This window comes from Pandoraea sputorum (assembly GCF_000814845.2).
Lineage (GTDB): Bacteria > Pseudomonadota > Gammaproteobacteria > Burkholderiales > Burkholderiaceae > Pandoraea > Pandoraea sputorum.
Window position 1 is genome coordinate 3857420 of sequence record NZ_CP010431.2, and the last position, 114665, is coordinate 3972084.

The 114665-nt window shown below is 63.2% G+C and carries 100 protein-coding genes, 1 tRNA gene and 2 pseudogenes (2 of these 103 running past the window's edge); 35 read left to right on the plus strand and 68 right to left on the minus strand.

Annotated features, from left to right (window positions below; translation table 11 throughout):
• From NA29_RS16955 to NA29_RS25540, 8 genes are all read right to left on the minus strand, one after another.
• Positions 1 to 609, minus strand: partial view of a hypothetical protein gene (locus NA29_RS16955; RefSeq protein ID WP_039399764.1) — the 5' portion only. The gene continues 117 nt to the left of window position 1, outside the view; only the first 609 of its 726 coding nucleotides appear in the window; its start codon is at positions 607 to 609; the stop codon falls past the left edge of the window.
• Positions 610 to 770: 161 nt separating this feature from the next.
• Entirely contained in the window at positions 771 to 1688 is a 918-nt protein-coding gene (locus NA29_RS16960; RefSeq protein ID WP_072633314.1) for a LysR family transcriptional regulator, read from the minus strand.
• Positions 1689 to 1690: 2 nt separating this feature from the next.
• Positions 1691 to 2062, minus strand: coding sequence for a cytochrome o ubiquinol oxidase subunit IV (gene cyoD / locus NA29_RS16965; RefSeq protein WP_039399766.1), 372 nt, complete (start codon positions 2060 to 2062; stop codon positions 1691 to 1693).
• Complete coding sequence (gene cyoC, locus NA29_RS16970) at positions 2059 to 2694, minus strand: cytochrome o ubiquinol oxidase subunit III (protein ID WP_039399768.1); 636 nt, start codon at positions 2692 to 2694, stop codon at positions 2059 to 2061. The genes cyoD and cyoC overlap by 4 nt, the downstream gene beginning before the upstream one ends.
• Positions 2694 to 4700, minus strand: coding sequence for a cytochrome o ubiquinol oxidase subunit I (gene cyoB / locus NA29_RS16975; protein ID WP_039399770.1), 2007 nt, complete (start codon positions 4698 to 4700; stop codon positions 2694 to 2696). Before cyoB ends, cyoC begins: the two co-directional genes overlap by 1 nt.
• Before the next feature lie 3 nt (positions 4701 to 4703).
• Positions 4704 to 5663: a ubiquinol oxidase subunit II gene (gene cyoA, locus NA29_RS16980; RefSeq protein ID WP_371328977.1), complete on the minus strand. Its 960-nt coding sequence runs from the start codon at positions 5661 to 5663 to the stop codon at positions 4704 to 4706.
• Between the two features lie 350 nt (positions 5664 to 6013).
• Complete coding sequence (locus tag NA29_RS25535; protein WP_052253013.1) at positions 6014 to 7846, minus strand: autotransporter family protein; 1833 nt, start codon at positions 7844 to 7846, stop codon at positions 6014 to 6016.
• On the minus strand, positions 7847 to 9358 hold the full coding sequence (locus NA29_RS25540; RefSeq protein WP_052253014.1) for a hypothetical protein: 1512 nt from the start codon (positions 9356 to 9358) through the stop codon (positions 7847 to 7849). It lies immediately after the preceding gene.
• Positions 9359 to 10209: 851 nt separating this feature from the next.
• On the opposite strand from NA29_RS25540, the gene NA29_RS16990 reads away from it, so the two are divergent.
• From NA29_RS16990 to NA29_RS17000, 3 genes and pseudogenes are all read left to right on the plus strand, one after another.
• The gene (locus NA29_RS16990; RefSeq protein ID WP_039399772.1) at positions 10210 to 10812 is read left to right on the plus strand and encodes a response regulator transcription factor; all 603 of its coding nucleotides are present in this window, start codon (positions 10210 to 10212) and stop codon (positions 10810 to 10812) included.
• A gap of 47 nt (positions 10813 to 10859) precedes the next feature.
• Entirely contained in the window at positions 10860 to 12443 is a 1584-nt protein-coding gene (locus NA29_RS16995) for a sensor histidine kinase (RefSeq protein ID WP_084103855.1), read from the plus strand.
• Between the two features lie 214 nt (positions 12444 to 12657).
• Positions 12658 to 14318: pseudogene (locus tag NA29_RS17000) on the plus strand (ABC-F family ATP-binding cassette domain-containing protein).
• A gap of 78 nt (positions 14319 to 14396) precedes the next feature.
• Here NA29_RS17000 and NA29_RS17005 read toward each other — a convergent pair.
• Positions 14397 to 14834, minus strand: coding sequence for a GNAT family N-acetyltransferase (locus NA29_RS17005; RefSeq protein WP_039399778.1), 438 nt, complete (start codon positions 14832 to 14834; stop codon positions 14397 to 14399).
• Between the two features lie 333 nt (positions 14835 to 15167).
• On the opposite strand from NA29_RS17005, the gene NA29_RS17010 reads away from it, so the two are divergent.
• On the plus strand, positions 15168 to 16091 hold the full coding sequence (locus tag NA29_RS17010) for a LysR family transcriptional regulator (RefSeq protein WP_039399781.1): 924 nt from the start codon (positions 15168 to 15170) through the stop codon (positions 16089 to 16091).
• Positions 16092 to 16274: 183 nt separating this feature from the next.
• Positions 16275 to 16688 (plus strand): VOC family protein, encoded by a 414-nt coding sequence (locus NA29_RS17015; RefSeq protein WP_039399785.1) that lies wholly within the window; start codon positions 16275 to 16277, stop codon positions 16686 to 16688.
• Between the two features lie 155 nt (positions 16689 to 16843).
• On the opposite strand, the gene NA29_RS17020 is transcribed toward NA29_RS17015, so the two are convergent.
• The 6 genes from NA29_RS17020 to macA form a co-directional block, all read right to left on the minus strand.
• Entirely contained in the window at positions 16844 to 17413 is a 570-nt protein-coding gene (locus NA29_RS17020) for a YdeI/OmpD-associated family protein (RefSeq protein ID WP_039403857.1), read from the minus strand.
• A gap of 98 nt (positions 17414 to 17511) precedes the next feature.
• Positions 17512 to 17937, minus strand: coding sequence for a cupin domain-containing protein (locus NA29_RS17025; RefSeq protein ID WP_039399788.1), 426 nt, complete (start codon positions 17935 to 17937; stop codon positions 17512 to 17514).
• Between the two features lie 83 nt (positions 17938 to 18020).
• Positions 18021 to 18848: an AraC family transcriptional regulator gene (locus NA29_RS17030; RefSeq protein WP_039399791.1), complete on the minus strand. Its 828-nt coding sequence runs from the start codon at positions 18846 to 18848 to the stop codon at positions 18021 to 18023.
• Between the two features lie 73 nt (positions 18849 to 18921).
• The gene (locus tag NA29_RS17035; protein WP_084103857.1) at positions 18922 to 20427 is read right to left on the minus strand and encodes an efflux transporter outer membrane subunit; all 1506 of its coding nucleotides are present in this window, start codon (positions 20425 to 20427) and stop codon (positions 18922 to 18924) included.
• A gap of 20 nt (positions 20428 to 20447) precedes the next feature.
• A complete protein-coding gene (locus tag NA29_RS17040) occupies positions 20448 to 22463 on the minus strand; it encodes a MacB family efflux pump subunit (protein WP_039399795.1) in 2016 nt (671 codons plus the stop codon).
• A 96-nt stretch (positions 22464 to 22559) separates the two neighbouring features.
• On the minus strand, positions 22560 to 23765 hold the full coding sequence (gene macA / locus NA29_RS17045) for a macrolide transporter subunit MacA (RefSeq protein ID WP_039399798.1): 1206 nt from the start codon (positions 23763 to 23765) through the stop codon (positions 22560 to 22562).
• A gap of 357 nt (positions 23766 to 24122) precedes the next feature.
• Between macA and NA29_RS17050 the strand changes: the two genes are divergently transcribed.
• On the plus strand, positions 24123 to 24758 hold the full coding sequence (locus NA29_RS17050; RefSeq protein WP_039399799.1) for a trimeric intracellular cation channel family protein: 636 nt from the start codon (positions 24123 to 24125) through the stop codon (positions 24756 to 24758).
• Positions 24759 to 24806: 48 nt separating this feature from the next.
• On the opposite strand, the gene NA29_RS17055 is transcribed toward NA29_RS17050, so the two are convergent.
• Positions 24807 to 25472, minus strand: coding sequence for an RNA polymerase sigma factor (locus tag NA29_RS17055; RefSeq protein WP_052253016.1), 666 nt, complete (start codon positions 25470 to 25472; stop codon positions 24807 to 24809).
• Between the two features lie 376 nt (positions 25473 to 25848).
• A complete protein-coding gene (locus tag NA29_RS17060; protein ID WP_072633317.1) occupies positions 25849 to 27183 on the minus strand; it encodes a citrate synthase in 1335 nt (444 codons plus the stop codon).
• A 202-nt stretch (positions 27184 to 27385) separates the two neighbouring features.
• Between NA29_RS17060 and NA29_RS17065 the strand changes: the two genes are divergently transcribed.
• The 3 genes from NA29_RS17065 to NA29_RS17075 all read left to right on the plus strand — a co-directional run bounded on the left by NA29_RS17065 (position 27386) and on the right by NA29_RS17075 (position 30580).
• The gene (locus NA29_RS17065; RefSeq protein ID WP_039399801.1) at positions 27386 to 28750 is read left to right on the plus strand and encodes an MFS transporter; all 1365 of its coding nucleotides are present in this window, start codon (positions 27386 to 27388) and stop codon (positions 28748 to 28750) included.
• 20 nt (positions 28751 to 28770) lie between these two features.
• The gene (locus tag NA29_RS17070) at positions 28771 to 29760 is read left to right on the plus strand and encodes a substrate-binding domain-containing protein (RefSeq protein ID WP_039399804.1); all 990 of its coding nucleotides are present in this window, start codon (positions 28771 to 28773) and stop codon (positions 29758 to 29760) included.
• A 169-nt stretch (positions 29761 to 29929) separates the two neighbouring features.
• On the plus strand, positions 29930 to 30580 hold the full coding sequence (locus tag NA29_RS17075; RefSeq protein WP_306592129.1) for a class II aldolase/adducin family protein: 651 nt from the start codon (positions 29930 to 29932) through the stop codon (positions 30578 to 30580).
• Here NA29_RS17075 and NA29_RS17080 read toward each other — a convergent pair.
• Positions 30553 to 31554, minus strand: a complete 1002-nt coding sequence (locus NA29_RS17080) for a cupin domain-containing protein (RefSeq protein WP_039399807.1) — start codon at positions 31552 to 31554, stop codon at positions 30553 to 30555. The genes NA29_RS17075 and NA29_RS17080 overlap by 28 nt on opposite strands.
• A gap of 145 nt (positions 31555 to 31699) precedes the next feature.
• Here NA29_RS17080 and NA29_RS17085 point away from each other — a divergent pair, with 145 nt between their 5' ends.
• A complete protein-coding gene (locus NA29_RS17085) occupies positions 31700 to 32236 on the plus strand; it encodes a carboxymuconolactone decarboxylase family protein (RefSeq protein WP_039399808.1) in 537 nt (178 codons plus the stop codon).
• A 93-nt stretch (positions 32237 to 32329) separates the two neighbouring features.
• Here the strand turns inward: NA29_RS17085 and NA29_RS17090 are convergent, their stop codons facing one another.
• From NA29_RS17090 to NA29_RS17100, 3 genes are all read right to left on the minus strand, one after another.
• Complete coding sequence (locus NA29_RS17090; protein ID WP_039399812.1) at positions 32330 to 33778, minus strand: short-chain fatty acid transporter; 1449 nt, start codon at positions 33776 to 33778, stop codon at positions 32330 to 32332.
• A gap of 42 nt (positions 33779 to 33820) precedes the next feature.
• Positions 33821 to 34765, minus strand: coding sequence for a bifunctional Delta(1)-pyrroline-2-carboxylate/Delta(1)-piperideine-2-carboxylate reductase (gene lhpI / locus NA29_RS17095; protein ID WP_039399815.1), 945 nt, complete (start codon positions 34763 to 34765; stop codon positions 33821 to 33823).
• Positions 34766 to 34837: 72 nt separating this feature from the next.
• Positions 34838 to 38299 (minus strand): molybdopterin-dependent oxidoreductase, encoded by a 3462-nt coding sequence (locus NA29_RS17100; RefSeq protein ID WP_039399817.1) that lies wholly within the window; start codon positions 38297 to 38299, stop codon positions 34838 to 34840.
• A 99-nt stretch (positions 38300 to 38398) separates the two neighbouring features.
• Between NA29_RS17100 and NA29_RS17105 the strand changes: the two genes are divergently transcribed.
• Positions 38399 to 39325 (plus strand): LysR family transcriptional regulator, encoded by a 927-nt coding sequence (locus NA29_RS17105; protein ID WP_039399821.1) that lies wholly within the window; start codon positions 38399 to 38401, stop codon positions 39323 to 39325.
• A gap of 52 nt (positions 39326 to 39377) precedes the next feature.
• Here NA29_RS17105 and pdxA read toward each other — a convergent pair whose 3' ends face one another.
• The 3 genes from pdxA to NA29_RS17120 form a co-directional block, all read right to left on the minus strand.
• Positions 39378 to 40379, minus strand: a complete 1002-nt coding sequence (gene pdxA / locus NA29_RS17110; protein WP_039403864.1) for a 4-hydroxythreonine-4-phosphate dehydrogenase PdxA — start codon at positions 40377 to 40379, stop codon at positions 39378 to 39380.
• A gap of 95 nt (positions 40380 to 40474) precedes the next feature.
• Positions 40475 to 41755 (minus strand): four-carbon acid sugar kinase family protein, encoded by a 1281-nt coding sequence (locus NA29_RS17115; protein WP_039399823.1) that lies wholly within the window; start codon positions 41753 to 41755, stop codon positions 40475 to 40477.
• The gene (locus NA29_RS17120; RefSeq protein ID WP_039399826.1) at positions 41752 to 42750 is read right to left on the minus strand and encodes a 2-keto-3-deoxygluconate permease; all 999 of its coding nucleotides are present in this window, start codon (positions 42748 to 42750) and stop codon (positions 41752 to 41754) included. The genes NA29_RS17115 and NA29_RS17120 overlap by 4 nt, the downstream gene beginning before the upstream one ends.
• Positions 42751 to 43103: 353 nt before the next feature.
• On the opposite strand from NA29_RS17120, the gene NA29_RS17125 reads away from it, so the two are divergent.
• Entirely contained in the window at positions 43104 to 43871 is a 768-nt protein-coding gene (locus tag NA29_RS17125) for a DeoR/GlpR family DNA-binding transcription regulator (protein ID WP_039399828.1), read from the plus strand.
• A 53-nt stretch (positions 43872 to 43924) separates the two neighbouring features.
• On the opposite strand, the gene NA29_RS17130 is transcribed toward NA29_RS17125, so the two are convergent.
• Together NA29_RS17130 and argC are read right to left on the minus strand one after the other, a co-directional pair.
• A complete protein-coding gene (locus NA29_RS17130; protein WP_084103861.1) occupies positions 43925 to 44383 on the minus strand; it encodes an MEKHLA domain-containing protein in 459 nt (152 codons plus the stop codon).
• 126 nt (positions 44384 to 44509) lie between these two features.
• Positions 44510 to 45436 carry an N-acetyl-gamma-glutamyl-phosphate reductase gene (gene argC, locus NA29_RS17135; RefSeq protein ID WP_039399831.1) on the minus strand — a complete coding sequence of 309 codons (927 nt, stop codon included), beginning with the start codon at positions 45434 to 45436 and terminating at the stop codon, positions 44510 to 44512.
• A 137-nt stretch (positions 45437 to 45573) separates the two neighbouring features.
• Between argC and NA29_RS17140 the strand changes: the two genes are divergently transcribed.
• A complete protein-coding gene (locus tag NA29_RS17140; protein WP_039399832.1) occupies positions 45574 to 46458 on the plus strand; it encodes a LysR family transcriptional regulator in 885 nt (294 codons plus the stop codon).
• A gap of 3 nt (positions 46459 to 46461) precedes the next feature.
• Here the strand turns inward: NA29_RS17140 and NA29_RS17145 are convergent, their stop codons facing one another.
• Both NA29_RS17145 and NA29_RS17150 read right to left on the minus strand, forming a co-directional pair.
• Entirely contained in the window at positions 46462 to 47298 is an 837-nt protein-coding gene (locus NA29_RS17145) for an intradiol ring-cleavage dioxygenase (protein WP_039399834.1), read from the minus strand.
• Between the two features lie 125 nt (positions 47299 to 47423).
• On the minus strand, positions 47424 to 47846 hold the full coding sequence (locus NA29_RS17150; RefSeq protein WP_224786906.1) for a winged helix-turn-helix transcriptional regulator: 423 nt from the start codon (positions 47844 to 47846) through the stop codon (positions 47424 to 47426).
• Between the two features lie 64 nt (positions 47847 to 47910).
• Here NA29_RS17150 and NA29_RS17155 point away from each other — a divergent pair, with 64 nt between their 5' ends.
• The gene (locus NA29_RS17155; protein WP_039399836.1) at positions 47911 to 48858 is read left to right on the plus strand and encodes an aromatic alcohol reductase; all 948 of its coding nucleotides are present in this window, start codon (positions 47911 to 47913) and stop codon (positions 48856 to 48858) included.
• Between the two features lie 112 nt (positions 48859 to 48970).
• Here NA29_RS17155 and mctP read toward each other — a convergent pair whose 3' ends face one another.
• Both mctP and NA29_RS17165 read right to left on the minus strand, forming a co-directional pair.
• On the minus strand, positions 48971 to 50467 hold the full coding sequence (gene mctP / locus NA29_RS17160) for a monocarboxylate uptake permease MctP (protein ID WP_039399838.1): 1497 nt from the start codon (positions 50465 to 50467) through the stop codon (positions 48971 to 48973).
• Complete coding sequence (locus tag NA29_RS17165; protein ID WP_039399840.1) at positions 50468 to 50647, minus strand: DUF3311 domain-containing protein; 180 nt, start codon at positions 50645 to 50647, stop codon at positions 50468 to 50470.
• Between the two features lie 590 nt (positions 50648 to 51237).
• On the opposite strand from NA29_RS17165, the gene NA29_RS17170 reads away from it, so the two are divergent.
• Positions 51238 to 51939: an aspartate/glutamate racemase family protein gene (locus tag NA29_RS17170; protein WP_039403870.1), complete on the plus strand. Its 702-nt coding sequence runs from the start codon at positions 51238 to 51240 to the stop codon at positions 51937 to 51939.
• Between the two features lie 63 nt (positions 51940 to 52002).
• Here NA29_RS17170 and NA29_RS17175 read toward each other — a convergent pair whose 3' ends face one another.
• From NA29_RS17175 to NA29_RS17185, 3 genes are all read right to left on the minus strand, one after another.
• Positions 52003 to 52509, minus strand: a complete 507-nt coding sequence (locus NA29_RS17175) for a hypothetical protein (protein ID WP_039399842.1) — start codon at positions 52507 to 52509, stop codon at positions 52003 to 52005.
• Positions 52510 to 52639: 130 nt separating this feature from the next.
• Complete coding sequence (locus tag NA29_RS17180; protein WP_039399843.1) at positions 52640 to 53233, minus strand: TetR/AcrR family transcriptional regulator; 594 nt, start codon at positions 53231 to 53233, stop codon at positions 52640 to 52642.
• 143 nt (positions 53234 to 53376) lie between these two features.
• Complete coding sequence (locus NA29_RS17185; RefSeq protein ID WP_039403872.1) at positions 53377 to 54189, minus strand: LysR family transcriptional regulator; 813 nt, start codon at positions 54187 to 54189, stop codon at positions 53377 to 53379.
• 112 nt (positions 54190 to 54301) lie between these two features.
• Here NA29_RS17185 and NA29_RS17190 point away from each other — a divergent pair, with 112 nt between their 5' ends.
• Positions 54302 to 55036, plus strand: a complete 735-nt coding sequence (locus NA29_RS17190) for an SDR family oxidoreductase (protein WP_039399845.1) — start codon at positions 54302 to 54304, stop codon at positions 55034 to 55036.
• A 132-nt stretch (positions 55037 to 55168) separates the two neighbouring features.
• Here the strand turns inward: NA29_RS17190 and NA29_RS17195 are convergent, their stop codons facing one another.
• Complete coding sequence (locus NA29_RS17195; RefSeq protein ID WP_039399846.1) at positions 55169 to 55882, minus strand: response regulator; 714 nt, start codon at positions 55880 to 55882, stop codon at positions 55169 to 55171.
• Positions 55883 to 56191: 309 nt separating this feature from the next.
• On the opposite strand from NA29_RS17195, the gene NA29_RS17200 reads away from it, so the two are divergent.
• From NA29_RS17200 to NA29_RS17230, 7 genes are all read left to right on the plus strand, one after another.
• Positions 56192 to 56830 carry an energy transducer TonB gene (locus tag NA29_RS17200; RefSeq protein ID WP_039399848.1) on the plus strand — a complete coding sequence of 213 codons (639 nt, stop codon included), beginning with the start codon at positions 56192 to 56194 and terminating at the stop codon, positions 56828 to 56830.
• Positions 56831 to 56882: 52 nt separating this feature from the next.
• Positions 56883 to 57704 (plus strand): MotA/TolQ/ExbB proton channel family protein, encoded by an 822-nt coding sequence (locus NA29_RS17205; RefSeq protein ID WP_084103863.1) that lies wholly within the window; start codon positions 56883 to 56885, stop codon positions 57702 to 57704.
• A 4-nt stretch (positions 57705 to 57708) separates the two neighbouring features.
• Positions 57709 to 58143 (plus strand): ExbD/TolR family protein, encoded by a 435-nt coding sequence (locus NA29_RS17210; protein ID WP_039399851.1) that lies wholly within the window; start codon positions 57709 to 57711, stop codon positions 58141 to 58143.
• 31 nt (positions 58144 to 58174) lie between these two features.
• The gene (locus NA29_RS17215) at positions 58175 to 58603 is read left to right on the plus strand and encodes an ExbD/TolR family protein (protein WP_039399854.1); all 429 of its coding nucleotides are present in this window, start codon (positions 58175 to 58177) and stop codon (positions 58601 to 58603) included.
• Between the two features lie 86 nt (positions 58604 to 58689).
• Complete coding sequence (locus NA29_RS17220) at positions 58690 to 60069, plus strand: MFS transporter (protein ID WP_039399857.1); 1380 nt, start codon at positions 58690 to 58692, stop codon at positions 60067 to 60069.
• Between the two features lie 28 nt (positions 60070 to 60097).
• The gene (locus NA29_RS17225; RefSeq protein ID WP_039399860.1) at positions 60098 to 61114 is read left to right on the plus strand and encodes a dipeptide epimerase; all 1017 of its coding nucleotides are present in this window, start codon (positions 60098 to 60100) and stop codon (positions 61112 to 61114) included.
• A gap of 15 nt (positions 61115 to 61129) precedes the next feature.
• Positions 61130 to 62809 carry a serine hydrolase domain-containing protein gene (locus NA29_RS17230; RefSeq protein WP_052253018.1) on the plus strand — a complete coding sequence of 560 codons (1680 nt, stop codon included), beginning with the start codon at positions 61130 to 61132 and terminating at the stop codon, positions 62807 to 62809.
• Positions 62810 to 62849: 40 nt separating this feature from the next.
• Here the strand turns inward: NA29_RS17230 and NA29_RS17235 are convergent, their stop codons facing one another.
• Positions 62850 to 64484, minus strand: coding sequence for a serine hydrolase domain-containing protein (locus NA29_RS17235; protein ID WP_039399862.1), 1635 nt, complete (start codon positions 64482 to 64484; stop codon positions 62850 to 62852).
• Positions 64485 to 64501: 17 nt separating this feature from the next.
• Complete coding sequence (locus tag NA29_RS17240) at positions 64502 to 66820, minus strand: TonB-dependent receptor (RefSeq protein ID WP_224786905.1); 2319 nt, start codon at positions 66818 to 66820, stop codon at positions 64502 to 64504.
• 366 nt (positions 66821 to 67186) lie between these two features.
• On the opposite strand from NA29_RS17240, the gene NA29_RS17245 reads away from it, so the two are divergent.
• Together NA29_RS17245 and NA29_RS17250 are read left to right on the plus strand one after the other, a co-directional pair.
• The gene (locus tag NA29_RS17245) at positions 67187 to 68179 is read left to right on the plus strand and encodes an ATP-binding protein (RefSeq protein ID WP_224786904.1); all 993 of its coding nucleotides are present in this window, start codon (positions 67187 to 67189) and stop codon (positions 68177 to 68179) included.
• A 125-nt stretch (positions 68180 to 68304) separates the two neighbouring features.
• On the plus strand, positions 68305 to 69762 hold the full coding sequence (locus NA29_RS17250; protein WP_039399865.1) for a M81 family metallopeptidase: 1458 nt from the start codon (positions 68305 to 68307) through the stop codon (positions 69760 to 69762).
• Positions 69763 to 69893: 131 nt separating this feature from the next.
• On the opposite strand, the gene NA29_RS17255 is transcribed toward NA29_RS17250, so the two are convergent.
• Positions 69894 to 71126: an NAD(P)/FAD-dependent oxidoreductase gene (locus tag NA29_RS17255; RefSeq protein WP_039399867.1), complete on the minus strand. Its 1233-nt coding sequence runs from the start codon at positions 71124 to 71126 to the stop codon at positions 69894 to 69896.
• Entirely contained in the window at positions 71123 to 71476 is a 354-nt protein-coding gene (locus tag NA29_RS17260; protein WP_039399870.1) for a RidA family protein, read from the minus strand. The genes NA29_RS17255 and NA29_RS17260 overlap by 4 nt, the downstream gene beginning before the upstream one ends.
• A gap of 188 nt (positions 71477 to 71664) precedes the next feature.
• On the opposite strand from NA29_RS17260, the gene NA29_RS17265 reads away from it, so the two are divergent.
• A complete protein-coding gene (locus tag NA29_RS17265) occupies positions 71665 to 72339 on the plus strand; it encodes a helix-turn-helix domain-containing protein (RefSeq protein WP_039399872.1) in 675 nt (224 codons plus the stop codon).
• A 10-nt stretch (positions 72340 to 72349) separates the two neighbouring features.
• Here NA29_RS17265 and NA29_RS17270 read toward each other — a convergent pair whose 3' ends face one another.
• The 15 genes from NA29_RS17270 to NA29_RS17335 all read right to left on the minus strand — a co-directional run bounded on the left by NA29_RS17270 (position 72350) and on the right by NA29_RS17335 (position 87390).
• Positions 72350 to 73141, minus strand: coding sequence for an HAD family hydrolase (locus NA29_RS17270; RefSeq protein ID WP_039399875.1), 792 nt, complete (start codon positions 73139 to 73141; stop codon positions 72350 to 72352).
• Between the two features lie 125 nt (positions 73142 to 73266).
• A complete protein-coding gene (locus tag NA29_RS17275) occupies positions 73267 to 74136 on the minus strand; it encodes an ABC transporter permease subunit (protein WP_039399878.1) in 870 nt (289 codons plus the stop codon).
• Positions 74137 to 74141: 5 nt separating this feature from the next.
• The gene (locus NA29_RS17280) at positions 74142 to 74939 is read right to left on the minus strand and encodes a taurine ABC transporter ATP-binding protein (RefSeq protein ID WP_039399880.1); all 798 of its coding nucleotides are present in this window, start codon (positions 74937 to 74939) and stop codon (positions 74142 to 74144) included.
• Positions 74940 to 74953: 14 nt separating this feature from the next.
• On the minus strand, positions 74954 to 75976 hold the full coding sequence (gene tauA / locus NA29_RS17285; protein WP_084104263.1) for a taurine ABC transporter substrate-binding protein: 1023 nt from the start codon (positions 75974 to 75976) through the stop codon (positions 74954 to 74956).
• 16 nt (positions 75977 to 75992) lie between these two features.
• The gene (locus tag NA29_RS25830; protein WP_157127419.1) at positions 75993 to 76163 is read right to left on the minus strand and encodes a hypothetical protein; all 171 of its coding nucleotides are present in this window, start codon (positions 76161 to 76163) and stop codon (positions 75993 to 75995) included.
• A gap of 37 nt (positions 76164 to 76200) precedes the next feature.
• Positions 76201 to 77139, minus strand: a complete 939-nt coding sequence (locus NA29_RS17290; protein ID WP_371328940.1) for an ABC transporter permease — start codon at positions 77137 to 77139, stop codon at positions 76201 to 76203.
• Positions 77136 to 78005, minus strand: a complete 870-nt coding sequence (locus tag NA29_RS17295) for an ABC transporter ATP-binding protein (RefSeq protein WP_039399895.1) — start codon at positions 78003 to 78005, stop codon at positions 77136 to 77138. The genes NA29_RS17290 and NA29_RS17295 overlap by 4 nt, the downstream gene beginning before the upstream one ends.
• A 1-nt stretch (position 78006) precedes the next feature.
• Complete coding sequence (locus NA29_RS17300; protein ID WP_052253019.1) at positions 78007 to 79041, minus strand: ABC transporter substrate-binding protein; 1035 nt, start codon at positions 79039 to 79041, stop codon at positions 78007 to 78009.
• Between the two features lie 144 nt (positions 79042 to 79185).
• Complete coding sequence (locus NA29_RS17305; protein ID WP_197701860.1) at positions 79186 to 79974, minus strand: HD domain-containing protein; 789 nt, start codon at positions 79972 to 79974, stop codon at positions 79186 to 79188.
• Positions 79975 to 80041: 67 nt separating this feature from the next.
• Positions 80042 to 81502 carry an aldehyde dehydrogenase family protein gene (locus NA29_RS17310; RefSeq protein WP_084103871.1) on the minus strand — a complete coding sequence of 487 codons (1461 nt, stop codon included), beginning with the start codon at positions 81500 to 81502 and terminating at the stop codon, positions 80042 to 80044.
• An 88-nt stretch (positions 81503 to 81590) separates the two neighbouring features.
• Positions 81591 to 82568, minus strand: coding sequence for a PDR/VanB family oxidoreductase (locus tag NA29_RS17315; RefSeq protein WP_039403888.1), 978 nt, complete (start codon positions 82566 to 82568; stop codon positions 81591 to 81593).
• Between the two features lie 45 nt (positions 82569 to 82613).
• Positions 82614 to 83630 carry an amidohydrolase family protein gene (locus tag NA29_RS17320; RefSeq protein WP_039399899.1) on the minus strand — a complete coding sequence of 339 codons (1017 nt, stop codon included), beginning with the start codon at positions 83628 to 83630 and terminating at the stop codon, positions 82614 to 82616.
• A 72-nt stretch (positions 83631 to 83702) separates the two neighbouring features.
• Positions 83703 to 84980, minus strand: a complete 1278-nt coding sequence (locus tag NA29_RS17325; protein WP_039399902.1) for a Rieske 2Fe-2S domain-containing protein — start codon at positions 84978 to 84980, stop codon at positions 83703 to 83705.
• An 84-nt stretch (positions 84981 to 85064) separates the two neighbouring features.
• A complete protein-coding gene (locus NA29_RS17330; RefSeq protein ID WP_039403890.1) occupies positions 85065 to 86087 on the minus strand; it encodes a DODA-type extradiol aromatic ring-opening family dioxygenase in 1023 nt (340 codons plus the stop codon).
• Complete coding sequence (locus NA29_RS17335; protein ID WP_039399903.1) at positions 86080 to 87390, minus strand: aromatic ring-hydroxylating oxygenase subunit alpha; 1311 nt, start codon at positions 87388 to 87390, stop codon at positions 86080 to 86082. Before NA29_RS17335 ends, NA29_RS17330 begins: the two co-directional genes overlap by 8 nt.
• Positions 87391 to 87759: 369 nt before the next feature.
• Here NA29_RS17335 and NA29_RS17340 point away from each other — a divergent pair, with 369 nt between their 5' ends.
• Together NA29_RS17340 and NA29_RS17345 are read left to right on the plus strand one after the other, a co-directional pair.
• Positions 87760 to 88893, plus strand: a complete 1134-nt coding sequence (locus NA29_RS17340) for a CobW family GTP-binding protein (protein WP_039403893.1) — start codon at positions 87760 to 87762, stop codon at positions 88891 to 88893.
• 49 nt (positions 88894 to 88942) lie between these two features.
• Complete coding sequence (locus NA29_RS17345; protein WP_039399906.1) at positions 88943 to 89692, plus strand: FadR/GntR family transcriptional regulator; 750 nt, start codon at positions 88943 to 88945, stop codon at positions 89690 to 89692.
• 152 nt (positions 89693 to 89844) lie between these two features.
• Here the strand turns inward: NA29_RS17345 and NA29_RS17350 are convergent, their stop codons facing one another.
• From NA29_RS17350 to NA29_RS17365, 4 genes are all read right to left on the minus strand, one after another.
• Positions 89845 to 90546: an RraA family protein gene (locus NA29_RS17350; RefSeq protein ID WP_084103877.1), complete on the minus strand. Its 702-nt coding sequence runs from the start codon at positions 90544 to 90546 to the stop codon at positions 89845 to 89847.
• An 11-nt stretch (positions 90547 to 90557) separates the two neighbouring features.
• Positions 90558 to 91217 (minus strand): RraA family protein, encoded by a 660-nt coding sequence (locus NA29_RS17355; protein WP_039399908.1) that lies wholly within the window; start codon positions 91215 to 91217, stop codon positions 90558 to 90560.
• Between the two features lie 75 nt (positions 91218 to 91292).
• On the minus strand, positions 91293 to 91973 hold the full coding sequence (locus NA29_RS17360) for an RraA family protein (protein WP_039399910.1): 681 nt from the start codon (positions 91971 to 91973) through the stop codon (positions 91293 to 91295).
• A 58-nt stretch (positions 91974 to 92031) separates the two neighbouring features.
• Positions 92032 to 93057, minus strand: coding sequence for a DODA-type extradiol aromatic ring-opening family dioxygenase (locus NA29_RS17365; protein WP_039399913.1), 1026 nt, complete (start codon positions 93055 to 93057; stop codon positions 92032 to 92034).
• Positions 93058 to 93285: 228 nt separating this feature from the next.
• Here NA29_RS17365 and NA29_RS17370 point away from each other — a divergent pair, with 228 nt between their 5' ends.
• Positions 93286 to 94695, plus strand: a complete 1410-nt coding sequence (locus NA29_RS17370; protein WP_084103881.1) for an MFS transporter — start codon at positions 93286 to 93288, stop codon at positions 94693 to 94695.
• Positions 94696 to 94893: 198 nt separating this feature from the next.
• On the opposite strand, the gene NA29_RS17375 is transcribed toward NA29_RS17370, so the two are convergent.
• From NA29_RS17375 to NA29_RS17400, 6 genes are all read right to left on the minus strand, one after another.
• Entirely contained in the window at positions 94894 to 95964 is a 1071-nt protein-coding gene (locus tag NA29_RS17375) for a porin (RefSeq protein WP_039399916.1), read from the minus strand.
• A gap of 457 nt (positions 95965 to 96421) precedes the next feature.
• Entirely contained in the window at positions 96422 to 96916 is a 495-nt protein-coding gene (locus NA29_RS17380; protein ID WP_039403899.1) for a RidA family protein, read from the minus strand.
• Between the two features lie 150 nt (positions 96917 to 97066).
• A complete protein-coding gene (locus tag NA29_RS17385) occupies positions 97067 to 97453 on the minus strand; it encodes a c-type cytochrome (RefSeq protein WP_039399918.1) in 387 nt (128 codons plus the stop codon).
• 61 nt (positions 97454 to 97514) lie between these two features.
• Positions 97515 to 99140: a flavin monoamine oxidase family protein gene (locus NA29_RS17390; protein ID WP_084103883.1), complete on the minus strand. Its 1626-nt coding sequence runs from the start codon at positions 99138 to 99140 to the stop codon at positions 97515 to 97517.
• Positions 99141 to 99735: 595 nt separating this feature from the next.
• Positions 99736 to 100569 carry an SDR family NAD(P)-dependent oxidoreductase gene (locus tag NA29_RS17395; RefSeq protein ID WP_052253022.1) on the minus strand — a complete coding sequence of 278 codons (834 nt, stop codon included), beginning with the start codon at positions 100567 to 100569 and terminating at the stop codon, positions 99736 to 99738.
• A gap of 81 nt (positions 100570 to 100650) precedes the next feature.
• Positions 100651 to 101349, minus strand: a complete 699-nt coding sequence (locus NA29_RS17400; protein ID WP_052253023.1) for a TetR/AcrR family transcriptional regulator — start codon at positions 101347 to 101349, stop codon at positions 100651 to 100653.
• A gap of 112 nt (positions 101350 to 101461) precedes the next feature.
• Here NA29_RS17400 and NA29_RS17405 point away from each other — a divergent pair, with 112 nt between their 5' ends.
• The 3 genes from NA29_RS17405 (at position 101462) to NA29_RS17415 (ending at position 105276) form a co-directional block, all read left to right on the plus strand.
• Positions 101462 to 102259 carry a class II aldolase/adducin family protein gene (locus NA29_RS17405; RefSeq protein ID WP_084103885.1) on the plus strand — a complete coding sequence of 266 codons (798 nt, stop codon included), beginning with the start codon at positions 101462 to 101464 and terminating at the stop codon, positions 102257 to 102259.
• 114 nt (positions 102260 to 102373) lie between these two features.
• Complete coding sequence (locus NA29_RS17410; protein WP_095178466.1) at positions 102374 to 103771, plus strand: MFS transporter; 1398 nt, start codon at positions 102374 to 102376, stop codon at positions 103769 to 103771.
• Entirely contained in the window at positions 103768 to 105276 is a 1509-nt protein-coding gene (locus NA29_RS17415) for a class I adenylate-forming enzyme family protein (RefSeq protein ID WP_039399921.1), read from the plus strand. The genes NA29_RS17410 and NA29_RS17415 overlap by 4 nt, the downstream gene beginning before the upstream one ends.
• Positions 105277 to 105358: 82 nt before the next feature.
• Here NA29_RS17415 and NA29_RS17420 read toward each other — a convergent pair.
• From NA29_RS17420 to NA29_RS17440, 5 genes and pseudogenes are all read right to left on the minus strand, one after another.
• Positions 105359 to 105449: transfer RNA gene (locus NA29_RS17420), tRNA-Ser, on the minus strand.
• A gap of 102 nt (positions 105450 to 105551) precedes the next feature.
• Positions 105552 to 106856 carry a serine--tRNA ligase gene (gene serS / locus NA29_RS17425; RefSeq protein ID WP_039399924.1) on the minus strand — a complete coding sequence of 435 codons (1305 nt, stop codon included), beginning with the start codon at positions 106854 to 106856 and terminating at the stop codon, positions 105552 to 105554.
• A 344-nt stretch (positions 106857 to 107200) separates the two neighbouring features.
• Positions 107201 to 108502: pseudogene (locus NA29_RS17430) on the minus strand (replication-associated recombination protein A); the annotation flags it as partial.
• 163 nt (positions 108503 to 108665) lie between these two features.
• A complete protein-coding gene (gene lolA, locus NA29_RS17435; protein WP_072633318.1) occupies positions 108666 to 109316 on the minus strand; it encodes an outer membrane lipoprotein chaperone LolA in 651 nt (216 codons plus the stop codon).
• A 5-nt stretch (positions 109317 to 109321) separates the two neighbouring features.
• A complete protein-coding gene (locus NA29_RS17440) occupies positions 109322 to 111652 on the minus strand; it encodes a DNA translocase FtsK (RefSeq protein WP_039399927.1) in 2331 nt (776 codons plus the stop codon).
• 440 nt (positions 111653 to 112092) lie between these two features.
• Here NA29_RS17440 and trxB point away from each other — a divergent pair, with 440 nt between their 5' ends.
• The 3 genes from trxB to NA29_RS17455 form a co-directional block, all read left to right on the plus strand.
• Entirely contained in the window at positions 112093 to 113049 is a 957-nt protein-coding gene (gene trxB, locus NA29_RS17445) for a thioredoxin-disulfide reductase (RefSeq protein WP_039399930.1), read from the plus strand.
• Positions 113050 to 113265: 216 nt separating this feature from the next.
• Positions 113266 to 113949 carry a Smr/MutS family protein gene (locus NA29_RS17450; protein WP_039399933.1) on the plus strand — a complete coding sequence of 228 codons (684 nt, stop codon included), beginning with the start codon at positions 113266 to 113268 and terminating at the stop codon, positions 113947 to 113949.
• Positions 113950 to 114083: 134 nt separating this feature from the next.
• Positions 114084 to 114665, plus strand: partial view of a trimeric intracellular cation channel family protein gene (locus tag NA29_RS17455; RefSeq protein ID WP_039403915.1) — the 5' portion only. It continues 39 nt past the right edge of the window; 582 of the gene's 621 nt are visible here — the first part of the coding sequence; it begins with the start codon at positions 114084 to 114086; its stop codon lies beyond the right edge, outside the window.

Consider the following 114665-nt stretch of genomic DNA (forward strand, 5'->3'; position numbering starts at 1 on the left):
GGGCACGCCCGCTGCTTCCCGCACGGCACCGATGCGCCCGGTCGGCTCGGCGGGCACCGGAACCCGCTCCGTCGTGCGTTCGGCCATGCGCTTGTCGAAAAACGCCGCGAGTGCCGGGTCGTTCACCTTGAGATCGAACTGACGCTCATCCACCGCATTGAAATAGCCGTCGCATATCTCCGCTTTGGCGGATTGCGTCGGCTGATCGTCGATGGTGTTCGAGTACACGACGAACTGGCGTTCGACGAGCTTCGGAAACTGGTTGGTGAGGAGATCGTCGAAGCGCTGACGTGCTTCGGGGTCGGTGTAGACGGCGCGCAGTTCGTCGCGCACGCGCTGACCTTCGGCGAGATAGTCGCGATGCCGCGCCTGCCATGCACGCAACACCGTATTCCCGTGCGCCTTGGTCGCCTCGCTATACAGCCCGCACTTCTGCACAAGCCGGTCGAGCACCTCACCGACGCCCTCGGGCGACGCAATCGCCGCGCCCATCAACTCTGCGTCGTTCTTGTATCGGGGCGGTTGCGCGAGCGCCGCCGTCGTCCAGACAAGCGCCGTGCCCGCGAAGGTGCAGGCGAACAGGCGTCGCAATGCTTTGCCAGATAGCATGATTGCCGGATCAAAGGGATGGCGGGCTCGGAAGGCCCCGCTCTTGGAGATATCGCATCGGCCACGACGTCGATGGCTGCATCTTAGCCGAAGTTTGTGAGTGCGGGACCAGACCTGCATCTAGCCGCCATCACGTCGCCATCACGCCCCCATCAAGCCGATCAAGCCACCGGACAGGCGTCCGGCCCGAGCTTGGCGACCATGTAGCGCACGAAGTCGTCGAGCTTGGACGACACGTAGCGCCCCGCCAGATGCACGAGATGCATCGGCTCGCTCAATTGCGCCTGCGCTTCGAGCACGCGCACCAGACGCCCCGCCTCCACCTCAGGTGCGAGCAGATACTCAGGCAGCAGCGCGATGCCCATGCCATACACCGCCGCCTGAAGCTGCGCGAGCGGATTGTGCGCGATGAGACGCGCATCGCCCGACGCCCCCGTCGACGCAAACTCCCAGCGCCCGAGCACCTCGTCGTAACGAAAACCAAGGCAATCGTGCCCGGCCAGATCGGCGGGCTGACGGGGCACACCGCGTCGCGCGAGATAGCCGGGCGATGCGCACGCCACGCGCGTCACGCCGCGCAACGTGTGCGCGACCAGTCCCGGTTCGGGATTGCCGCCCGCCTGAAACGCGGCGTGAATGCCCTCTTCCTCCAGATCGACGGCCCGGTCCTTGAGCGCGAGGTCGAGCGCCACGTCCGGATGCGTCTGCAAGTACTCCGCGAAGATCGGCATGAGCAGATGCGAGCCGACCGTAGTGGGTGCGCTCACACGAATCTGGCCGACAGGCCGCGAGATCGCCGACGCGAGCAGCGCCCCCGCAGGACTCCCGTCGCCCAACGCGTCAGCCGTCTCGACCCGCGCGAGCACTTCGGCACACTCGGTGTAGTAGCGCTCGCCGAGTTCGGTGGGCACCTGACGCCGTCCGCTACGGCGCAGCAACGGCTGGCCGAGCCGGGTTTCGAGCGCCTGCACGTGGCGCGTGGCCGTGACGGCCGACATGCCACAAGCGGACGCACCGGCAGACAGACTACCGGCGCGCACCACCTGCACAAACACCTCCATGCATTTGAGGCGGTCCATGGTCAGTCGCGCAGCTTCGCCCGGTCGATCGACATGTGCGTCGGCATCATGTTCTCGTTGGCGTTATGCATCACCCACAACGAACCCGCAACGATGATCGCAATCAGCCCGGCCGTACACAGGAAGATGGCCGAGTTCTGACGCTGGCTGCGCTTCGCACCGATGTGCAGGAAGTACACCAATTGCACCACCAACTGCGCCACACACAGCACGACGATGGTCGCCAACCCCCAGCCGCTCGGCACGAGCTTGAGCATGACGGCGCCGAACGACGCGAACGTCAGCACCAGCGACAGGAAGAACCCGACGATGTAATCGCGCAGATGGCTCTGCGAGGCGTAAGCGCCGTGGTCGTGAACTTGCGCGCGCGTCATACGAACTCCCGCAGATAGACGAAGGTGAAGACACAGATCCAGACGAGATCCAGAAAGTGCCAGAACAGGCTCAGGCATTGCAGACGGCGACGCACGACCGGATCGAAGCCGAAGCGTCCGATCTGATGGATCATCACAACGAGCCACAGCAGGCCGCACGTCACGTGCAGGCCGTGCGTGCCCACCAGCGTGAAGAATGCCGAGAGGAACGCGCTGCGCCCCGGGCCTGCGCCTTCGTGCAGCAACGCCGAGAACTCATAGATCTCCATCGAGACGAACGCCGCACCGAGGGCGAACGTGATCCAGAGCCAGCGCTGGACGACGCCCTCGTTGCCCGGACGCATCGACAGCGATGCCAGCCCGAACGTGAAGCTCGAGAGCAGCAGCAGCATCGTCTCGCCGAGCACGAACGGCAGCTCGAACAGTTCGCGACCGGTCGGCCCACCGGCCGTGTTCGCGGCGAGCACGCCGAACGTCGCGAACAACACGCAGAAGATGAGACAGTCGCTCATCAGGTAGATCCAGAAGCCGAGCGTCGTCGTAGCGCCTGCGTCGTGGTGCCCGTGAGCAAGGGCGTCAGCCCCGGCGGCGGCGCCGTGACCGTGTGAGGTATGAAGGGATGCCGAGGACATCAGGCGGCCTTTTGCAGAGATTGATGCGCGCGATGCGCGGCACGCAGGTCGGCAAAGCGGGCGTTTTCGATACGCTCCACTTCAGCCGCCGGCACGTAGTAATCGACGTCGCGGTCGTAGGTGCGCCACAGGAACGTGGCAATCGTCGCGATCAGGCTCGCACCGGCCAGCCACCAGATGTGCCAGATCAGCGCAAAGCACATCACGAAGCTGAACGCCGAGACGATGAACCCGGTGCCGGTATTACGCGGCATGTGGATCTCTTCGTAGTGCGTGGGTTGCACATAGGCCAGACCACGTTCCTTGTCGTCCCAATGCTGCTCCAGCGAGTCGATGTGCGGCACGTGCGCGAAGTTGTAGAACGGCGCGGGCGAAGACGTCGCCCATTCCAGGCTGCGCGCGTCCCACGGATCGCCCGTCAGATCGCGGTTGGCGTTGCGCTCGCGAATGCTCACGACGAGTTGCACGCCGAAGGACAGAATGCCCAGACCGATCAATGCGGCACCGACCGCCGCCACGATGAGGTACGGCTGCCAGTCCGCCTGCACGTAGTGGTTCATGCGGCGCGTCATGCCCTTGAAACCGAGCACGTACAGCGGCATGAACGCGAGGTAGAAGCCGATCAGCCAGCAGGCGAACGAGAACTTGCCCCAACGTTCGTTGAGCGTGAAGCCGAAGACCTTCGGGAACCAGAACGTAATGCCCGCGAGGCAGCCGAACACCACGCCACCGATGATCACATTGTGGAAGTGCGCCACGAGGAACAACGAGTTGTGCAGCACGAAGTCCGCACCCGGCACGGCCAGGAGCACGCCGGTCATGCCGCCGATGGCGAACGTCACCATGAAGCCGATGGTCCAGAGCGTGGCCGAGTGGTAGCGGATACGACCCTGATACATCGTGAACAGCCAGTTGAACAGCTTCACGCCGGTCGGGATCGAGATGATCGTCGTCATGATGCCGAAGAACGCATTGACGTTCGCGCCCGACCCCATCGTGAAGAAGTGGTGCAGCCAGACGAAGAACGACAGAATGCCGATCGACGACGTGGCGTAGACCATCGACTTGTAGCCGAACAGCGGTTTGCGCGAGAACGTGGCGATGATTTCCGAGAACGCACCGAACGCGGGCAGGATCAGGATGTACACCTCCGGGTGGCCCCAGATCCAGATCAGGTTCACGTACATCATGGCGTTGCCGCCGAGTTCGTTCGTGAAGAAGTGCATGCCGAGGTAACGGTCGGCGGTGAGTAGCGCGAGCGTGGCGGTCAGCACCGGGAACACGGCGACGATCAGGATGTTGGTGATCAGCGCGGTCCACGTGAACACCGGCATCTTCATCAGGTTCATGCCCGGCGCACGCATGCGCAGAATCGTGACGATGAAGTTGATGCCGGTCAGCGTGGTGCCCAGCCCCGATATCTGTAGCGACCAGATGTAGTAATCCACCCCGACCGTCGGGCTATATCCCAGCTCCGAGAGTGGCGGATACGCGACCCAGCCCGTCGCGGCGAAATCGCCGACGAACATCGACATCATGACGAGTACCGCGCCCATGGCCGAGAGCCAGAACGACAGCGAGTTCACGAACGGGAACGCGACGTCGCGTGCACCGATCTGCAACGGCACGATCACGTTCATCAGGCCCAGCACCAGCGGCGTGGCCACGAAGAAGATCATGATGACGCCGTGCGCCGTGAAGATCTGATCGTAGTGATGTGGCGGCAGATAGCCCGCCTCACCACCGGCAGCGATGGCTTGCTGCGCGCGCATCATGATCGCGTCGGCAAAGCCGCGCAGCATCATGACGAGCGCGAGGATGATGTACATCACACCAATGCGCTTGTGGTCGACGGAGGTAATCCACTCCGTCCACAGATAGCCCCACTTCCTGAAGTACGTAATAGCGCCGAGCAGCGCCGCGCCGCCCAGCAGCACGACAACGAGCGTGCCCATGATGATGGGCTCGTGCAGCGGGATGGCGTCGAGATCGAGTTTTCCGAACATGACTTACTCCGTGAGCGCGCGCTGCGATGCGGGTTGTGCACCGGCCTCGCGCTCGGGACGCTGCGCGAGGAGCGCGCGGCTGTCCAGTTGGCCGTCCACGCGGCAATTGGCGGCGGCGATGATGTCGTCGATGGCACTGCTGCCCGAAACACGCATGCCTTGCGTACCTTGTGTGCCACCGTCCATCGGCCCCATGTACTTGCCGACGACCGCGTCGAACAGGCCCGGCATGACATTGGCGTAAATGGCGACCGGCGCAGCAGTGCCCGGCTGTTCGAGCTTCACGTAGGTCGGCGCATCGAGCGTGTCGGGCACGCCCTGCGCTTGCCTGATCCACTTGTCGAAGTCGCCCTGCGACGTGACATGCGCCTTGAAGTGCATGTCCGAGAAGCCCGGGCCGCTATAGGCGGACGACATCCCCGCGTAAGTGCCGGTCTCGTTCGCGATCAGGTGCAGCTTGGTCTGCATGCCCGACATCGCGTAGACCATGCTGCCCAGTTGCGGGATGAAGAACGCATTCATCAGCGACTCGGCCGTGATCTTGAATTCCACGGGCGTGTCGACCGGCAGCACAAGCTTGTTGACGGTCGCAACCTTGTAGTCCGGGTAGATAAACAGCCACTTCCAGTTCAGCGCCACGACCTCCACGCGCACCGGCGGCTTGTCGGCAGCGATGGGTTCGATGGGCTGGTAGGGATCGAGTTTGTGCGTCGTCTCCCAGATCATCACGGCAAGCGCCACGACGATGATCACGGGAATCGTCCACACGACGACTTCGATCTTGGTGGAGTGGGACCACTTCGGCGAGTAGGTCGCCGCGGTGTTGGTCTCGCGGTAGCGCCAGAAGAACACAAGCGTGAGCACGATGACCGGGATCACGACAAGCAGCATGACGCCCAACGCGATCAGGATCAGGTGTTTTTCCTGCTCACCGACACTGCCTTTGGGGTCAAACAGCTCCATCGTGCAGCCGCTCATGGGCACCATCGCCATCGCAGCGGCGACGCGCGCACACCACGTGCGCCAACGCGCGCCGGGTGTCGTGTCTGCCCTTCCTCTGCGGGTGAGCGAGACGTTATGCATGGACATCTTAAGCCTCTATGTATGGATACACTATTTGCTTGACGAATGCTACGCATGCACATATTCCATACATCGCGACATAATGACGCACTCGGGAACTGAAGGTTCGCGCATTGAAACCGAGATTGCGCAATACCACATCAGATGAAAAAACGCCAGGAATTGGCAATTCCTGGCGTTCTTCAGTCTTATCTTTGTTTAGCGCTTTGACGCAATCATATTTACATACATCAGAACCTCCACGTTGCCGACACTGACCCCGCTATGTCGGCATTTCCAGCTTTGTAGACGTTGCTCGACACGGCAGCACCGAGCACGATCTTGCGAGCCATGCGATACGACACACCGGCTTGCAGGCCGAGGCTGTCGCGACCGACGACCTCGCTACGTGTCGTGAACGAAGCTCCCGGATAACCCGCGAAGCTGGCCGTCTGGTTGATCGCGCCACTCGTCAGTTCGTGGTTCCATGTCGCTTGCAGATTGGCGGTCAGCGCGTTGCCCGAGACCATCGGCAGGTCGAAGCGCAACTCACCGCCCACGCGGGTGCGCAGCGAGTTGAACGTCTTGCCGTCGAGATGCAGGCTTGCACCGCCGTCCTCCGTGAGGCTCGGACGATACAGTGCGGTGTAGTCGAGCGCCGCCACCGGACCAGCACTCGTCGTGCTGTTCAACTGCCAGCGCCAGCCGCCGCCGACGCTCGCGGACGCCGTCGCGCCGGTCCATGTGCCGCGCGGCGTGGCCGAGTACCCGTTCACGGCAATGGTCCGGTCGACACGGCCGTCCTCGACACCGAAACGCGCCAGGGCGAACGCGTGCGGACCAGCGCTGACCGACGGGGCGTAGCGCGCATGCACACCAATGTCGAACGCCGTCGTCTTGCCCGAGCCGGGCGTCTGCCCGTCCAGACGCGTCGACTGGCCGCTGACAGCGCCGTGCGCGCCGATCGTCCAGTCGCGCCCCTCTCCCGCCACCTTCTCGACGCCGAACACCACGCCGTACGTATTGCCACTGGCGCCCGCCATGTCGCCGCTGCGCCCACGCCAGTAGCCGCTACCGAACGGCATGGCAAACCCGCGCCAATTGCCCGTGAGCGCACCGTTGCCGGTGTTCTGGCTGCCGTCCGCACCGATGGCGGTGGCCACCATGTCCGTCAACTGACGCTCGCGCAGCAAACCACCGGTGAACATTGCGCCGTAAGCGGCTGGCGTCAGTTGCGGCAATGCGCGGGCGACGTCGCTACCGTCTGCGGCCGAGAAGTCGAGCGCTGTGACGAGCGGTTGCAGGTCCTTGCCTGCGACGCCCGCGATGCGGTCGAGCGCGGCGCCCACACGACGGCTATTACCGTCGATGCCGTATTGCGAATAGGCGTTGCCTGCGCGGGCGATCTGCACCCGGTATGTGTTGTTGCCGAGCGAACTCGCAGTGGCAAGCAATGTCGGTGAGGACAGCAGCGTCGTCACGTTGGCGAACGCCCCGCCAATGCTCGACGCGTTCAGCCATTGGTCCGACGTCACCGTCATACCGCTTGCGTACCAGCCGCGTTGCGGCGCAATGGCGAGCGTGCCGTCGAGCGCCGCGTGGCCGGTCACCATCAACCTGGTGAACGTCCCGTTATCCGACAGTGAGGCAACGAGACGGCCCGTGCTCGTCTGCGAGTAGTCGCCGCCAATGCTGATGAAGCTGCCCGCCACCGATGGCGCGACCGTGCCCGCGTTCACGAAAGCGCCTGCCGGGTCGAGCACGTAGCGGCTGTTGCCGGTGAGCGTCGCGCCGCTGAGCACAGCCACGTCGTGCACCGTGTGGTCGCCGTTAATCTGAGTGGTGCCGCCCGCCATCGTCAGCGCCAGATTGCCGCCAACGATATTGCCGTCGTAGCGCAGATTGAACGTGGGGTCTGCTACGGTCGTCGCCAGGCCGTTGGCGTCCGGCGTCAGACCGAAGTTCAGTTGTGTGAGACGCAGCGCCCCCAGGGCGTCCCGCTCGGCGTACCTGGAAATGATGTCGCCGGACAGCGCCGCCCCGCGCATGATGTTGATCTCGCCGACGTAGCCGTTCTCCGACATTTACAGCGACGCATACGTGCCCGCGAGACGTCCGGTAATGTCGGCGCGGGTCACGAGCGGACCGTCGAGTTCGTCGGGCAGCGGCAAGGTCAGCTTGGTGACGGGGTCGACTTTCGTGGAGATGTAGGACCCACGGTAGTCGCTGGCGTCGCCCAGCGCGTTGTGGCCGAAGTCGAAACTCGCCGCCATGCCATTGGCCCCGAGTGCCTGAACGTCGCCACGCTGCACGAACGAATGATTCTTGCCGTAGGTGAACATCACGCCACGCCCATTGCTGCCGTCCGCATAAATGCGTGTGCCCGGCAGCACGGTCACGTTGTTGCCCACACCGTCCACCCGAATGCCCGCCCCGCCTGCGCCGATAGTCAGGAGGTCGGCGCGCTGCGCGACCGTGTTGCCGCTGCCATAGATGTGCAGGCCAAGCCCGAGCGTCGCCGTGTTGTATGTGTTCGGGACGTAAGCTGTGCCGTCGGCATTGCGGCCGAAGAACGGGTTATCGTTGGTCAGCGTCAGGTTGTCATCGTAGATCGAGCGACCGAAGAAGTTGCGCCGGTCGATGTCGTAGCCGATGTCTTGCAGCGCGGCCAGCTCCGCCTCCATGAACGCCGTGTAGTTGCGGTACGTCTGGTGGCTCATGAGGCTGTTCTTGAGCTCGATGTGCGAGAAGATCGGCGAATCGTACGTATCCGTGTCGAACATCACCTTCACGGGGATGCCCTTCATCGAATTCCCAAGCACTTCCCTGACGTGATCACCGGCGAAATACGCCGTGTCATTGCGGGCATCGAATGCGTTAGGGTCCGCCACCGTGCCTGCGTCTTCCGGCGTGAGAATCATTTGTCCGGCCTTCGCCTGACGACCGTTGTCGTCGTACAGGTGCGCGGACCACGAGTCGAGGATCGTCGCAAACTGGTTCGTGTGTTTGCCCGACGGCAACTCGGTCTCGACGATGTTCGTCCCCACACCCAGCGCGTGCGCTACTTCATGCAGCATGACCGCCGGAAGGTCGGCGTTGCTATTGAGCGGGATTTGCGACGCCGCAGGCGCTGCCGCAGAAAACGCCATCTGGCCCAGCGTGATCTCGCCGTTCGCATTGTGATAGCTATCACGCACAAGCGGGTTGTTCTGCAGCGCGGCCTGTACGAGCGTCGGGTTCTGCCCGCCGGTGGCCGTCGTATCGCTCGCGTCGAACGCGTAAGGGCTGTACGCGTGCGCGCCTTTCTCGGTGCCCATCCCCACGTTGATGATTGCCGGTGAGCGGCCAGGCTTGACCTTAATGACTTCCGCCCAGTAGTTCAGGGCGCTGCGTATCTGATCGGTTTGCAATGGCGAGAGCGTGCCTGTCGAATACTGGTCCTGATTGCTGGTGTCGGTGGCGTAAGGGCCTTCCCCCTGGGAAAACAGCCGCGCCTGTATGAACGGCGTGCCGTAGCGGTCGGCGATGTCGATCGTTGTGTAGGCCTGCGCGGCCGACGTGATTGTGCAAAGCGCCGCGAATGCGACGCAGGTCATCCGAATCGTCCTCATTCAGTACTCCATTGTTCTATTTCGCTTCTGTAAGGCTTTGTAATGCGAAGCGAATGGTACGGAGCACCCTGAACGACGTCACTGCGATTTATACGGGGTTTTGCGGCGAACGCCCGTAACCCCCTATGAAATAAGCACTTTTTCTCTCAGACAATCGCGAATCCCTCCGAAATCGGGCCGACCTGTATTAATCGCAGTTTCGCGGCGCGGGGGCGATGACGATACTTCACTCACCGGCTAACGCAACACCGCAACAGCCGCCAAACCCAACAAACCGACTTAAGGAGAAACACCATGCCCGCACTCGTCACCTACGGCTTCGCCTCGATCCTCGGCCTCATCGGCACCATCGTCTCGGCCTTCGGCTGATCGGCAACGTTGACTTAAATCGCACCCAGCACCGGAGAAATCACCATGAGCCTCATCCTCAACCTCGTCGACAGCCTCTTCTACAACGAAACCTGCATCGAAACCGGCATGCAATGCGCCATCCACGTCGGGCATGTGTTCGGCTACTAAGCCACTTCACCGGCCTCTCAGCCCCCTAACCTCACTCACACCGGAGAGCACGTCATGATCGAAAACCTCCAAAACATGGCATTGATCGGCATGCGAATCGCATTTGAGATCTGCCCGGGCCTCTTCGCCTGATCGGGCACTCATGGAAGATCTCCCGCCCAGGAAGGACCGCCCGTGCGGTCCTTTTCTTATTGTGCGAGAACGAATTAACCGGATTTGGCGAGACGTGTCATATGCGTTTATTTCGGCGAAATTTCGTCGTCCAGTGATTTTTTAGTACGATTTGCCTATTCCATAAAAAAACCGGGGCCAGCGGGATGTCATCTCCCACCAAAGTTTTCTGCATTGAGGACGACGTAGATTCGGCAGATCTGATTCGAGAAGATCTGACGGACCGCGGTTATGTCGTCAAAGTTGCACACGATTTTTCGGCCGCGCTGGCCACGCTTGCCGCGTTCATGCCGGACATCATCGTGTGCGACGTCAACGTGCCGGGCATGACCGGCTTCGAGTTTCTGGAAAGCGCCCGCGGCATCATTCAGGGCGAACGCAAGATTCCGTTCATCTTCCTGACCGGCAACGCCGACAAGGAATCGATCATGCGCGGGCACAGCACCGGTGCGGACGAGTACATGCTTAAACCGGTGGATTTCGACGTGCTCGACACCGTCATTCGCAAGTACACCGAGCATGACGAGCCGGAGGAAGGTACGCCGCTGCCCTTCGGCCTCTCGAAGCGAGAAGTCGAAGTGCTGCAATGGTCGGCGAAGGGCAAGACGTCGGCCGAAATCGCGATCATTCTCGATCTGGGCAAGCGCACGGTCGACTTTCACATCGACAACGCCCGCGAGAAGCTGAACGTCGCCACGCGCACGGAAGCCGTGGTGCGTGCCGCCCTGCTCAATATCATTGCGCTCTGAGCGCGCCACCGCGCCGGGCCACACCTGCTGATTACTGCTGACATCGCATGTCGAAAGCGTCTTCCACACCGTCCAAGTCGCTCCCGATCCGGGGGCGGATGTATCTCCTGCTCGCACTGTGTCTTGTGGCGATGATCGCCGTGGGCGTCGCCGTGCACCACCAGGTCGATTCGTCCCAGCAGCGCGCCATCGCGGCCGAGCGCACGCAGATCGAGAATCTGAGCCTGCTCGAAGAGATCAACGACTACATCTCCGACTTCCGGACGGTGGAGTCCGAAGCCCTCGCACCGATGTCGCCCAAGGCGCTTGCGGACATCCGCACGGCGGCGGGCGAGTTCGACGACAAGATCAAGTCCGCGTCGGAGCGTTATCAGAAGGTGCTGGTCCACGACGAATTCCGTCTCGCATTCTCGAAGTTTCAGTCGCAATGGGCGCAGTACCGTCGTGCGTCGAACCAGGTGTTTCAGCTTGCGCAGACCGGCAAGCTGAGCGATGCCGCCAAGCTCTATCGCGGCGACTCGAACAATAAGTACACGCAGGCGAACAGCACGTTCGGCTCGCTGGTGTTTCGCAGCACCGAGTCGCTGATCAGGGAAGTCGAGGTGAAGAACAGCGCTGCACGCAAGCATCTGCTGCAGATCGATGCGCTGATTGCCGCGATGATCGTCGTCACCCTGTTGTGCCTGATTTACGTGGATACCGTGATTCTCAGCCCGCTGACGCGTCTGATCCGGATGGCGGGCAACACGATGTCGGGCAAGGACAAGCTGCGTCTGCCGTGGCTTTCGCGCGGCGACGAAATCGGCACACTGTCGCGCACGCTGTCGAAGATTCAGGAAAGCACAGCGTCGCTGGTGCGTAACCAGAAACTCGCGACGGCGAAGAACACGATTTTGCAGCGGGCGCTGGCGAATGAGGAGCGGCTCAACAACTTCCAGAAGACGTTCCGCTCGATGGCCACGCACGAGTTCCGTACGTTGCTGAGCGTGATCGATGGACACGCACAACGGCTGTTGAATCCGCGTAACGAAGAAACGGATTCGACGCCGCGCTATACGAAGATTCGCGAAGCGGTGGCAAAGCTGAATAATCTGATTCAGAACTGGCTGGACGCGGCGCAAAGCGCCTCGCTGGACGATCCGAAGTTCGGCAAGCGCGCGGAGTTGTCGCTCGTGGCGCTGCTGGAGGATGTGCGCGGCGTCGGTTCGGACATGTTCCCCAACGCGACGATCACGGTGCAAGCACCGTCGGGCATGGACAGTCGGATGATCGGCGACAGCAACGTGCTGTTCCACGCGTTCATCAACCTCATCAGCAACGCGACGAAGTACACGATGGCGCAGCCTGCCATCGATATGAGCGTGACGGATATGGGGGAAGCGTTCCAGGTCGTGCTGCGCGACAACGGCACCGGTATTCCGGCGGACGAGTTGAAGGAGATCTTCCAGATGTCCTTCCGCTCACGCAGTAATGCGGTGCTAGAAGATGGCTCGGGTGTCGGACTGGCGGTGGTCTACGCCGCCATCGAATTCCATAAAGGGACGATTGACGTCGCAAGTCAGGTGGGCGTTGGGACGACGTTCACGATTACGTTGCCGAAGACGGCAGCCGTGGAAGCTACGCCAGCCTGATCGAGAAGGAAGTCCGGCCCCCAACCGGGGCAGTCGTGACCCAAGACGTCCCGCCGACCTCGCCCTTCGGCGGACATTTTGCGAAGGACATACCTTCGATCTCGGATTGGCAGAACGTCCAACGGACGTCCGCAAGAAAGCTGGCACCAGATGAAAATGACAGCCCCGCGCGCCCGGTCGGCTATCATGCCAGTCTTCTTAGCGGTAGCTCCTTATGATTTCCGTCCGTAATCTCACGCTGCGTCGCGGCGTCAACGTCGTGCTCGACAGCGCGTCCGTCACCTTCACTCCAGGCGAAAAGATTGGCCTTGTCGGGCGCAATGGCGCTGGCAAGTCGTCCTTTTTCGCCCTTCTTAACGGCACGCTGCACGAAGATAGCGGCGAATTCTCGATTCCGGCGGCGTGGAAGATGGGCCAGGTCGCGCAGGACATGCCGGAGACCGAGCAGGGAGCGACCGACTTCGTGGTCGAAGGTGACACCGTACTGATGGCTGCGCATGCGGAAGTCGCTGCGGCCGAAGCCAGCGACGACGGTATGCGCATGGCGCACGCTTACATGAACCTGCACGACGCCGGCGCACACGACGCCCCCGCCCGCGCGCAGGCACTGATTCAGGGTCTCGGCTTCAGTGCCGAGCAACTGAATCAGCCGGTCAACAGTTTCTCGGGTGGCTGGCGCATGCGACTGCAACTGGCGCGCGCGCTCATGTGTCCGTCCGACCTGCTGTTGCTCGACGAACCGACGAACCACCTGGATATCGACGCACTGGTCTGGCTGGAAGCATGGCTCAAGCGCTATCAGGGAACGCTGGTCGTGATCAGCCACGACCGCGAGTTTCTCGACGCGGTGACGCAGGTCACCGTGCACGTCGACAATGCCAAGCTCGTGCGTTACGGCGGTAACTACAGCAAGTTCGAAGACATGCGCGCCGAGCAGCTTGTCCTGCAACAGGCCGCGATGGCCAGGCAAGTGGAGAAGATCGCTCACTTGCAGAAGTTCATCGACCGATTCAAGGCGCAGGCATCGAAGGCGAAGCAGGCGCAGAGCCGGGTCAAGGCGCTCGAACGCATGGAGAAGGTTGCGCCAGTGCTTGCCGAGGCGGAATTCAACTTCGAGTTCAAGGAGCCGCTTAGCGTTCCGAACCCGCTGTTGTCCATGCTGGATGCGAGTTTCGGCTACCCTGCCCCGCTGACGCGCCTGTGGGCACGCCGCCCACCGTCATCGTGCGGGGCATCAGCCGTTCCGTGCTGGCCGGGCAGCGCATCGGCATTCTCGGTGCCAACGGTCAGGGCAAGTCGACGCTGGTGAAGACGGTCGCGCATGCGCTCGCGCCGATTGAAGGTGAAATCAGCGAAGGCAAGGGGCTGAACATCGGCTACTTCGCCCAGCAGGAGCTTGACGTGCTGCGCCCGCTCGACACGCCGATGGAACACATGATCCGCCTCGCCCGGGATACGCCGCCCCAGATGCGCGCGCCCGGCCAGAGTGGCACGGAGCAATCGCTGCGCACGTTCCTCGGGACGTTCAACTTTAGTGGCGACATGGTCCACCAGGCGGTTGGCACAATGAGCGGCGGTGAAAAGGCGCGGCTCGTGTTGTGCATGATCGTGTGGCAGCGCCCTAACCTGCTGTTGCTCGACGAACCGACCAACCACCTCGATTTGGCCACGCGTGAGGCGTTGGCGGTGGCGCTCAACGAGTTTGAGGGCACAGTGATGCTGGTGAGCCACGACCGCGCGCTGCTGCGTGCTGTCTGTGATGAGTTCTGGCTGGTCACCAACGGCGGCGTCGAGCCCTTCGACGGCGATCTGGACGACTATCAGCAGTTCCTGCGCGACGAAGCACGACGGTTGCGCGAGCAGGCGGCGGCCTGAGTGGCATCCTGACGGTCGGCGTCACACGCCGACCGTCGTCGGTCTGCCATGATCGGCCTTGATCGGCCTCGACCGACCTTAGGTCGACAGGACCTTCTTCATGGACGGCGCGGGGTGTAGCACATAGCTCTCCCGCTCGTAGAACGCGATAGCGTCGGGCCGCGCATCAAGAAATATCGCGGTCATGCCGCGAGCACGCGCGTCGGCTTCGGCGTACGCCATCAAGGCTCGGCCAACCCCTGTTCCACGACCTGCCGCATCGACCACAAGATCGTCGATATGAAGGTGTGCCCCGCGCGCCAGGGTATGGACAGGTCTCATCCCCATCACCCCGATGATCGTTCCGCGATCGAAGGCCGCTACGAGTTCATAGCCCGAATGCGATTGTCGGCGGATCCGCTCCAGGAAGACGGGGGCGTCAAGCGACCGGAGTTGCGCGATCACAGGATAGGCCAGCATCCATTCCTGTGGCGACAGTCTTCTAATTTCCAACGTGCTGCTTCGATGTTCGGTCATCTCTCAGGTCGATAGCACTTTAAGAGCTCAGATTGTTGCACGGAGCGACCGACGTTTCAGCACACTCTGAGAACAGCCCGCGACAACGCTTTCGCCCATTCATTTCCGGGGTGGAGAGCGAATGATCGCGCCGGGAGTCCGGAAGGCATTTCGTTGATACCCCTTGGAATGGGTTGAATGGAATGGCGGGGAAATCACGACCTTCACAGCCGCTCGTGAGGGCGGTAGCATCGGCTGTCCCCGCAATCTCGCGGCCCCGTTCCTTCGCCTCATATTCCCCGCTCTATGCCAGGTCCTCAAGCGGCGTCCGCCGTCGATAGAGAATTCGTCCCCATGCTGCAGGGCAGCGGCGCGCATCTCGACGACTTGCTGCTCTTTACCCTCGTGGTAGACGCCGGCGGATTCAGCGCGGCCGAGAGGCAGACCGGCATCGCCAAGTCGCGGCTGTCCCGCCGGGTGGCGGCACTCGAGCGCGCGCTCGGCGTGCGACTGTTGCACCGATCAGGTCAAGTCTTCGGCCTCACGCCCGTTGGCGAAGCCGTGCTCGCGCACGCACGTGAGGCCGCCAGGCACGTTGACAAGATCGGCGCGCTCACGCGCAACGCCGTGGCAGAGCCATCGGGCGTGATCCACCTCCATACCTCTGTGCTGATCGGCGAGACCACGCTCCCGCCAATTCTGGCTGAATTTGCGCGCACGCACCCTCACGTGCAGGTGCAGTTGACGCTATCGAATCGCTTTGTCGACCTGGCCGAGGAACGACTGGACCTGGTCATCCGCGCGGCGGTTGTGCCCCTCGCATCAGAAGACGTGATCGCCATGCCGATCGCTACGTCGGCATCGATCGTCGTGGCCCATCCGTCGTTGCTGAAATCCGACGGTCCGCCCGCGCACCTCGATGAGTTGTCCTGCTATCCCTGTCTCGCGCAGGGCACGTTAGCAAATCCGCGGCCATGGCAGTTCGTCGGTGTGGACGATAAACCGATCGATATCGCTATCACGCCGGGCATTGCCGTGGATAACCTACTGGTCATTCGCGAACTCGCGCTGCGCGGCGCCGGATTAGCTCAGTTGCCGACCTATCTTTGCCAGGACGCTATCGACGACGGCAGACTGGTGCCCGTGCTCCAAACCGTGCGCTCGCGCCCAGCCACGCTTTACGCTATGTACCCGAGCCGGCGCGGCATGACGTCCGCCGTGCGAGTGTTCCTCGAGTTGTTGCGCGCAAGATGGCCGTCCGATCCGGCCACCGGCTGACCCCGTGTTTCCTGCAGGACCGTTCCAATTTCGAAACGCCTCGTTGCAAACCACCGGCTTTCCACCATTGTGGCGAGCCGGTATGGTTCTCTGGATCGACGAATCCGGCAGCTATAGCAATCTCCTGACGGCCCTCGTCGATAGCCAACGTTCGCCTATCGCTCAAGCTTAGGAAGCCAGATCATGAACAAGCAGATTTTCATCAACCTGCCGGTGACAAACCTGCCGCAATCGAAGGCCTTTTATGAGGCCATTGGGGCGGTCAACAACCCCGCGTTTACCGATGCGAGCGCAGCATGCATGGTGATCTCCGATGCGATCTACGTCATGCTGCTTAACCACGATAAATGGCGGCAGTTCACTGGGAAGCGAATCGTCGATGCGCACGCTGAAGCACAGGTATTACTGTGTCTTTCGGCGGGCGGACGGGAAGATGTGTCCGAACTCGTGCAGAAGGCCACCGACGCCGGCGGCAAGGCGGACCCCACACCCGTTCAGGATTTGGGCTTCATGTACGGCCGCAGCTTCGAGGATCCGGACGGCCATATCTGGGAGGTGATGTGGATGGACCCGGAAGCCGTTCCGCCACACGGTTAAAGCGCTCATGATTCGCCCGCATAGGCTTTTCGCGGGCGCATCTTCGATGCGCCACCGGGTGTTGCTCCGGACAAGCTATGCCAGTCGTCAGACACCCAAACCGGACGCGTACGTTCCTGCAACCACAGCATCGATCGTTTCCCAAATTTACCGGTTCAGGCGTGAATCGTTTCCCCACGACTCAACATCCCCACAAACTCTTCAATCTTTCGCGCACGCGTCTCGGCCTTTTTGACGTTTTGAATTCGGAACAAGATGGCGTAGCGATTCCGGCCATTAAGCGTCGCAAAGAATTCGCGGGCTCTGGGGTTCGCGTCTAACGCTGCTTGCAAATCGTCAGGGACGGCTGCGTTGCTCGGGGAGTCGTAAGCGGCTTGCCACCGCCCATCCGCTTTGGCTTTTTCGATCTCTCGCATCCCGGACGGACGCATTCTGCCTGCGGCGATCAGCGCTTCCGCCCGCTCAGTATTCAGCTTGGCCCAGATGCTTTTCGCCGTACGGGGCGTGAAGCGCTGCAACCAGTGTTCATCGCTTTCCTTCTTCTTCTGCCCGTCGATCCAGCCGTGACAAAGCGCGCTTTCCACCGCCTGTGCGTAGCTCAGCGTCGGCTGCGCCGCACCCTTCTTCGCCAGACGCAGCCATACCCCGGCGGATGTGCCACCGTTTTGCGTCAACCAGTTTTCCCATTCACTCTGGTCAGGGAGTGTCAGACAAGGCTCTGTCATAGTGCGATTCAGATCGAAATATCCGGGCGGTGGCGCTTTTGCGCCGCAACGATGCGGCATATCGTAACGCGCTCAAGACGCCCCTGCGAATATCCGGTTCAAATCCACTGATCGTTCGCCACCGTCCGATCCCCGGCCTCACCGTCTCCTGTATTCACCACGCCTCGCGGCTCGATGAGCAGCAGCTTGGCTTCGGACTCGGCAAACGGCTTGTGTTCGATGCCCTTCGGCACCACGGCCATTTCACCAGCGCGCAGCGCAATGGAACCGTCTCCGGTCGTCGCATCACGGAAGTCGATCCGCAACTCGCCTTCCAGGACGATGAACGTTTCGTCGGTATCGGCATGCTGATGCCATTGGAATTCGCCGATGACCTTCACGACCTTGAACTGGTAGTCGTTCATCTCGGCAACCACGCGAGGTTGCCAGTGACCGTCGATCAGCGCGATCTTGCGGACCGGGTCGATGGCCTTGCACTGGCCGCGATCCGTCGGGGCGTTGGGATGCGTGGGGAATTGGGACATCGTTCTCTCCGTTCTTGGGGGGGTGATGCGTCGAGGATACGCACGCCCTTCACGGCCGTATTGAACGATTGTGCGTGGTGGTTCTAGCCCGGCAGAATGCCGCTCGCGACCTGAAGCCAGCGGCCCGGCGTCAGTCCGAAGGTCTTCGAGAAATGGCGCGTCATATGACTCTGATCGGCGAAGCCCGCCGTCGCCGCGGCATCCACGAGAGATGTCCCCGCTAGCAACTGATGACGCACGTCATCCAGACGCCGCATCGTCAGATACCGATACGGACTCGTGCCGTAGAACGTGCGAAAGTCGCGCGACAGACTCCACCGGTCCCGGCCCGTCGCCGCTTCGAGTTCGTCCAGTGTGACGACCCGTGCGCTGTGCGTATGCAGATAATCACGCGCACGTCGCGCCGCCAGATAGTCGCCCTTCGTCTTGCGCGCAGGGGCGCCGGAGACGGCCGCAAGCGCGTGGGCCAGTTCCGTCAGCGCGTCGCTCTGTTCCAGCGGCTCCAGCGTGTGGCTGACGTGTTGCAGCAACGTCTCGGTCGCCGCCGCCAGACGCGGATCCGTCGTCACACCGCCTTCGACGAACGGCAGCGCTTGCCCGCCAAGCACGTCCTGAAACAACGACGGATGCACGTAGATCATGCGATACCGGAAGCCTTCGTCGGTGCCCGCCTGACCGTCGTGCGGTTCGTCGGGATGCAAAACCATGGTGTTGCCGGGCAGACTGTTTCGCTGCCCCCGCCGATAGCTGAAACTCTGAACGCCCGCGAGCGTTCGGCCAATCGCGTAGGTGTCGTGGCGATGCATCGAATAGGCGTTACCGCGAAACCACGCTTCGAAGCGCTCCACGCCCTCGATCGGCTGTGCATGCTTAACCCAGTCGGGTGTCAAAACGGATGTCCGTCGATTCATGATGTACCGCCTCGGATGACCTCACGCGTCAGGATACAGGTCGCAGATTCAAACCACGCCCGATATGGCTCACTCAGGCTGGCGGATTCACATCCGACGCATTCCCTGCTCCGCCCAGTGCCTTGTACAACACCATGCGGTTGTTCAATCGGTTCAACCGGACTTGCGCGTCGGCCGTCTGCGCGTTGCGCAACAACTGCAACTGCTCAAGCCACTGCTGCACCCCGATAGCCCCCGCCTGATAGCGCGAGCGCAGCACGGTCTCGGCACGCTGTGCCTGCACCAGCGACAGCGCGCGTTGCTCGCCCTCGCGCGTCAGTTGCTCGCGGGCCGACAGTGCGTTCTCGACTTCGCTCAGCGCCGTAAAAAGGCTCTTGCGGAAATTCACCACCGCTTCCTCATACTGCGTCTGCGACACCTTGATCTGCAACTGCATCGTATTCCACTGGATGAACGGCAGGGCCAGCCCCGCCCCCAGCGAACCGATCGGGTTCTGCAACACGCGTTCCAGCGAAGCGCTAGTCGTCCCCACCTGCCCCGTCAGCGTGAACGTCGGGTAAAAGCTCGTGCGGGTGATGTCGACGTTAGCGAGCGTCCCACGCAAGCGCAACTCCGCCGCGCGCAGGTCCGGGCGACGACCCAGCAACTCCGCAGGCAATCCCGCCGGTACGACAGGCAACGCCTGCGTCGGCAGCATCGACGGTTCGGCCGCTGCCTGCTCCGGCGGACGGTCGAACAGAATCGCCAGCGCATTGCGGTTCTCCGTGCGCTGCTGCACCAACTGCGTGAGCGCCGCGCGCTGATCGGCCAGATTGCCCTCCGTCTGCGCCACATCCAGCCCCGACACCGCCCCCGCCGCATAGCGCGAGCGCACCAGCGCCAGAATCCGCTCGCTATAAGCGATATTGCCTTCGGTGTTGGCGATCTGCTGATTCAGGAAGCCAATTGTCCAGTACAACTGCGCCGTCGTTCCGATGATCGCCAGACGCGCGGACTCGCGGTCGGCGTCGGTCGCCTCATACTCCCAGCGTGCCGCATCGCGTTGCGCAGCCAGCTTGCCCCACAGGTCCAGTTCATACGATGCCTGCGCCGACAGGGTGCTCTTGCGCCCCATCACATGGGTGTCCAGCGTGCGCTGAACGGTCGCATTGCCGCCAACGGTCACGGACGGCGTGAGGTTCGTATCCGCCAACCCCGCCTGCAATTGCGCGCGATAGACCCGAATCCCTGCCGCCGCCAGATCGTTGTTGACGGCCAGCACATCGGTGATCAGACGGTCCAGCACCGGGTCGCCGAACGCACGCCAGAAGTCGGGGGCAATCGTTGCGGTGTCGCCAGCGACGGCGGGCGATGTCGCGGAAGCCCCCGATGCCCCCGTCAAACCCGCCCACTGCGCGGGCACCGGCACCGCTGGCAGCGGATCGTGACGCACCCCGGCGCAGCCCGTGAGCAGCACCGCAGCGCTCGCCAGCGCGAGGACCGTACGGCGCAGCACCGTCGACGTGCCGCACGGATCGGCCGACGCTGACGAGGCTGAATAGGCTGACGAAGCGAAAGCATGGCAAGTTGTAGATTTCATTCTGGTCATCTGGCAATACCTCAATCGCGTGCAAGCGCTTCGACCGGATCCAGCCTCGCGGCATTGCGCGCTGGCATGAACCCGAACACCACGCCGATGAGCGTCGAACACAGGAATGCCGTGACGACCGAGCCCATCGAGAACACCATCTTCCACTTCTCGACGAACAGAGAGAACAGGAAGCTCGCCCCGAACGAAAGCGCAATCCCGATCGCGCCGCCCATCAGACACACCATGACGGCCTCCACCAGAAACTGCTGCATGATGTCGCTCTGACGCGCCCCGACCGCCATGCGGATACCGATCTCCCGCGTACGCTCCGTCACCGACACGATCATGATGTTCATCACGCCGATACCGCCCACGACCAGCGAAATCACGGCGATCAACGACAGCAACAGCGTGAGCGACTGACTCGTCTTCTCGACCGTCTTCACCACGCTGTCCATGTTGTACGTAAAGAAGTCCTTGCGGCCGTGACGCTGTGTCATGAGCGTCTCCAGACTCTTCTCGGCGGCCTTGCTCGGCTGACCGTCACGCACACGCACCGTAATGCTGTCGACGTTGCGCTGACCGAACAGACGCCCCGCCGCCGTGGTGTACGGCACCCAGATGTTCAGGCTCTTGGTGTCGCCGAACGCACTCTTCTTCTCCACGGTCACGCCGATCACCACGCACGGAAGATTGCCCACGAAGATCACTTCGCCCAGCGGATTGGGGTTCGCACCGAACAGCTTGCGACGCGTGTTCTGGTCGATCACGGCAACCTGCGCCTGCCGCCGCACCTCGTCCGCACCGAACGCAATGCCCTGCCCGATCTTCATGCCGCGCACCTGGAAGAAGTGCTCGCCCACGCCCGTCACCATCGCGCTCGCGTCGACATTGCGGTAGCGCAGCAGCAGACTGCGAGCCGTCTCGGGCGTCGCGCTGTCCACATAAATCTGCTCCGAAAGCGCGTGCACGTCCTCGGGCACGAGCGTCTGAATCGCTGTCGCGCGGTTGTCGCCCCAGTCCTTGCCCGGATAGATGTTGATTGTGTTCGTGCCAATGCTGCCGATCTCGGCCAGCATGTAGCGCTTCGCCCCTTCGCCAATGGCCACGATGGAGACGACCGACGTAATGCCGATGATGATCCCGAGCATCGTCAGGAACGTGCGCAGCCGGTGCGAGATCAGCGCGATCCACGCCATACGAAACGCCTCGGCGAAGCGGTCGATGCCCCCCGTCCAGCGACGCGGGGGAATCGCCCCGCCGTGGCTGGCATTCACCGAAGCGGGATCGGTTGCCGGGGCCGTCGAAGCCACCACGGCTTCCTCGGCGGCCTCCTCCGGCGAAGGAGCATCCGGCTCGATCTCCACCGGCGTGTTCTCACGGTCGGCCACGATCTCGCCGTCGCGAATCTCGATGATGCGGCGCGCATGCGCGGCGACCTTCTCGTCGTGGGTCACGATGATGACCGTGTGCCCCAGCGCGTTGAGTTCCTTCAGAATGCGGATGACTTCGCGACCGCTGCGCGTGTCGAGTGCACCGGTCGGTTCGTCGGCCAGAATCACATCGCCGCCATTCATCAGCGCACGCGCAATACTCACGCGCTGCTGCTGGCCACCCGACAACTGGCTCGGACGATGTTCCGTGCGATCAGCCAGTCCAAGCCGCTCCAGCAGCATCACGGAGCGCGCACGACGCGCCGCATGCGGCGTGCCGGTGTACACCGACGGCATCTCCACGTTCGACGCCGCGTCGAGGTGCGGCAGCAGGTGGTAGCGCTGGAAAATGAAGCCGAAGTGCTCACGACGCAGTTGCGCGAGCGCGTCCGCATCGAGATCGCGCGTCTCGCGCCCGGCAACGCGGTAGCTGCCGTCGCTCGGATGATCGAGACAGCCGAGAATGTTCATCAGCGTCGACTTGCCCGAGCCGGACGCCCCCATGATCGCGACGATCTCGCCTTCTTCGATGGTGAGATTGACGTCGCGCAACACGGTCACGTCACGCTCACCGGCAGGAAACCGCCGGGTGATGCCCGTGAGTTCCAGCATCGGGTGCGGACGGACGTCGGGAGCCTGCGCAGCAGCTTGCGACGCTTGTGACACAGAAGACGTACCGGCGGCTTGAGTCATGGCGCTCGCCTTCCTTTATTGGGACGCACCGGGCGAGGCGTCCGTCGAGACCTGCGTGCTGTCGCCCGCCTCGCCGATCACGACGCGATCGTCAGCCGTGAGACCCTCTTTCACCTCGACTCGCACGTTGTTGTTCAGTCCGGTGACGATCTGACGCGTCACCGCCTTGCCATCGCCCGTGCCCTGCGCGGGCAGAACGCGCACTTCGTAACGGTCCGGGCCGACCTTCTTGCCCAGCGCCGCCACCGGCACGCTCAGCGCCTGCTTGGCCGTACCGAGCAGCACATTGACCTGCGCCGTCATCGAAATACGCAGGCGATGGTCAGGGTTCGGCACTTCGAACAGCGCGTTGTAGAACACCGCCGTGTTGTTGCGCGTCGCGCCCCCGCCGAGCGTGCTTTGTGTATCGAGGAAGTTCTGCGGCGCCGGTTCGATAGCGCGCAACTTGCCGTAGTAACGCTTGTCGGGGTCGCCCAGGATGGTGAAGTAAGCGGTCTGTCCCGGCGAGATACGGATGACGTCGGCTTCCGAGACCTGCGCCTTGACGGTAATGGTGTCCAGATCGGCGAGCTTCAGAATCACCGGCGCTTGCTGCTGCGCGATCACGGTCTGGCCTTCCTGCGTGACGATGGCGACGACCTGACCGTCCATGGGGGCATCGATGCGCGTATAGCCCACGTTCGCCTTCGCCGATTCGATGGCCACGCCCGCCTTGCGAATCTGGGCGTCGAGTCCGTTCAGCGAGGCGCGCTGCACGTCCAGATTGGCTTGCGCCGATTCGAAGTCCTGACGGGACGTTGCGTCGTCCGGCAGCATCTGACGCTGACGGGCAAACGCCAGCTCGGCCTGCTTGAGTTGCGCCGCCGTCGAGCGCTTTTGCGCCTGAAGGTTCTGTTCCTCAGCCTCGGCCTGACGCAGGCTGTTCTGCGCGAGCACCGGATCGATCTGCGCGAGCCACTGCCCCTTCTTCACCTTGTCGCCCAGCTTGACCTTGAGCGACTTCAACTGTCCGCTGACCTGTGCGCCGACGTCCACCTGCTGGAACGCACCCAGCGTACCCGTGGCAAGCACCGTGTTCTCGAGGTCGACACGCTCGACCTTGGCGCTGAGGTACTGCGGCGCCTTTGGGGTCGCGAGACTGCGCAGTCCGAGCGCCACGAGAACGGCAAGTACGACGAGGCTGGTAACCAGATAGGGCCGACGGCGAATGAACTGGATCATGGAACGAAGTTGGCGATCAAAAAGACACGTCCGGGACACGTCAAAAGGGCTTCACTCGTAGCGCATTCGGGCCGGTGGGCCGGTCGGTCCGCCGACCGGAAGATCGGACGATCTACCTGCCAGTTCGCCGCGCCGGGCGCGACGGGCACGCTTCGGAGCACAAAAGGATGAGATTTTAAGGGGTTTGCATGACGGGTGGGGCGGCTTTCCCGCGTCTGTCGTTTCGTTGCAGGCAGTGTCGCACCCGCGACAGACGCTGAAAACTTGTACAAATCACAGTTTCAGGCGTGCCGATGCACCAAAACACGGGAAAAAGCACCTGAAGTGATATATTCGCCCGGCATTGCAAGGGACATCATGAAAACAGAAATCTTCTACGCCCTGTACCTCATCGCCATCGTCACGGAAGCGATGTCGGGGGCCATCATGGGGATGCAGCGCGGCATGGACCGCTTCGGGCTCGCTTTCGTCGGCATGGTGACGGCGCTCGGCGGCGGCACCATTCGCGATGTGCTGTTCGGCCGCCATCCGCTCGTCTGGATCGCGCATCCGGAGTACCTGCTGCTCACCCTCGGCGCCGCGACGCTCGCGTCCATCGTCGCTCGCCACATTCATCGGCTGCGCATGACGTTCATTACGGTCGATGCCATCGGCCTCGCCGCGTTCACGATTCTGGGGTGCGATATTGGCATGACCGTGAGCACAAGCCCGGTCATCGTAGTGCTCGCCGGGGTGCTGACGGGGATTGGCGGGGGCATGCTTCGCGACCTGCTGTGCGGACAGGTGCCGCTGGTGCTGCGCCGCGAGATGTACGCGAGCGTGGCGTGCATCGCAGGTGCGATGTACGTGGCGATGCTGCATTTCGGGGTGCCGAACGGCGTGGCAACAGGCGTAGGCTTCGTCGCGGGTTTCGTCATCCGCATGCTGGCCGTGTGGTTCGGCTGGCGCTTTCGCACGTTCGAGGACGAAGCGCCGTCCGAGCCGTTGCATTGAGGCCTCACCCCGCGCAGCGGCGCGCACCGGACATCCATCGTGGGACGCTCAGGGCTTGATCGCTTCCGATGCGTCGGGTAGCCGCGCCGGACGACGCGACGCCGTAATCCCGCCAGCGGCCTGACGGCCGGTCTGCTCGGCGCAGTAGTCGAGCGTCTGACGCAGTAGCGTGTCCACCTTGCGCAGCGACAGACCATGACGCGCGGCGACTTCCTCACGCGTCAGATCGTCGATGCGCAATTCGACCAGCACGCGGCGATGGTGTCCCGACATCTCGCCCAGGGCACGGGCGAGCGCCGCCAGCTCCGAACGTGCGCCCGCGACCGCTTCGGGGCCGGGGCCGCGGTCGGGCAGCACGTCGAACACCTCGTTCTCGTCCGCCAGCGACGCCCACATCCGTCTTCCTCGCATCTGATCGACGGCGAGGTTGTAAGCCATCCGAAATACATACGTCTCTCCCTTGTGCACGGCCTCGGGCAACGTGGCGCTGCCCAGGCGCACCCACGCTTCGTGCAGGCTGTCGCTGGCCGTGTCCTGACAACCAATGCTGCGCGACAGACGGCGCAGCAACCGGTCGTAGTTCGCCTCCAGACATTCCCTCAACACCTGCGTGGCCGTGCCCACGCTGTTTTCCTGCGCCTGTGCGGCACGCACCGCCGCTTCGACGCTGACATTGGTCAGATCCACGTCGCCGCTCCCGGTGCCTTGCCGCACGCCGCATTCCTGCCTTCCCCGTCATGCCACTGCGCGAACATCGTGTGCCCCCCGATACCCATGAACGCTTGCGTCGGCCGTCGCTGCAATCGCGGGCCTCATTGACATGACGGATGTCGGAGGGCAAATCCGCAGACTATTTTTTTGTAACGGGCAAACGGGTGTCACAGATGTGCCTTTTCCTCCCGCGTGAGCTGCACCTTCTGGGCACAGTGTTGTGATGGCATCGCGTCCGTGCAGATAGCTGGCGTAGCGCGGGCTGCCTGCGTCGTTGTATTCCCTGCCACCGGCGAGTCGCTCCTTGAAGTACACCTGTCGCACGCGTGCGCCTTGCCGTGACGACGGCAGCGCCAGGAAGTCCGACAAGCGGCGTCGATCACCGGGTGACCGGCGGCTCGAACGCCCCGAACGACTCGAAGGTTTCGGCACTCACCGGTCCGCCGAAGCCGTACTTCGCGCGCGGTCGCAGCATGAACGCCTGCGTGCGCTGCTCCATGACGTGCGCCACCCAGCCCGCCGAACGGCCGATGATCCACATCGCCGTCGACGTGCCGTCCGGCAGTCCCAACGCACGCGCGAGTGCGACCAGTCCCGTCGCCAACCCCGCATGCGCGTTCACTTCGGTGCGCATACGTTCGAGAAAGTCGAGCGTCAGACGTGTGTTGGTGCGCAATGTGTCGTCGATGGTGGCGTCGTCCGCCTCACGCATCAACTCGCCCGCCATCTGCATCATCAGATCGGCGCGTGCATCGCCGCCGGGATACAGCGGATGATTGAAGCCGAGCAGGCTCGCGCCGTATTCGCGCACCCGGCCGACGCGCGAGTCGAGTGCATCGAACGGCTCGCACAACAGCATCGTCTCGATCTTTTCGGTGCTGGTGCCAGTGGTGAAGCCGATATGCGAGCCGATGGCCGCCGCGACGCAGCCGAACAGATCCGCATTGGTCGACGCCGCCACGCGCGCCGAAAACGTCGCCGGTGCAAGTTCGTTGTCGGCCACCACGACCAGTGCGGCATTCATCGCCCGCAGTCGCGCCGGTGTCACCGCGCTGCCCGCTGCGCGTAGCACGTGCGACGCGACGCTCTCATCGGTCTCACGTGCGACGAACCGTTGCTTCGGCCCGAGAAACCCCACACATCCGACCATGCAATGCAGCATCGCGCGGGCCGCCTGCACGGCGGTGCCATCGGCCAGCTCGCGTGCGCCGCGTCCGTGCATCGCGAGCGCGAATGGCACCATGCCGAGCAGATTGCCGATGTCGGCGCTCGCCACTTCGCCGTCGTACGTCGACAAAAAGCGCAGCACGTCGGACGGCGTTTCCTGCATCGGCCATTCGGCAATGCCGTCCTGCCAGATCCCCGTCATCAGCAAATGCACGACCGACTCGAACGACGCCCCGCCGCTCGCCAGATCGATCGCGAGACGGTTGCGATAGCGCGGACCGTGCGGCGTGATCTGGGTGATGGCCGAATGCAGCACGGGATCGCCGAAGCGCATCGTAGATTCGGCCACCGCGCCGGTCGGGGCGCGCCCGCGCTTGCGCGTGGCCAGACGCTCGACGTCGCGACGCAGATACAGGCTCTTGCGACCGTCCTCATGCGGACGCGCCCGGATCAATCCCCGGCTCACGTAGGCGTACAAGGTGGCCGGTTTGATATCGAGTAGCGCCAGGACTTCTTCGCGCGTCATCAGGTCGGTTTGCTGCGTCATCGGTGTCTGCGACTCCCTCGGTATCACTGCGTCGCCCCGTGGCAACGCGTTTGCGGCCCATCATGCCACATTCATATTGACTTTAAAAATCAATATTGATAAACAAAAAATCACTCAGTAAAGTCGTCTCCGGAACACAGACAAAGACACTGCGAACCGGCGCTCGCCGGTATTCGACAGGTCGCCCATCCGGAGACAACGCATGGCCCATGACCTTCCGCCGCGACACGCCGGGCGCATCGACGTTCGCGAAGCGCTACAGTCCGCCCCGCTAGGGGCCTTTCACTATCGGCTCGCCACCCTGCTGGCGCTGATCCTGCTGTTCGACGGCTTCGATCTATACAACGCCGCGTACATCGTTCACGACGTCACCAGGCTGTGGCTTCTGTCGCCGAGTCAGATCGGCGTGCTGCTCTCGTGCGGGCTGGCTGGCTTTGCCGCTGGCTCGGCCGTCTCGGGTCCGTTCAGCGATCGCATCGGACGCCGCCGCGTACTGCTCACCGGCATCTGGTTGTCGGGTGTGATGAGTCTCGCCATCGCGCTCTTTGCGCACGACCTGCGCACGTTCATCGCGCTGCGTTTCGTGATGGGCATCTCGCTGGGTTTGCTGATGCCGGTGGCCGTCACGTACATCAACGAAATCGCACCCAAGCGCAGCGCCAACGTCTTCACCATCGTGTTCTTCTCGTGCGGCTGGATCGGAGGCGCGACGGCGTCGGGCTTCATCGCGGCGTGGCTGATTCCGCAATACGGCTGGCAGAGCATGTACTACGTCGGTGCGCTCTCAGTCGTGCTCGCGCTCGCGTTGCAATTCGTGTTGCCCGAATCGGTGTCGTTCCTCGCGAGTCGTGGCCGTCAGGACGAAGTGCGCGCACAACTGACCCGCCTGTGGCCCGCGCGTGCCGCCGAATTCGCGACGGCGACGTTCACGTCTCCCGATGCCGGTGTGAAAGCCGGTTCTGTCGCCGCGCTTTTCTCGCCCGAATTCCGCCGTCAGACGATCTGCCTCTGGTCGATGGGCGCGCTGTCGCTGTTCTCGTCGTACGGTCTGTCGGGCTGGCTGCCAACGATCATGCTCAAGCGCGGCGAGAATCTCTCGACGAGCTTCGCCTACGGGTCACTGCTGGTGTTCGCGTCGGCCTTCGGCAGCCTGCTCACGGGCGTGGTCGCGGACCGCATCGGCAATCGCCGTCTCGCCATGTCGCTCGCGTGGTTGTGCGGTGCTGCGGCCATCGGCGTGCTCGCGACGATCAGCGGCGGCTCGGTGACGTTCGTGGGCATTGTGGTGGCGGGCATGTTCGTCATCGGCACACAGACGGTGCTCAACAACCTCGTCGCCGTGAGCTATCCGACCGAGATTCGCAGCACCGGCGTGGGGCTGTATCTCGGCATCGCCCGCGTGGGTGCCATGTGCGGACCGGCCATCGCCGGTGTGCTGCAACAGGCGACGGGCGGCGCGGGCACGATGTTCTTCGTGCTCGGCGCAGCGCTCGTGACGGCGGCCGCACTCGTGTTCCTCGTCGCACGCCCCGAAAACCTGCCCAAAGCACCGGCCTTCGGTCACTGACAGTCTCTTCCGAACGTTCCATGTCCAGAATCTCGCTGTCCCTCGCCATCAACGACTACGACCACGTGCGCGATCTGCTCGACGCTCGCATCGCTGTCACCGGCATCGATCTCGTGCCGTCGGTCTTGCCGGTTGAAGAGATCTTCTATCGCACCACGCATTTTCAGGAGTGGGACCTCTCGGAGATGTCGCTCGCAAAGTATGCGTCGCTGCGCTCGCAGGGCGACGACCGGTTGATCGGCCTGCCGGTGTTTCCGTCGCGCGTCTTTCGCCTGTCGTCGCTCTATGTGAAGGCAGACGGCGGCGTGGTGTCGCCCGGTGACTTGCGCGGCAAGCGCATCGGTGTGCCCGAGTGGGCGCAGACGGCGTCGGTCTACTCGCGCGGCTGGCTCGCCCACGATCAGGGCGTTGCGCTCACGGAGGTCGAGTGGGTGCAGGGCGGCGTGAATCAGGCGGGACGCCGCGAGAAAGTCGCCGTGCGTGTGCCGGAAGGCGTGCGCTATCGCCCCTCGCCCGACAAATCGCTCACCGCCATGCTGCTCGACGGCGAGGTCGACGCCATTCTCAGCGCACGTCCGCCTTCACCGCCCGCCGGACGCGAGCACGAGATCGTGCGTCTGCTACCTGACTTCGAGACGGCCGAGCGCGCCTATTTCGAGCGCAGCGGCATCTTCCCGATCATGCATCTGATCGTCATGCGACGCGATGTCTTCACGGCGAATCGCTGGATCGCCAACAACCTCGTCAAAGCGTTCACGCAGGCGAAGGACGCCAGCATCGCCCGTCTCGAAGACATCACCTGCTCGCACTTCCCGCTCCCATGGATGAGCCAGCGTGCCGCCGAAGCGCGCGCGATGTTCGGGGGCGATCCGTGGCCTTATGGCGTCGCCCCCAATCGCATCACGCTCGACGCCTTTCTGCGATTCGCCTTCGAACAAGGCGTCTGTCATCGCCCGATGCAGGCCGACGATCTGTTTCCTCCCGAGGTGAGCGCCGCCGTGCGGGTTTGACACCCGCCCGGCACGTCGCGTCACCGTCCGACTATCGACACTCATTGCAAAACACCACTATGCAGGCCACCCCCCCTACACACCGGCGATCACCGAACACGACGCCGCCTCCATTGCGCAGCTGCGCGAAGACCTTGCCGCCGCCAACCACATCCTTGCGCATCACGAAGTGCTCGACGGCTTCGGGCATGTAAGCGTGCGCGACCCGCGCAACGCGGCGCACTTTCTGATCGCGCAATCGATGGCCCCCGAGCTGGTCACGCCGGACGACATTCTTACGCTCGACCTCGATTGCCAGCCGGTCGACGGCGACACGCGCAAGCGCTATCTGGAGACGTGGATTCACAGCGAGATCTATCGTGCGCGTCCGGACGTCAAGGCCATCGTGCACAGTCATTCACCGTCGGTGATTCCGTTTGCAGCGTCGTCGGTGCGACTGCGTCCCGTCTACCACATGGCCGGTTTTCTCGGCAGCGGCGCGCCGGTGTTCGACATCCGTCATTGCTTCGGCTGTACGGACATGCTCGTGCGCAACGGCGAGCAAGGTAAAGCGCTGGCCGACACGCTGGGCGACTCGGACGTCGCGCTCATGCGCGGACATGGCTTCGTGGCGACCGCGCCCACGCTGCCCGCCGCCGTCTATCGCGCGATCTACACCGAACTGAACGCCGGTATGCAATCGACCGCCATCGCGCTCGGCGGCGAGGTGACCTATCTCAGCGAAGAGGAAGGCAAACGCTCCACGGAAACCAACCTCGGCGTAATGGAGCGTCCGTGGACGTTGTGGAAACGTCAGGCGGCGGCCTTGCGCCGCGACTGATCGCCTTCATGGATCTCATGGGTCTGACGCGCCCGCGTGCGCCATTGCGCGGGCGTCACGCCAACGACCTTCTTGAACACGCGCTGAAACGCAGCGTCGGACTGATAGCCGACCGACTCGCCGATGTCCGCCACCGACGCCGTCGTGCTCGCGAGCTTTCGCCCCGCGATGGCCATGCGGATCTCGGCGAGGAAGTCGTGGGCTGAACAGCCTGCGGCCTCGTCGAAGCGTCTGGAAAACGTGGCGCGCGACATATGACACAGCGCCGCCAGATCGGGTAAAGACCATGGCCGTGCCGGGGCATCGAACATCGCCGCGAGCGCCGGTTGCAAGCGCGGCTCGCGAGCGAGCGCCAGCAATCCGCGCGACGAACTCTCCCCCTCACTCGCCGCGCGCAGCGTCATCGCAAACAACGCACCGGAGAGATTCCCGACGAGTGCTTCGCAACCCGGCTCTTGCGCCATCGTCTCGTCCCGCATGAGCGCAATCAGACGCGCCAGCCGATCCCCGATGCTCCCGGGCGCGGGGGCTTCATCCCCGTTCACCCCCTGACGTCCGCCACGCACGACCATGCGTGCAGGCAAATACGTCTGAAGCAGACCGTAAGGCACCGTACCGAAAAAGAAGCGGCCGCAAAGCACATCAGCGGCATCGGCCGCTTCGTCGTCCCCCTGCCGCACGATGGTGAAGCCAGCCCCCGGCTCGAAGCGCGGTGGCTCGGTCGGGCCGCCCTCTCCCTCGCTCAATGAGTGCGCATCCCCCGTCGGAAACATGACGATGTCGCCCGCCGTCATGACGACCGGCGGCCCATCGCCGGACGCAACCGTCGCGGTGCCGCTCAGCAGCAAGTGCCACGCGATCTGACTGTCGGCCGAGCGCCCCTCGTCAATGCGCCACGGCGCGCCGAAGTGACAACGAAAATCAAGCTGCCCAGTCACGGGAATCAGCGTCAGCAGACGATCCAGCAAATTCATATGATCTCGATCACCCAGTCAAATTGAGACGATTGAGCATGATACAGTCAAAATCAGGCATTAAAGATATCACCAATCCTCCCTAAGATGTGATCCATGCCGTCGCCACTGTGACGCGGTATCTCAACCCCTTAAGGAGCAAGCCATGAGCCGTATTTCTGCCATCTCGCCGCAAGACGCCACCGGTCAAACTGCCGAACTGTTCGCCAGGATCGAGGCGGGCGTGGGCAAGGTGCCGAACCTGTACGCCACCATCGGCGCTCACGCGCCGGACGTGCTCGCCAACGTCCTCGCCCTCGACGCCGTCATCGCCAAGACCAGCCTCGCGAAAAAGGACATCGAAACGATCCGTCTCGTCGTGAGCGAAGTCGGCGGTTGCGACTACTGCGTGGCAGCCCACACACTGATCGGCAAGATGTCGGGACTCGCACCGCAAGCCATGCGTGCAGTGCGTGCGGGTGTCGTGTCGGGCGACGACCATCGCGACGCTCTCGCTCACTTCGTGCGCAATCTGGTGACCACGAACGGCACCATCGACAAGAGCGAATATCAGCGCATTCGCGACGCTGGCTTCACGGAGCGTCAGGTCATCGAGATCGCGCTGGTGATGTCGGGCATCACGTTCACGAATCTGGTCAATCGCATCAACGACACGGATCTCGATTTCCCGCGTGCCGACTGATTCTTGACGAACGATCACGGACGATGAAAAAACAAAGCGCCTCCCGATATCGGCGGGAGGCGCTTTGGCGTCTGAACGCGTGTTCGCAGATCGTTAGGGCATGACCGGCGGGTGATACGTCAGCGTCTGCGCCAGCAACCAGAGCATGACGATGACCACCGGGAAGTGCACCAGCAACTGCGTGAACGTGTAGCCCACCACATCGCGGGCACGCAGTCCGAGCACGCCCAGCAGCGGCAACATCCAGAACGGGTTGATCAGATTCGGCAACGCTTCGGCCGCGTTATATACCGTCACGGCCCAGCCGAGGTGCACGTGCAGATCGTTGGCGGCCTGCATGACGTAGGGCGCTTCGATGATCCACTTGCCGCCGCCCGACGGCACGAAGAAGCCCAGCACGGCCGAGTACACCCCCATCACGCCCGGAAACGACTCCTGCGACGAGATTGCCACGAAGAAACTCGACAGATGGTGCGAGAGCGTCTGCCCGTCCAGCCCGGGCGCCTTCGTCAGCAGGTAAGCGATGCCGCCGTACAGCGGGAACTGAATCAGCACGCCCGCCACCGATGGCACCGACTTCGCGATGGCGTCGAGGAACCGGCGCGGACGCCAGTTCAGCAACATCCCCAGCATCAGAAACAGAAAGTTGTACGTGTTCAGGTTCGAGATGGCGAGCAGCGGGTCTTTGGTCGTGAACTCATGTCCGATCCACAGCGCACCGAGCGCCACGATCAGCACCGTCACGAGCGGGCTGTACTCGAGCCAGTCGCCAGGACGCTGCGGGCGCACGTACGGCTTCGACGCATCGTCGAGCGACACGCCGAGATCGGCGGCCACCTTCGCACGCGCATCACGCGGCGCGGAGTAGTAAGCGAGGATCACGGAGACGACCGTCAGCACGGCGGCAATCGCCATCGACTGCGGCAGGAAAATGGTGTCGGAGAACGGGATGACGCCGGTGATCTCGATGAGCGCCTTGGGCAGACTCGCCGGATTCGCCTGCAACTGCGCGGCCGACGAACTCAGGCCTAGCGCCCACGTCGCGCCCATGCCCAGATACGCCGCTGCGCCACCCGCACGGTAATCCATGCGGATATCGTCGCGTCGCGCAATCGCGCGCACCAGCAGGCCGCTGAACACGAGACTGATGGCCCAGTTGAACAGGGAGAGCAAGATACTCACGAACGCCACATACGCGACGGCGCTGCGACCGCTGCGCGGCACGGCGGCCATCTTGCGAATCAGCACGGCCGCCGGGGGCGAGACCGCCACCACATAGCCCGAGATAGCGACGATCGCCATCTGCATCGTGAACGGGATCAGGCTCCAGAAGCCGTCGCCGAACGCGACGCCGACCTTGACCGCAGGCACCCCGATGGCGAGCGCCCCGCCCGCACACACGATGACGGCGAGTGCGGCGAACAGATAGGCGTCAGGAAACCAGCGCTCGGACCAGCGTGTGACCGATGCCGCCAGACGTTCGAGGAGCCCGCCGTCGTGCGGCGCCTCCGTCGTGCTCGATAGTGAAGTTCCCGGTTTCATTTCCTGCGTTCCCCTTGCTTGATGTGGCTTGAATTGGATGGGTCAGGTGCCCTGCGTCGCTCGCCAGACCAGCATGGCGGCAGCAAGGTCTTCTAGTGCGGTGCCCACGGCCTTGAACACCGTGCGCTCGTCCTGTGTGCTGCGGCGAATGCGTCCGTCGCGGCACAGATCGGCCAGCGTGCCGCGCACGTCCTCTTTCGTGAAAACGCCGCGCGACATCGGCCCGAGCAACTCGCCGGACTTCGCCAGCGCTTCCGCCGTGTCGACGAACAGCGTTGCACTCGCAAAGCAAGCGTCGTCGGCTTCGCGCATCTGCGGCGTGAAGCTGCCGATCAGATCCAGATGCACGCCCGGCTTGAGCCATTCGGCCTGCACGACCGGCTCGGTCGCGAGCGTGGCGCACGTCACCACGTCGGCATTCGCCACAGCCTCTTTAGCCGTTGCGCTGACCTGCGCCTCGAAGCCCTGCTCGCGCAGGCCATCGACCACGCGGGCAGCGGCTTGCGCATCGCGGTCCCACACGCTCACGTGTGTAATGGGGCGCACTGCACGATGCGCGGGCGGCACCAGTGAGCCGACGCGTCCGGCGCCCAGCAGCGCGAGATGCGACGCGTCTTCGCGTGCCAGATAGGCCGCCCCCAGCGCCGAAGCAGCCGCCGTGCGGCGCGACGTGATCTCGTTGCCGTCCATCTGCGCGAGCGGCACACCGGTCGCGGCGTCGTACAGCAAATAGGTTGAATGCAGTCCCGGCACGTTCCTCTGGGCGTTCGCCGGCGCGATGTTGACGGTCTTGATGCCAAGGAAACCGCCCGGCTGCCAGGCAGGCATGATCAGCACGGTCACAGACGCGCCCGTCGCCGGATCGGGAATCACGTGCGTATGGCGCAGCGGCACTTCGCATCCTTGCACGAACATGGCGTTCAGCGCGTCGAGCAGCGGGCCAACCGCGAGGGCGTTGCGGGTGGCGGCGGCGTCGATGATTTTCATGGATTGCGTCCTCTTCAGAATTGGGGGATGAAATTCGGATAAATCTGATGTCGATCTCAGGCGTTGCGGGCTTCAGGCGTCGATCACGACCGCTTCGCGCGGAATGGCCTGACACGCCAGACACATGCCCGGCTCGTCGAGCGCAACGTCGCCCATGTGATCGATCTCACCTTCCAGCACACGCACGGCGCAGCTTTCGCACTGCCCGACGCGACACCCGCTCGGCAGCGACAAGCCCAGCGACTCGGCGAACGACAGCAGGCTGCCGTGCGACGGTGTCCACACCGCCTGACGGCCTGAGCGGGCGAACGTGACGGGCCACGCCGCGTCGGCATCGACGCGCGGAGCGGCCGGTGAGCGGAACGCTTCCTTGAACATGTCGAACGCCGGAACGCCACGCGCAGCCAGCCCGCCCATCACCGCCACCATCATCGGCTCAGGACCGCAGAGATAAACGCGGGCGCGGCGGGCGATCAGGTCGTCGGACACCACCGCCGCCGACAATCGTTCGGCCGACGCGTAGTCGCGCCCAAGCACATCGACGTCGCGCGGGGCGTCGTAGTAGTTGACGATGTGCACGTTGGGCAACTGCTGCGCCAGCGCCGCCAGACGATCGCGAAACGCGTGCGTCGCGCCGTTCCGGTTGGCGTAGTGCAGCCAGACTTCCGGCGTCTGCGTCAGGCCGCAACCGACTTGTTCCGCCAGCGACTCCAGATAGCAGAGGAATGGTGTGATGCCGATACCACCAGCGAAGCAGATCACCGGATGACGGCTTTGCAGCGGCATGACGAAGCGTCCCGACGGTGCGCCGAGTTCGATCACGTCGCCCACGCGCGCGCCGGTGTTCAGCCAACCGGAGACAACGCCCGCGAACGGCTCGCCGCTGGCGGTGCGCCCCTGCTGATGTCGCACGGCAATGCGATAGCCGCGTCGCGCGGACTCATTGGCAGGGCCGGTCAGCGAGTAAGCGCGTGTGACCGGTGTCAAGTGACCGGGGATGGGGACGCGCACGGTGACATGCTGTCCGGCGAGATAGTCCGGCAGACCCACGTCGTCCAGCGGTTCGAACGCGATGGCGCGCACGCCGTCGGCAGCCGCATCGAGTTCGCTGACGCGAAAGCGCGCCAGTCCTTCCCACGGACGACGTGCGGGATCGCTCGCGGGATCGCGCGCCACGTCGCAGCGGAACGAGCGCAACGGCGACGAGCCGCTGATCGGGTCGATGTCCTGCGTCGTCACCAGTGCGTTGTAATTGCTCGACTGCTCGCCCGTCATCGTGAAGCCGCGACGTCCGACGCTGTCGCACGCTTGCCACCAACCGTACTCGGCGAGCAGCACGTCTTCTCCGACACCCGCGTCGAATGCCGCACGAAAACGCGCGACACCGGCAGGCGTCGTCACGCGAACCCAGTCGCCTTCGGCGATCTGCTTGCGCTGCGCCAGCGCGGGATGCAGATGCACCACCGGATCCGGCGCGCGCATGCGCAGACTGGCCAGTCCGCGATGCTGGCTATGGCAGTAGTAACCGTTCTTCGTCGAGCCGAGCACCAGCGGGAAACGACACGCTTCGTCATCGGTGAGTGCATGCGAAGCGACGTGCATCGGCACCGGCGCATAGCCGTGGCGCAGCAGAAGCTCGGAATACAGTTCGATACGTCGCGTCTGAGTCGCGAAGCCGCGTACGCCGCCGGATTCGCCGCGCGCGTATTTGCGTTCGTATTGCGGTTGCGGACGCGAGATACCCTCGGGATGCGCGCGCAGCGTCTGCACATCCAGTCCCGTCGGCGCGAGTTGATGATTCCACCCCGCTTCCAGGCTGCCGCCGAAGAATGCGTCGCCCATGCCCAGCCGCACGGCAAGATCGAACACGATGTCGTTGTCGCTGCGCGACTCGCCACGCGGCGACACCATGCGCTGACGCAACTGAATCAGGGCGTCCGCCTGATCGTCGATCTCGAAGCCGGGACGCAGGCCTTCGCGCTCCCACGGCGTATTCACCGGCAGCACGATATCGGCGTAGCGCGACGACGGCGTTTCGAACAAATCGCAATGCACGTGAAATTCGAGCGTTTCGAGCGCAGCACGCGCCATCTCGTAATCGGCCTGCGACGCCAGCACGTTGGTGCCGAAGCAGAACAGCGCGCGCACGCGATACGGGTCGCCTTCGAGGATGGCGCGATAGGTGTCGCGTGCCGTCACCCAGCCGCGTGCGGGCGGCCCCAGCGGACGCTCGTCGATGCCCAGCGCTTTTGCCTGTTGTTCGGGACTCAGAAGTTCGTGCTGCGCGACTGCGTTCACTGGCTGACGCGTCATCACCCGGTTGCCGCCCCGTCGATCGACGCTGCCGGTAAGCGCGTAGAGCACAGCGATGGCGCGCTCGATCTGCGTGGCATTCGCGTGCTGAGCGACGCCCGACCATGCGTGATACGCGACGCGTTGCGTGCCGTCGAAGAGCGCAGCGGCCGCATCGAGTTGTTCGGGCGACACGCCGCACAGTTCGCTGACGGTCGTCGGATCGTACGGGGCAAGGCCTTCGCAAAGCAGATCGAAAGCCGGACGGCAGACGATGCGCGCGCCGTCGCACCCATCGACGGTGAATTCGCCGCGCAGGGCCGCGCGATTGGCGGCGTCGCGCGTCAGTGCATGGGTCGTGTCGTAGATTTGGGCAGCGGAGGCAGCGTCATCCCAGATGACGAAGGCGTCCGGCGCAGCGCCCGAATCGGGCGTCGCCAAATCTTGCGCGCGCAGAAAGTGTCCGTTGTCATTGCGTACGAGCAAGGGTGCGTTGGTCCAGCGACGCACGAAGGTCTCGTCGAAACGGTTGTCGTCGATCAGACGGCGCGCGAGCCCGAGCGCCAGCGCCGCGTCTGTGCCGGGACGCACCGGTAACCAGGCATCGGCCGCAGCGGCCAGCGGCGTCTTGCGCGGATCGACGACGAGCAGACGCGCGCCACGCGTGCGGCCGCGTCCGATCGCGTTCGCTTGGCTCAGCCACGTGCTCGTCGGGTTATGGCCCCAGAGCATGATGACGTCAGCCTGCGAATAGTCCGCCGTCGGCATGCCGCAGCCGAACGTGAACGCGTGCGCGAAGTCCTTGTGCCAGTTGCAGATTTCCGTCGCGTAGACGGTGTTGGGGCTGCCGAAGACCCGGATGAAGCGCTCGATCCAGTCGATGCTGTCCGACAGCGGCGTGCCGCTCGGCGTGGTGACGCCGAACGCCACAGCATGCGCCCCGCTCTCACGACGGATATCGCCCAGACGCGCGGCAATCTCGGTCAGCGCTTCGTCCCACGAAATGCGCTTCCAGCGCGGATCGTCGGCCCCTTTGGGTGCGGTGCGGCGCAACGGCGTGGTCAGGCGATCCGGATGATGCACCAGTTCCGGCGCGGCGCGGCCCTTGCGGCACATGGCTGCGCCGTTCGGGTGCGACGGATCGGCCTCGACCGCGATCAGCGCATCGTTTTCCACGCGATTGAGTGTGCCGCAGCGGGATCTGCAAAGCGTGCAGAACCCGGGCTTGACCTCCTGAACCATATCCCGTGCATCTCATATATGAAGCGATGTTTCGATGCTATACAGGCGACAGTTTTATTACTAATATAAAAAATATAGTTTGCAATATTGATCTTTTAAATGAAGCCTACCCTGCGTCAGATCGAGTATTTCGTGGCCGTGGCCGAGACCGGGCAAGTGATGCGGGCCGCCGAGCGGTGCAGCGCGTCGCAGTCGTCGCTGACGATTGCTTTGCAGAACCTGGAGGTGATTGTCGGCACGCCACTGTTCGTGCGACACGCGAAGGGATTACGTCCCACGGAAGCGGGCGAACGGTTCCTGCGGCACGCCTATCGCATCCTCAACGCGACGGACGACGCCTTGCATGAAGCCCGCACGCTGCCCGACGACGCGGGCGGGCGGCTGCGGCTGGCCGTCACGGAGACGATTTCCGCCTATTTGCTGCCGTCGGTGGCGAGCACCTTGTCCAAGCGCTTTCCCAACGTCGAACTCACGCTGATCGAGGGCGACCGTCGCGAGCTGGAAACGGCCGTGCTTGCGGGCGACGTCGATCTCGCCTTGCTGCTGGTGTCCAACGTCGTCGCCGACGGTCTCGTCTCGCACACGTTGTTGCGCTCCACGCGGCGGCTCTGGACGAACCCGGGGCATCCGCTGCTGGACAAGCCGACGGTCACGCTAGACGACGTGCGTGGGCAGCGCTTTTTGCTGCTAGACATGGACGAGCATGTGCAGACGGTCGAGCGTTACTGGCATGCGGCGCATGTCGAGCCGGTCGTGCATTTCCGCACGCGCTCGATCGAATCGATTCGCAGCCTGGTGGCGCAGGGGTATGGGGTTTCGATTCTGTCGGATCTCGTCTACCGGCCATGGTCGATCGATGGCGGACGCATTCTACGACGGGATCTCGGCACGGGCGTGCCGTCGATGGATGTGGGATTGGTGTGGGCGGAGCGACGTCCGCCGCAGGGGCTGACCGAGCGTATCGTCGGCGCGCTACGCACGCTCATCCGCGAAATCAACGATCGCGGTCATATGGGGGTGGCGTGATCGAAGACGCGGGTCGCTGACAGTCGTCAACGCCCCACGCCGTCCAAATGCATCAGCCGCGACGCGTCGCCAGCTCAGCCCCCTGACGCAGCGCTTCGAGCAGGCTGCCTTCGTCGGCAATGCCCTTGCCTGCGATGTCGAACGCCGTGCCGTGATCGACCGACGTGCGCACGACTTGCAGACCGACGGTCACGTTCACGCCTGCTTCGAGGCCCAGCACCTTGACCGGGCCGTGGCCCTGATCGTGGTACATGGCGACGACCAGATCGAAGTCGCCACGGCCTGCGCGGAAGAACAGCGTGTCGGCCGGAAGCGGGCCTTCGATGTCCCAACCGCGCTCGCGCAGCAGTTGCACGGCGGGTACGATCTTCTCTTCCTCTTCGCCATAACCGAACAGCCCGTTCTCGCCCGCATGCGGGTTGATGCCGCACACGGCAATGCGCGGATTCGCAATGCCCGCCTTCACCAGCGTGGCGTGACCGCGCTCGATCGTGCGCTGCACCAGCCCCGGCTCGATCTTGCGAATCGCGTCGATGATGCCGATGTGCGTCGTCACGTGGATCACGCGCAGTTGCGGCGCGACCAGCATCATCGACACTTCTTCCACGCCCGTCAGATGCGCCAGCATCTCGGTGTGACCCGGGAACTTGTGACCGCCAGCGTGCAGCGCTTCCTTGTTGAGCGGTGCGGTGCAGATCGCGTCGATTTCCCCGGCTTCGGCCAGCTTCGCAGCGTGCGCGATGTACTGATACGCCGCGTCGCCCGCAATCGCCGACAGTTCGCCGAACGGCAGGTCTTCCGGGATCAGACCGAGGTCGATGCATTCGATCACACCGCGCGCGAACGTCGCCTCACTGACCGTCTTGATACGACGTACGGTGAGCGGCTGCTTCACGATGGCGATGGCTTGCTCCAGACGACGTGCGTCGCCGATCACCACCGGACGGCACTGCTGATAAACGCTCTCATGCGCCAGACTCTTGACGATGATTTCGGGGCCAACGCCCGCCGCATCACCCATGGTGATGCCGATAACAGGGAGGTAAGGGTTCATGGCGTTTGCGTTCATATCCGTTTTGTTGGGTTGCCCGGCGCTCAGGCCGGGGCGATTTCCAGGTGTTTCGTTGGCGGTCGGCGTCCGGGACGGCATCAACCGCCCTTCCCGACGCTCGCGTGCGCCGCGGCGCGCAAGTGACGATAGGCGCTGTGCAGCGCCGCTTCGCCACCGAATGCGCCAGCCTTCGTGACAATGCGCATGGGTGCACCGTTGGCGGGACGTCCGACGGCCACGCCCGGCTCCACTTCCGACAGCAGTTCCAGCGCGCCGATGTCCGCCGCGCTCAACATGGCACGGGCCGTTTCACCGCCCGTGACGATCAGTCCCGATAGCTTCGTGAAGTGCGGCGCAATCAATGCCGCCAATGCGGCCGAGAGTTGCGCGCCTTCGGCGGGATCGAACGCATCGTCGCGTCCGATACGCACGAGCAGGTCGGTGCCTTCCCCGATGGCTTCGCCGATGCGTTCGCACCACACAGCGCTCTGCGGATGCGCAGCACCTGCACGCAATACGGCAGGCGGCACGACCCACTCCACGACCGCATTGTCTTCGCACAGTCGCGCACATTGCTGCCGTGAGACGGCCGACAAGCTGCCGACGAGCGTCAACACGCGGCCGTTGCCGTTATCGGTGTCCATGTTGCTCGCCGCTTCTGCCGATTGCGTTGCACCCTCCGGCACCTCGAACAATTCCGGCAATTCGGCCAGTTCACGAGCGAGACCGCCCGATCCGACCCAGAAGATCTCCGTGAGCGATGTGCTGGCGCGCGCAAGCATAGCAAGGTCGTCGTCGGTCTGCGCATCGACGATCAGCGCCGTCACGCCCGCCGCACGCGCCTGCGCGACGATGCTGGCCAACGCCGATGTCACCTGCGCGAGTTCGTCTCGCAGCGTCTCGGCGGACACCGTCTGCGTGACCATCCCGGCCGCGCTCAGCATGGGTGCGAGACGCGCTTCCTGCCCTTCATGCTCCAACTGCCACGTGTCGGTCTCGGCCAGCGGCACACCGCGCACGAAGACTTCGCCGTTGCGCACGGTGCGTCCTGTCGCGGGAAACGCGGGCGCTACGACCGCCAGTCCCGCGAGCGGCTGTAAGGCCGCCACTTCGGCGACCCAGTTACCACGCAACGTCGAGTCGATTTTCTTGTACAGACGACGGCCCGGCGCCGCGAGTCGCTGCCAGGCTGCGACCGCGCGTGCAGCCGCTTCACCCGGTGTGAGACGCCGCGTGTCGGTGTCGATGGCGACGACTTGTGCCGAGGCATTGAAGCCGTCGACGTCCAGCGACACCACACTGCGCCGTCCGGCATTGGTAAAGCCAATGGCACAGTCGGCAGCGCCGGACAAATCGTCGGCGACAATCAGAACACTCACTGCACCGCTCCCTTACCCGAGCCCGCTGCGTTTGCCGTGTTGCGCGCCATCGCACGCTTGGCGACGGCCGCCGTCAGAATCGGCGAGACGATGGCGGTCACCACCACGCATGCTGCCACGAGCAGCGTCGCGCTCTTGGCGGCTTCTTCGTAGACGGGGTTCGCGGCCGCGATCAGCGCAGGCACCGCCGCCGCATTCCCTGCCGTGTTGGCAGCGGCCGTACCGGCCACGCCCGTGCCGCCCGTCAGGCGGTCGACGATATAGAGCGGAATGCCCGTTACGACAACGACGGCGAAACCGAGCAGGATGCCCAGCAGACCCGCTTGCCAGACCTTGTGCAGATCGAGGCCAGCGCCGAGCGCCAGCGCGAAGAACGGAATCATGACGGGGACAGCGCGGCCCAGGAAGTCGCGCATTTCGCGATCGAGGTTACCGAGCAGCATGCCCACGGCCAGCGGCAGAATGCTGCCGACCAGCGTCGGCCACGGGAACGCGGACAAACCGGCGACGCCCAGCGTGACCATCGTCAGGAACGGACCCGATTCGAGCGACATGATCGTGTACGCGCCCACGTCTTCCGAACGGCCGTACTGGCCCATCAGCGCCATGTACAGGCCACCGTTGGTGTCGTTCATCGCAGCGACCACGGCCAGCGTGGAGATGCCCGCGAACATGCCCGACGTCACCGGCGCTTCGCCCAGGAAGTGACCCAGCACGATGCCCACGACAATCGCCGCGCCCACCTTGGCGGCGAACAGCGCGCCCCCCTTCTTGACGAGGTACAGCGTGGCCTTCACGTCGATGCTCGCGCCCATGCAGACGTAGAACACCGCGAGAATCGGCAGCGCGCCCGTGAACAGCGCATTCGTGAACGAGCCGAAGAACTTCGGCATGCCCGGCATGAACGTGGCAATCAACGAGCCGATCAGCAGGGGGACAATCATCATCCCGCCCGGTACGCGTTCGATGCCGCGCTTGATACGAATTTGAGCCATTGTTGTCTCCCGACTGATATCGATATTGATTAATCAATCATTATTTTGATCGATTTGAGCAGACGGAAGTCTAATCGCTGCCAGAAAAATGTGCAAACTTTGTGACTAGGGGTTTATCCTTGGGTGAAATCGGTCAAAACAGAGGCATCCGGATCGTCAAAATGATCGAATCGATCATTTTTGATAAATGACACGCTGGATGTCCCCGCTCCCGCCCGTTTGCCAACGTGCGCGCCGGATTGCGGGCATCGCAAGCTACACTATGCGCGCCGTGCGGCGAACCTGCTGTCAGCCCTGACGGCGTTGCGCTAGCCCGCGAGATTTCGTCATTCGTATCACTGAGCGATCCCTCCATGAAAGTTGCTAACCGCCGCGAGGCGATTTTCAAAGCTGTCCTGTCGGGCATGACCGATGTGGCTGCGCTATGTGCGCACTTCGGCATGTCGGAGGCGACCGTGCGGCGCGACCTGCGCGCGCTGGCCGATGAACGCCGCATCGTGCGCACTTACGGTGGCGCGGCAGCGCCCGTACGCATGCACGAACCGGAGGAATCTCTGGAATTGCGTCGCGAGAGTTTTCGCGAACAGAAGGACGCCATCGCCCGCGCTGCCGTCGCGCACGTCGCCGACGGCGACACGATCTTCCTCGATGGCGGTACGACGACCGAAGCGATGGCGCGTTTCCTCGCGGGACGCGAGAGCGTGCAGGTCGTCACGAACAATTTGCTCGCCGTCGGTGCGCTGGCCGCCAACAAGGTGCCGGTGACGCTTATTGGCGGCGACGTGCGCCCGTCGAGTATGAGTGTGCTCGGGCCGCTGGCACAGCTAGCGCTCTCGCGGGTCTCCGTCGACAAGGCGTTTCTCGGCGCGGATGGTGTCGTCGCCGGACGCGGACTGTGCGAAGCGTCCGCCGAACAGGCGTGGCTCAAGGAATGCATCATCCGCCAGTCCGCCAGCGTCTATGTATTAGTGACGGCGAACAAACTCGATCGCGCGAGTCAGCAGCACTGGACACCGCTTGAGCGCGCATGGACGCTCGTCACCGACGCACGCCCGGACGACGGCGCGCTCGCCAGCTTCCACAAGCATCCGGAAATCGCCGTCGAATCGGTGAATGGCTGAAGGTGTGACGCGAGGCGTCGTTCGCCTCGCGTGCATCGATTTGCACCGACCGATCACATATCGCGAGTGCGCGGAATAACGACGGCCTGCCCATGCAGCTTGCCGTCGTCGTCGATCAATTGCCACAGCGTGGCCTCTTCGATCATGAAGCGCTCACCGGTCTTGGTGATGCGCACTCCTTTGTAGCCAGTCTCGTAGCCCAGACGCTGAACGCGTTCGAGGAACCGCTGACGCTCCTCGCGGTTCGGCGCTTCGGCCGACAGGCGCGACGGCAGACGGGTGATCTCATCCCAGGCGTAACCAAAGCGGCGCTGCGCCGTCTTGTTGCCGTACATGAACACCGGATCGGCGGCCGTGTCGTGCGCGAGCACGGCAAACGGTGCATGCTCGTAAAGCCATTCGGCCGCGTCTTCGGAGGAAATGTCTTGCGGGACGAGCGGGCGGCCAAGCAGTCGTGCGTAGCTATCCGCCAGAAGTTGAAAAAACGCAGGATCAGAGTGAAGCGGCATCATTAGGGAATCGTCGACGACAAAATGCGGGAGCCCTGACCATACAGCACCCGCGCGATGCTCCGAGGGCAGGTCCCCGGCAAAACAACGGCATCCGAGGACGCCGTTTGCTTGCCACGGCCGTCAGTGCTACTGAGTGAGCATCAGGTCCAGATTCTGAATCGCCGCCCCAGACGCGCCCTTGCCGAGGTTGTCGAGTACCGCTGCCAGCAGGATCTGACCGTTTTCCGGGTGCGCGAACACGCTCAGTTGCATGACGTTCGTGCCGTTCATCGCCTCAGGATTGAGATGTTTCACAACGCCGGGCGCGTCCATCGGCATCACTTCGACGAATTTTTCATCGGCGTAATGAGCCGACAAAGCGTTGTGCAACGCGCGGCCGTCGACGCCCGGTGCCAGCAAGCGCGCCTGAAGCGGAATCGTCAGCACGATGCCTTGCCGGTACGCGCCGTACGACGGCAGGAACAGGGGACGAAACGCAAGACCCGAGCGCTGCTCGATCTCCGGCGCGTGCTTGTGCGACAACTCCAGCCCATACACAAGGTACGTCGACCGCGGCGACGCGTTCGGGCCTTCGTGCTCCTCGACCCCGGCACGCCCGCGACCGGAATACCCCGACACGGCATTGATGCTGATCGGGTAGTCGCGCGGGATCAGCCCGGCGTCGACCAACGGCCGCAGCAGACCCACCGCACCAGTCGGATAGCAACCGGGGTTCGACACGCGTTTGGCGCTCGCCACACGCGCCGCGTGCCCTTTCGCCATTTCGGGAAAGCCGTACACCCAGTCGGCGTGCGTGCGATGCGCGGAGCTTGCATCGATCACGCGCACATGCGGATTGACGATGGACGCGGCGGCTTCGCGCGCGGCGGCGTCCGGCAGACAAAGAATGGCGATGTCGCAGCTGTTGATCGCCTCGGCGCGATGCTGCGGATCCTTGCGATGGGCGTCCGGCAACGTGAGCAGTCGAATATCGGTGCGTCCACGCAGTTGTTCGTGGATCTGCAATCCCGTGGTGCCCTGGTCACCATCGATAAAGACAAGCGGAGAAGACATATCGGATACCCCATCAGTGGATCGTGAACCTCATCGAAGTGGTATCTTCTCGCCACGAGCGAAATAAAAAAAGTTGAATTTCGTGAATCTGAAATTCTAATTTTCTGAATTACACCTGACGAGATGACGGTGACGATATGAGAGAGATCAGTCTCGACCGATTGAAGACGCTGGTGGCCGTCGCCGACAGCGGCTCGTTTGCCGACGCGGCGCAGGCGCTGCACCTCTCGCCACCGACCGTCAGCCTGCATATCTCGGATCTGGAAGCACGTGTTGGCGCACAGTTGTTATCGCGCAAGCGCGGACATGTTCGGCCGACGTCGGTCGGCGAAGCACTGGTCGAACGCGCCCGGCGGCTGCTAGCCGATGCGGAGCGCACGCTGGAGGACATCGAGCGGCATGCGCAGGGACTGGCGGGACGGGTGAGGATCGGCGCGTCGACGGGGGCCATCGCGCATTTGCTGCCGCAGGCGCTTGAAACGTTGCGCCTGGATCATCCGGATATCGACGTGCAGGTCGCCATCCTCACGTCGCAGGAGACGCTCAGCCGCCTGCATCGCGGCGCACTCGATCTCGGGCTGGTGGCGTTGCCGCAATCGCAGGTCAAAGGGCTCACGCTACGGCAATGGCGTCGCGATCCGGTGATGGCCTTCCTGCCTGCGCATTGGGAGATGCCCAAACGCGTGACGCCGGACTGGCTCGCCACCCAGCCGCTCATCCTGAACGACAGCACGACACGCTTGTCGCGTCAGACGGCCGAATGGTTCGCCGCCGCCGGGCATCATCCAACGCCACGCATCGAACTCAACTACAACGACGCCATCAAGAGCCTCGTAGCCGCCGGGTACGGCGCAGCGCTTCTGCCGCACGAAGCCACGACACCCCACACGGACGAGCGCATCGCCATGCGTGCGCTGCGTCCTGCGCTGTGGCGCGATCTGGGCATCGCGCATCACACGGGGCCACTGGAGCGCTCAACCCAGCATGTGCTTGACGCACTGTGGGGACTGCGGCTGCGATAGCGCTCAACCCCTGGCGACAGGGTTAAGCACGAAGTCGTAATGCAGTGCGTAGCTGCCATCCTCACGGCGGACCCACGGTGCGATCAGTGACTGACGCACACCGAATACCGCGTCCGAATCGAGCCATTTGTCGTCTTCGCGAAAGACATGCGTGACCAGCGTCTCGTATCCCGGCGCTTCGATACGGAAGTGCAGATGCGCGGGACGCCACGGATGCCGCGCGGTGGCCGTCAGCAACTCGCCGACCGGCCCGTCGGTCGGGATCGGATAGGCTTGCGCCAACACTGTGCGGAACCGGTACATGCCCGCCTCGTCGGCATGGAGCACGCCGCGCCCCTGCGCGGTGTCGAGGTCGTCGCGTTGCACGTCGTACAAGCCCTGCGCGTCGGCCTGCCACACGTCGATCCGTGCGCCTGCAACGGGACGTCCGTCCAGCCCGCGAATGCTGCCGCTGACTTCGCACGGCTCGCCCGATGCACCGTTCGCCACGTCGTCGCCGTTCTCGTAATGCGGTGCACCGTCGACAAAGAACGGCCCGAACACCGTCGCCTCGGTGCATTCCGGCGGCTTCGCATTATTCATCGCGACAGTGAGCATCGACAGGCCCAGCACGTCGCTTAACAGGATGAATTCCTGACGCTTGTCGTTGCACTTCTGGCCTGTCGCCGTCAGAAACGCGATCCCCCGGGCCCACTCGTCTTCCGTCAGATTCACCTCGCGCGCAAAGTCGTGCAGGTGGCGGATGAGGCTCGTGAGCACTTCGCGCACGCGTGGGTCCGGCGTGCCCGCCAGGCGGTCGATCGCTTCCTGCGTGATCGTGTGTTGATCGAGATTGCGCATCGCGTGTCCTTGATGTCTTGGGGCGGCCGGTCGATTCGAAACAGGGGCCCGATGTTTGGGTGCAAGCTCGGGTGCAGGCATTGTTGCGCAAAACGCGGCCGAACGCCTTGCAGACTGGCGACGGCTCAGGGCGTCTTGTCGTCGAATGCCTTGCGCGCCTCGCGAAAATCGTCAGCGTTGTCCATCACCCAGCGCCACAGCGGCACCATGCCGACAAGCAACCCGCGCCCCAGTTCGGTCAGCCGGTAATCGACACGCGGGGGCACTTCGTCGTAGTCGTGGCGCGCAATCAGCCCGTCGCGCTCCAGCTGGCGCAGTGTGCGGGTGAGCATGCGTTGCGTCACGCCATTGAGCCGACGGGAAATCTCGGCATGCCGCAACGTACCGCCCACGCCCAACGCATGCACGACGCCTAGCGACCAGCGGTTACCGGCATGTGCCAGGAGCTCGCGCTTGAGGCCGTCGTCATCTGCGCTGAGCGCGTCGCACGCCGCTTGCGATTCCTGAAGGAGCGCTTCGAATGAGGAGATGCCGGGAGGCAGTATCACGCGTGTACCTTCTTATCAAAGAGCTGGAACGTCCCTATTATTCGCAACTTCACAGGAGTTGCAAATGACCACTCGAAATCCTTCGGAAAGCCGTGTGCTGGTGCTGGGCGCGGGAGAACTCGGCGAATGCGTGCTGCGCGAGATGAGCGCGATGCGTGATGCCGGGCGCGTCGCATCCCTCTGCGTATTGCTGCGACCTGCGGCCGCCGATTCGGCACAGCGCGCGGCACTCGTTACGCGGCTGAGCGACCTCCGGATCGACATCGTCGAAGCCGACCTCGCGAGCGTGTCGGAAGAGGCGCTCGCCACCCTCTTCCAACCGTACGACCAGATCATCTGCTGCACCGGATTCGTCGGTGGTTCCGGCACGCAGCGCAAAATCACGGCGGCCGTGCTCAAGGCCCGCGTCGCGCATTACATTCCGTGGCAGTTCGGTGTCGATTACGACGTCGTCGGCCGGGGCAGCGGTCAGGACGTCTGGGACGAACAGCTCGACGTGCGCGACATGCTGCGCGCACAGAACGACGTGCGCTGGACCATCGTTTCCACCGGTATGTTCATGAGCTTCGTGGTACTGCCCGATTTTGGACTGGTAGACGTTGAGCAAGGCGTTGTGCACGCGTTGGGTGACCCCGACTTCGCGCTTACCGTCACGACACCGGAGGACATCGGCCGTCTCACCGCGCAGATCGCCGTGTCGCGGCCGTCGTTCGACGATCAGGTCGTACACGTCGCGGGCGACACGTTCACCTACCGCGAACTGGCGAGCACGCTGACGACCGAACTCGGACGTCCGTTCTCGGTGGAGTGCTGGGAAGTGCCGCAATTGAAGGCCGACGCCACAGCGCACCCGGAGGACACGATGCGCAAATACCGCCTGTCGTTTGCACGTAAGGACGGCGTGGCGTGGCCGAAAGACGAGACGTTCAACGCGAAGGCAGGAATTCCTGTCACCGGCCTCGCGGCGTGGCTGAGCGAGTGGCACGCACACGGGTTCGATAAAGTCCGATGACACGAAAAAGGCGCCGCATGTCCGGGAATGATCCCGGCAGGCGGCGCCCTTATGCGGCGCACTCATGCGACGCACTATGCCACGCGCACTGCGCGTGGCAACCGCTCAGCGATTACGTCGCACTACGCAGCGCCGGGCGCGACCCCTTGCCCAGCACCAGATTGGCGACCACCGCCACGACGACGTTCAGCGCCAGCGCGATCAGGCCAGTGTACATCGCGTACTGGTCACCGCCCACCGTGAACGAGTGCACCGGTTTGATGCCGTCGGCGAACGCCATCCAGCTTCCACACACGATCCCGACGGCCCAGCCGCACAGCAACGCACGCGCGCCGAACCAGCCTACGAACAGGCCGAACACGAGCGCCGGGAACGTTTGCAGAATCCACACGCCCCCCAGCAATTGCAGGTCGAGTGCGAACTTCGTCGGCAGGAACAGGATGAACACCAGCGCACCCAGCTTCACGACCAGCGACACCACCTTGGCCACCTTCGCTTCACCCTCGTTCGAAATCCCCGGGTTGACGTACGGCTTCCAGAAGTTGCGCGTGAACAGGTTCGATGCGCCAATCGACATCACGGCTGCGGGCACCAATGCACCAATGGCAATCGCGGCGAACGCAAAGCCTGCGAACCAGCTCGGGAACAAACCGTTGAACAACGCCGGTACGACGTCGTTGTTGGTCTGCACCTTCACACCGGCGGCGTAAGCCATGAAGCCAAGCAGCGCGATCAGGCCAAGCAAAACGGTGTAGGCGGGCAGGAAGACAGCGTTCTTGCGAATCGTGTTCGCATCCTTCGCGGCGAAAATGCCCGTGAGGGTATGCGGGTACATGAAAGCAGCCATCGCCGAGCCAAGCGCCAGCGTGGCGAACGGCAGGAACTGCGATGGCTTGAGCGTCAGGCCGGTCGCCCCGCCCTTGTTCGCGAACACCTCGCGCGCCGAGTCGAACACGACACCGTAGCCGCCGAGCTTCGCGGGCACGACGACCACCGCCACCAGCACCACGATGTAGATCATCAGGTCCTTGACGAAGGCGATCAGCGCCGGTGCGCGCAACCCTGCCGAGTATGTGTACAACGCAAGAATCACGAACGCGGCGAGCAGCGGCAGCTCACCCGTCAGTCCCAGCGCCTTGATCACGACTTCCATACCGATCAGTTGCAGCGCGATGTAGGGCATCGTCGCCACCACGCCGGTAAGCGCGATCGCAAACTCCAGCGGACGCGACTGATAGCGACCGTAGACCACGTCGGCCGCCGTCACGTGACCGGCCTTGTGCGCGGCATGCCACAGCTTGGGCATGATCAGGAAAACGATCGGGTAGACGAGAATCGTGTACGGCAGTGCAAAGAAGCCGTACGCGCCGACGGCATAGACCAGCGCCGGGACGGCGATCACGGTATAAGCGGTGTAAAAATCGCCGCCCACGAGGAACCACGTAATCCACGCGCCAAAGTTACGGCCACCGAGGCCCCACTCGTCCAGATGCGCGCCTTTGTTGGACGGTCCCGCCATCCAGCGCGACGCCCAGAACCCCATGACGGTGACGAGGATGAAGAAAAATACGAAGACCGCTAGCGCAGTCCAGTTGATACCGGCATCCATTTATTCTTCCCCTTTCTTCAGACCATCGCGAAACACGATCCAGATCAGCAGCGAGGTCAGCGGCACCCAGGCAAACTGGTACCAGTAAAAGAAAGGGAATCCCCAAAGGGCCGGCAATTCTTTGTTGTAGAAAGGCACCCACAACAAGCCGATAAACGGCAGCAATAGCAATAACCGCATCTCAGCAGTCTCCTCTTGTTCTAGTTCGATCAAAGCGCATGTAAATCACGCTTAAATGCACTCTAGCCGATGGAATGTGCTTTTGCCGATGCGCCGCAAAGCCCCATGAACAGTGGGGTTTCAGGGTAAGCAGAAGACGTTGCGCGTGACGAAACATTTAAGCCCGATGCGCAAGTTCAACGTTCGTTTTGTTCGGTGAAATCGACGTGCTTTAACGTCGATTTCACCGGGACTTACGTTGAAATATCAGGCATGGATAATGCCCGAAACGATAAGTACAACGCCCCTGCATTGTGGATAAAAATACGCAGGCTCGTTGAATTCTCCGCATTAAAAAATCTTGACTTCGGGTGATTATCGTCTACGTGATCCTACGTAGTGGGCCTGCACATGCGTAACCAATACCGCACGTCGCCGCGAATCATGCCGTCGTGTCGCGCATGACTTACTCGCACAGCGTGACCTCGTTCGCTGCATCGACGGTCGCCGGGTAGTATTAGAGGAATTTGGTCGCGATCGCCGCATCACAGGTCACTGCCAGGTCGTCGCCAATGCGGCGGCAAGTCTTCTTCACCGAACAAGGAATATTCATGCGCACTATCGGCCTGATCGGCGGCATGAGCTGGCAATCCAGCGTGGAGTACTACCGCATCGTCAACGAGGCGGTGCAGGCGAAACTCGGCCCGCTGCGCTCAGCGCAGACACTGATGTTCAGCGTGGATTTCGGCCCGATCGAGCGTGCCCAGCATGAAGGACGCTGGGATGACGCCGGTGTGATGTTGCGCGAGGCGGCGAAGCGTCTGGAAGCGGGCGGTGCGGACTGTGTGGTGTTGTGCACGAATACGATGCACAAGCTCGCGAACTACATCGAAGACGCCGTCTCGATCCCGCTCATCCACGTGGCAGATCCGGTCGGACATGCCGCAAAGGCACGCGAGATTACCTGCGTCGGCCTGTTAGGGACGGCGTTCACGATGGAGCAGGATTTCATCAAATCACGACTGCATCAGAAGTTCGGACTCGACGTGCTCGTGCCGGACAGCGACGACCGCGCCGCCGTGCATCGTGTGATTTACGACGAGCTTTGTGTCGGCGTCGTCAGCGACGCGTCGCGCGCCGTCTACCTGGATGTGATGCAACGGCTCGCCGCACGCGGCGCACAAGCCATCGTCCTCGGCTGCACCGAGATTTCGCTTCTGGTGAAGCCGGAACACACCGACCTGCTGCTGTTCGACACCACCGAATTGCACGCGATGGCAGCGGTCGACTTCGCGCTCGACGGCGTCGTCTGATACTGCATCGAAGCGGGAGGGGTAAGAGCGTCGAATCATCTCGACGCCCTCCCGCACATTCGCTCACACCGTCTTTTGCGCGCGGCTACGTTGCGAACGAAGCCACAGGAATTGCACGATCGAGCCGAGTACGAAGATGCCCAACCACGTGCCGAGCGCGCCGCGCACGAGCGGCGACTCCGGACCGCTCGCGAGCGGATGGCTCGCAGGCAAGCGCGTCAGCGTCTCGTTGATCCCCGGTACTAGCAGCAGAAAGAAGCTGAATCCGAAAGCGAACTGGGAGAGGTACGGGCGCACACGTCCCAGAAAATCGATCTTCGGGATCAGCAAGCCACCCAGCGTGGCGAGCAACGCCAGAATGCCAAGCGCATGACCAACGTTGAACCCGCCGGTACTCGACAGCCCGAACGACGTGAGCACCGAAACCAACATTCCGACCAGATAGAGTCGGCCGGAACGACTGCCTGGATCGATCTTTCGATAGCGGACGAAGCTGGCGATACCCGCCGCGAACGTCACAACACTGATGGCGGTATGCACCGCGCCCAAGGTGGAAATAGGATGAGGCATGGAGGGGACTCCTTCGACCGACTAGTTGGTTGGTTTCATACTTCAAAAAGTGGGCGCAATTGCGCCCTTTCGTGCCTGCTCGTCCGAACGACGATCAGTGCGTCGACGTCAGTGCATCGACGTCATTTCCTCAGACGCCTTTCGCGTCATTCAAACGGCTGATCGCCACTTGCGAAATCGCCTGAAACGAATCCGCGTTGCCCAATGCCCGTGCCGTCAGCATGGCGCCGTGCACCGTAGACATGAACGCCTGCGCCTCGACCAGCGCGCTGCCGTTCAACCGGAACTGCCCCTGCGCCACACCGACTTCGAGCACCGATGCGAGCCATGCCGTCAGATCGTCGAAATAGCGACGCACCTCGTCGGCAATTTCCGCCGGGATCATCGGTAATTCAGCCGCCAGCATGGCGCAGATGCACATAGGCATCGAGCCGTCGCGAATGCACTCCGCCCAGTAATTCGTGTAGGCGGTGAGGCGTGCCGTCGGATCGGCCACGTGGCGATCAAGCGCCGCCAGCCCGTCGCGCGCCTGCTCGCGATGCCGCTTGACCACCGTCAGCACCAGATCCGCTTTGCTCGGAAAGTGATGATGAATGCTGGCCTTGCCAATGTTCACCCGCTCGGACAGATCGGCGTAGCTGAACCCGTGATAACCGCCCGCCGCCAGTAGTTGCTTCGTGTGATCTGCGATTTCGGTCGCTCGGGGAGACAGCTCGACGCTCATAGTCCTTAACTCGATTAGACGAAATGGCGCGTGAAGCCCGACCTCACGCGCGGGTTCGACGCCGATGACAGCGTCCAATGTCAGCCAATCTACTAGTTGGTTGGTTGCGCGTCAAGTGCCCTTCGGCGATGAACCTCAATACCTTAGGCCAACGCCGACACCGCCGACGCATTGGCCCGCAATTGCTCGACCAGCATCGCCAGAACGGGTTTGTCCAACGCCTGCACGGCGTAGCAAAGGCCCACGCGGCGCGACATTTCAAATCCGTCGATTGACCGAACGGCAATCCCGGCACCGCCCCGCGCCAACGACTCCGGCGCGACGCAGGCCCCCAACCCGGCCGCCACCAGACTCAGCGCCAGCCCAAGCGTTTCCGCATGCGCGGCCGGTGTGCCCGCCGCCGCGCCGTAGTAGGGCAGCAAGCGCTGGTGTGTCGGATGCGTCGGGCAGACGATCCACTGCAGAGCATCGGCATCGCGCCCCTCGGGAATCGCCAGCACGTAAGGCTCGACGAAGAGCGGCAAGAACAGTTCATCCTCACAGCGCGCGTCCTCGGTGGACAGGCGCGCATCGCCCTTGCAGCCGTCGAGCAGACTTACGAACAGCGCGGGCACCGCTTGCTGCGCCAGACCAAGAAATCGTGCGACATCCTGCGCAGCAATATCAGCCTCAATTCCGATATCGATACCCGAAACATGCCCACTTTGACGGAATTGTCTCGTCATGGATTCGGTCTGAGACAGAATCCGACGCGCTTGCGGATACAGTATGCGAGCGGCTTCGGTCACGGCGACGCCGCGCGCTTCGCGTAGAAAGAGTTGCGTGCCCAGCAAGTCCTCAAGACTCTTGATCGTGCCGGACAACGCGGGCTGACTAAGATGAAGACGGCGCGCGGCCCCCGTGATGTTGCGCTCTTCAAAGACGGCGATAAACGCCTTTAGCTGACGACCATCCATAAGTTTCTCCGATTCCTGCGAAAAGAATAATGCATTTTTCGCCGTCGGCATTTGTGTCTAGACTTTGATTCAACGCTTACACATAAATCGCACCGATACCCGGAGGTCTCTCATGAGTGCATCGCAAAAGCCCCTCGTCGTCATCACCGGTGGTAGTTCCGGCATTGGCGTCGCGACCGCCCGCCTCTTCTCGTCGCACGGCCATGCGCTGCTGTTGCTCGCGCGCCGACTGGACAAAATGCAGTCGCTGGATCTGCCGAACACGCTCGCACGATCGGTCGACGTCACCGACAGAAACGCGCTCGACGCTGCCGTGCGCGAAGCCGAAGAGCGTTTCGGTCCGGCGGACGCCATCGTCAACAACGCCGGTGTGATGCTGCTGGGTGACGTGACGCGTCAGGATCCGCAGGAATGGGACGGCATGATCGACGTGAACGTCAAAGGGGTGCTCAACGGCGTGCATGCCGTCGCTTCGGGCATGGTCGCGCGCAAGCACGGCACTATCATCAACATCAGCTCGGTGGCGGGTCGCAAGACGTTCCCCAATCACGTCGCGTACGTCGGCACGAAGTTCGCCGTGCATGGACTGTCGGAGAACCTGCGCGAGGAGTTGTCGGCACATAACGTGCGTGTCGTGACCATCGCCCCGGGGGCGGTGGACACCGACCTGCTCAGCCACACCACCGACGACGCCATCAAGACAGGCTACGAAGCGTGGAAAGCGGACATGGGCGGTAAGGTGCTGTCGGCGGAAGATGTGGCCAACGCCATCTACTTCGCATACTCGCAGCCGGACGGGGTGTGCATTCGGGAGATCGTGCTGGCAGCGACGCGTCAGCAGGCGTGATGGCACTCAGGCCACGTATCGCGTTGCCAAGCCATGCGATGCGCGGCCGATGTCCGACTCACGTGCCGTGCACCAACCGCTCGAAGATGCTTCCACGGGCGGGTCGGACTAACGCTCCGACTAACGCCCCGACTAACTCTCCGCTTGTGCGCGCACGTCGAGCATGTAGCCTTCGCCGCGAATCGTGCGCAGCAAGCGCGGCTCCTTGATGTCTTCGCGCAGTTTGTGCCGCAGCCTCGATATCTGGACGTCGATGCTGCGGTCGAACGCATCGATGGACTTCCCCCGCGCCGTATCCATCAGGTACTCGCGACTGAGCACGCGCCCCGGTGCGGAAAGAAACGCATTGAGCAGCCGGAACTCCGCATTGGACAGCGGGATGACCGTGTTATCCGGGGCAATGAGATGTCGGCCGATCAGGCTCAGACGCCATCCCGCAAATTTCCGCTCGTCTTTCTGCTCGGTCGCCGATCTCGCCTGCGCTTTCGTGCGACGCAAAATCGTCTGGATTCGCGCCACCAGTTCGCGCGGCTCGAACGGCTTCACGACATAGTCGTCTGCGCCAAGCTCAAGCCCCACGATCCGGTCGGTCATCTCGCCGCGCGCCGTGAGCATGATGATCGGGATGTCCGACGTCGTGCGCAACTCCCGGCAAAGCGTCAGGCCATCGCTGTCCGGCAACATCAGGTCGAGCACGACGATGTCGATGTCGCTGTGCGCCAGCACCCGGTGCATCTCCTCGCCGTTGGCCGCCTGCATGCAGGTCATGCCGAAGTCGGCAAGGCAATCGCAAAGCAGACTGCGGATCTGCGCATCGTCGTCGACGACAAGTACATGCGTTGCCATGATGGTTTTCCTTTTCTAGTCTCCGACACGTCGGGGCGTTCTTCCCCTTCCCTTCCCCACGCCCGGCGTCTCCATGCCCTGATTATCCGCGAGGAACGTGCTGGCATTCTTGCTGCATTGTTGCAGTCCTGAAACATTTGCCGGGTAGGCCCATTGGTCGACTGCATGTCGACTGCATGTCGACTGCGCGTCGTGTTGGCATCGTCTGCGCTATGTATCAAACCCGATACAAAGTCGAGATGAACCAGAAATACCCACACCGTAACGTGGCTCCACACAAGACATAAGCAGGCAGGAGACACGTAGTCCATGAATTACGCCCAACCCAAACCGCCCGCCCGGAGACTGTTCGGTATCGGTGTTGCACTGCTGCTGCACGCCCTGATTCTGTACGCCTTGCTCAGTGGCCTCGCCACCCGGGTCGCGACGATCATTCAGGCGCCCATTGAGACACGAATCATCGAGGAGATCAAACCGCCTCCTCCGCCGCCCCCGCCACCGCCGGTGAAGAAGATCGCACCGGCACCGCGCCCCGTCGTGCAGCCCAAGGCTTACGTACCGCCGCCCGAAGTGCAGGTGCAGAGTGCGCCACAGCCGAACGCCATCGCCGCGCAGGCCGACAAGCCCGTCGAGACGGCCCCGGTCGCGCCGCCCGCACCGCCCGTAAGCAAGCCCGTGCCCGCCAACGTCGGCGTCGTCTGCCCTAACTCAGCACAAGTGCGCGCCGCGATCCGTTATCCGCGAGAAGCCCAGCGCGACAACATCACGGGCAGTGTGCTCGTCGAGTTCGTGGTCGGCACCGACGGACAGATCAAACAGCTTCGCGTCGCCCGTTCTGCCGCGCCGGTGCTGGACCGTGCCGCCGAGAACGCCGTACGCCAGTTCCAGTGCGTCGCACAAGGACAGGAGGTCCGCGTGCAAGTCCCGTTCGATTTCCAACTCAATTGAGGCTGTGCGCAGCAGCCCATTTTCCACCCTGATCTACGTCGAGGAGACAACCATGTTTCAGTTCCAATCTCGCGTCACGCCGCGTGCACGCGGTCTCGCGGCCCCCATGGCCGTGGTATCGATGATGACGGCGTTTGCGTCGCTCAGCGCACATGCCGCCACCACGGTGACGAACCCCTACGGTCTGGAAGCCCTCTGGGAAGGCGGCGACATGATCGCTCGCGGGACCCTGCTAATCCTCGTGATCATGTCGATGGGGAGCTGGTACATCATCGTTGCCAAGCTGCTCGAACAGGCCAAGGTGCTGCGCCGGGCGCGCGCGGCGGAGCAGAAATTCTGGAGTGCGTCGTCGCTCTCCGAAGGCGTGCGCTCGCTCGATGAGGGCAGCCCGTTTCGCTTCATCGCCGAGACCGGCTTGTCGGCACGCGACCATCACCACGGTGCGCTGCTCGAACAGGTCGATCTGAATACCTGGGTCGCCACCGCTATCGAACGCTCGATGACAGGCGTCTCGAATCGCCTCCAGGACGGGCTGTCGTTCCTGGGCACGGTCGGCTCGACCGCACCGTTCGTCGGCCTCTTCGGCACGGTGTGGGGCATCTATCACGCGCTCACCGCCATCGGCATTGCCGGTCAGGCGTCCATCGACAAGGTGGCGGGGCCGGTCGGCGAAGCGCTGATCATGACGGCCATCGGTCTGGCTGTGGCCGTGCCCGCGGTGCTGGGCTACAACTGGCTCGTACGCCGCAACAAGGCCGTCATGGAACGCGTGCGCGAGTTCGGCAGCGAAGTGCACAACGTGTTGCTTACGGGCAAGACGACCGCGTCGGCCATCGTCGCGACGCGCACCTCGCAAGTCGCTCGCGTGGGGTGATGTCATGGCGATGACCGTATCCAGTGGGGAGGGTGGCGCAGAGCACGACGAGGTCATGGCGACGATCAACACGACGCCGCTCGTCGACGTGATGCTGGTGTTGCTCATCATCTTCCTGATCACCATTCCCGTGGTCTCGCACACCGTGCCCGTCACGCTGCCGAAGGAAGCGGTTCAACCGCTGCAGACCACGCCCCAGAACATTGTCCTCGCCGTCACCCACGATGGCGAGGTGTATTGGGACGAGCGACGCATTCCCGACGCCGCGACGCTGCTGGACAAACTCAAGGCGGTCGCCGTGCTGACCCCACAGCCCGAAGTCCATATTCGCGGCGACCTCGATGCGCGTTACGCCGCGATTGGACGCGTTGTCCTGGCGTGCCAGCGTGCGGGCATCGCCAAGGTCGACTTCATCACCGAAGCGCCGCCGCGCCAATAGCGCGGGGCGCGCACCACCCCAGGAGACTGCCATGGCCATGACCATGCCATCGGGCGCTGGCGAGAACAGCGACATCATGGTGGAAATCAACACGACGCCGCTCATCGACGTCATGCTGGTGCTGCTGATCATGCTGATCCTCACCATCCCGATCCAGACGCATGCCGTCAAACTCGACATGCCCACGCCTTCCAATGCCGCACCGCCAGCGCCGCCGCTCGTCGTGCAGGTCGACGTCGACGCAAGCGGTGTCGTGGCGTGGGACGGCTCGCCGCTTGCCGACCGCGCGCAACTGGAAACCCATCTCACCGACGCTGCGACTTCCACGCCGCCCACCGAGCTGCACTTGCGGGCCGATGCACAGGCCCCCTACCGGGCGGTTGCGATGGTTATGGCGTCCGCGCAAAAGCTGGGCGTGACGCGCATCGGCCTGGTCGGCAACGAGCGGTTCGCGCAATGACCGCCCGCCCCTTCGCCACCCACCCCGCCAGCAACCTCGCGCGCTGACGCGTCAGACGCTCCACTCGCCCTACTACTGGACTTCAAATGCTGGAAACGAACACCGATACACCGGACATGCCGGACATGCCGGGCACGCCGGGGTATGCCGCCAGGGCGCACCGCGCGCGATACGCTGGGGTCGGCGCGTGGCTCGGGCTCCTTGCCCTCGTCGTCGTGACCTTCTTTGCCAACGTGGACCGCCAGATGCTGGTACTTCTGGCCGAACTCATCCGCGCCGAATTCGGCCTTGCCGACATTCAGGTCGGGTTGTTGCAGGGGGCCGGTATCGCGCTCTTCGCCGGTGCGGCCGCCCTCCCCATCGGATGGCTGGCGGACCGGATGGACCGACGTGCCGTGCTGGCGCTTTGCATCCTGCTCTGGAGTGCGGCAACGGCCGCGTGCGGTCTCGCGACCGGCTTCTGGACACTCTTTATCGCCTCCATTGGGCTGGGCATCGGCGAAGCGGGACTCATGCCGATCATTTACGGCTTGCTGCCCGACCTCTTTCCCGCACGACAGCGCATCCTCGCCAACTCCGTCTTTGCGATGGTCAATCTGTTGAGCGCAGGTGCGGGCATGGCGCTCGGCGGGCTGCTGATTCAGGGGATCGATACGCTGCATGGCACGCTGCCCTTCGGGCTGGCGGGTACGTCGGCGTGGCGGATTGCGTTCTTCGCCGTTGCTGTGCCTGCACCGCTGCTGGTGCTGATCGTCGCGATGATTCGTCCTCGTTACGCGCACTCGGACGCCGCATCCCCGACCGGGGAGACGGCAGCGCCGGGGCTGGCCGCCGGTGAGTACTTCCGTCGCGAGATGCCGATGATGCTTCGCTTCTTCGGGGCCATCGCACTGATCAACATGGCTTTCGCCGGTATTACAAGCTGGATGCCGGTCGTGGCCGTGCGCTTCTTCGGTGCAACGCCCGCGAGTGCCGGTGCCGGTCTCGGCAGCGCCGCGATGGTGGGCAGCGTGATCGGATGCGTGCTCGGCTGGCTCGTGGCACGTCGCCTCACCGCCCGACTCGGTGTGCTCGCGCCGCTGCGCGTGTGCGAATGGGGCGCGCTCGGGGCCTGCGTCGTCAGCCTCGGTTATCTGATTGCACCGTCCGCGTCGTATGTCTACCTCCTCTTCGGCGCGCAATTCATGTGCGTCGTGGCCGGAATGATCATGTTTCCGGGTCTGATGCAGAGCATCTGTCCGCCGTATCTGCGCTCACGCGTGGCGGCCATCGGCGTGCTGACGACGGTGCTGATGCAGTCCGGCAGCCCCGTCGCTATCGGTCTGATGTCGGATCACCTGCATGGCACCGCTACCGGTCTGATCTGGGCCATCGTTGCCATATCGCTGTCCGGCTTCATCATCGCCTGCCTCCTGATGCGCAACGCGGCAAGCGCCGTGCGCCTCGCCATCGAACGTTATGCATGAGTTATTCATGCGTCGAGCCTGAACGCCTATGACGATTCCCTGCACCCTCTCCGTTCGCATCGAACGGTGGCCGCTGGCCACGCCTTTTCACATCTCGGGTCACACGGTCGATGCGGCCGAAGTCCTCGTCGTCTCACTGAGGTCGGGACAGTGCCGTGGCCGGGGGGAAGCCGCTGGCGTCTACTACCGGAGCGAGACGCCGGAAAGCATGGCCGAACAAATTGCCGTCGTGCGTGCCGACATCGAGCGCGGCATCTCCCGCGAAGACCTCATCTCGCTGTTACCTGCCGGTGGCGCGCGAAATGCCGTCGATGCCGCGCTGTGGTCGCTGGCCGCCCAGCGGTGCGGCATGACTGTCGCGCGACTGTCCGGACGCGCACGCCTGCGTCCGCTGCGCACCTCGCTCACGGTCGGCGTCGACACAGCTGAAGCGATGGCCGATGCGGCCCGTCGCTATGTCGGCGCGAAGACGTTGAAGATCAAGCTGGACGGGAACGCGCTCGACGCAGAGCGCCTCGTTGCGATTCGCAACGCTTGCCCCGACGTCGCACTGGCCGTGGACGCCAATCAGGGCTGGACGCAAGACCACATGCACCGGATGCTGCCGGTCTTGCAGCAAGTCGGCGTCGACCTGCTCGAACAGCCCTTGCCCGTGGGCGAGGACGCATGCCTCGAATCGATGTCGTACCCGATTCGCCTCGCGGCCGACGAATCGTTTCAGGATCTGGCCGACCTCACCGATGTCGCTCACCGGTACGACGTCGTCAACATCAAGCTCGATAAATGTGGCGGTCTCACGCGCGCGCTTTCGCTCGTCGCCCCGATTCGCGATCTCGGTCTGTCGGTCATGGTCGGATGCATGCCCTGCACCTCGCTCGGCCTGGCACCGGCCTACCTCCTCGGACAGGTCTGCGACCGCGTCGATCTCGACGGCCCCTGCTTTCTGGCCGAGGATCGGGCGCCCTCGTTCCAGTACCGGAACGGCTATGTCCTCGGGACTGACAGCTTGTGGGGCGTCGACGATGTCGAGCGAATCGCAACGTGACTCAGGAGGATTGCCGTGTCAGCACCGGTACCGTTTGACGACGATGCGCTCATCGCGCTTTTTGGTCCTTTCAATCGAAGCGACGCGCCCGGCGTCGTCGTCGGTGTGGCGATCGACGGGAAGGTCGTACTGCGTCGCGCCTTCGGGATGGCGAACGTCGAACTGGGCATTGCCCTCGACGCGCGGACCCGACTGCGCATCGGTTCGACCACGAAGCACATGGCCTGCCTTGCCGCCCTGCTGCTTCAGGAGGCAGGAGCGCTCGATATAGACGCGCCCGTGCGCCGGTATTTGCCGGAACTGACTGGCGTCGCGGGTGAGCCAACGCTGCGCTCGCTCATGAACCACACCAGCGGCCAGCGCTGCGCGCTCGACATCTCGCTGCTCACGAACGGATTGGCGGTACCCCAGGCGGGCTATCTGCTGGACATTCAGCGTCGGCAGACCCATGTCAACTTCCCGGCAGGGGAGCGGATGATGTACTGCAACGGCGGATATCACCTGGTGTCGCTCGCCATCGAACGTGCCAGCGGACAATCGTTCGGGTCGTTGCTCGCATCGGAAATCTTCGAACCGCTGGGGATGAGCGACACGTTCTGCCTGTCCGACGACTTTCAGATTCGAAACCGCATGGCCGCATGCCATGTGAAACGCAGCGACGGGGCTTACGAGCGAGGTCTGTTTCCCTCGCGAGAAATACTGGGCGAAGGCTGCGTCGTATCCTGCGTGGACGACATGCTGCGATGGTGCGCCCATCTACGCGCAGAGAAGTCTGTCGGCAGTCGCGCCACGTGGGATGCGATGTTCTCGTCGCCAACCTTCTCCAGCGGACTGCGAAGCGATTACATGATGGGTCTGAAGCGTACTCACTATCGCGGGTGTGAGCTGATTCACCATGCGGGGGGTGTCGTAGGAGGGACGTGTCAGATGTTGTACGTGCCCGAGTATGGTGTCGACATCGTGTTGTTGAGTAACGGCGCCATCCCGGCACCTGCCGCACTTTCGCTGCGCATGCTCGACGTACTGCTGGCGGACCGGATGCGGGCGTACCCCTTGCCTCCCCCCGCGCCAATGCTCGCCTCTTCTGCTTACGCCGGCACCTATCGTGACACTAGCGGAGATGTCGTCTACGACGTCGTCGAGCGCGATGGCGGCATGACGCTTAGCGGGCCGCTGGCACCAGGTATCCCCACGCTCTATGAACGCGATGCGCCGGAAGGCGGCACACGCGAATTTGCGTCGGAGTCGAGTGGCGACGGAACATTCCGGTTGCAATGGGGAACCGCCATCGATCCGGATGACAACGGACATTTGCGCATTGTGCATTGCGGTCACCCGGCATCCTTTCGCCGTGTGGTGTCGCAGGCGTCGCCAGACGTCGAAACGATCGAAGAACTGAGCGGCATCTATTTCAGCGAAGAAGCGGACGCTCGCGCCACGTTGCGACCGCTCGGGCAGGCACAGCCTCAGGGTGACGGCCGCGCCGTCATGTCGCTGGTGATGACGGGCAACGCAGGGGAATGCTGCTACGAGGTCTTTGAGGTCGAAAGCGATCTGCTTCGCTTTTCACCGGGCGGTCCGAACGCAATGCTCACAGGAACGCTGGCTATCGTCAGGCACCCGGACACCGGGCTTGTGGAGGGAATTTCCGTCAACACCGCCCGGACCCGAAACCTTCGGTTTACAAAGTCCTGACGGGAAGGGAGGGAACCTGCGTTCCCTCCCGACTTCCTCATTACCCGATCCGAGAGAACGCCAGCCCGCGCGTGCGGGACGTGTACAGCGAAAACCGCGTGGCCTTATCTTCACCGCGCTCGACAAGCACTACACCGGCGCTGAGTGCAGACGCATCGGCGGGCCCGAACGTCCAGACGTCGCGGGTGAGCGCGTTGAGGTGATAACGCGCGCCACCTGTCGCACCACGAATGGACAGCACCAGAACACCGTCTTCCTTCGAAATCAGCGCATGGGCATCGGCATCGTGACTGAAGTAACGACCGCAGACTCCCTCCTTCTGCAACACCTCGGCCGATGGCGCGCCTTCGTAACGCCGGAGCGTGACAACGTGGCCGTTTTCGATGAAATCGATGGCAGGCACGTCACCCGACGCTGCCCGCTCGTGCGGGATGACGCGTATCCGCGCGCCCGCGCCATCCTCGATACGGTACCCACGCTCGTCTGCGATCAGCGCTTGCGCAGGGTGCATCGCGTTGTTCGTCGCCGCGTAAAGTCCCCCGTCTCGTTCTACGATCTCCACGAGTTGAACCGGATCGGCGCTCAGGTACTGACCGAGAAGCCCCGGATTCTCCGACATCGGCTCTGCCATCTGTCGCGGCGGCCCAAGCACGTCGTCGCCTAATACGATATCCACGATCTCGGTCGCCAGCGCGGCGGGATCGATGGGCGCTCCGTTGCTCATCAGAACGATGTCCAGTGCGTGCGACGGCACCGTGAGCATCTGGCACGTGCCGCCGAAGACGCCGCCCGCATGATGAACGGTTTCGACGTTGCGATACTTTGTGCGCATCAGGCCCAGCGCGTATATGCCGGTCTCGCCGCTCGAATACGTCGGCATGGTCAGCATCTCGCGCCACGTTTCGGCGCTTCCCAGTCGGCTCGGATGACGCAAATGCGCGGCCCATCTCAGCATGTCGTCGATGGTGGAGACGATGCCGCCCTCCCCAAGTACATCGAAGCTAGGGAACAGCCCGCGCAAATATCCCCCCTCGCCGTCGGGCACATGCTGCGTAGCCATGCGCGGGCGAATGCGCAGGTCGTCGCTGACGGACTCCGTATCGCTCATCCCCATCACGCGAAAGATGCGTTCGTCCAGAAATTGCTCGAATGGCATGCCCCCGACACGCGCGATGATCTGCGACAGTAAGTGGTATCCGCCGTTGCAATACATCATGCGCTCGCCGGGCGGGAAATTGACGTCTTGCTGACGCAGTTCGATTTCCAGCGGCATGCCGCGCCCGATCGGCGACACCCCCTGCGTAATGACGGACAAATCCAGATAGCAACGATAACCGCTGGTGTGCGTCATCAGTTGACGCAGCGTCGGCTCGCCTGCGGGCACAGGGACTTCGGGCAGATAGGTGCGAATGCCCGCGTCGATATCCAGCTTGCCCTCCTCCGCGAGCAGCAGCGCGGCAAGACAGGCAAAGTGTTTGCTGGTCGAGCCGATTCGCATGCGGGTGGCCGGTGTATTGGCCACACCGTGTTCGAGGCTCGTCATGCCGAACCCCTTGCGATAGAGCGCGCGCCCGTCGCGAGCGACGCCGACGACGAGCCCCGGCGCATCGCTTCGGTTGAATCGGGCGAGATGCGCGTCAAGGCGGGCGTGCAGATCTTGTTGTTGCAAAGTCATTGGATAACCTCCAAAGATTAGAACGGCACCGTCAGTACGGCACCGAACGTGCGCGGACGCTCCACGCTGACCAGCGCCGGACCACCCATCGGCATCAGTGCAGTGCCCGCGGCCAGCAACGCGCGACGGTCGAACAGGTTGCGCAAGTAGAAGTTCAGGCTCGCCTTGCCGAAGTCGATCCCCGCCAGCAGGTCGGTGACGGCGTAGCCCGGGAGTTGGTAATCGGGGCGACCGGAGCTATTGCTGAAGCCCGAATGGCGACGGCCGACAAAGCGTTCCGCAATACCGACGTACGAGGCGTACGAGCCGAGCGAGAAGTGGTACGTGCCCGTCAGCGTCGCGGAGAACTTCGCCGAGTTCGGCAGCGGGTCACCCGACTGCGTGCCTGTCGTCGCATTGCCCTGCGTCAGCTTGGCGTCGATGTACGAGAAGCCGACACCGAAATTCCAGTGCCGGTCGGGACGGAAGCTGCTGGCCAGCTCGAACCCCTTGATGCGCGCATTACCGGCATTGAGCACTTGATTGACACCCTCGATTGCGCCGAGCTGCTGAATGTTCTTCCACTCGATGTCGTAGACCGTGGCCGACAGCGACAGACGCTTATCGAACAGGTCGGCCTTGTAGCCCGCTTCGTAAGTCCACAGCGTGTCCGGCTGGAACGTGGCGTTGCCGTTACCGGGTAACCCTGTGATCGGGCTGACGAGTTGCGCGTTCGGCCCCCCGGGGCGATAACCGCTGGCCGCACGAACGTAGACGTTGCTGTTCTCGGTGAGACCGTAGCTCGCCGTCAGCATGTAGGTCTTGCTGGTGTCCGACGAGGGGGCGGAAATCGTCTGTGCCAGTCCGCCCAGCAGACCACCGGTGGTCTGAGTGAAGTTCTGATTATTGTGGGCAATCCGCATACCGCCGGTGAGCGCCAATCTCGGCGTCACGTGGTACGTCAGGTCTCCATACGCCGCGTATTCGGTGTAGGTACTCGGTGCCGTGAGCGAGGAAAGGTTTGCCGAAGATCCGTTAGCAAACGCCGCGACAATCCCCTGATCCGATTCGCTGCGCTCACGCGTGAAGAAGAGTCCCGCAATCCATTCGAGTTGACGATTGCCGGGCGACGTCAGACGAAACTCTTGCGTCACCTTGTTCGTCGACGCGATGTTCGCCGCCACGACCGAGTTCAGATTCAACCCCAGCGCGGCCAGCGCTGGCACGTAGACGACCGACAGATCCTGCGGCGCATTCGTCTTCACCGACTGATACGACGTGATCGAGTTGAAACGCGACCATCCGAAGTCATACTCCAGGCCGAGCGAGTAAAGCTGCACGTTCTGATGGAACGGCTCGGGTGCATAGATGCTCGTGGTCAGATCGCCGTCGACAGGCTTGCCGCTGTTGTCGTAAGCGACGTAGTTCGGTGCGTTGCGATTGATGTTCTGGGTAATCGCACTCAGGCGCACGGTGAACTGACTCGTGGGCGTCAGCAGCAGCGAGGCGCGTGCGCCGTACGTATCGCCCCGGTCGACCCGCGTGCCCGCCTGCGGCCCAACGGCGTCGATATAACCGGCATCGTGCTGACTGAACGCGGACACGCGGACTGCCGCCACATCGTTCTTGATGGGGATATTGAGGACTGCGCTGGCGGTATTGCCGATGCCGCCATGCTTGGTCGTCGACAACCCCGCGCTCGCCTGCCCCGAGAACGTGTTCGTATCCGGCTCGTTGGTGACGTACTTCAGCAATCCGCCCATCGCGCCCGCGCCGTAAAGCGTGCCCTGCGGCCCGCGCAGCACTTCGATGTGGTTCAGGTCAAGCAGACTCATGTCCAGCGCGAACGTCGCGCCTTGCGAGAACAGCGTGCTCCCGCCGAAGGCGACGTCATCGACATAGACGCCCACGGTCGGACCCGTTTGCTCGCCGGTCGTCACGCCACGCATGCTGATCTGTCCCGAACCACTGCCGCCCTGCGTATTGAGGTCGACGCCTGGCTCCGACGAGAGAAAATCCGACATCGTCTTCGCACCGCTCTTTTGCAACTCTTCGGCCGAGATGACGTTGATCTGCATCGGCACTTCGCGTGCCGGTTCGCGACGGCGCGTTGCCGTCACCACGACGGTGTTGAGCGTCGCGCCGTCCTTTGCCGTGGCCGGGGTCACGGTTTGCGCCGCGCCGGGCGCCACGGCATTCGCGTCGGCTGACGGATTGGCGTTCTCCGCTTCAGCGCTGACCGCGGACGCGGCACCGGGCGGTGTCACGGTCTGCGCATGACCATAGGCCGATGCCAGCCCCAGCAGTGAACCGACCAGCCAGGTGCCACCGTTGGGCCGAAGTCTGAATCGGTGCAAAGTGTCTGCACTGCGCCTGCGATGCTGTCTGATTGCCACTGTCGTCTCCTCGGGGGTTTCCGCGCTTCGGTCATCGCCGATGCCTTCGCGGTATGGATCGTGTTGCGCGGTGTGCCCACGCTCATCGGAGTCTTAGCTCCGGCATGAACGTTATTTGTGCGATATTTCTGGTTCATGTGGACTTTGTATCGCGCGTGAAACATAGATCCCCTGAGTGCGGCGTCCCGCCCATGCGGGATTCAGACGGACGGTGCGTGCTCCCGGATGTTTCCGTCCTGAAACAATCTGTTGACGAAGCTGCTACATGCGCGCGGGATAATGGCGCGCATGTTCGAATCCTCATCTACCGCGCCGGCCGGAACTTCCATGCAAAAGCCATCGTTCGATTCCGCGTTCTATCGACTGCTGTTCGTCATGCTCGTGATGGTGGCGTTGACGCAAGCCGGCACCGCGGTGCTGCTTTACACGTTCTATTCGTCTGCCGCCTTCAGAGCGCCTCCCGGCATGTCGACCGGGCTGCAATTGAGTCTGGCGGCCACAGTTCAGATCGTGCCGCTGCTTTTCTCATCGTGGATCGGAGCGCGCATGCTGTCGGTGCCGTTCCGGTCGCTCGCCGCTGGCGCGGCAGAGTTGTCGCGCAATATGGACGCACCGCCGATTCCCGAAGCGGGGCCCATCGAAGCGCGTCAGGCGGCGCGCGTCTTCAACTCGATGCAGGCGGCCATCCGGCGTCAGGTCAACGACCGCAATCGCTTTCTGGCGGCGGTGTCGCATGACTTACGCACGCCGCTCACACGTATGCGCCTGCGCGTACGCACGCTCGAAGGCTCGGAGTTCAACGACCGGATGATTGCCGACATCGACGAAATGACGCAGTTGCTCGATGCGACGCTCTCGTTTCTTCGTAACGAGGCGGTCACCGAAGAATTCAGCCCCATCGATATCGATGCGCTGATGGACGCCATTGCGGAAGATGCGCTGGAAAGCGGTCAGAAAGTCACGGTGCACGGCGCTATCGCGCCACTCCCCGCGCAACCGCTGGCGTTGAAGCGCTGCCTGACCAATCTGGTCGCGAATGCCATCCGCTACGGCGGCGAGGCGCGCATCGAACTGATCGACGGCGAAGACGAAGTGCAGATCGATATCGTGGATCGTGGCCCCGGCATTCCGGAGCGCGATCTCGAACGGGTGCTGGAGCCGTTCTTCCGGCTTGAGGGGTCTCGCAGCCGGGACACCGGCGGCACCGGACTCGGGCTGGCCATCGCGAACGATGTCGTCAAACGTCACGCGGGTTCGCTGACGTTGCTCAATGCGCGAGATGGCGGGCTGATCGCCCGTGTGGTGCTACCGAGGCAATAGGCGTCGCACGAACGTGTACGGGTGCGCCGTCGTGTGTGTCAATGTCGATACACACTGCTCACAATCAGGCAATGCGGTCCTCATAGAGTGTGTGAAACGACCTCCTTCACACCTCTGGACTCGCAATGAAGATCTTCGCGGCAAACCTTTCCACCGAAACGAACACATTCGCGCCGTGCCCCACGGGATGGGGTGGATTTCAGGAGAACGGGATCTACCGGGGCGACGCCAGCATCCGTGCGTCCGATAGCGTGGGCTACATGATGGCCGAGCTTCGTCGTCTCGCCGAAGCGGACGGTCACGAACTGGCCGAAGGCCTGAGTGCCGAGGCACAGCCGTCTGGCCCGGTGATTCGCGAAGTGTATGAAACATTGCGCGACGAAATCGTCGCCGGTGTGCGCGCCGCCCTGCCGCTGGACGCCGTCGTCCTCACGCTGCACGGCGCGATGGTTGCGCAAAACCACGACGACTGCGAAGGCGATCTCCTCGCTTGCATTCGCGAAGTGGTCGGCCCGGATGTGCCCATTGCCGCGACGCTCGATCCGCACTGCCACTTCACCGAGCTGATGCAGTACGCGGCCAATATTCTCATCGCCTACAAAGAGTATCCGCACACCGACGGCATCGAGCGACTGCATGAAGTCTATCGACTCGTGACGCAGACGGCCGAACGAAAAGTCTCGCCGGTCACTGCCGTGCACGATTGCCGGATGGTCGGCGCATGGCACACCACGACGGAACCGATGGCCGGCTTCGTTCGCCGGATGAAGTCGTTCGAGGGGCATGACGGCATTTTGTCCGTCTCGTTGGGTCACGGCTTTCCGTGGGGCGATGTGCCCGAAGCCGGTGCGAAGCTCTGGGTCGTTGCGGATGGCGACCCGCAGCGCGCCGCCGCACTCGCACATCAGTTGGGCAACGAGTTCTGGGCGTTGCGCCACGAAGTCCAGCCCAAATGGCTCGATCTCGATCATGGCCTCGACGCGGCACTCGCCGTCGGCACCGGTCCGGTGGTCGTAGCGGATGTGGCGGACAACCCGGGCGGGGGTGCGCCGGGTGACAGCACCTTCATCCTTCGACGGATTGTCGAGCGGGACATCCCCAACGTCGCACTGGGTTGCTTCTGGGATCTGGGGGCCATTCAGATCTGTGCGGACGCCGGTGTCGGAGCCACGCTCGATCTTCGGATCGGCGGGAAGTGCGGCACCGCCTCAGGCGACCCCATCGATCTACGGGTCACGATACGCGCTGTGCACGATACGCACTCGCAGAGTATTCGCGGCATGTCGATTCCTCTCGGCCGCTCGGTCTGGGTCGAAGGGCCGAACGGTCTGGACATCGTGCTCGTTTCCATACGAACACAAGTCATTGGGGTCGACGCGTTCACCGGTCTCGGCATTGCGATGGACGCCAAGCGTCTGGTGATCGTGAAATCGACACAGCACTTCCAGGCGGAATTTGCGCCGCGCGCGAAGGCCGTTGTGCATCTTGCGGCACCGGGCGCACTGACGCCTGACTTCGCAGCACTTCCCTATCGCCACCGCAGCCTCAACTACTGGCCTCGCGTTGAGAATCCCTTTGTTTGACTCGCCGCATCTCGCGCTCAACCGAACGCTTGATCAGAATTTCGCCCGCCAAGTGCGGGCCAGTCTGACGATTTGCCGGGCTTCGCCAAAACTCCGGCAAATTTTTGCCCTTCCTCGCGAAGGGCATTTTTTCAGAACCTGTCGGCTCGAAACGGCGTCGGGTCAACCAGCGTCCGCTCACCCGAAATCATCTCTGCGATCAGACGGCCCGTCACCGGTCCGAGCGTCAGCCCGTGATGCGCGTGACCGAACGCGAACCAAAGATCGCGATGCCGCAGCGCCGGGCCGATGATCGGCAACATATCGGGCGTGCAAGGACGACTGCCCATCCACGGTTGCGCTTCGACCGGCGTGCCGAGCGGGAACACGCGTCTGGCCAACGGCTCCACTGCCGCGAGTTGAACCGGCGTGCGAGGGGCGTCACGCAACGCAAGTTCAACGCCAGTCGTCAGACGGATGCCCTGATTCATTGGTGCCATCACAAAGCCGCGCTCCGCATCCAGGACCGTTTGGTTCAACGTTGCACCGTTCTCGGGGCGGAAATGCCGGTGATAGCCGCGCTTGGCGACTAACGGCAGCCGGTAGCCCAGCGCTTTCGTGACGGTGTCGGACCATGGCCCCATCGCAACGACCGCATGCCGACCTTCGATCTCGCCGTCTTCGGTTTGCACGCGCCAGTGAGGCTTCAATGTGGTGGCGTCTCCCCGAACGATGCGTCCTCCGAGCGACGTGAAGTGTTGCGCATAGCGACTCACCAGTTCGCCTGGATCGCGTATCGAGCCGGAGGCCGTGTAGCGAATCGCGCCTGCCAGCGTTGTCGCGAGCGACGGTTCGTCGCGCTGAAGCTGCGCGGCGTCTAGCGGCTCGAACGGTACTTCGTACTCGCTTCGCCAGCGCCCGGCTTCGCGGTACGCTGCGTCGAACGCGCCTGCCGTGTGGAAGATCTTCAGCCAGCCGCCTTCGCGCAGCAGATCCCGCGCGCCCGCGCGTTCGATCAGGGCGTTGTGCTCCGTCAGACAATGCTCGATGAGGGTGCTGTAATGGCGGGCGATCTGCACGTGACGCTGCGCTGCGGAGTGGTGCCAGTAGCGCGCGAGAAATGGCGCGATGCCCGGCAGTGCCGCCAGGTGATAGCGCACGTCCGTCGACCGATTACGCGCATAACGAAGCAGCGTTCCGATGTCTCTGGCGAACGCGTACGGATACACGCCTTCGCGCTGTATCAGTCCGGCGTTCCCGTAGGACGTCTCGCGTCCGGGCGCGGCACGGTCGACGAGGACCGTGTTCAGCCCCCGACGCTGAAGATGGATCGCGGTGGAGGTGCCGACAATACCAGCACCGAGCACAAGCACGTCGACCGTCATGCCAGCGCCGTGACGGAAACTTCCACGTCGAAACCAGCGCGCATCAGCAGCGATTGAACACACGCACGCGTGGGGGCGTGCCCATCCGGCACCCAGACGTCCCACACGCGATTGAATTCGTCGAAATGACGTGCGTCGGACAGCCAGATGTTCGCAGTGAGCAGACGCGTCTTTTCGATCCCCGCCTCGGCCAGCAGCGCGTCGATGTGTTTGAGCACTTCGATGGTCTGATCGGTAATCGTCGCGCCCGCAGTGTCCGGTACCTGACCCGCAAGATATACAACCCCGTTAGCCACGACCACCTGACTCATGCGGCCGTTGGTTTGCATGCGCGTGATGTCTTTCTTCATGGTGCGAACTCGAAAAAGAGAAGTGAATGAACGGCCGCTAACGTAGACTCGACGGATTCGCGGCGAAGTGAATTATCATATATGAGAATTATGATTCTCGTATACGAGAAAATACCGACACCGTAACGAGATCAACGACGCCGTGTTTTGTTCGGAGGATATGAACGGGACATGGTCAGTGAAGTGCTATGACGCCACCTACACGAAAGAAGACGCCGACGTCGGCCAAGCGGAAGCAGACCCGGAGCGAGAGCGGGCAGATCAGCCAGATCAGCCAGATCAGCCATCAGACAGTGGGCGCACGGCTGCGCAGTGCGCGCAGCGCCCTTGGACTAACGCTCAAGGCGCTGAGCGAGCGCTCAGGCGTGGCGGTCTCCACCATCTCGAAGGCGGAGCGCGGCGATATCGCGCTGACGTACGACAAATTCGGTGCGTTGGCGCGCGCGTTGAACCTGGACTATTCCGCGATCTTCGGCGACGAAGAGTCGACACCCGGCGGCGCGATGACTCCGTCGTTCACCGCCGCCGGAAAGCAGGCGATCTACGAGACGCCGAACTATCGCTACGGCATGATCGCCTCCGATCTGCACGACAAGCGCATGGTGCCGATGCGCGCGCACATCCGCGCGCGGAAGCTGGAAGACTTTCCCGACTACATTCGCCACGCTGGTGAGGAGTTTGTTTTCGTCTTATCGGGCAACTTGTTGTTGCAGTTCGAGAACGGCACGGCGTTCCGGCTGGCACCAGGCGACAGCCTCTACTTCGACAGCGGCGTGGGGCATGTGTATCTGAGTGAGCACGAGGACGGCGTCGACGCTGTCGTCTGTTGTGTGGACATGAATGTCCCGCACCCGGTGCTGTGAGAGCGGGCCACTATCCACGTAGCGCCGAACGCGACCGGAGAATGGCGTTGGCGAATTCCACAAAACCGGCGCCCCCTGGGCCACGCGTGATCCATCGCGGGGGAACCGGTAAATGCGGTAGGTAATCCGTCACCGTGCTCACGCCCGCCGTGTGTTTGAAAAACTCGAACATCGGCGCGTCGTTGGTGGAGTCACCGGAATAGGCGACTACCTCGTAGGCGGATTCGGCGTCAATGCCATATGCATCGGCGAGAACTCGCAGTGACATCGTCAACTTGTCGTAGCCGCCGACCCAGCCGAGCACCCACAGGTTGTTTATCGTCGCATCCGCGCCCGCCTGTCTAAGCGCCTTGACGATACGGGTATCGGTATCCGTTCCAGTACGGCGATAGGCAAGGCTCGTGAGCCGAAACACCTGATCGTCGGCCTGTTGTGCCTCAGGCACTGCTGCCTCGACGGACCGTGCAATGGACTTCAGTTGTTCACGCACCTGTTCGACGTGATCGGGCGCATGCCAGAAATGCCGTTCGACCTGGTGCCCGTCCGAACTACGCTGCAAGAACAAACCGCCGTTTTCGGCAATGACACCGTCAACGGGCCACATGCGCGCCATCTGATCGCACCACCCGGCCGGTGCCGCAGTGACGGGCACCACGCGAATGCCACCCGCTTCCAGTTGCGCCAGTGCGGTGTATGTTTCGGCGGGCAGACGGCCCCGATAGGTCAACGTCTCGTCCATATCCGTAAGCACGAATCGGACGGTCGAGAATTGATCTGCTGCTGCCAGGGAAAGGGGTTGCATGGTGAGCGCTTGGCAATGGAAGGCAGCAAATTATGCGCGGCTCTCCGATAACCGCTTGCGTGAATTATGAAAATGCTTATCGCGATTTGTTGTTAGCAAGCCAATCGGTTGCGCACGTCAGCGCATCATTGCCCGCGCCAGGGGACGAGACGCTTTTCCAACGCTCGCATGCCCAGGTCGAAACACCATGCGATAACGCCGATAAGCACGATGCCCATGACAACCACGTCCGTGCGCAGAAAGCTCGACCCGTTGAGCACCATCTGCCCGAGGCCCGCAGTGGCCGCTACCATCTCGGCGGCGACCAGTGTGGTCCACCCGAACCCGACGGCGATGCGTAAGCCCGTCAGAATTTCGGGCAGCGCCGCCGGTAGGATGACGTGGCGAACCACTTGCAGATGCCGTCCCCCAAGCGAGTAGGCCGCGTGGATTTGTTCGGTGGTTGCGCTACGCGCGCCCGCCCGGGCCGCCATCGCTATCGGCGCAAAGCAGGCAAGGTAAATGACGACGATCTTCGCGGCCTCATCGATGCCGAACCAGATGACGACTAGCGGGAGATAGGCCAACGGCGGGAGCGGTCGATAGAACTCAAGTACCGGATCGAGTACCCCCCGGGCGATGCGGCTGACCCCCATGAGAATCCCCACCGGCACAGCCGTCACTGCGGCGAGTGCGAAGGCACCAAAGACCCGCAATGCACTCCACGCGAGATGCTCCGACAAGGGCCTGCCGCCTTGAATACGACCGTGGATCGCATCGAGAAAGGCGCTCCATACGGCTTCCGGCGTCGGCAGAAACAAGGGCGGCAGCCACTGCAAATGGGTCGATATCCACCATAGCGCCCCAATCGACAGCGCTGCCAGGAAACTGAGCCGCGCAGTAGGCCCCTCACCCGGCATGCGCCACGCGCCGGTACGTTTCGTCTGGCTGACATTGGGCGCTTGCGACGCCGACGCTGCCCGTGGGGCCTTCACTGCGGAAATTTCGGATGACATGAGACTTAAACCGTCAATGCATGAGAAGGCGACTCGCGCAGTCGATGGACGAGCCGCTCGCGCCACTCGATAAAGTCGGCCGACGACTTGACGGCGCGGGCGTCGCGAGACTCGAGAAACCGCCGCGAAAACGGCAGTTCGTGGCTCTCGGCGATACGCCCCGGGCTGGGCGTCATGACAATGACGCGCGTCCCGAGGAAAAGGGCTTCCTCCACGCTATGTGTGATGAAGAAAATCGTTTTGTGGGTGCGCTCCCAGATATCCAGAACGAGTTCCTGCATCGACTCTCTTGTCATGGCGTCCAGCGCCCCCATCGGTTCATCCATCAGGAGCACACGCGGATCGTTGGCCAGCGCTCGCGCAATGCCGACCCGCTGCTGCATGCCCCCCGATAGCGAGTACACCCGCGACTCCGCAAAGCGTTCGAGGCCGACCAACGCCAACGTGCGACGCGCGCTCGCCTGGCGTTGCGCCTTCGAAATCCCCTGGAACCGCAGCCCGAGTGCGACGTTGTCGAGTACATTCAGCCACGGCAATAGCGCGTATCGCTGGAAGACCACGCCACGCTCGGCGCCAGGGCCCGTCACCGGTACCCCGTCGAGGCTCACATCCCCCTCGGTCGCCGACAGGAACCCGGCAATGCAATTGAGCAACGTCGTCTTCCCGCAACCCGAAGCACCAAGGGCAACGACAAACTCCCCGGTGCCGATATGCAGGTTCACGTTCTCGAGCGCTATGGTGGGCGCAGTACCGCGCGCGCCCTCATAGGCGACATGCAGCCGCCGGATGTCCAGTCCACTCATTGGATTACGCTCACTCAACGCGCTGCGGCACGCTGGGCGAATTGAGGATCGACGCCGACTGAGTAGTCCGGCAGCACGGCCTGAATCGTGCCCTGCTCTTTCAGAAACGCCGCGGTCGCCGCGAGGGATTTGGCGGCCCCCGATTGCTTGCCGCCCCCGAGCCACACGTTGGAGGCCTGCTGAGCGGCGGTGGGGAATGCGTACAGCGCCAGACTTGCCGGGACATCCGCCGCGTTCGCGCCCGACTCCTTGGCCACCGCTGCGACCTGCGGCGAACCGACAGCCCACGTCTGCGGGTTGTCCCGATAGCTCGCGTCGGTTGCCGCAAGCACCTTCACGAAATGGTCGAGGAATTCCTTGTTCGCGGTGGCAAATTTGCGGTCGGCCACGAATCCGTCAAACGTCGCCTTGCCGGTGGCCTTCGCCACTTCGCCGGAAGTGATCAATACCTTGCCGTTCTTCTTGGCTTTCGCCAGCACCGGGTCCCACACGTAGGTGGCGTCGATGTCGCCGCGCTCCCATGCGGCCGCGATCTCAGGCGGTCTCAGATTGACGATCTTGACGTCGGACGGATTGACGCCCGCAGACTGCAACGCCACGAGCGTGTGAAAGTGCGAAGTCGAGACGAAGGTGACGCCGACCTTCTTGCCGGTCAGTTGTTTGACGGATGTCACACCGGAGCCGTCCCGCGCGACCAGCGCTTCGGCGTCGTTGATGTTGTCCAGAATCCAGAACAGCGACAGATCCACACCTTGCGACAATCCCGCGGCAATCGGACTCGATCCTGCCTCTCCGAGCTGCACCGATCCGGAAGCCAACGCGCGAATCACATCGGCACCGCTACCAAGCTTGCGATAAGTCACCTTGTAACCGGTGGCGCGCTCCACCTCGCCCGTGACCTGTGCGTAGCGCCAGGGCACGACCATGTCCTGATACGCGATGACGACTTCCTTCGCCTGTGCTTGTGCATGCGGCGTGTACGCCGTTGAAAATGCCAATGCACTGAATGCACTCAGAACGATCAACCTGCGCTTCATTGTGCTCATGTTCATATCAGGATTCCCCGTATTGCTGAAAAAGTTCGGCGTGCGATGACGTTAGTGCATCGCGCAGGAAATCCCAACCAACCAATCCTGATATGCCCATCGCTGCGACGGAGATATCGAAATGCACTTTTTCGGTAGTGGCCGATGTGACCGTGTCTAACCCCGGCATGGCCAACATGACCCAGTTCCCTGGACGACTCCCCTCCATCCCGCCATCATGCGCTTTGCATCCCCCAGCGCCGCACCGTCCATCGGGCGAGCGTATCGAAGACGAGATGCTCCACGAGCAGGCCGATCAGGATGACCGTCAGTAGACCAGCGAATACACGGTCGGTGTATAGCTCGTTGCGGTTCTGATAGATGTACCAGCCCAGTCCGCCTGCACCGGTGTTCGCCCCGAAAACGAGTTCGGCGGCGATCAGCGTCCGCCAGGCGAAGGCCCAGCCCACACGCAGCCCGGAGAGTACCGACGGCAGCGCAGCGGGCGTCAGAATCCAGGCGACTTGCCGCAATCCCGACAGTCCGTAATTTCGTCCGATCATGCGCAGTGTGGGCGAAACCGACTCGAAACCTGTGTAGATGCTCAACGACAAGGGCCACAACACGGCATGCACCAGCACGAACAGCAGGCTGCCCGTGCCAAGCCCGAACCAAAGCAGCGCGAGCGGCAGCAATGCAATCGAAGGCAGCGGGTTAAACATGCCCGTGAGCAACGAGAGCAGATCGCGCCCGACGGCGTTTGACATGGCCAGCGACGTCAGGGCGAATGCGCACAGCACACCGAGGCCGTAACCTCGGAGCAACATCCAGAGCGATGTGCCTGTGCGTGCGAACAACTCACCGCTTACCGCACTCTCCCACCAGGCACGCGCGGTGGCGCTGGCGCCCGGTAGCAGCAGATCGTTATCGACCCATCGGGCCGCGATTTCCCACAATACGAGCAACACAATGCCGATGATCAGCTTTCGCCAGACACTCGGACTCACCGCCCGCCAACGAACCGGCCTGCCCACACCTTCGTTGCCCATTCCGTCAATCGGAAGCTCGGCCGCACTTACCCGACCGTCATCGGATGCGCGTGGTGCTCTCGGAAAAATTCGTTCGGGACGGCGCGGCGCGCGAATTCGGACTGTCTTGGGCGAAAGCGAGCTCATGCTATCTCTCCTGCGCTTTGTGAAAGCAGTCGTTCGCCGAAGAGCAGATCGTGAATACGTGCACTCGCACGCCGGAAGTCCGGGGATGCCACCTCGTCGAGCCCGAATGTTCCGGCGTCGAGTTCGGCGCGCAGACGTCCCGGTTGACCGTCGAGCAGCACGATCCGGGTGCCCACGACAAGCGCTTCTTCTATGGAGTGCGTCACGAACAGGAGCGTGACACGCGTGTCCTCCCACAAACGCAGTAGTTCTTCCTGCATGCGTGTACGCGTTAGCGCGTCAAGGGCGGCGAAAGGTTCGTCCATGAGCAACACACGTGGTCGTACCGCCAGTGCGCGAGCAATGGCGACGCGCTGCTTCATCCCCCCCGAGAGCGTGTGCGGGGATGCGTCGGCAAATCGGGAGAGTCCGACTTTCTCCAAAGTATCGAGGGCAAGCTCGCGTGCTTCGCGACGCGAAAGCCCTTTGCCGACGCGCAGCGGAAACATCACGTTCTGCGCTACCGTTTTCCACGGCGCGAGTTGGTCGAACTCCTGAAACACCACCATCCGGTCGATGCCTGGTTTCGCGACGGATCGCCCGTCAAGCACGATCTCACCGCGCGTCGGTTTGACGAAACCGCCGATGGCCTTGAGCAACGTCGATTTGCCGCAGCCCGACGGGCCGAGAAGCACGAGACGGTCGGCGTCATAGACATCGAACGATATGTTGCTTACACCCGCGACATGGCGACCCCGCGTACGAAACTCGATATCGAGCTCGCACACCTCGAGAACACGCTCGCTGAGGACTTCTCCTGGGGTATAGGCAACGTCGGCATTACCGTGCGCTGGCCGCAGGGGTTGTAGAGCGCTTGTCGCTCCCATCTCAACTGCCCTGCCCCAGCGCGGGATCGTCGAAGAAGTAGTCCTTCCAGGACGTGGGTTTGTGACGCACCGCCCCGACGCGCTGCATGAACTGCGCGAGGCCGAGCGTGTTCTGGGGCGTAATCGAGAAGTTGACCTTCGGGTCAGTGATGAGGCTCACCAGCAGCTTCTTGTCGGTTTTCGACTGATTCACACGCAAATAGGTGTCGGCCGCGGCGTCCGGCTGCCGCTTGACGAAATCCGCCGCGCGGGCAAGCGCGAGAACGAATGCCCGGTACGTCTTCGGGTTATCGTTGCGAAATTTTTCCGTGGCGTAGAGCACTGTGGCCGAACTGGGGCCGCCGAGGACTTCATAGGAATCGAGCACGATGTGCGCGCGCGGATTGGCAGCCAGTTCCTGTTCCTGGAACGGTGGCGTGCCGAAGTGTCCCGTAATCTCCGTGCCACCGGCGATGATCGCCGCAGCAGCATCGGGGTGCGACATCGTCTGTGTCCATTTGTCCAGCCGGTCGAAGGCGCTATCGCCCCACAGTCTGGCCGACGCGTACTGAAGCACTCGCGATTGCACGGAGACCCCCACGGCGGGCAGCGCGATGCGGTCTTTCTCCGTAAAGTCGGCGATGGTCCGGATCTTCGGATCGTTGCTCACCAGGTAATACGGCAAGCTGCCCAGCGACGCCACGCCACGTACGTTCTGCCGTCCATAGGTCCGATCCCACACGGTAATCAGCGGCCCCACACCCGCACCGGCAACGTCGATAGCGCCGGAGAGCAAGGCATCGTTGATGGCCGCGCCACCGGACAACCTCGCCCAGTCGACCTTGACGTCGACGCCCAGCTTGCGGCCTTCCTGTTCGATGAGTTGCTGATCGCGAACGACATTGAGCAGCAGATACACAATGCCGAACTGTTCGGCGATACGGATGCGCCCTTCGGCATGCGCGGCAGGTGCCGCCAATATGCAGGACAGACCCATCAACGCAACGCGTGTCAGACGCGTGGGATGGCGAAGCAATGAAGCCAGAGCAAAGCGCATGAGCGACGTCGACCTAAGAGGAGCCGGATAAACGCTCAACATAGCGGTGGCGCCCGGCGCAGGTCAACGAAGCGAATCACACAAGGTTATGGCGCTTCGGCATAAGCCCGCAGACTCGCGGGCTGATTCGTTCACAGCAACCTCTTACAGGAACTTTGTCGGCCAGATGATGGTGCGCCACATATGCGCCGAGGGCGAACCGTCGAAACCGAGGCCTTCCTTCGGTTGCTTGAAATGGCGCCCGATGATGTCGATGAAGGGGTCCCAGCTCACCTGCGCGTTCGGATCGAACGAGTAAATGTCGTTGAGCGTGATGAGGCGGCTCGTCATGTACCACTTGTGATTACGCGCGTACTCCCAGTCGGCCGTGACGTATGGCTCCGGCGCGTAATCCGCACCGAAGTAGCGGATGTACGCTTCGGGATAGTCGTAGCCGACGGAGGCATCCGGGAAGAAGCGCAGCGCCTGGTGGTAGCGAATGGCCCAGCTCACCTCTTCGTCGACGTACGGTGCGATCAGTTGCGCGCCCCAGTAGCCGTGATCGGCACGAATGAAGCCCGACACGCTGATGTCGTGCAACAGACAGGCCAGAATCGTCTTCTCGTCGTGGCCCGCCTTGAGCGCATGCGTGGCGCTTTGCAGCAAATGGTTCGCGGGCGCGAACCGGTGCCTGAAAAAGTCGAGCAGCGTCGGGCGCTCCGGCATCTTCTGCAGGCGCGGATCGTCGCCCATGAGGAAGTGACGCGGATCGGGCTTGCCGCCCGGCGGTGGCATGATCGGCGACGTCGGATCGCGATCGCCGGACGTGAACAGCACCGAGCGCACGATCTTGCGGTCGAGCTCCTCGATCATCTGATGTTCGAGCGCGTCGGCGCGCGCCGACAGACTCATACCGGCGTGCCCCGGCACTTCCTGTATTTTGGTGGTGGACATACGTCTCTCCGAAACGATTCGTGGGCGATGAATGTGGGATGAATGCGAGATGAACGCGATGTGCGACTCAGCGCTTCGCCGCACCGGCGGGCTGCACCATCGGCGGCATCGGCGGCAACACCGGCACGCTCACGGCGCGAATCTCCGTGTAGTGCTTGAGACCCTGCGCTCCGTACTCGCGTCCGATGCCGGATTCCTTTGTGCCGCCGAACGGCACGTCGTACTCGACGCCCACGTGGTGATTGATCCAGGCGGTGCCGACTTCGAGCCGCTGGGCGATCTCGCGGGCGCGCGCCGGGTCGGCGCTCCATACCGATCCCGACAGTCCGAAGCGGCTGTCGTTGGCTCGACGCACCGCGTCGTCCACATCGCTGAAGCGGATCACCGGCAGCACCGGCCCAAACGGCTCTTCGTCGACGAGACGGGTCCCTTCCGCGATATCGGCCACGATGGTCGGCGCGATGAAATAACCCGGACGCGCGAGCGCTTCGCCGCCGCACAGAATGCGTGCGTTCTGGCGACGCGTGTCGTCGATGAGTTCCAGCACCCGCTCGTATTGCATGCGGTTCTGCACCGGCCCCATCAGCACGCCCTCCTCGAAGCCCTCACCGACCTTGACCTTGTTCGCGATCTCGACAAGTGCGTCGCACAGTGCGTCGTAGACCTTCTCATGCACATACAGGCGCTTGATCGCCATGCAGATCTGACCGCTGTTGCCGAAGCACGCCCAGAACAGGCGCGGTGCGAGGGCCTTCACGTCGATGTCGTCGAGCACGATGGCCGCATCGTTGCCGCCGAGTTCGAGCGTCACACGCTTGAGCGTGCTGGCGGCACTGGCCATCACCCGCTTGCCCGTGGCGACCGAACCGGTAAACGAAATCTTGTCGATGCCGGGATGGCCCGTCATCCACGCGCCGAGATCATTCCCGCCTGCGACGACGTTCACCACGCCCGGCGGAAAGTGCTCACGTGCAATTTCACCGATAAGCAGTGTCGTCAGCGGCGTATAGGGCGACGGCTTGAGCACGATGGTATTGCCCGTGTACAGCGACTGCGTGATCTTCGGTAACGCGAGCAATACCGGCACGTTCCAGGGGGTAATCGCGCCCACGACGCCAAGCGGGTGGTATTGCAGCTCGACATGCCCGCGCTCGTTATCACGCAGGAGTTCGGGCTTCAGCTCGATGGCCAGCAGCCCTTCGAGATTGGCGAACGCCCGGTTGAGTTCGTCCTGCGCACGCGCGAACGGCTTGCCCTGCTCGCGTGTGAGCAGCGTGGCGATTTCCTTGCTGCGCGCTTTCAGTGCCTGCGCAAAGCTGCGCAGCCGCTCGCGGCGGTGCGCCGGGGTTGTCTCGCGCCACGCCGTGAATGCACGACGGGCGGCCTCCACAGCGCGATCGAGCTGATCTTGCGAGGCGTCCGGGCAAACGGCGAACGGTGCGCCCGTGCCCGGATTGATGACGTCGAACGAGGCATCGCTGGACTCGCCGCGACCGTCGATAGTGTGGGTATAACCGCTTTGTTGCATGTCGTCTCCTCCAGCGCTCTGTGCCGAGCGCATTGATAGTGTCTGGGCGTGGCGCACGTGATGCACGTGATGCACGTGCTACACATGGCTACAGGTCGAGCACCAGCCGGTCGCCGCGACAGCCTGAGCAGCAGATCATGACGGTGCGGCCGCTGGCCCGCTCGTCCTGACTCAACACGAGGTCGCGATGCTCCGGCGTGCCGTCGAGCACCGCGACTTCGCACGTGCCGCACACACCTTCGCGACAAGAATACGGGGCGTCCACGCCAGCGTCGAGCAATGCGTCGAGCATCGTCTGCCCGGCCGCCACATGGACCGTTCTGCCACTGCGTGCGAGGACCACGTCGTATTGCCCCGTGGAACCTTGAGGTGTGCCCACCCCGCCGAAATACTCCACATGTCCATGGCAATCGGCGCGACGCGCCACCGCCGCTTCGAACGCCTGCAACATCGGCGCGGGTCCGCAGCAGTAGAGGTGTGTGCCAGGTGCTACGACATCGACGAGGCGCACGAGGTCGAGCGAGCCACGCCCCGGCGCGCTGTCGAAGTGCCACTGCACGCTGCCGTGGGTGAAGAACGCCGCGTTCAGACGATCGGCAAACGCCGCTGTCTCGGCGCTTCGTGCGCAGTAGTGCAGCGTCCACGGGTGGCCCAGCGTTTCGAGGCGCGCCGCCATCGACAGCAACGGCGTGACGCCGATCCCGCCCGCGACGAGCACGGTGTGTCCGGTGCGCGCCGCGTCCTCGTCGAGCGCGAAGTGATTGCGCGGCGTGCTGATCTTGAACGCCGAGCCCTCGGTGAGATGCTCGTGAACGAAGGCCGATCCGCCCCGGCTCGCCGCGTCGCGATGCACGCCGATGACATAGCGATGCCGCTCGGCCGGATCGTTGAGCAACGAATAGCAGCGTGACAGGCCGTCGCGCAGATACAACTCGACGTGGGCGCCCGCGGTGAAGGGTGGCAGCGGGCCGTCGTCGGGCGCGCGCAGCTCGAAGACGGCAATCGTCTGCGTCTGCCGCTCTCGCCGCGCAACATTGACGAGCAGCGTATCGGTGAAATCGGACATGTTCATGAGTCGTCACACAGTCAGGTGGACCGGCCGGGCCGTCGCTTATGCCGCCTTGGCGGGCAGACGGAAGACATGACGCGCGTTGTCTTCGAAGATCTTCTGGCGGTCCTGCGCGCTCAGCCAGTCGAGGTTGTCGATGAGCGAACGCACATCGTCCATCGAGCGGCCCGTCTTCGGATTCACCGCAGACCCCACGCCCGGGCACTCGGTGCCGAACAGGCAGCGATCCACGCCGACCGTCTTGATGAGCAGCGACAGCGCCTCTTCGGTGTAGAGCACCGTATCGAAGTACAGATTGCGCAGGCGATCGGAGAATCGCTGGCCGTTCGGGCGGCGCAGCGACGGGGCGTCGAAGCGGCCGATCTGATACGGAATCGCCCCGCCGCCGTGGCTCACCACGATCTTCAGGTCCGGGAAGTCCTTGAAGACGTCCGAGTTCACGAGGCCGAACACGGCAATGGTTTCCTCGTTGATGAAGTGCAGCGAGTACGGCACACGCTCCGAGCGCGAGCCCGTGCCGTGAATGTGCGCTGGCACGTCGAGCTCGCACAGCTTTTCGTAGAGCGGATACCAGTAGCGATCACCCAGCGGCGGCGCCTCGGCCACACCGTTCTCGAACGGGTCCGGGTTGAGCAGGCAGCCCGAGAAGCCCAGCTCGTTAATGCAGCGTTCGAGCTCCGGCAGCGCCTGCTCGATCGGGTCCCCGGCGGTTTGCGGCAAACCCGCGACACCCGCGAACGTCTCAGGGAAAAGCTGCGTCTGGCGGTAGATGATGTTGTTGCACTCTTCGGTGAACCAATGCACCAGTTTCGACGGCTTTTCCGACTGCATCAGTTGGAACGGTCTCGGCGAGACCAGTTGCAGGTCGGTGCCGTGTTCGCGGATGTAGTCCAGGTGGCCCTTGGGCCACGTTTCTGCGCGATTGGCGGCGGCGCGGATTTCGTCGTCGGATACATTAATGCGTCCGCGCCCGTGCGAGCCGCGGCTGGCCAGCAGGCTGGCCTTATAGGCCCACAGTTCGGTCGGTGCGCTCACGTGGGCATGGCAATCGATGATCATGCTGGACTCCGGTTTCAGGTTGATTCGGGTTTGATGAAATGAGATGAGGACATGCGTGGCTTTGCTGCGGTATCAATGCCCGGGTGCCGATGCGCCGCGTAGCAGCGCCGCCGCGCCGTCGAGCACGGGCGTGTCTTGCGGTAGCAGCATCGAGACGGGACGCACGTTGTAGAGCGTCGCGTCGTTGGCGCACGCAGGCACCCGCCCCTGCGCCAGATCGCGGGCGAGCTTGAGCATCAGCCGACGAAAGCGCACGATGCCGCGATCCGAAGCGCCCAGACGTTCCTGCGTGCGGTCGACGAGCGGCCCCATGCTCTCCTGCACAGCGGCGTCCTGATTCGGAATGCCCTCGATACCGGTGAAGTTGGAGGTGCGCTGACGTGCGCGGTCGATGCCGTAGTCATTGCCACGATGCAGCAGCGGCTGATAACCCTCGTCCACCGGCCCCCAGAAGCCCTTGCGTCCGCCCCGGAACGCGATCTCTTCATCGCGATACGTGCGCGCAGGACTCGCGCTGAACGACCATGTCCACGTGGTCTCGTCGTCGATGGGTACCCACGCGTGACCGTCGTAGGGCTCCTGACTAGATTCGTCGAAATTTCCAACGGGCGGAATCATGGTGTAACAAGGCAGCAGGAACTGCGTGACACGCCAGTAATACGTGCCCGGTCTGGCATGACGCCGCGCAGCGATCACCAGCCCGTAATCCGCATCGCTCACCTCGAATACAGGATGACGATCCGATGCGTGATACGGATTGCTCGGCGCGCCAGCGACCGATTCCGTGCGGCTGTGCAGGAACGAGATATGGCTCGAATCGATGCCGCCCTCGACCGCCTGCGCCCAGTTGCACGATTGCAGTCGCTTGGTCGCCGTGTGCTGACGCTCGGGCAGCCGCGACCATTCGAAGTCGGGCAACGCTGGCACCGATTCGCGCGGCCCCATGTAGACCCACACGACACCGTTGCGCTCGGCAGTGAGATAGGCCTTGATGCGCACGTTATGCGTCTGCGGATTTTCGTGCGGCTCGGACGGCATCTCCACACATTGGCCGTTCACGTCGAACTTCCAGCCGTGATAGACGCAGCGCAAGCCGCATTCCTCATTGCGTCCGAAGAAGAGTCCGGCACGACGATGCGCGCAGTAGGCGTCCACGATGCCGACGCGTCCCTGCGTGTCGCGAAACGCGACGAGGTCTTCGCAGAGCAGGCGCAGCCTGACCGGTGCACCGTCACGCTCGGCAATCTCCTCCGAGAGCAGCGCGGGCAACCAGAAGCGGCGGAACAGGTCGCCCATGGGCGTGCCCGGTCCAACGCGCGTGAGTGTTTCGTTGTCTTGCCTGGAAAGCATGCCTGCCTCCTTGCAGGTGGGGCCGGCGCGTCGTCCTCTGCGGGACGTGCGCGGCCGGTGTAGGGTCCGATATATGAACGGACCCTACTTCGTCGGATGCCAGAGCACGAAGCCCATGGCGTTGCCCGTGCCCGCCGCCGAGCGGTAGCACGGCACGTAGTCGACCAACTGCATGGTCATCTGCCCGGCATTGGCCGCCGCAATGACAGGCAGCCAGTTCTTCACTTCCGAGGTGCCCGATTGCAGCAGCGATTCGTCGATCTCGCGCAGGTACGCGGTGTCGCGACGCCTAATGGCGTCGAGCAGTGCGTGGTCGAACGCCTCGTCGATGACGAAGTGGCTCAGTCCGCCCGAAGCGATTACGGCAACGCGCACGTCGTCTGGCCAGGCCGCGAGGGCGTCGCGCAACGCCAGCCCGAGATCGACGCAACGCGTCGCACGCGGCTGGTTGGGCGGATAGAACGTGTTGAGCATGATCGGCACATGCGGCGGCACGTTGCCGTGCATGAGCCGCTGGTAGACGAAGCCGAACGCGTGCGGCATACCGGTCGGACCGTCGTTGCCGCGCTGCGGGACTTCCGTCGAGATCGTGATGTCGTGCCCGCTACCGGTGAACGCCGTCGCCAGATGGCGTGCGAGCGGCGCGTGCGCCGGGTACTCCGTGCGCGTGCCCGGCTTGATCGCGGCCGACGAGATCGAGATGCCCGGCGGCATCTTCGCGAGTCGCGCGGCGCTGACCGGTTCGTCGAACACTGTCTCGCCGCCGAAGAGCCACAGGGCCGGTGTGATCGCTGGGCCGAACACTTCACGCTGATCGTTGCCCACGATCACGACGACGTCCGGTGCCGCGTCGGCGAGCGCTTTCGCCATCACGCCGAGCGCCGCCGCACAGCGCGCGGCATGCGCCTCACGTGCGGGCAACGTCACTTTCGCCTCAATGTCTTCGGCGGCGCGCAACGCAGTCAGTTCGTCGAAACTGTAAGTCGCACCGCGATACGGATGCGCCGGTTCGGCACGGTCGGCACGTACGCGCAGATCCCAGTCTGCGGGCGGGGTCGAGAGCATCGGCCCGTGCGAGGTTCCCATGCACAGCACGATCTCAGCCATGCTGCGCGCTCCCGAGCGGCGCATTCACCACGTTGCCGTGCTCGTCGATCTGCACCCCCATCGCGTCGTGGAACGCACGCTTCACCGCTTCCGGTTGCCCGTACTGGAACGCGTATTCCTTGAGATGCTTCCCGATGATCGGATGCGCCTTGAGTTCCTCTCGGGTCAAACCGTCGACAAAGAGACGCCGGGCGGCGACAGGCAAATCGATGCACTCGTTCGTGGCTTCGTCACGCACAAGCCCCTTCGGATCGCGGCCTTGCGCAACCGCATCGAGCTCGTCGAAGAAGTGACGACGCAGCATGGCAATACCGCGATCGCTCGCCCCCAGATTCTCCTGCGTGCGATCGGCAATGCGTCCCTGGCCAACCCACGCGACGAAGTCCTGGTTCATCACGTGGCTGGAGATCCATTGCCCCGTCGCCTCGTCCTTGACCGGGCCATACCAGGCAGGAATCGTCGCCTGCACGTAGGGCTCGCGCTCGCGCGGTACACGGTTGAATGCCCACGTGATCGAGAGCGTGTTCTCGTCGTCGATAGGCACGCGCCATTCGAAGTGATCGCCGAGACAAAACACGTTCGGCCACAGCGCGAGACGACCGACGGCCCACAGTGGATGCTTCTCGTCGGTGTCTTCACGCACGCGCTTGTAGATCAGCCCGTACTCGAATTCCTCGAAACCAAGCTTCGTATGCGTGGGCGCGTAGGGGCCGGTGTCGCCGCGCAAGCGCACGCTCCAGTTCGAGTGCATCCACTCGAAGTGCACCGGATCGATGGAATTCTCCTGACACTGAAACCAGTTGCACGGTACCTCCGAGATGACGACCTGACGGAAACCGTTCGCCCACGTGAACGGCTCCCATGTCGGCACGAGCGGCGCGGGCAACGGGCCCATGTAGGCCCAGAGCATGCCAGCCTTGGCCTGCACCGGATACGACTTGATCTTGATCCGGTCCTTCAGGCGCACCTGCGGGTTCGCGATGTCCTCATACGGCTGCTCGGTGCATTGACCCTTCTCGTCGTAAAGCCAGCCGTGATAGTTACAGCGCAGTCCGCACTTCTCCACGAAGCCATACGCGAGATCGGCACGACGGTGCGGACATTGACGATCCACTAACCCGTAGTTGCCGGACAGATCCTTGTAAAGCACCAGGTCTTCGCCGAACAGACGCGCCGGTCGCACCGAGATCTCGTCGAACTCGCTCTCGGCACCGATCGGATGCCAATAGCGCCTCAGCAATTCCCCCATCGGCGTGCCTGGTCCGACCTGCGTCAACAACTGGTTCTTTGCCTCGCTGAGCATGGATGTCTCCGTCCGTTTCTTGTGGGATGCGCACTGCTTTCAACAGTGCATTTGCGCATACTGAATGCGTGTTTATTTTGCGTGTCAACGCCCTTTATCGGACGATCGATGGTGTCTCCACCCAGCCCCAGGTATTTGAAAATCTCTGCCAAAGCCCCACCCACCAAGGGAATCGCAGAGATTTAGGCACTTTCGCCTATTGACGAGACACGCTTACAAACATACTGTATGCGCATTCTACTACGATGCGTGCGTTGCTTGATCAGCGTCAAGGTCAGCCGACAGCGCGTGCCCTACGCTGCGACGACCATGTTCCGAACGTCCGACTTTCTTCCCGACACCTCGTGTACCGAATCCGACCAGCCCGCCATGACAGCGCAGCCTCACCTGCCCCGTCGCATGCCGATTACGCTCCTCACGGGATTTCTCGGGAGCGGCAAGACCACGCTGCTGCGCGCGCTGCTCGCGCATCCGGGGATGAGCGATACGGCAGTGATCGTCAATGAGTTCGGGGAAGTCGGTCTCGACCATCTGCTGGTGCAGACCCTTGATGCGCACACCGTCCTGCTCGAAAGTGGCTGCGTGTGTTGTGCCGTGCGCGACGAATTGAGCGAAACCCTGCTGTCGCTGCAAGCACAGCTTCATGCGGGTACGATCGTGCCCTTCTCACGCGTGGTGATCGAGACCAGCGGCCTGGCCGACCCGAGTGCGGTTGTCGCAACGTTGCTGCGCGATCCGGCGCTCTGCGCGCGATTCACACTGGACGCAGTCATCGTGACGGTCGACGCCGCACATGCGCCTCTACAGCTCGCACAGCAGCCCGAGGCGCAGCGTCAGGTGATGCTGGCGGATCGGTTGCTGATCACCAAGGCAGACCTTGTGGACGAGGCCGCCCTCGACCACTTGCGCACTGCCCTGAGCGCGCGCAACCCCGCGGCGACGCAGCACACGTGCGATCATGGCCACATCTCGCCAGCGGAAGTGTTCGGGCTCGGCATGCACGCGGCGCAAAACGTCGCTGATGTGACACTGCGCTGGCACGACGCCGATGCGCCGTCCCCGGGCCGTCCGGAGCGAACATCGCGCCCGTACCGACCGATCTGCACCACGCACGGCGCGCAAGGTTGCGCCGACTGCGGACCACTCACGTTACTGCCCGGCCATGAAACCGCTCACCGCAGCGATGTCACCGCGCATTGCATCACATTAGAGGCGCCATTCGAATGGGATGTCCTGAGCAGTTGGCTCGGCGCGGTGACATTCCATCACGGCGACGATCTGCTGCGTCTGAAGGCGCTGGTGGACGTTGCCGGGGAATCCGGCCCGGTGGTCATACATGGCGTGCAGCACCGGCTGCATCCGCCCGAGACGCTGTCGTCATGGCCCGCACAAGCGGCCGACGCCATTCCCGAACGATGCTCACGCTTCGTCTTCATCATGCGCAGCGTGCCCCGCGACGTCTTGCTCGCGCATCTTCACGAAGCGCAGCGCGTACCCACATAGGCTATGCGCAATGTAGTATCTTGTTGCCGATTAAACGACCAGGATTCCCATGTCACGCGAAAAAGCAGAAACACCCGTCTGGAAACTCGGCCGCGCCGAATCGACCGCCATGCGCGTCGAACGTCAGATCAAGGAGGCATTGCTCGACGGGCACTTCGCCCCGGGTGATTTCCTTGGCTCGGAGAACGACCTCGCCACGCAGTTCGGCGTGAGCCGTCTGCCGATTCGCGAAGCGTTGGGGCGTCTGCAGGCGCTGGGGGTCGTCGACATTCGCACGGGCGCCGGTGGCGGCGCACGCATCGCGCAAGGCAATCCTGCGCTCTTCTCGGAAGCACTCGCCATTCAGCTCAAGCTGGTTGGGATGTCCGCCGAAGAGATCTTCGACGCGCAGTACACGATAGAAGTCGCCGTCGCCGGACTGGCCGCGCAAGCCGCGACCGCCGAAGACATCGAGACGCTTGAAGTCGCGCTCGAGAACGCGCAGGCGCTGGTCGGCACGCAGCATGAATTCACGCAAGCGTCGATGGCGTTCCGCAATGCCGTGGCCCGCGCGTCGCACAACCATTTCCTCGAAGCGATGATGCAGGCGATCGTGCACGTGTTGTATCGCTCGCTCACCCCGTACACGACGGAGACCGTCGCCAAGGGCGTGATCAAGCGTCACCGCGAACTGCTCAACGCCATTCGCGCACGCAACGACGACGCCGCACGTCAGGTCGTGTCGCAAAACCTCAACGTGCTGCGCGAGAAGTATCTCGCCGCACGCGACGCCGCCGCCAAGACCGCTGCCAAGCGCTAAGGCAAAAAAAGAACCGCGTCCCCCGACGCGGTTCGCAAAAGCCGGTCCCCCCCCAAGCGAACCGGCACTGCCTCACATCAGGCGCGGTGGCGGCGCACCTGATTCGATAGCGCGTCGTCAAACCTCCCGACGCGCACAACCCTTCAGCGATATCAGCGATTCCAGCCGTAAATGTCCAGTGAGGCTTCGCCCGCCTCCAGACGACGGATGATGTCCGCCTCCTTGGCTTCGCGTTCATGGGCAGCCCCCACGATTGCGTCGATCGACGCCTGCGGCAGCGCCACCACACCATCGGCATCGCCGACGATCACGTCGCCCGGTTGAATGACGATGTCTTCGATGCGCACCGGATAGCCGATCCACCCACGCGCCGCGAAATCCTTGCCAGTGCCGCGAATGCACAGCCCTCGCGCGAATACCGGGAAGCCGAAGCGTTCCAGAATCGCGCCGTCGCGCACGCAGCCGTCGATCACCAGGCCGCCCAGCTTGCGTGCGCGGCCCATCGTCGACATCACTTCGCCCCAGTAACCGGCGTCGTAGTGCTCGGCGACGCGGACCACCAGCACGTCGTCCGGCCGCGCGAGTGCCAGCGCCCGATGCAGCCAGAGGTTGTCGGCCGGGGGCGCATCGACCGTCAGCGCCGGCCCGCAGATACGAAAGGACGGCGCCATCGGCTTGATCGCTGCGGGCAGCGCGCCGATCTTGCCGGCGGCCTCGTGCAGCGTGGCCACGGGCAGTTCGGCCACGCGCGCGATGAGCGCCGGGTCCGGCCGCACGAAGTCGACGTCGACGGTCGGCAAACCGGCGAATGGAAACTGCGTTGCCAGCGATGTGTTGCGGGGAGTGGCGTCCATGACTCGGCTCCTTATCGCGTGCGCGTCTGCAACTGGTGATAGCCCAGATCCTTGCGCGCGTCGTCGAGGCGTTTGCCACCGCGCACGGCCTCGCGGATGTGGCGCTCTGCGGCGTCGATCGCTTCGGCCGCATCGAGCACGGCCGCTTCGTGTTCTGCGGGAATCACGATCACGCCGTCGGCGTCGCCGCGCAGAATGTCGCCGGGATTCACGCGTGCATTGCCGATGTTGACCGGCACGCCCACCGACTCGACCTGCACCCGATCCTTGCCGGTGCGCATCCAGTTGCCGCGGCTGAAGAGCGGATAGCCCAGCTCGAGGGCAAGCGACACGTCGCGGCAGATGCCATCGATCACCGTGCCTGCGATGCCTCGGCGATGGGCGATTTCCGTGAGGATGTCGCCCCACACCGTGCAGTCTTCGCGGCCACCGTTATCGAGTACGAGCACCGTGCCCGGTGGAATGTCGTCGATGTAGTCGCCCACGGTACCCGGCGGCGTGCTTGCCGGACCGTACTGCAGGGTGTAGGCACGCCCTGTCATGCGGTATGCGCTGTCGCGCGGCTTGACGAGATGGCATTGCCCGGCGATGCCGAGACGATCCAGGGCATCGCTGAGTGTGGCGGTATCGAGCGCGGCCGCGCGCTCGACGTTCTTATCTTGTTGTGTCATGACGTGTCTCCTGATGATTGGTTCGTTGGGTGGCGGCGGTCGTAGTGCCCGTGCCGCTTATGCCGCTTATGCTGCTTATGCCGCGCCGTCGTGCAGCATGTGCTCGTAGTTCGCCCCCATGACATCGGTCACGGGCTGCCCGGCGAGCAGCGCCTTCGCCATCGCGGCCTCACGTGCCGCGATCTGCTCGGCAGCGGCCAGCACGCGCTCGATCTCGCTCGCCGTCACGAAGACCACAGCGCTGTTGTCCGCGATCACGTAGTCGCCCGGATGGACATCCACGCCATCCACGCATATGGGCACGTTGGTCCCCGCCTCGGCCACGCGAGCGCGCGCTGTGCGTGCCGTCAGTGCCCGACAGAACACCGGCAGGTCGTAGTCGCGCGCCTCGTCGATATCGCGCACCGGACCATCGGCAACCACACCGGCCACGCCGCGCTGCACGGCCGCCAGCGAGAGAATGCCGCCCCAACTCCCTGCGTCGAGTCCGGTGCGTTGCTCCACGACGATGATGTCGTCCGAGCCAGCCTGCATGACCGCCGTCGTGCCCAGGTGGCGCGGTGCGCCGGTCGTCGGCGGCGCATCGGCGGCCGCCACCAGCTTCACCGTCACCGCGCGCCCGGCAATGCGTCTTGCGCCCGAGCGTTGCGGCAGATGGCAGACGGTACTGGGCAGACCGAGTTTGTCGAGGGCATCCGATACCGCACAGGCATCGAGTTTTCGCAGTCGGGAGACGGCGTCGGCAGAAGCGTTCATGGCAAGTCCCTTGCAGAGTGATGTGTGATGCGGCAATGCGCGAGTCATCGAATGCGCGCTATTTCGCGGGTGCCCAGTAGGCGAATGCCATCGCGTTACCTGTTCCGGCTTCGGTGCGATAGCACGGCACGTAGTCCACGAGGGTCATGCGCCAGTCGATGTCGTGCATTGCGGCGGCGAGCGGATACCAGCTCTTGATCTCCGCAGTGTTGCCGTTGAAGTACGGCTCCGAAATGTCGGCCAGTGCCGCTTCGTCGTATTCTGCGAAGGCATTCAGTACATGTCGGTCGAGCGCTTCGTCGATGACGAAATGCGTCATGCCGCCAGACGCCAGCACCGCCACGCGCAAGTCGTCCGGCAACTGCTCGATCGCGGCGCGCAATGCATGGCCGAACGCCAGGCATCTCGCCGCGCGGGGCTGGTTGGGTGCGACGCCCACGTTGAGGAAGATGGGAACACTCGGCGGCGGCGTGTCACGCATGATCCGGCGATACAGAAAGCCGAACGCGTGCGGTATGCCGTGCTGACGGTCTTCGCCACCGGGCAGCCGCACCGATCTCGCCACATCGAAATGCCCGTCGCACAAAGACCTGACAAGCGCGTCGGCCACGTCGGGCGCACCGGGATACGTGGCACCTTCGGGCGGGCAATGCCCCTCCTCCGCGATGGCGACGCCGGGCGGAAGACGTGCGACCTGTGCTTCGGTGAGCGGAATGTTCTCGATGCGCTCGCCCGCATAGACGGTGATCGACGGCGTGAGATCTTCCTTGAAGACTTCGCGCTGATCGTTGCCGAGCAGGATCACCACGTCGGCGCGCGCCTCGTTGAAGCGCTCGGCCAACGTGTCGAGGGCGCGCTGGCAAGCGTCGAAGCGCTCCTGCATGGCCTCGGGCGCGATGGCCTCTGCGAAACGCGACGACTCGTCGGCACGAGCAGCCAGCAACGCGTCGAAGGCCATGGCCTCGCCGCGGAACCAATGCTGCTGATTCTTGCGATCTGCGCCAGCGCGCAAATGCCACATCTGGGGCGGCGTCGCGAGCATCGGCCCGTGCGAACAGCCCATCGCGAAAACGATTCGCGCCATCAGCGTCTCCTCCGAATATTCAGTATTACTGTATGCGTGTTTTGACGAAGAATAGGCGTGATGCATTTCGGTTGTCAACGACTCGCCGCATTTTTTTCGTCGTGTTTGACACTCGTCACAACAGACATATAGTATGCGTGTTATGTCGCGCTGTTCTGCGGGCAGGCACCAGTTCACGAGCCGCATGTCGCGCGTAACACTCTTACGATAACGATACTGGAGGCAGGCATGACCCAACACGCGATGGACGCCCGAGCGGCGAACGCGCCCCCGCATAACCCCGCATCGGACAGTCCGGCCGCGTCGCCGGAGGCATCCGCCACCGAGACACCCGCAGCCACGAACGAGACGCGCCGCGTCGGCATTCGCGACTGGTACATGTTGATCGTGCTCACAGCGATCTTCGTACTGTCGTTCATCGACCGCTCGTCGCTCTCGCTCGTGGTCGTGCCGCTCAAGAAGGAGTTGGGCGTGAGCGACTTTCAGATGAGCCTGCTGCTCGGTCTCTCGTTCGTGGTGCTCTACAGCACCTTCAGCATTCCGGCCGGTTATCTGGCCGACCGCTTCAGCCGACGCGGCATCATCGGCTGGGCCGTGTTCGTCTGGTCGTCGATGACGGTGCTCTGCGGCTTCGCCACCAACTACATCCAGCTCTTTCTCGGACGGACCGGCATCGGGATCGGTGAAGGTGCGCTGCAACCGGCCGCGTACTCGATGATCCGCGATACGTTCCCGCCCGACCGGCGCGGACGGGCGTTCGGCATCTATCACATGGGACCCATGCTCGGCGTGGGCTTCTCGCTGTTCGTCGGGGGCACACTGCTCAGCCTCTCGCAGAGCGGCAACGTGGCGCACTGGCCAATTCTCGGCGCGCTCAAGCCCTGGCAGTTCGTGATCGTCGTGCCGGGGCTCGTCGGCATTCCACTCGCCTTGCTGATGCTGACACTGCGCGAACCGAAGCGCGCAGCCAAACAAAAGAGTGCCGACGCGCCCGGCTATCGCGACGCGCTGCGCTTCATCCGCAGCGAATGGAAGCTCTACGTGCCGCTGTGGATTGCCGCTACGCTCTACGCAATGGCGATCTCCGGCTTCAACGCGTGGCTCCCGACCGTCATCTCACGTGCCTGGGATCTGCCCTTGCCGAGCATCGGCCGCATGCTCGGGCCATTGATGATGGCATCGGTGCCCGCCGGTCTCGTGATTCTCGGTGCGGTCATGGACCGGCTCTCGCGCCGCGGACGACGTGCGGCACCGCTGGAAGTCGCGATGGTGTCGACGTTCGTGTCCTGTCTGGCGACGCTCCTGCTGGCGTTCACCGACAACCATGCGCTGGCCATCGTGCTGTATGTCTGCCACACGTTCTTCGCGAGTCCGATTCCGTCGTCCGCTGGCGCAACGATGGCGCAGATCACGCCGGGGCGCATGATGGGCAAGCTTTCGTCGCTGTTCTTCCTCGTGCAAAACCTGCTCGGTCTGGCGCTCGGACCGACGGTGGCAGCCACGATCGCCCACGTGTTCTATAGCGGTCCGATGGCAATGGGATACGCCATCGTCACGACGTTCTGCGTTTGCACCGCCATTGCTGCCGTCATGTACGGGCTGGTTGCCGCACAGGTGCGCCGCCGCAACTTCGAGTAAGCGCCCCACCGAATTCGATCTCACCCGCTTCACCACGCGCCGCCAGCCTTCGGGCTCGCGGCGCGTTTGCTTTTTTGCGGGGGCGTCTGCCGAGCGTCTGCTCAGCGTCGACTAAGTGTCGACTGAGCATCCATAAAAAAACCACCGCAACATTCGCGGTGGTCAAAGTACGACGCATGAAGCCTTCAGGGGATACTGTCAGAACCTGTGACGCAGACCGATACCGACACCGGTCTGGTCGCGGCCGTTCGGGAACTCGGCACGTTGCGCGCCGTGACCGACGCTGTAGTCGACCGTGCCGTAGAGCGTGGTGCGGCGCGAGAAGCCGTACTCGGCGAGCAGCACGTAGGTCTCGCGCGACCCGTCGCCTGCATCGCCCGACACACCGTTCACATTGCTTGCGCGATCGTAGTACACGGCTGCGGTAATCGTCAGCGGTTTCGACACCTGATACGCCACACCGCCATAGAACGCATTGTCCTTACGCGGATTCGCGCCCCCTGTCACACCGCGTCCCGAAAGGAAGCCGTCGACGAAACCGGTCTTGTCGTTGCTGTTGTAGTAGCCAAGCGTTGCCGTCACCGGACCCCACTCGTACTTGACGCCCAGGTTGTAGATCATCTGGGTATTGGCGTTGATGTCGCGGTTCTGGAGCACGTTGGCCATCACGCCGAACGGCTTGCCCACATAGGCTACCGACAGCACATAGCCCGAGTTGCGCGCCGTGCTGCCGGCCACGCCGCCAACGATGTACTCGAGGCCGACCTGTATGTCCTGATACCGCTTCATGTACTTCACGGCGTTATTGGCCCCGTTCGGACCGTTGGCGCCGAACACGACCGGCATCCACTCGTTCTGATCGTAGTTGCCCACGGTGAGCGGATCCCAGCCTTCGATCAGCAGTTCCCACGCGGGGTTGTCCTGCGTACCGATGGTGAGCTTGCCGTAATCGCCGTCGAGACCGACGTAGGCCTTGCGATTGAAGATCTTGCCGCTACGTTGCGACGTGCCGTTGTTCAGGTGATAACCACCTTCGAGCATGAAGATTGCCTTCATGCCCTGCCCCAGATCTTCCTTACCGTAGATACCCCAACGGCTCTGCGAAATGGCGCCGTCGGTGAGCGCGAAGGAACTCTTGTTGTCACTGGTGGCGCCGGACAGATAGCGAAGGCTCGCATCCGCCACGCCAAACATCGTCACGCTCGATTGCGCGAACGCCGGCGAGGCGATCAGCGCCCCGGCGGCCAGAGGAAATGCCCATGTCTTCATTTAATGCCTTCCCCAATGCGCCAACCGCCCTGCAGCGGCTGGCCATGATAGCACCGCCGCGACGCACATCACCGTCGTTCATTCCGCAAATTCTGATCGTATATTTCGCACACCTAACAAATTGACATGAGTTTGCGGACACACCTCTTCCTCGCCCAGCCTCCAAGCATTGGCGAAGCCACTGACGAACGATGACGCTCTCCAAACCACGCGGCGCTACAGCGCACCGACGGTCTCCCGTGTCGCGACTAGAAATTTGTATACCTAACTATTTTGATGTATTATTTTCGTCGCAGTCCCCTCCCGAATGGCAAAGCGTCTTGCACGCCGTTGAAGTTGTCCGGAGGCGCGGCGCTCCCTGGACGGAGCGCCGCATTTTCCCGAACTCTCGCGAAGTGAGAAGTGCCCTACGCACTCCCTCCCACCTTTCCCGCCTGACAGACTCAGCGCGTAATGTTTATCTGGCGCCCGCCGGTTTGACGGCAACCACTTCGATTTCTACCATCCAGCCCGGGTCGACCAGACGTGCCGCCTGCAGCACCGAGCGCGCAGGCAGGTTCGGACCGTTCTTGTCGAAGAACTGGTAGTAGCCGTTCATGAAGCCACCGAAGTCCATGACGTTGTTCTTGGCCGGATCACCCACGAGAAAAACCTGCATCTTCACCACGTCCTTCATGGTGAGATTCATCGTGGCGAGGAGCGCCTGTATACGCTTGAGTACGCTCACCGTTTGCTGCTCGGTATTGCCATAGCCACCGCCTTCGAGCTTTTCCGGTACCTGCCCGCTCAGATAGACGGTCGTGGCGCTGGCAGGCACTTCGACGGCAAGGGCCAGCGGACCCGGTTGCTTCGGCAGATGGCGCACCACTTCCTGCGCCCCGGCGGCATGCGCGAAGCACATGGCCGCCCCGAGGGCTGCGAGTTTCCACCATCCTTTCGTTGACTTCGTCATCTCGTTTTCCTGAAGGTTGTTGAAATCGAGGCGCGCGCGTGCCCACGCGCGCCGGTCTTGCCGACGCGTGACTGTCGTTCCTGCCTTGTGCGGCCGCTCAGACCGGACGCGCCCGCGCGGCATTGATCCGCAGCGACGCGCCCGTCGCGCTCAGTTGCCCTTGGTGCCGCCCTCGTTTTCCTTCGCGGCGATCGTCTTTCGAATCGACGCGACCTGCTCGGTCGTCACCGGTGCGGCGTTGTTACCCCACTCGCCACGAATGAAGGTCACGACATCCGCGATCTGCTTGTCGTTGAGCGACGAGTTGAACGTCGGCATGCCACCGCGTCCGCCGATCACCGTTTCAACGACCTTGGTGGCGTCCCCCAGCACGAACTTGTCGCCCTTGAGCGCAGGAAATGCGCCGGGAATGCCCTGCCCGCCTGCCTGGTGACACGCTGCGCAGTTATTGCCAAAGATGGTTTTGCCCGAAGGCGTCTGCGCGTGCGAGACACCGGCCACCAGACCGAGCAACGCGATCGACCACAACTTTTTCATTGCTTTACTCCTCTACCGTTCTACTGGCTGCGACTGACGATGATGCTGAATTTCGCGAGACTCACGCGCTCAGGCGTGCATGAAGCTGCTCGATCTGGTGCCAGGCCGATTCGATGGCTCCGGCTTGCCAGCCGTTGAGATGGCTCATGTGTTCACCGGCGAGCAGTGTGCGGCCCTCGCCCTTGAGCAGACGCGGATACGCCGTACGGCGTCCCGCTTCGCTCCAGTCGGCCCAACCGCCGAGGTTGTACTTCACGCGGTGCCACGCCACCGAGAACGACGACTCGGCCGAATCGCGGTACTGCCCCGGGAACACCTTCTCGCCAGCGGCGAGGCCGAAGTCGGTGCGCTCCTTGAGCGACATTGCGCTCACCTGCGCAGCCATCGCGCCGAAGTTGTAATAGGACAGCAGCGTGCCCTTCTGCCCTTGCCAGTTGGTCGACGGCAGCGAGATCAGCGTGGCGCCCTTGATGTCCGTCTGGATGTGACCGCCGTAGATGAAGTGATCCTCTTCCCAGAAGCGACGCTTCATCTGCACACCGAGCTTGCCGACCGGCTCGTAGGCGACCTGCATCGCATCCTTGAAATCGTCGGAGAAGTCGGTGTCGATCTGCTTGAGCACCGACAGCGGGATCGTGCAAAGACAGAAGTCGCCCTTGACCGTGCGACCGGCGCCGGTGCGCGTGTCCTTGCATTGCAGCACCACACCGCTATCCGTGTTGCGCAGGCTCACGACTTCGGTGTTGTAGCGAATCATCTTCTTGGTGCGACGCTCGAAGGCCTTCGCCACGTGATCCATGCCGCCCACGGCTTGCAACATCGTCTTCTGCTGTTCGATGTCGTTCGTCGAGCGATAGATGTTGCCGAGCTTCGACTTGAGCAGATCGCCGAATTGCAGCGGATCGGTCTGCACGCCTGACTGCACGCCGGGATAGGTCTTGTAGCCGCGTGCCGTCGTGCCTTTGTAGTCGAGGTCCTTTTTGTTCAGGTACCCCTCATGCACGAGGTAGTCGAGCAACAGTGCCCTGTCGCCTTCGCTCAGTTGGTCGTTGAGCTTGCCCGCACGCAGCGTCTTGGCGAACAGTTCGTCGGTGTAGCCGCGCATGTCGGCCTTGATTTCGAACTGGCGCAGGCGCTTGCCCGCGAGGGGGCCGTCGATGTTTTCCTTGTAGACGTAAGCCGCGTCGTTATCGTTGTTGAAGAGTTCGAGCGGCACGCCGAATTCGCGCGTGTAATGCAGCGTGGACTGCTGGCAGAACGGAATGCGCCACGGGCCGTGGTTGATGTACTGGCCTTCGTCGAAATTGCAGACCTGTCGTTCGCCACCGAGCTCTGTGAGCTCAAAGCCGCGACGCGCAGTCTGGCATCGGCCACCCGCGAAACCGCGTGCCTCGACGATTTCGCACGCGTAGCCGAGTTTCGACAGCTCGTAGGCCGCCGTCATACCGGCCAGCCCTGCGCCGAGAATGACCACACGCTTGCCGCGGCCGCTGCCCGACAGGCGCGGCGGCGAGGTGCGCACCGAGGCGAGATCCACGCCCCAGGCCTTCATCGTCGCCAGCATGAGACCGCTACCACCGATGGCGAGCGTGCGCATCAGGAAATCGCGGCGGCGCAGTCCGCCTCCGACGCTCGCAGAATCCAAAGAACCCAATGACTTGCCCGTGGTGTGTTGCACGTCTGACATGACTCTCCTCACTCTTGAATGATGAAACGTGTCGCGAATGCCAACGCCGTGCGCGCAATGTGCAAGGGTGTGACCCGACCTTGCGGACGAGCGCAACCCTTGAGCGCATTTAGCGCTTCAGCGAACGAATACGGGGGAATGTGAGAAGGCTCAGGGCGAGTGGCCAGAGGACCGCATGATGTCTCCTTAAGCGCGAATTCCGGGGCAGTGCGACAGTCTTGCGCCGTCGTGATGCCGGGTTCTTGTCTTCTCGTGAAACGTCACCCTCCGAGCCGGACCGACAACGTGCTCCGGGGGGAGGTGCGTCCGGTCATATACATCGCGCGCCGGTACTGCACTGCGGAGCCAAATCCTGCTCAGGGGAATCGGGTAAGCTTGCTCGCCTGTACTGATAGGTTTGCCCGCCACCATAACGACCATACTATATGCGTGTTATGGCTTCGAATATTAGCGTTACTACTTAGCGTGCGTACGCGACGAGGTTTAGGGGAAACGCGGGGTAGCCGCAAGTGCGAGCGCCGCGACATGCGCGGCGCTTTTCAGACAGCGGCGAACAGACCAATGGGCCAATGGCGCCGCACCGCGAGCGAGTCACTCAGGCGTTGCTGGCGTGTGCGAGTTCGCGAAAATTCATCCAGTGGGAGCTGACGAGCCAGCCAGCATCGACAGGCAGGCTCACGCCGGTGATCGCGCTTGATTCGTCGCTCATCAGGAAACTTACGGCCGCCGCGATTTCGTCCGTCCCGACCAGACGCCCGAGCGCCGAGTGCGATTCGATAGCCGTCGCGCTGCGCTTTCCGGTAGCCAGTTTGTCTTCGAAGATCGGCGTGAGCGTAAAGCCGGGGGCGACCGAATTCACCCGGATGCCCGACGCGCCGAGTTCACCGGCGGCGAGTTGGGTGAGCGCGCCCAAAGCCACTTTCGCCGGGGAATAGGCGTGCAGCGGCAATGGGCGCAGCTCGTTGATCGACGTAATGTTCACGACCGCACCAGCCCCGGCCTCGGTCATGAGCGGTGTGAAAGCGCGCAGGCAGTGCTGTGCGCCAAAGTAGTTCACTTCCCACACGCGACGCTGCATGTCGTCGGTCATGTCGAGCATCGGCATCACATCCTGCAACACCCCCGCCACGTTCACCAGGCCAGCCACGCCCGGATTGCGCAGCGATGCCGCCAAAGCATTCACCGCCGCGTGGTCGGTCACGTCGAGCGCCGCCAGTTGCATTCGCGCATCGTCCGCACGCTCACCGAAAACACTCCGCAGTCGCGCAAGGTCCAGGTCCGTGGCCACCACATGCCAGCCGTCGTCGTGCAGACGATTGGCCACCGCCAATCCGATACCACCGTTCGCACCGGTGACCACGACAGCCTTGCCCGCATCGCGTAACACGTTCAGCGAGCGGCGCTTTGCGCGATGGGAGGATGTGTTCATTCGGGGCGTCTCCGTCGGATAGTGTTGTCGTTTTATTTTCTAAACTATTCGTTTAGTTTATCCACAACCCCATCGGCGACGTCAAGCTTTTTTTGCCAATGCCCTCGCGCGTGTCGTTTTGTTCGCACCGGATGTCGCGCTGCCTGAGCGCGACCGGGTCAGTGCGGGCACCGTTCCGTTAGGGCCGAGCAGACCTTGCATGACGAGGTCGACGTGCTCGCGCACGAACGCCCGGGTCAGCGGCTTATGACCGACGAGCAACCGGTAGTAAAGCGGCGCGTAGAGAATGTCGAGAACGACATCGGGATCGCCCGGCTTGATGAGCCCCCGAGCGATCGCATCGCGTACGATTTCGACGCCCTGCTCGCGTCGCGCGGAAACATAGCCGTCGCGAAACGCTTGCGCAATCTCCGGGTCGGACTGCCCCTCGGCAATCAGCGCGCTGATCATCGTGCCCATCGGGCCGCAGAACTCCTCGGCCATTTTGAGCAGACGCGAGAAGATGCTGTCGAGCTGCAACTCCTCCGGGTACGGCAGCGCCTGCCCGGCTTCGCGCAGGAACGCCGTCATGATCACGGACGCGCGATTCGGCCACCACTTGTAGATCGTGGCCTTGCTCACCCCCGCCGCCGTGGCGATGGCTTCCATCGTCGTAGCGTGCAGCCCCTGTTCGAGCAGAAGACGATAGGCGGCGTCGAGCACGGCACGCTCGACCTCGGCACTGCGCTTGCGACCGCGACGGCCTGGCGTGGGAGATTCGGGATTCGACTGACTTGACATTCGTTGTGTCCGGACAAATACTAAACTGAACGTTTAGTTTATAAATAACGACACCGTATTGAAACACACTGGCAGACGACTCTGCCAACGGTGCGTCGGATCGGAGAACGGGATGCTGAAGTCTGACACAGTTTTTTCTTCCTTTGACCTGCCTGTCGGCGAGACGATTGCCGACACCGGCATCACGCCGGACGAGCAACGCGTACGCGAGGATCTCGCGGCAGCGTATCGGCTTTGTGCGATCAACGGATGGGACGATCTCGTCTACACACATTTGTCGGCACGTGTGCCCGGCCCGTCGCATCACTTTCTCGTCAACCCGCTTGGCCTGTCGTTTCACGAGATCACCGCGTCGAACCTGGTGAAGATCGATCTGGACGGACGTGTCGTGGGGCACTCACCGTATCGCCCCAATGCCGCGGGCTTCGTGATTCACGGGTGCATTCATGCCGCACGAGAAGACGCCGCCTGCGTGATGCACTTGCACACCGAAGCGGGCATGGCGTTGTCCGCGCTCGAAGACGGACTGCTGCCGATCACGCAGCACGCCATGCGCTTTGTCGGACGGCTCGGATACCACGATTACGAGGGCATCGCCCTCACCATCGACGAACGGGATCGTCTGCTCGCCGACCTTGGCAACCATGCGGCCCTTATCCTGCGCAATCACGGCACGCTGACGGTCGGCCGCTCGGTAGGGCATGCCTTCGTCGAGATGTTCTATCTGGAAAAGGCCGCGCGCGCGCAATTGCTGGCGCAGAGTACCGGGGCTCGACTGCGCATTCCGCCGCATCACGTAGCGGTGCTGACCGCGCAGCAGTGGGTGACGGACATGCGCGGTTCGGGCGATCGCGAATGGCCGTCGCTGCTGCGAAAACTGGCCCGCGACGGACACGATTACAAACAGTAGGCCCCGGTCGCATCTGCGGCAGCGGGATAGATTTGCGAAGTGGCGTCAGGTAGTACGTATCAGGCAGTTGGTAGTCATCAGCACCCAAAAACAGAACCATGACGGAGACACCCCTTGAACCCGACCATCGCATCAACGGCGAGTCAACCCGTGGCGGGCAGCGATAACGCTGCTGCACTGGACTCGCGCATCGCGCAGGAAACCATCGGCCAGCTATTTCGCCGCATCCTGCCCTTCCTGATTCTCTGCTATATCGTCGCCTTCCTCGATCGTGTGAATGTCGGCTTCGCGGCGTTGCACATGAACGGCGACCTCGGGTTCACCGCCACCGTCTACGGCTTCGGTGCGGGCATCTTCTCCATCGGCTACTTCGTCTTCGAGGTGCCGAGCAACCTGATCCTCCACCGCGTGGGCGCACGCATCTGGATTGCGCGGATCATGGTGACGTGGGGCATCGTCTCGGCGGGCTTCGCGTTCGTCTCGGGCGAGACATCCTTCTATGTCATGCGCTTTCTGCTCGGCGTTGCCGAAGCGGGTTTCTTTCCCGGCATCGTGCTGTATCTGAGTCTGTGGTTCCCCGGACGCGCGATGGCGCGCGCCACCGCGATCTTCATTCTCGGGTTGCCGCTGGCCGTGCTGATCGGCGCCCCGCTCTCGACGTGGATCCTCACCTCGTTCCACGAATTTGCCGGGCTGCGCGGCTGGCAATGGATGTTCCTGCTCGAAGGCGGGCTCGCCGTGTTGGTAGGCGTTGTGGCTTACTTCGTGCTGGGTAATGCCCCGGACAAGGCGACATGGCTCAACGCGTCGCAGCGTGAGTGGCTCGTTCGCACGCTGGCGCAGGAGAAGGCGGCCAAAGAGCGCGCGCGCCAGTATGGTGTGATGGAGACGCTGCTCTCGGGCAAGGTGCTGCTGCTCGCATTCGCCATCTTCTGCAATATCACGGCGCTGTTCGGCATCGCGTTGTGGATGCCACAGATCATCAAGGGCATTGGTGGGCTGGACAACACGCAGGCCGGTTTGCTGAGCGCCGTGCCGTACGTGTGCGCAGGCGTGGCGATGGTCGTGAACGCGCGGCACTCGGACAAGACGGGTGAGCGCCGTTGGCACATTCTGCTACCGGCGGCCATCGGCGCCATCGGGTTGGTGATGGCAGGGAATGCCGCGTCGCCCTACGTCGGGATTCTCGGGTTGTGCATCGCGGCGGCCGGGATTCTGGCGTCGAACATTCTGTTCTGGCCGATGGTGCCAATGTTCCTGACGGGGGCAGCCGCTGCCGCCGGGATCGGGTTGGTGAACTCCGTGGGCAACCTCGGCGGGTTCGTCGGCCCGTATCTGACCGGTTGGGCCAAGGACACCTTTGGCGGATACGGCGCGAGCATGACCACGCTGGGCGCGATGGTGCTGGCCTACGGCGTGTTGCTGTTCGTTTTCCTTACCGTGAGTGCACGGCGCACCGGTGGCGTCGATGGTGTCGATGCGGGCACCACGGGTATTGCGAGGTCGTCATGAACATTGCCAGTACGCTGGCCCGGGCGGCGCAGCGCCACCCCGGGCATGTTGCCACCTATGTGGGTGACGCGCCGCAGCACGACTACGCGACGCTCGCACGACGGTGTGCCGCCATCGCGGCCGGGTTGCGCTCGATGGGTCTGCCCGTCGGCGCACGCGTCGCGCTCTGGATGCGAAACCGTCCGGAGTATCTCGAATGGCTCTACGCGATCTGGTGGGCCGGGCTGGTGGCCGTGCCCATCAACGCGAAATTGCATCCGCGCGAGGCCGCATTCATCGTCAACGACGCCGAGGCCGGGGTATTGCTTGCGGAGGCGGAAGACCTGCTAGCGATTCGAGACCATATCGACAGCCCGGTGACGGGCTTCGCGCCGGAAGACGCGCAGATTGCCCAATGGCTGACAGGCGATGCAACCGTCGGGGTGGCGTCCCGCGAGAATACCGATCTGGCGTGGATCTTTTATACGTCGGGGACGACCGGGCGTCCGAAGGGAGTGATGCTCTCGCATCGCAATCTCTGGTCGATGGCGGCCTGCTATATGACGGATGTCGACGCCGTCGGGCGCGACGACCGCACGCTATATGCCGCGCCCATGTCGCACGGCGCCGGGCTCTACAGCGTCGTGTTCATGATGCAGGCGGCGGGGCACATCTTCCCCGCGTCGGGTGGCTTCGATGCGCAGGAAATGTTTTCGCTGGCTGAGACACTTGGCAACGTCTCCTGCTTCGCCGCGCCGACAATGGTCAATCGTCTGGTGCGACATGCGCAGGCCTGCGGTGCTTCTTCGGCGGGATTCAAGACCCTCGTCTATGGCGGCGGCCCGATGTATTCGGCCGACATCGAGCGTGCGTTGTCGGTGATGGGTTCGCGGTTCGTGCAGATCTACGGTCAGGGGGAGTCGCCGATGACGATCACGGTGTTGCCACGCGACGAAATCGCGGCGACGGCACACCCCCGATGGTCGCAACGTCTGGCGTCGGTCGGCCATGCGCATGCCATGGTGGAAGTGGCGGTGGTCGATGACAACGGCGTACCGGTAGCCCCCGGTTCACCGGGCGAAGTCGTGGTGCGTGGCGATGTCGTGATGCAAGGCTACTGGCGCAATCCTGAAGCGACAGCCAAGACGTTACGCGACGGCTGGCTGTGGACAGGCGACATCGGTGTGCTGGATGACGACGGCTTTCTCACGCTCAAGGACCGCTCGAAGGATGTGATCATTTCTGGCGGCACGAACATCTACCCGCGCGAGGTTGAAGAGGTGCTGCTCCGTGCAGACGGCGTAGCCGAGGTGGCCGTGATCGGCGAAGTCGACGCAGAATGGGGCGAGGTGGTCGTGGCGTATGTGGTCTGCGCGCCCGGCGTGACGCTCGATAGTGCGATGCTGGATGCGTATTGCCTCGAACACATCGCGCGGTTCAAACGCCCCAAACGCTATGTCGCCGTGGACGCCCTACCGAAGAACCACTACGGCAAGGTGTTGAAAACAGCGTTGCGAACGCTCTGAGTGGAACGAGCGCATGATCGGCTGACACACCAAACAAAAAAGCCCGCTAGTTAGCGGGCTGATTCGTTCAAAGCAAGATGCTTGGCGGAGAGGGTGGGATTCGAACCCACGGTACGGTATAACCGTACACCGGATTTCGAGTCCGGCGCATTCGACCACTCTGCCACCTCTCCAAGCGTTCTTTCTGCTTTGGTTCGCTGCCTGAGTGGCCTCAAGCAGCGAGAAAGAGATTATAGCCGAATTTCTTTTTCCGACAACCCCTTTTTCAAAGTTTTTTACGCTGCGGGCTCAAGGCGCTCGATGCCGCCCATGTACGGACGCAGCACGTCCGGCACCGTCACCGAACCATCGGCATTCTGATAGTTCTCCAGCACTGCCACCAACGCGCGTCCCACGGCAAGCCCCGAACCGTTCAACGTGTGCACCAGCTCCGGCTTGTTCTGCGCATTGCGAAAACGTGCCTGCATCCGGCGCGCCTGGAAGCTCTCCATGTTCGAGCACGACGAAATCTCGCGATACGTGTTCTGCGCCGGAATCCACACTTCCATGTCGTACGTCTTCGCGCTGCCGAAGCCCATGTCGCCCGTGCACAGCACCAGCGTGCGGTACGGCAATCCAAGCTTCTGCAGAATCGTTTCCGCATGACCCACCAGCGTCTCGAGCGCGTCGTACGACTCTTCCGGACGCACCACATGCACCAACTCGACCTTGTCGAACTGATGCTGACGAATCATGCCGCGCGTGTCCTTGCCATAGCTGCCCGCCTCCGAGCGGAAGCACGGCGTATGCGCCACCATGCGCATCGGCAATGCGTCGTTCGGCAGCAGTTCGTCACGCACCAGATTCGTCAGCGATACTTCCGCCGTCGGAATCAGATAGAAGTTCTCGATGCGCTCGCCCTCTTCACCGCCGACCTTGCGCGGCACCTTGAACAGGTCGTCCTCGAACTTCGGCAACTGGCCCGTACCACGCATCGACGCAGCATTCACGATGTACGGCACGTACGTTTCCGTATAGCCGTGCTCGCTCGTATGCGTGTCGAGCATGAACTGCGCCAGCGCACGATGCAGACGCGCGATGCCGCCCTTCATCACCGAAAAACGGGCTCCGGCAAGCTTGGCCGCTGCGTCGAAATCCAGACCCAGCGCTGCGCCGAGATCGACGTGATCGCGCGGCGTGAAGTCGAACTCTCGCGGCGTGCCCCAGCGACGCACCTCCACGTTCTGTGTTTCGTCCTTTCCGACGGGCACGCTCTCGTGCGGCAGGTTCGGCACGCCCAGCAGCAAATCCGACAGACGCGTCTGAATCTCCTCCAGACGCACCGACGATGCCTTGAGCGTGTCAGCGATGCCGCCGACTTCGGCGATCTCGGCCGAAGCGTCCTCGCCCTTGCCCTTCTTCATACCGACCTGCTTCGACAACGCATTGCGACGCGCCTGAAGCTCCTCGGTTTGCGTCTGAATCTGCTTGCGCTCCGCCTCGAGCGCAGCGAATGCCGCCACGTCCAGCGTGTAGCCGCGCGCCTTGAGTCGCGCAGCAACGCCGTCGAGATCCTTGCGAAGAAGTTGAATGTCGAGCATGGTGGGAAATCTATTGTGAGCGGCCCACATCAATGGGCCGTGAATTGGTTATTGGCCGACGCCAAGGCCATTTTTCGTTGCGCGCAACGGCAATTTCGAGATTTTACCAAACGCGCGGCGCTGTGACGCGATTTGACGCGTCGCCAAGCGCCGAGACGCAGCAGCGGCGCGTTACGGCCGCCCGACCCGCACGGCAGCGCGCAGACTCACGCGGACTCGTCGTCCCCGGATTCGGCAGGCGGCGCTTTCTCGGAAGAGGAGGATGGAGAGGACGGAGACGACGCAGACGTCGTTTTCCCAGCCATCGGCGTCTTCGCGGGAGCATCGGTTTTGCGTCCCTTGGCATTCGCACGACGCCACTCGGCATCGAGCGACTTCAGCCAGTTCAGCTTCTCCCCGATCTTGCCTTCCAGACCGCGCGGCACCGGACGATACCAGTTCTGCGCACGCAGATCGTCGGGGAAATACGTCTCACCGGCAGCGTAGGCATCCGGCTCGTCGTGCGCATAGCGATACTCGTGACCGTAGCCGAGTTCTTTCATCAGCTTGGTCGGCGCATTGCGCAAATGGATAGGCACCGCGCGCGACTTGTCCTTGCCGACGAACGCGCGCGCCTGGTTGTACGCGTTGTAGCCCGCATTCGACTTCGGGGCCGACGCTAGATACAGAATCGCCTGCGCCAACGCCAGTTCGCCCTCAGGCGTGCCGAGACGTTCGTACGTCTCCGCCGCATCCAGCGCGATACGCGCCGCGCGCGGGTCGGCCAGCCCGATGTCTTCCCACGCCATGCGCACGATCCGGCGCGCCAGATAACGCGGATCGGCACCCCCGTCGAGCATGCGGCAGAACCAGTACAGCGCGCCGTCCGGCGAACTGCCACGCACCGACTTGTGCAACGCGCTGATCTGATCGTAGAACGCGTCGCCGCCTTTGTCGAAGCGACGCAGATTCTCGGCGAGCACGCTGGCCAGCAGCGCCTCGTCGATCGTATCCATACCTTGCGAGGTCGCGGCCTGCGCGACGATTTCGACGTTGTTCAACAGCTTGCGGCCATCGCCATCCGCCGAATCGATCAGCCCCTGACGCGCTTCGTCGGTGAATCCGATATCGCCCAGCTCATGCGCTGCGCGCGTGACCATCTCGCCGAGTTCTTCGTCGTTCAGGCTCTTGAGCACATACACAGCCGCACGCGAGAGCAATGCGCCATTCACTTCGAACGACGGGTTTTCCGTCGTCGCACCGACGAAGATGAACAAACCGGATTCGACGTGCGGCAGGAACGCGTCCTGCTGTGCTTTGTTGAAGCGATGCACTTCATCGACGAACACGACCGTCTGTTTGCCCTGCGCGCGCTGAATCTGCGCGGCCTCGACGGCGTCGCGAATGTCCTTCACACCGGAAAGCACGGCCGACAACGCAATGAAGTAGGCCTTGAAGGCATCTGCCATCAGACGCGCGAGCGTCGTCTTGCCGACACCCGGCGGCCCCCAGAGAATCATCGAATGGGGACGGCCCGCTTCGAATGCCACGCGCAAAGGCTTCCCCTTGCCCAGCAGGTGACGCTGGCCAATCACATCGTCGATGGTATGGGGGCGAAGGCGCTCGGCCAAAGGCACCGAAGCCGACAGAGGGGCGTCGTTTGGCATGTTCTCAAGCAGCACGGCCGGGGATGTCCCCGGCCGCAGTCAGATAATCAGATGTCCCCATTATGCCAGCCCGATGACCGGCTCGCCCGCAAAGCGCTTCTGAGGCAACGCTCAGACGCTACTCAGGCAACGCCGAGCGGCGGGGACAAAGGTTGGCGCAAGCTTAACCCTTGATCACGTCCGCCCCTTTGGGCACCGTGAACTTGAAGTTACCTGCCGGTAGCGGCGGGTTCTTCTGCATGTTGCTGAACGTGAGCAAGGTCACGTTACCGAAGGCGTCGTACAGTTCCATCGCGGCGAGATTGCCATCGCGAAAACCGATGCCCACGCGCTGAAACTGCGTATCCTGCGCCTTCGGCTTGAGCTCGACCCAGTCGATGCCGTTCTTCACACCGGCATCCTTGAGCGTGAAACTCTTTTCGATGTCGTTGCTACCGAACAGAATCGCCGCCGGGCTCGCGCCCAGCGAGTCGCCCAGCTTGCGCTCGGTGACCTGATTCAGATCCTTGTCGTAGACGTAGAGCGTCGTACCGTCTGCCTGCAACAACTGATCGTAAGGCTTGGTGTAGTGCCAGACGAACTGGCCGGGACGCGAGAATTCGAACGTGCCCGACGCATTGTTCGTCACCTTCATCTCGCCGTTCTGCTGCCCCTTAACCTGCTTCTGCTCGAACTCGCCGCGCGCCGACTTTACCTGCGCCGCGAACGCCTTGAGTTGTGCCGTACCGCTCGCATAAGCCGGCGCGACCAGCGCCGCCAGCGTCACACCGACGGCACCCACCATGAGCGGCAAGCCGCGCTTGAATCCCAGCATATTCCTTATTCTCCCTCGCGATTCGGCACCAGAATTTCCCGGTTGCCGTTGCTCGCCATCGCCGACACGACGCCGGACTGTTCCATCTGTTCGAGCAGGCGCGCCGCCCGGTTGTAGCCGATGCGCAAGTGGCGCTGCACCAGCGAGATCGACGCACGACGCTGCTTGAGCACCACGGCCACGGCCTGATCGTAAAGAGGATCGGACTCGCCGCCCCCCTCGCCGGTTCCACCGCCTCCGCCGCCCATACCGTCGATACCGCCTTCCTCGCCTTCGACCGCACCGTCGAGAAGACCTTCGACGTAGTTGGCCTCGCCCTGCTCCTTGAGCCGCTCGACCACACGATGCACTTCGTCATCGGCCACGAACGCACCGTGCACACGCAACGGCAATCCGGTGCCCGGCGGCATGTACAGCATGTCGCCCATGCCCAGCAGCGTCTCGGCGCCCTGCTGGTCCAGAATCGTGCGCGAATCGATCTTCGACGACACCTGGAACGCCACCCGCGTGGGCACGTTGGCCTTGATCAGACCGGTAATGACGTCGACCGACGGACGCTGCGTCGCCAGAATCAGGTGAATGCCCGCCGCGCGCGCCTTCTGTGCAATCCGGGCGATCAGCTCTTCGACCTTCTTGCCGACGACCATCATCAGGTCGGCCAGTTCGTCGATCACGACCACGATGTACGGCAGACGCTGCAACGGCTCGGGCTCTTCAGGCGTCAGCGAGAAAGGATTCGGAATATGTTCTTCGCGCTTGGCCGCGTCGTCGATCTTGTTGTTGTAGCCCGCCAGATTGCGAACGCCCAGCTTGCTCATCAGCTTGTAGCGCCGCTCCATCTCGGCCACCACCCAGTTCAGCGCATGACCGGCCTGACGCATATCTGTCACCACCGGGCACAACAGATGCTGGATGCCCTCGTACATGCTCATTTCGAGCATCTTCGGATCGATCAGGATGAGCCGGACCTGCTCGGCCGTCGCCTTGTACAGCAACGACAGAATCATCGCGTTGATCCCCACCGACTTGCCCGAACCGGTCGTACCGGCCACAAGCAAGTGAGGCATCTTCGCCAGATCGGCTACGACCGGCTTGCCGCCGATGTCCTTACCGAGGGCGAGTGTGAGCAGCGACGACGAACTGTTGTAGACCTCAGAGCCGAGAATCTCCGTCATCCGCACCGTCTGACGACGCGGATTCGGCAACTCCAGCCCCATGAAATTCTTACCGGGGATGGTTTCGACCACACGGATCGACACCAGCGAAAGCGAACGCGCCAGATCCTTCGCGAGATTCACGATCTGGCTGCCCTTCACGCCCGTGGCCGGCTCGATTTCGTAACGCGTGATGACGGGGCCGGGATAAGCGGCCACGACGCTCACTTCCACGCCGAAATCCTTGAGCTTCTTCTCAATCAGGCGCGACGTGAATTCCAGCGTCTCGCCCGACACGGTTTCCTGCGCGACCGGTGCCGGATCGAGCAGCGCCAGCGGCGGCAGGATCGAATCCGGCAGGTCGGCGAACAGCGGCGCCTGCTTTTCCTTTTCAACCCGCTCGCTCTTGGGCACCACCTTGACCGGCGGCACGATCTGCACCGGCTCGTGGACTTCTGCCCGCACGCGGTTCTGCACGACGGCGCCTTCACGCGCAATCGCCGCTTCCTCGCCCATCCGACGGTCCTGACGCGCCTCGCGGCGACGGCGGATCACGGTACCGGTATCGAGAATCAGCGCACCGACCTTTTCGGCGGCGGACAACCAGGAGAAGTGGAACAGCAGCGACAGGCCGAAGGCGAAGATCAGCAGCAAGGCCAGCGTGCCGCCAGTGAAGCCGAGTGCGTGCTGGAAGAAGCCACCGACGGTCTCGCCGATGACACCGCCCGACGCACGGGGCAACTGAGCCTTGAGACGGTACAGACGCAGGGATTCGATACCGGCGCTCGAGAGCAGCACCATGAGCGAAGAGACGATCTCCACCCAGCCGCCGCTCGCAAGACGTTCGCGCAGCGGAGGCGCTTCACGTTTGGCGGAGATGCGGCGGTAGCCGGAGATCACGCGGCGGGCGATGAACACCACCAGCCAGTAGGCGGACAGACCGAGCATGAGCAGCAGCATATCGGCGACCCACGCACCGACGCGTCCCGCCCAGTTGGCGATACGCTCCACATGCGCCGCATGCGTCCAGCTGGGGTCCAGACGGCTGTAGGAGAACAACGCCATCAACAGGAACACCATCAGCGCGACCTGCGCCATCCAGCGGATTTCATGGAAGAGGTGCGTCACCCGATTGGGCAACGACGATCCGGCACCAGCAGAGTAGGAAGATTTCGTCGTCATCAAGCCATGCAGTTGGGCGGGCAGACGGGCGGCCTGCCGCGCAGCGATGCTCCATTGTAAACAACTATTACATCGATTAACGCATGACCGCCCCAGGAAAGCGTGACAAGCCGTAACGGAGCGGCTTCCAAAGGATTCGCCGGACGCGGGAAGACCCAGCGGCAAGGCAGCTCAGTCGCTCATGTCCTACGCGCTTGCATCCGGCGCATCTGCCCCCAAATTTGAGAGGCGTCCCGGTGCGGTGGCTTCGGATGCCCCCTGGGACCGTCGTCAGGCCGCCAAAGACCGCCCGAAGGCTATCGCCTCGATTGTGAGGCTCCATCAACGAAACATCGTCGGCCCCTTATAATGTCGGTTTGCGCCGGAGCCCCGGTCGCGCCCCAAGGCGGTGCGCGTTCGGGAGTCCGACGCCAGCACCCAACCCCTTTCCGGTGAGTTCCATGTCTGCTGCCAAGCACGCCAAAGTCCTGATTCTCGGTTCCGGCCCTGCCGGCTATAGCGCCGCCGTGTACGCCGCGCGCGCCAACCTCAACCCGGTGCTGATCACCGGTATCGCCCAGGGCGGTCAGTTGATGACCACCACGGACGTCGAGAACTGGCCCGGCGACCCGACCGGCGTGCAAGGCCCGGAACTGATGGCGCGCATGCAGGCACACGCTGAGCACTTCAACACCGAGATGATTTTCGATCACATTCATACGGTGCATCTGAACGAGCGCCCGCTGCGTCTGATCGGCGACGCCGGCGAATACACGGCCGACGCCCTGATCATCGCGACCGGTGCCTCGGCGCAGTACCTCGGCCTGCCGTCGGAAGAAGCCTTCTCGGGACGCGGCGTCTCGGCCTGCGCCACGTGCGACGGCTTCTTCTATCGCGGCAAGGAAGTCTGCGTGGTCGGCGGCGGCAACACCGCTGTCGAGGAAGCGCTGTACCTCTCGAACATCGCCAGCAAGGTCACCGTGATCCACCGCCGCGACAAGTTCCGCGCCGAGCCGATCCTGATCGACCGTCTGCTGGAAAAGGCCAAGCAAGGCGTGGTCGAACTGAAGTATGACAGCGTGCTCGACGAAGTCACGGGCGACGACAGCGGCGTGACCGGCGTTCGTATCAAGAACACCAAGACGGGCGCGCATGAAGACATCTCGCTGCACGGCGTGTTCATCGCCATCGGCCACAAGCCGAATACGGATATCTTCGACGGTCAGCTCGAAATGAAGAACGGCTACATCGTCACGCACAGCGGTCTGAACGGCAACGCCACGGCCACCAGCGTGCCGGGCGTGTTTGCCGCTGGCGACGTGCAGGACCACATCTACCGTCAGGCCATCACCAGCGCAGGCACGGGGTGCATGGCCGCGCTCGACGCCCAGCGTTACCTCGAAAACCTCGACCAGTAATCGCTTTCGCGCGTATTTCGCCAGACGGCGGCGCCCCGGCTGCGTGATCGTTCATGCAGCCGGGGCGCCGTCTTCGCTTGCGTCGTCGCTTTCGTCGGTGCCATCATCTTCGTTCCGTGGCGTCACGAGCCGTTATGATTCGGAAACGCGCCTTCGCCACCGCGCAGACGCAACGCGCCGTTTGCCCTCCCTTAGAACGTCCTTGTTCGCACGATCATGAGCAAGAAACCACCGAAACTCAGCCTCAGCGACCTCTCCAACTTCCGTGACGCACTCGCGACCGAGAGCGCCGCGCGCGAAGCCGAGCGCATCGCCGCCGCCAAGCGCGCCGCGCAGGCCAAACGCGATGCCAACGTGTTCCGCGACAGCATCGGCGAGATCGCCCCGCTTGCCAGCAAAGGCTCGACCAATCGCGTCGAGCACCCGCGCTTCCCGCCCGAGCCGGTGGCGCGTCAGACCGAGGAAGACGAAGCCGCAGTGCTTCACGAATCCCTGTCCGACGAGTTCGACCCCGAAGCGCTGCTCGATACGGACGACCGCCTGTCGTACCGCCGTCCCGGCATCAGCCACGATGCCGTGCTGAAGCTGCAACGCGGCGACTGGGTGGTGCAGGCGCAGATCGACCTGCATGGCATGCGTCGCGACGAAGCCCGCGAAGCGCTCTCCGCCTTCCTGCACGACGCCGTCAAGCGCGGCCTGCGCTGCATTCGCGTGATTCACGGCAAGGGCCTGGGCTCGGTGAACCGTGAACCGGTCCTCAAGGACAAGGTGCGCGGCTGGCTCGCCCAGAAGAACGAAGTGCTGGCATGGGCGCAAGCGCAAGGACGCGACGGCGGGGGCGGTGCGCTGGTAGTATTGCTCCAGGCTTCGCAGGCCCGGGGGGCGCGCGCAGCAGACTGACGCGCACATCGGCTCCTGCACCGGATGCCGATCCCCGCCAGCCACCGCTGGCACCGACGATTTCACCGCCGATCACGACGTATTGACGAGGGACTGTCTACCGTCCCCAACAGGATTCGCCGATGATTCACGAGATGAGCGCTCAACTGCATACGATCCTGGCCGTCATGGAGGCCATCGCCGTATTGTCGTGCGCCATCTCCGGCTTCGCCGAAGCCCGCAAGCAGCATCTCGATCCGGTCGGCGCGTTCGTGCTGGCCTTCGCGACCGCCTTCGGCGGCGGCACATTGCGCGACGTCCTGCTCGACCACCGCCCCTTCTACTGGGTCCAGCATCAGTGGTACTCGGTCATCATCCTCGTGCTGTCGTTGTCCACAGGCGTCGTGCTGAAACTCGTCTCGCGTGTGGCGACAGAGCGTGTACTGCTCATTACGGACGCCATCGGTCTTGGGTTTTTTAGCGCGTCCGGCACATCGCTCGCGTTGCAGACCGATATGTCGGCGTTCATGTCGGTGATGATGGGCGTGATTACCGGCGTGGGTGGCGGCGTGATCCGCGACATCCTCTGTAATGAGGTACCGCTGGTGTTGCGCGACACGCGACCCTACGCCGTGTGTGCGTTCATTGGCGGATGGATATACATCGCGCTCACTTACGCCGACCTCGATCCCGTCTACACCTTGTCGATCAGCGCGTTTTCCGTGATTTTCGTGCGA

Excerpts from the sequence above, each read along its gene's own strand:
- NA29_RS17385 (WP_039399918.1), bottom strand. The coding sequence starts at position 97,453 with ATGAAAAAGTTGTGGTCGATCGCGTTGCTCGGTCTGGTGGCCGGTGTC.
- NA29_RS17015 (WP_039399785.1), top strand. The coding sequence starts at position 16,275 with ATGAACAAGCAGATTTTCATCAACCTGCCGGTGACAAACCTGCCGCAA.
- cyoC (WP_039399768.1), bottom strand. The coding sequence starts at position 2,694 with ATGTCCTCGGCATCCCTTCATACCTCACACGGTCACGGCGCCGCCGCC.
- NA29_RS17040 (WP_039399795.1), bottom strand. The coding sequence starts at position 22,463 with ATGCTGGAACTCACGGGCATCACCCGGCGGTTTCCTGCCGGTGAGCGT.
- NA29_RS17310 (WP_084103871.1), bottom strand. The coding sequence starts at position 81,502 with ATGCAACAAAGCGGTTATACCCACACTATCGACGGTCGCGGCGAGTCC.
- NA29_RS17305 (WP_197701860.1), bottom strand. The coding sequence starts at position 79,974 with ATGTCCACCACCAAAATACAGGAAGTGCCGGGGCACGCCGGTATGAGT.
- NA29_RS17280 (WP_039399880.1), bottom strand. The coding sequence starts at position 74,939 with ATGAGTGGACTGGACATCCGGCGGCTGCATGTCGCCTATGAGGGCGCG.
- NA29_RS17020 (WP_039403857.1), bottom strand. The coding sequence starts at position 17,413 with ATGACAGAGCCTTGTCTGACACTCCCTGACCAGAGTGAATGGGAAAAC.
- NA29_RS17325 (WP_039399902.1), bottom strand. The coding sequence starts at position 84,980 with ATGCTTTCCAGGCAAGACAACGAAACACTCACGCGCGTTGGACCGGGC.
- NA29_RS17365 (WP_039399913.1), bottom strand. The coding sequence starts at position 93,057 with ATGGCGCGAATCGTTTTCGCGATGGGCTGTTCGCACGGGCCGATGCTC.
- NA29_RS17345 (WP_039399906.1), top strand. The coding sequence starts at position 88,943 with ATGTCACGCGAAAAAGCAGAAACACCCGTCTGGAAACTCGGCCGCGCC.
- cyoB (WP_039399770.1), bottom strand. The coding sequence starts at position 4,700 with ATGTTCGGAAAACTCGATCTCGACGCCATCCCGCTGCACGAGCCCATC.
- NA29_RS17400 (WP_052253023.1), bottom strand. The coding sequence starts at position 101,349 with ATGTCAAGTCAGTCGAATCCCGAATCTCCCACGCCAGGCCGTCGCGGT.
- NA29_RS17295 (WP_039399895.1), bottom strand. The coding sequence starts at position 78,005 with ATGGGAGCGACAAGCGCTCTACAACCCCTGCGGCCAGCGCACGGTAAT.
- NA29_RS17415 (WP_039399921.1), top strand. The coding sequence starts at position 103,768 with ATGAACATTGCCAGTACGCTGGCCCGGGCGGCGCAGCGCCACCCCGGG.
- lolA (WP_072633318.1), bottom strand. The coding sequence starts at position 109,316 with ATGCTGGGATTCAAGCGCGGCTTGCCGCTCATGGTGGGTGCCGTCGGT.
- NA29_RS17235 (WP_039399862.1), bottom strand. The coding sequence starts at position 64,484 with ATGACTTTGCAACAACAAGATCTGCACGCCCGCCTTGACGCGCATCTC.
- NA29_RS17315 (WP_039403888.1), bottom strand. The coding sequence starts at position 82,568 with ATGTCCGATTTCACCGATACGCTGCTCGTCAATGTTGCGCGGCGAGAG.
- NA29_RS17405 (WP_084103885.1), top strand. The coding sequence starts at position 101,462 with ATGCTGAAGTCTGACACAGTTTTTTCTTCCTTTGACCTGCCTGTCGGC.
- NA29_RS17125 (WP_039399828.1), top strand. The coding sequence starts at position 43,104 with ATGAAAGTTGCTAACCGCCGCGAGGCGATTTTCAAAGCTGTCCTGTCG.
- NA29_RS17370 (WP_084103881.1), top strand. The coding sequence starts at position 93,286 with ATGACCCAACACGCGATGGACGCCCGAGCGGCGAACGCGCCCCCGCAT.
- NA29_RS17210 (WP_039399851.1), top strand. The coding sequence starts at position 57,709 with ATGGCGATGACCGTATCCAGTGGGGAGGGTGGCGCAGAGCACGACGAG.
- NA29_RS17255 (WP_039399867.1), bottom strand. The coding sequence starts at position 71,126 with ATGACGGTCGACGTGCTTGTGCTCGGTGCTGGTATTGTCGGCACCTCC.
- NA29_RS17340 (WP_039403893.1), top strand. The coding sequence starts at position 87,760 with ATGACAGCGCAGCCTCACCTGCCCCGTCGCATGCCGATTACGCTCCTC.
- NA29_RS25540 (WP_052253014.1), bottom strand. The coding sequence starts at position 9,358 with ATGACCTGCGTCGCATTCGCGGCGCTTTGCACAATCACGTCGGCCGCG.
- NA29_RS17390 (WP_084103883.1), bottom strand. The coding sequence starts at position 99,140 with ATGTCAGACGTGCAACACACCACGGGCAAGTCATTGGGTTCTTTGGAT.
- NA29_RS17070 (WP_039399804.1), top strand. The coding sequence starts at position 28,771 with ATGTCCAGAATCTCGCTGTCCCTCGCCATCAACGACTACGACCACGTG.
- macA (WP_039399798.1), bottom strand. The coding sequence starts at position 23,765 with ATGATCCAGTTCATTCGCCGTCGGCCCTATCTGGTTACCAGCCTCGTC.
- NA29_RS25830 (WP_157127419.1), bottom strand. The coding sequence starts at position 76,163 with ATGTTGGCCATGCCGGGGTTAGACACGGTCACATCGGCCACTACCGAA.
- NA29_RS17185 (WP_039403872.1), bottom strand. The coding sequence starts at position 54,189 with ATGGATGGTCGTCAGCTAAAGGCGTTTATCGCCGTCTTTGAAGAGCGC.
- argC (WP_039399831.1), bottom strand. The coding sequence starts at position 45,436 with ATGTCTTCTCCGCTTGTCTTTATCGATGGTGACCAGGGCACCACGGGA.
- NA29_RS17450 (WP_039399933.1), top strand. The coding sequence starts at position 113,266 with ATGAGCAAGAAACCACCGAAACTCAGCCTCAGCGACCTCTCCAACTTC.
- NA29_RS17245 (WP_224786904.1), top strand. The coding sequence starts at position 67,187 with ATGCAAAAGCCATCGTTCGATTCCGCGTTCTATCGACTGCTGTTCGTC.
- cyoA (WP_371328977.1), bottom strand. The coding sequence starts at position 5,663 with ATGGAGCTGTTTGACCCCAAAGGCAGTGTCGGTGAGCAGGAAAAACAC.
- NA29_RS17290 (WP_371328940.1), bottom strand. The coding sequence starts at position 77,139 with ATGAGCTCGCTTTCGCCCAAGACAGTCCGAATTCGCGCGCCGCGCCGT.
- NA29_RS17350 (WP_084103877.1), bottom strand. The coding sequence starts at position 90,546 with ATGGACGCCACTCCCCGCAACACATCGCTGGCAACGCAGTTTCCATTC.
- NA29_RS17250 (WP_039399865.1), top strand. The coding sequence starts at position 68,305 with ATGAAGATCTTCGCGGCAAACCTTTCCACCGAAACGAACACATTCGCG.
- pdxA (WP_039403864.1), bottom strand. The coding sequence starts at position 40,379 with ATGAACCCTTACCTCCCTGTTATCGGCATCACCATGGGTGATGCGGCG.
- NA29_RS16995 (WP_084103855.1), top strand. The coding sequence starts at position 10,860 with ATGTCGAAAGCGTCTTCCACACCGTCCAAGTCGCTCCCGATCCGGGGG.
- trxB (WP_039399930.1), top strand. The coding sequence starts at position 112,093 with ATGTCTGCTGCCAAGCACGCCAAAGTCCTGATTCTCGGTTCCGGCCCT.
- tauA (WP_084104263.1), bottom strand. The coding sequence starts at position 75,976 with ATGAAGCGCAGGTTGATCGTTCTGAGTGCATTCAGTGCATTGGCATTT.
- NA29_RS17225 (WP_039399860.1), top strand. The coding sequence starts at position 60,098 with ATGACGATTCCCTGCACCCTCTCCGTTCGCATCGAACGGTGGCCGCTG.
- NA29_RS17105 (WP_039399821.1), top strand. The coding sequence starts at position 38,399 with ATGAAGCCTACCCTGCGTCAGATCGAGTATTTCGTGGCCGTGGCCGAG.
- NA29_RS17265 (WP_039399872.1), top strand. The coding sequence starts at position 71,665 with ATGACGCCACCTACACGAAAGAAGACGCCGACGTCGGCCAAGCGGAAG.
- NA29_RS17330 (WP_039403890.1), bottom strand. The coding sequence starts at position 86,087 with ATGGCTGAGATCGTGCTGTGCATGGGAACCTCGCACGGGCCGATGCTC.
- NA29_RS17380 (WP_039403899.1), bottom strand. The coding sequence starts at position 96,916 with ATGACGAAGTCAACGAAAGGATGGTGGAAACTCGCAGCCCTCGGGGCG.
- NA29_RS17130 (WP_084103861.1), bottom strand. The coding sequence starts at position 44,383 with ATGATGCCGCTTCACTCTGATCCTGCGTTTTTTCAACTTCTGGCGGAT.
- NA29_RS17010 (WP_039399781.1), top strand. The coding sequence starts at position 15,168 with ATGCTGCAGGGCAGCGGCGCGCATCTCGACGACTTGCTGCTCTTTACC.
- NA29_RS17050 (WP_039399799.1), top strand. The coding sequence starts at position 24,123 with ATGAAAACAGAAATCTTCTACGCCCTGTACCTCATCGCCATCGTCACG.
- NA29_RS17270 (WP_039399875.1), bottom strand. The coding sequence starts at position 73,141 with ATGCAACCCCTTTCCCTGGCAGCAGCAGATCAATTCTCGACCGTCCGA.
- NA29_RS17200 (WP_039399848.1), top strand. The coding sequence starts at position 56,192 with ATGAATTACGCCCAACCCAAACCGCCCGCCCGGAGACTGTTCGGTATC.
- NA29_RS17090 (WP_039399812.1), bottom strand. The coding sequence starts at position 33,778 with ATGAAACCGGGAACTTCACTATCGAGCACGACGGAGGCGCCGCACGAC.
- NA29_RS17035 (WP_084103857.1), bottom strand. The coding sequence starts at position 20,427 with ATGAAATCTACAACTTGCCATGCTTTCGCTTCGTCAGCCTATTCAGCC.
- NA29_RS17180 (WP_039399843.1), bottom strand. The coding sequence starts at position 53,233 with ATGAGCGTCGAGCTGTCTCCCCGAGCGACCGAAATCGCAGATCACACG.
- NA29_RS17320 (WP_039399899.1), bottom strand. The coding sequence starts at position 83,630 with ATGATCATCGATTGCCATGCCCACGTGAGCGCACCGACCGAACTGTGG.
- NA29_RS17300 (WP_052253019.1), bottom strand. The coding sequence starts at position 79,041 with ATGCGCTTTGCTCTGGCTTCATTGCTTCGCCATCCCACGCGTCTGACA.
- NA29_RS17100 (WP_039399817.1), bottom strand. The coding sequence starts at position 38,299 with ATGGTTCAGGAGGTCAAGCCCGGGTTCTGCACGCTTTGCAGATCCCGC.
- NA29_RS17065 (WP_039399801.1), top strand. The coding sequence starts at position 27,386 with ATGGCCCATGACCTTCCGCCGCGACACGCCGGGCGCATCGACGTTCGC.
- NA29_RS17080 (WP_039399807.1), bottom strand. The coding sequence starts at position 31,554 with ATGAATTTGCTGGATCGTCTGCTGACGCTGATTCCCGTGACTGGGCAG.
- NA29_RS17395 (WP_052253022.1), bottom strand. The coding sequence starts at position 100,569 with ATGAACACATCCTCCCATCGCGCAAAGCGCCGCTCGCTGAACGTGTTA.
- NA29_RS17155 (WP_039399836.1), top strand. The coding sequence starts at position 47,911 with ATGACCACTCGAAATCCTTCGGAAAGCCGTGTGCTGGTGCTGGGCGCG.
- NA29_RS17215 (WP_039399854.1), top strand. The coding sequence starts at position 58,175 with ATGGCCATGACCATGCCATCGGGCGCTGGCGAGAACAGCGACATCATG.
- NA29_RS17355 (WP_039399908.1), bottom strand. The coding sequence starts at position 91,217 with ATGACACAACAAGATAAGAACGTCGAGCGCGCGGCCGCGCTCGATACC.
- NA29_RS17275 (WP_039399878.1), bottom strand. The coding sequence starts at position 74,136 with ATGTCATCCGAAATTTCCGCAGTGAAGGCCCCACGGGCAGCGTCGGCG.
- NA29_RS17335 (WP_039399903.1), bottom strand. The coding sequence starts at position 87,390 with ATGCTCAGCGAGGCAAAGAACCAGTTGTTGACGCAGGTCGGACCAGGC.
- NA29_RS17025 (WP_039399788.1), bottom strand. The coding sequence starts at position 17,937 with ATGTCCCAATTCCCCACGCATCCCAACGCCCCGACGGATCGCGGCCAG.
- NA29_RS17085 (WP_039399808.1), top strand. The coding sequence starts at position 31,700 with ATGAGCCGTATTTCTGCCATCTCGCCGCAAGACGCCACCGGTCAAACT.
- NA29_RS17205 (WP_084103863.1), top strand. The coding sequence starts at position 56,883 with ATGTTTCAGTTCCAATCTCGCGTCACGCCGCGTGCACGCGGTCTCGCG.
- NA29_RS17360 (WP_039399910.1), bottom strand. The coding sequence starts at position 91,973 with ATGAACGCTTCTGCCGACGCCGTCTCCCGACTGCGAAAACTCGATGCC.
- NA29_RS17175 (WP_039399842.1), bottom strand. The coding sequence starts at position 52,509 with ATGCCTCATCCTATTTCCACCTTGGGCGCGGTGCATACCGCCATCAGT.
- serS (WP_039399924.1), bottom strand. The coding sequence starts at position 106,856 with ATGCTCGACATTCAACTTCTTCGCAAGGATCTCGACGGCGTTGCTGCG.
- NA29_RS16960 (WP_072633314.1), bottom strand. The coding sequence starts at position 1,688 with ATGGACCGCCTCAAATGCATGGAGGTGTTTGTGCAGGTGGTGCGCGCC.
- NA29_RS16990 (WP_039399772.1), top strand. The coding sequence starts at position 10,210 with ATGTCATCTCCCACCAAAGTTTTCTGCATTGAGGACGACGTAGATTCG.
- NA29_RS17375 (WP_039399916.1), bottom strand. The coding sequence starts at position 95,964 with ATGAAGACATGGGCATTTCCTCTGGCCGCCGGGGCGCTGATCGCCTCG.
- NA29_RS17030 (WP_039399791.1), bottom strand. The coding sequence starts at position 18,848 with ATGAATCGACGGACATCCGTTTTGACACCCGACTGGGTTAAGCATGCA.
- NA29_RS17140 (WP_039399832.1), top strand. The coding sequence starts at position 45,574 with ATGAGAGAGATCAGTCTCGACCGATTGAAGACGCTGGTGGCCGTCGCC.
- NA29_RS17195 (WP_039399846.1), bottom strand. The coding sequence starts at position 55,882 with ATGGCAACGCATGTACTTGTCGTCGACGACGATGCGCAGATCCGCAGT.
- NA29_RS17145 (WP_039399834.1), bottom strand. The coding sequence starts at position 47,298 with ATGCGCAATCTCGATCAACACACGATCACGCAGGAAGCGATCGACCGC.
- cyoD (WP_039399766.1), bottom strand. The coding sequence starts at position 2,062 with ATGACGCGCGCGCAAGTTCACGACCACGGCGCTTACGCCTCGCAGAGC.
- NA29_RS17440 (WP_039399927.1), bottom strand. The coding sequence starts at position 111,652 with ATGACGACGAAATCTTCCTACTCTGCTGGTGCCGGATCGTCGTTGCCC.
- NA29_RS17260 (WP_039399870.1), bottom strand. The coding sequence starts at position 71,476 with ATGAAGAAAGACATCACGCGCATGCAAACCAACGGCCGCATGAGTCAG.
- NA29_RS17220 (WP_039399857.1), top strand. The coding sequence starts at position 58,690 with ATGCTGGAAACGAACACCGATACACCGGACATGCCGGACATGCCGGGC.
- NA29_RS17170 (WP_039403870.1), top strand. The coding sequence starts at position 51,238 with ATGCGCACTATCGGCCTGATCGGCGGCATGAGCTGGCAATCCAGCGTG.
- NA29_RS17060 (WP_072633317.1), bottom strand. The coding sequence starts at position 27,183 with ATGACGCAGCAAACCGACCTGATGACGCGCGAAGAAGTCCTGGCGCTA.
- NA29_RS17120 (WP_039399826.1), bottom strand. The coding sequence starts at position 42,750 with ATGGCTCAAATTCGTATCAAGCGCGGCATCGAACGCGTACCGGGCGGG.
- NA29_RS17190 (WP_039399845.1), top strand. The coding sequence starts at position 54,302 with ATGAGTGCATCGCAAAAGCCCCTCGTCGTCATCACCGGTGGTAGTTCC.
- lhpI (WP_039399815.1), bottom strand. The coding sequence starts at position 34,765 with ATGAAAATCATCGACGCCGCCGCCACCCGCAACGCCCTCGCGGTTGGC.
- mctP (WP_039399838.1), bottom strand. The coding sequence starts at position 50,467 with ATGGATGCCGGTATCAACTGGACTGCGCTAGCGGTCTTCGTATTTTTC.
- NA29_RS25535 (WP_052253013.1), bottom strand. The coding sequence starts at position 7,846 with ATGTCGGAGAACGGCTACGTCGGCGAGATCAACATCATGCGCGGGGCG.
- NA29_RS17165 (WP_039399840.1), bottom strand. The coding sequence starts at position 50,647 with ATGCGGTTATTGCTATTGCTGCCGTTTATCGGCTTGTTGTGGGTGCCT.
- NA29_RS17005 (WP_039399778.1), bottom strand. The coding sequence starts at position 14,834 with ATGACCGAACATCGAAGCAGCACGTTGGAAATTAGAAGACTGTCGCCA.